99 protein-coding genes and 1 tRNA gene (1 of these 100 running past the window's edge) are annotated in these 115,343 nt (G+C 56.6%); 29 read left to right on the top strand and 71 right to left on the bottom strand.

The annotated features are described in order from the left end of the window. The 15 genes from AB8996_RS05460 to AB8996_RS05390 all read right to left on the bottom strand — a co-directional run. A protein-coding gene (locus tag AB8996_RS05460) for an asparaginase (RefSeq protein ID WP_369297965.1) crosses the window boundary here: on the bottom strand, positions 1-855 show its 5' portion. 123 nt of this gene lie to the left of the window's left edge; the window shows 855 of its 978 coding nt (coding positions 1-855); its start codon is at positions 853-855; its stop codon lies beyond the left edge, outside the window. Then, positions 852-2,462, bottom strand: a complete 1,611-nt coding sequence (locus AB8996_RS05455) for a beta-N-acetylhexosaminidase (RefSeq protein WP_369297964.1) — start codon at positions 2,460-2,462, stop codon at positions 852-854. Before AB8996_RS05455 ends, AB8996_RS05460 begins: the two co-directional genes overlap by 4 nt. 160 nt (positions 2,463-2,622) lie before the next feature. Continuing rightward, positions 2,623-4,251, bottom strand: a complete 1,629-nt coding sequence (gene abc-f / locus AB8996_RS05450; protein WP_369297963.1) for a ribosomal protection-like ABC-F family protein — start codon at positions 4,249-4,251, stop codon at positions 2,623-2,625. Between the two features lie 699 nt (positions 4,252-4,950). Continuing rightward, positions 4,951-6,105 (bottom strand): trigger factor, encoded by a 1,155-nt coding sequence (gene tig, locus AB8996_RS05445; protein WP_369297962.1) that lies wholly within the window; start codon positions 6,103-6,105, stop codon positions 4,951-4,953. A 102-nt stretch (positions 6,106-6,207) separates the two neighbouring features. Beyond that, positions 6,208-6,792 carry a GNAT family N-acetyltransferase gene (locus AB8996_RS05440; protein WP_369297961.1) on the bottom strand — a complete coding sequence of 195 codons (585 nt, stop codon included), beginning with the start codon at positions 6,790-6,792 and terminating at the stop codon, positions 6,208-6,210. Then, positions 6,779-7,471, bottom strand: a complete 693-nt coding sequence (gene araD / locus AB8996_RS05435; RefSeq protein ID WP_369297960.1) for an L-ribulose-5-phosphate 4-epimerase — start codon at positions 7,469-7,471, stop codon at positions 6,779-6,781. The genes AB8996_RS05440 and araD overlap by 14 nt, the downstream gene beginning before the upstream one ends. A gap of 10 nt (positions 7,472-7,481) precedes the next feature. Further along, entirely contained in the window at positions 7,482-8,663 is a 1,182-nt protein-coding gene (locus tag AB8996_RS05430) for an LL-diaminopimelate aminotransferase (RefSeq protein WP_369297959.1), read from the bottom strand. Next, complete coding sequence (locus AB8996_RS05425; protein WP_369297958.1) at positions 8,660-9,223, bottom strand: GrpB family protein; 564 nt, start codon at positions 9,221-9,223, stop codon at positions 8,660-8,662. Before AB8996_RS05425 ends, AB8996_RS05430 begins: the two co-directional genes overlap by 4 nt. Positions 9,224-9,299: 76 nt before the next feature. Continuing rightward, the gene (locus AB8996_RS05420; RefSeq protein WP_369297957.1) at positions 9,300-10,922 is read right to left on the bottom strand and encodes a CTP synthase; all 1,623 of its coding nucleotides are present in this window, start codon (positions 10,920-10,922) and stop codon (positions 9,300-9,302) included. Positions 10,923-10,944: 22 nt separating this feature from the next. Continuing rightward, the gene (dapF, locus tag AB8996_RS05415; RefSeq protein ID WP_369297956.1) at positions 10,945-11,802 is read right to left on the bottom strand and encodes a diaminopimelate epimerase; all 858 of its coding nucleotides are present in this window, start codon (positions 11,800-11,802) and stop codon (positions 10,945-10,947) included. A gap of 128 nt (positions 11,803-11,930) precedes the next feature. Beyond that, on the bottom strand, positions 11,931-12,401 hold the full coding sequence (locus AB8996_RS05410; RefSeq protein ID WP_369297955.1) for an LURP-one-related/scramblase family protein: 471 nt from the start codon (positions 12,399-12,401) through the stop codon (positions 11,931-11,933). A gap of 24 nt (positions 12,402-12,425) precedes the next feature. Beyond that, entirely contained in the window at positions 12,426-13,280 is an 855-nt protein-coding gene (locus tag AB8996_RS05405; protein WP_369297954.1) for a hypothetical protein, read from the bottom strand. Positions 13,281-13,412: 132 nt separating this feature from the next. Next, on the bottom strand, positions 13,413-17,513 hold the full coding sequence (carB, locus tag AB8996_RS05400) for a carbamoyl-phosphate synthase large subunit (RefSeq protein ID WP_369297953.1): 4,101 nt from the start codon (positions 17,511-17,513) through the stop codon (positions 13,413-13,415). Positions 17,514-17,548: 35 nt separating this feature from the next. After that, a complete protein-coding gene (locus tag AB8996_RS05395) occupies positions 17,549-18,013 on the bottom strand; it encodes an NUDIX domain-containing protein (protein ID WP_369297952.1) in 465 nt (154 codons plus the stop codon). Between the two features lie 9 nt (positions 18,014-18,022). After that, entirely contained in the window at positions 18,023-19,096 is a 1,074-nt protein-coding gene (locus AB8996_RS05390; RefSeq protein ID WP_369297951.1) for a carbamoyl phosphate synthase small subunit, read from the bottom strand. A gap of 595 nt (positions 19,097-19,691) precedes the next feature. Here AB8996_RS05390 and AB8996_RS05385 point away from each other — a divergent pair. After that, a complete protein-coding gene (locus AB8996_RS05385; RefSeq protein ID WP_369297950.1) occupies positions 19,692-21,806 on the top strand; it encodes a glutamine synthetase III in 2,115 nt (704 codons plus the stop codon). A gap of 66 nt (positions 21,807-21,872) precedes the next feature. Here AB8996_RS05385 and AB8996_RS05380 read toward each other — a convergent pair whose 3' ends face one another. From AB8996_RS05380 to AB8996_RS05350, 7 genes are all read right to left on the bottom strand, one after another. Beyond that, on the bottom strand, positions 21,873-24,155 hold the full coding sequence (locus AB8996_RS05380) for a leucine-rich repeat protein (protein WP_369297949.1): 2,283 nt from the start codon (positions 24,153-24,155) through the stop codon (positions 21,873-21,875). A 309-nt stretch (positions 24,156-24,464) separates the two neighbouring features. Next, positions 24,465-25,856 (bottom strand): extracellular solute-binding protein, encoded by a 1,392-nt coding sequence (locus tag AB8996_RS05375; RefSeq protein ID WP_369297948.1) that lies wholly within the window; start codon positions 25,854-25,856, stop codon positions 24,465-24,467. A gap of 193 nt (positions 25,857-26,049) precedes the next feature. Next, positions 26,050-26,571, bottom strand: a complete 522-nt coding sequence (locus tag AB8996_RS05370) for a nitroreductase family protein (protein ID WP_369297947.1) — start codon at positions 26,569-26,571, stop codon at positions 26,050-26,052. A gap of 83 nt (positions 26,572-26,654) precedes the next feature. Further along, the gene (locus tag AB8996_RS05365; RefSeq protein ID WP_369297946.1) at positions 26,655-29,135 is read right to left on the bottom strand and encodes a transglutaminase domain-containing protein; all 2,481 of its coding nucleotides are present in this window, start codon (positions 29,133-29,135) and stop codon (positions 26,655-26,657) included. Next, entirely contained in the window at positions 29,111-29,860 is a 750-nt protein-coding gene (locus AB8996_RS05360; RefSeq protein ID WP_369297945.1) for a copper homeostasis protein CutC, read from the bottom strand. Before AB8996_RS05360 ends, AB8996_RS05365 begins: the two co-directional genes overlap by 25 nt. Before the next feature lie 15 nt (positions 29,861-29,875). After that, the gene (locus AB8996_RS05355) at positions 29,876-31,195 is read right to left on the bottom strand and encodes an alpha-L-fucosidase (protein WP_369297944.1); all 1,320 of its coding nucleotides are present in this window, start codon (positions 31,193-31,195) and stop codon (positions 29,876-29,878) included. 227 nt (positions 31,196-31,422) lie between these two features. After that, the gene (locus tag AB8996_RS05350; RefSeq protein ID WP_369297943.1) at positions 31,423-32,709 is read right to left on the bottom strand and encodes an O-acetylhomoserine aminocarboxypropyltransferase/cysteine synthase family protein; all 1,287 of its coding nucleotides are present in this window, start codon (positions 32,707-32,709) and stop codon (positions 31,423-31,425) included. A 367-nt stretch (positions 32,710-33,076) separates the two neighbouring features. On the opposite strand from AB8996_RS05350, the gene AB8996_RS05345 reads away from it, so the two are divergent. Genes AB8996_RS05345 through AB8996_RS05335 form a run of 3 tightly spaced genes read left to right on the top strand, consistent with a single transcriptional unit; the run spans position 33,077 to position 35,833 of the window. Continuing rightward, positions 33,077-34,057, top strand: coding sequence for an ABC transporter substrate-binding protein (locus AB8996_RS05345; RefSeq protein WP_369297942.1), 981 nt, complete (start codon positions 33,077-33,079; stop codon positions 34,055-34,057). Continuing rightward, entirely contained in the window at positions 34,008-35,078 is a 1,071-nt protein-coding gene (locus AB8996_RS05340; RefSeq protein ID WP_369297941.1) for a FecCD family ABC transporter permease, read from the top strand. Before AB8996_RS05345 ends, AB8996_RS05340 begins: the two co-directional genes overlap by 50 nt. Then, the gene (locus AB8996_RS05335) at positions 35,075-35,833 is read left to right on the top strand and encodes an ABC transporter ATP-binding protein (protein ID WP_369297940.1); all 759 of its coding nucleotides are present in this window, start codon (positions 35,075-35,077) and stop codon (positions 35,831-35,833) included. The genes AB8996_RS05340 and AB8996_RS05335 overlap by 4 nt, the downstream gene beginning before the upstream one ends. A 265-nt stretch (positions 35,834-36,098) precedes the next feature. On the opposite strand, the gene AB8996_RS05330 is transcribed toward AB8996_RS05335, so the two are convergent. The 6 genes from AB8996_RS05330 to AB8996_RS05305 all read right to left on the bottom strand — a co-directional run bounded on the left by AB8996_RS05330 (position 36,099) and on the right by AB8996_RS05305 (position 42,992). Further along, positions 36,099-36,629 (bottom strand): HdeD family acid-resistance protein, encoded by a 531-nt coding sequence (locus AB8996_RS05330; RefSeq protein WP_369297939.1) that lies wholly within the window; start codon positions 36,627-36,629, stop codon positions 36,099-36,101. 84 nt (positions 36,630-36,713) lie between these two features. After that, positions 36,714-37,334, bottom strand: coding sequence for an N-acetyltransferase family protein (locus tag AB8996_RS05325; RefSeq protein WP_369297938.1), 621 nt, complete (start codon positions 37,332-37,334; stop codon positions 36,714-36,716). 221 nt (positions 37,335-37,555) lie between these two features. Further along, on the bottom strand, positions 37,556-39,865 hold the full coding sequence (locus AB8996_RS05320) for an AMP-binding protein (protein ID WP_369297937.1): 2,310 nt from the start codon (positions 39,863-39,865) through the stop codon (positions 37,556-37,558). Between the two features lie 830 nt (positions 39,866-40,695). Then, positions 40,696-41,418: an amino acid ABC transporter ATP-binding protein gene (locus AB8996_RS05315; protein WP_369297936.1), complete on the bottom strand. Its 723-nt coding sequence runs from the start codon at positions 41,416-41,418 to the stop codon at positions 40,696-40,698. After that, entirely contained in the window at positions 41,405-42,085 is a 681-nt protein-coding gene (locus AB8996_RS05310; RefSeq protein ID WP_369297970.1) for an amino acid ABC transporter permease, read from the bottom strand. Before AB8996_RS05310 ends, AB8996_RS05315 begins: the two co-directional genes overlap by 14 nt. A 127-nt stretch (positions 42,086-42,212) precedes the next feature. Then, positions 42,213-42,992, bottom strand: a complete 780-nt coding sequence (locus AB8996_RS05305; RefSeq protein ID WP_369297935.1) for an ABC transporter substrate-binding protein — start codon at positions 42,990-42,992, stop codon at positions 42,213-42,215. 258 nt (positions 42,993-43,250) lie between these two features. Here AB8996_RS05305 and AB8996_RS05300 point away from each other — a divergent pair, with 258 nt between their 5' ends. Continuing rightward, a complete protein-coding gene (locus tag AB8996_RS05300) occupies positions 43,251-43,625 on the top strand; it encodes a MerR family transcriptional regulator (protein WP_369297934.1) in 375 nt (124 codons plus the stop codon). 284 nt (positions 43,626-43,909) lie between these two features. Further along, positions 43,910-45,343 (top strand): NCS2 family permease, encoded by a 1,434-nt coding sequence (locus AB8996_RS05295; protein WP_369297933.1) that lies wholly within the window; start codon positions 43,910-43,912, stop codon positions 45,341-45,343. Positions 45,344-45,476: 133 nt separating this feature from the next. Here AB8996_RS05295 and AB8996_RS05290 read toward each other — a convergent pair whose 3' ends face one another. Then, the gene (locus tag AB8996_RS05290) at positions 45,477-46,079 is read right to left on the bottom strand and encodes a TetR/AcrR family transcriptional regulator (protein WP_369297932.1); all 603 of its coding nucleotides are present in this window, start codon (positions 46,077-46,079) and stop codon (positions 45,477-45,479) included. 156 nt (positions 46,080-46,235) lie between these two features. On the opposite strand from AB8996_RS05290, the gene AB8996_RS05285 reads away from it, so the two are divergent. The 5 genes from AB8996_RS05285 (at position 46,236) to AB8996_RS05265 (ending at position 52,688) form a co-directional block, all read left to right on the top strand. Continuing rightward, positions 46,236-47,606: an MATE family efflux transporter gene (locus AB8996_RS05285; RefSeq protein WP_369297931.1), complete on the top strand. Its 1,371-nt coding sequence runs from the start codon at positions 46,236-46,238 to the stop codon at positions 47,604-47,606. Between the two features lie 115 nt (positions 47,607-47,721). Beyond that, complete coding sequence (locus AB8996_RS05280) at positions 47,722-48,579, top strand: hypothetical protein (RefSeq protein ID WP_369297930.1); 858 nt, start codon at positions 47,722-47,724, stop codon at positions 48,577-48,579. A 303-nt stretch (positions 48,580-48,882) separates the two neighbouring features. After that, a complete protein-coding gene (gene rsgA, locus AB8996_RS05275; RefSeq protein WP_369297929.1) occupies positions 48,883-49,926 on the top strand; it encodes a ribosome small subunit-dependent GTPase A in 1,044 nt (347 codons plus the stop codon). Between the two features lie 137 nt (positions 49,927-50,063). Further along, a complete protein-coding gene (locus AB8996_RS05270) occupies positions 50,064-51,269 on the top strand; it encodes a DHHW family protein (protein ID WP_369297928.1) in 1,206 nt (401 codons plus the stop codon). A 3-nt stretch (positions 51,270-51,272) separates the two neighbouring features. Further along, positions 51,273-52,688, top strand: coding sequence for an MBOAT family protein (locus tag AB8996_RS05265; RefSeq protein WP_369297927.1), 1,416 nt, complete (start codon positions 51,273-51,275; stop codon positions 52,686-52,688). Between the two features lie 146 nt (positions 52,689-52,834). Here the strand turns inward: AB8996_RS05265 and AB8996_RS05260 are convergent, their stop codons facing one another. The 4 genes from AB8996_RS05260 to dinB are packed head-to-tail and all read right to left on the bottom strand — an operon-like array spanning position 52,835 to position 56,465. Continuing rightward, positions 52,835-53,584 (bottom strand): TIGR03915 family putative DNA repair protein, encoded by a 750-nt coding sequence (locus AB8996_RS05260; protein ID WP_369297926.1) that lies wholly within the window; start codon positions 53,582-53,584, stop codon positions 52,835-52,837. Continuing rightward, positions 53,563-54,861, bottom strand: a complete 1,299-nt coding sequence (locus AB8996_RS05255) for a putative DNA modification/repair radical SAM protein (RefSeq protein ID WP_369297925.1) — start codon at positions 54,859-54,861, stop codon at positions 53,563-53,565. Before AB8996_RS05255 ends, AB8996_RS05260 begins: the two co-directional genes overlap by 22 nt. Before the next feature lie 37 nt (positions 54,862-54,898). Further along, entirely contained in the window at positions 54,899-55,267 is a 369-nt protein-coding gene (locus AB8996_RS05250) for a RidA family protein (RefSeq protein ID WP_369297924.1), read from the bottom strand. After that, positions 55,260-56,465 carry a DNA polymerase IV gene (gene dinB / locus AB8996_RS05245; RefSeq protein ID WP_369297923.1) on the bottom strand — a complete coding sequence of 402 codons (1,206 nt, stop codon included), beginning with the start codon at positions 56,463-56,465 and terminating at the stop codon, positions 55,260-55,262. Before dinB ends, AB8996_RS05250 begins: the two co-directional genes overlap by 8 nt. A gap of 494 nt (positions 56,466-56,959) precedes the next feature. On the opposite strand from dinB, the gene AB8996_RS05240 reads away from it, so the two are divergent. Both AB8996_RS05240 and AB8996_RS05235 read left to right on the top strand, forming a co-directional pair. Next, positions 56,960-57,205, top strand: coding sequence for a hypothetical protein (locus tag AB8996_RS05240; RefSeq protein ID WP_369297922.1), 246 nt, complete (start codon positions 56,960-56,962; stop codon positions 57,203-57,205). Positions 57,206-57,280: 75 nt separating this feature from the next. Further along, positions 57,281-58,708: a hypothetical protein gene (locus AB8996_RS05235; RefSeq protein WP_369297921.1), complete on the top strand. Its 1,428-nt coding sequence runs from the start codon at positions 57,281-57,283 to the stop codon at positions 58,706-58,708. Positions 58,709-58,779: 71 nt separating this feature from the next. Here the strand turns inward: AB8996_RS05235 and AB8996_RS05230 are convergent, their stop codons facing one another. Further along, positions 58,780-59,511 carry an NAD-dependent protein deacylase gene (locus AB8996_RS05230; protein ID WP_369297920.1) on the bottom strand — a complete coding sequence of 244 codons (732 nt, stop codon included), beginning with the start codon at positions 59,509-59,511 and terminating at the stop codon, positions 58,780-58,782. 4 nt (positions 59,512-59,515) lie between these two features. Continuing rightward, positions 59,516-60,274, bottom strand: coding sequence for an exodeoxyribonuclease III (locus AB8996_RS05225; protein ID WP_369297919.1), 759 nt, complete (start codon positions 60,272-60,274; stop codon positions 59,516-59,518). A gap of 146 nt (positions 60,275-60,420) precedes the next feature. On the opposite strand from AB8996_RS05225, the gene AB8996_RS05220 reads away from it, so the two are divergent. Then, entirely contained in the window at positions 60,421-60,948 is a 528-nt protein-coding gene (locus AB8996_RS05220) for a peptidylprolyl isomerase (protein ID WP_369297918.1), read from the top strand. A 218-nt stretch (positions 60,949-61,166) separates the two neighbouring features. Here AB8996_RS05220 and AB8996_RS05215 read toward each other — a convergent pair whose 3' ends face one another. The 7 genes from AB8996_RS05215 to AB8996_RS05185 form a co-directional block, all read right to left on the bottom strand. Beyond that, positions 61,167-62,603 (bottom strand): hypothetical protein, encoded by a 1,437-nt coding sequence (locus AB8996_RS05215; RefSeq protein ID WP_369297917.1) that lies wholly within the window; start codon positions 62,601-62,603, stop codon positions 61,167-61,169. Between the two features lie 72 nt (positions 62,604-62,675). After that, entirely contained in the window at positions 62,676-62,942 is a 267-nt protein-coding gene (locus AB8996_RS05210) for a hypothetical protein (protein WP_369297916.1), read from the bottom strand. 401 nt (positions 62,943-63,343) lie between these two features. Further along, positions 63,344-64,183 (bottom strand): P-loop NTPase, encoded by an 840-nt coding sequence (locus AB8996_RS05205; RefSeq protein ID WP_369297969.1) that lies wholly within the window; start codon positions 64,181-64,183, stop codon positions 63,344-63,346. A 52-nt stretch (positions 64,184-64,235) separates the two neighbouring features. Continuing rightward, positions 64,236-64,685, bottom strand: a complete 450-nt coding sequence (locus AB8996_RS05200) for a GNAT family N-acetyltransferase (protein WP_369297915.1) — start codon at positions 64,683-64,685, stop codon at positions 64,236-64,238. Then, entirely contained in the window at positions 64,686-65,612 is a 927-nt protein-coding gene (locus tag AB8996_RS05195; RefSeq protein ID WP_369297914.1) for an LD-carboxypeptidase, read from the bottom strand. It lies immediately after the preceding gene. A 126-nt stretch (positions 65,613-65,738) separates the two neighbouring features. Beyond that, a complete protein-coding gene (locus AB8996_RS05190; protein ID WP_369297913.1) occupies positions 65,739-67,178 on the bottom strand; it encodes a sensor histidine kinase in 1,440 nt (479 codons plus the stop codon). Beyond that, complete coding sequence (locus AB8996_RS05185) at positions 67,178-67,861, bottom strand: response regulator transcription factor (RefSeq protein ID WP_369297912.1); 684 nt, start codon at positions 67,859-67,861, stop codon at positions 67,178-67,180. The genes AB8996_RS05190 and AB8996_RS05185 overlap by 1 nt, the downstream gene beginning before the upstream one ends. A 312-nt stretch (positions 67,862-68,173) precedes the next feature. Here AB8996_RS05185 and AB8996_RS05180 point away from each other — a divergent pair, with 312 nt between their 5' ends. Then, positions 68,174-68,791 carry an AAA family ATPase gene (locus AB8996_RS05180; RefSeq protein ID WP_369297911.1) on the top strand — a complete coding sequence of 206 codons (618 nt, stop codon included), beginning with the start codon at positions 68,174-68,176 and terminating at the stop codon, positions 68,789-68,791. Between the two features lie 141 nt (positions 68,792-68,932). Here the strand turns inward: AB8996_RS05180 and AB8996_RS05175 are convergent, their stop codons facing one another. Genes AB8996_RS05175 through AB8996_RS05155 form a run of 5 tightly spaced genes read right to left on the bottom strand, consistent with a single transcriptional unit; the run spans position 68,933 to position 73,889 of the window. Beyond that, the gene (locus AB8996_RS05175; protein WP_369297910.1) at positions 68,933-69,676 is read right to left on the bottom strand and encodes a CBS domain-containing protein; all 744 of its coding nucleotides are present in this window, start codon (positions 69,674-69,676) and stop codon (positions 68,933-68,935) included. An 18-nt stretch (positions 69,677-69,694) separates the two neighbouring features. Next, a complete protein-coding gene (locus tag AB8996_RS05170) occupies positions 69,695-70,138 on the bottom strand; it encodes a DivIVA domain-containing protein (protein WP_369297909.1) in 444 nt (147 codons plus the stop codon). After that, a complete protein-coding gene (locus AB8996_RS05165; RefSeq protein ID WP_369297908.1) occupies positions 70,139-70,747 on the bottom strand; it encodes a toprim domain-containing protein in 609 nt (202 codons plus the stop codon). Next, the gene (holA, locus tag AB8996_RS05160; RefSeq protein WP_369297907.1) at positions 70,744-71,829 is read right to left on the bottom strand and encodes a DNA polymerase III subunit delta; all 1,086 of its coding nucleotides are present in this window, start codon (positions 71,827-71,829) and stop codon (positions 70,744-70,746) included. Before holA ends, AB8996_RS05165 begins: the two co-directional genes overlap by 4 nt. After that, on the bottom strand, positions 71,817-73,889 hold the full coding sequence (locus AB8996_RS05155; protein ID WP_369297906.1) for a ComEC/Rec2 family competence protein: 2,073 nt from the start codon (positions 73,887-73,889) through the stop codon (positions 71,817-71,819). The genes holA and AB8996_RS05155 overlap by 13 nt, the downstream gene beginning before the upstream one ends. Positions 73,890-73,925: 36 nt before the next feature. On the opposite strand from AB8996_RS05155, the gene AB8996_RS05150 reads away from it, so the two are divergent. Next, positions 73,926-74,072 carry a hypothetical protein gene (locus tag AB8996_RS05150; protein ID WP_369297905.1) on the top strand — a complete coding sequence of 49 codons (147 nt, stop codon included), beginning with the start codon at positions 73,926-73,928 and terminating at the stop codon, positions 74,070-74,072. A gap of 33 nt (positions 74,073-74,105) precedes the next feature. Here AB8996_RS05150 and AB8996_RS05145 read toward each other — a convergent pair whose 3' ends face one another. The 5 genes from AB8996_RS05145 to AB8996_RS05125 form a co-directional block, all read right to left on the bottom strand. Continuing rightward, the gene (locus AB8996_RS05145) at positions 74,106-74,645 is read right to left on the bottom strand and encodes a phosphoribosyltransferase family protein (protein ID WP_369297904.1); all 540 of its coding nucleotides are present in this window, start codon (positions 74,643-74,645) and stop codon (positions 74,106-74,108) included. Positions 74,646-74,948: 303 nt separating this feature from the next. After that, positions 74,949-75,305: a histidine triad nucleotide-binding protein gene (locus AB8996_RS05140; protein WP_369297903.1), complete on the bottom strand. Its 357-nt coding sequence runs from the start codon at positions 75,303-75,305 to the stop codon at positions 74,949-74,951. Between the two features lie 186 nt (positions 75,306-75,491). Further along, positions 75,492-78,119, bottom strand: a complete 2,628-nt coding sequence (gene alaS / locus AB8996_RS05135; protein ID WP_369297902.1) for an alanine--tRNA ligase — start codon at positions 78,117-78,119, stop codon at positions 75,492-75,494. Positions 78,120-78,230: 111 nt separating this feature from the next. After that, the gene (locus AB8996_RS05130) at positions 78,231-79,274 is read right to left on the bottom strand and encodes a M42 family metallopeptidase (RefSeq protein WP_369297901.1); all 1,044 of its coding nucleotides are present in this window, start codon (positions 79,272-79,274) and stop codon (positions 78,231-78,233) included. A gap of 40 nt (positions 79,275-79,314) precedes the next feature. Then, on the bottom strand, positions 79,315-79,866 hold the full coding sequence (locus AB8996_RS05125; RefSeq protein WP_369297900.1) for a flavodoxin family protein: 552 nt from the start codon (positions 79,864-79,866) through the stop codon (positions 79,315-79,317). Positions 79,867-79,903: 37 nt separating this feature from the next. Here AB8996_RS05125 and AB8996_RS05120 point away from each other — a divergent pair, with 37 nt between their 5' ends. Together AB8996_RS05120 and AB8996_RS05115 are read left to right on the top strand one after the other, a co-directional pair. Continuing rightward, entirely contained in the window at positions 79,904-80,038 is a 135-nt protein-coding gene (locus tag AB8996_RS05120) for a hypothetical protein (protein WP_369297899.1), read from the top strand. A 357-nt stretch (positions 80,039-80,395) separates the two neighbouring features. Next, complete coding sequence (locus tag AB8996_RS05115) at positions 80,396-81,811, top strand: MATE family efflux transporter (RefSeq protein ID WP_369297898.1); 1,416 nt, start codon at positions 80,396-80,398, stop codon at positions 81,809-81,811. Between the two features lie 139 nt (positions 81,812-81,950). On the opposite strand, the gene murF is transcribed toward AB8996_RS05115, so the two are convergent. From murF to AB8996_RS05065, 10 genes are all read right to left on the bottom strand, one after another. Beyond that, the gene (gene murF, locus AB8996_RS05110) at positions 81,951-83,327 is read right to left on the bottom strand and encodes a UDP-N-acetylmuramoyl-tripeptide--D-alanyl-D-alanine ligase (protein WP_369297897.1); all 1,377 of its coding nucleotides are present in this window, start codon (positions 83,325-83,327) and stop codon (positions 81,951-81,953) included. A gap of 145 nt (positions 83,328-83,472) precedes the next feature. Continuing rightward, positions 83,473-84,807, bottom strand: a complete 1,335-nt coding sequence (locus AB8996_RS05105) for an aminopeptidase C (RefSeq protein WP_369297896.1) — start codon at positions 84,805-84,807, stop codon at positions 83,473-83,475. Positions 84,808-84,885: 78 nt separating this feature from the next. After that, positions 84,886-86,358 carry a UDP-N-acetylmuramoyl-L-alanyl-D-glutamate--2,6-diaminopimelate ligase gene (locus AB8996_RS05100; protein ID WP_369297895.1) on the bottom strand — a complete coding sequence of 491 codons (1,473 nt, stop codon included), beginning with the start codon at positions 86,356-86,358 and terminating at the stop codon, positions 84,886-84,888. A gap of 112 nt (positions 86,359-86,470) precedes the next feature. After that, positions 86,471-87,133 (bottom strand): lysoplasmalogenase family protein, encoded by a 663-nt coding sequence (locus AB8996_RS05095; RefSeq protein WP_369297894.1) that lies wholly within the window; start codon positions 87,131-87,133, stop codon positions 86,471-86,473. A gap of 225 nt (positions 87,134-87,358) precedes the next feature. Next, a complete protein-coding gene (locus AB8996_RS05090) occupies positions 87,359-87,763 on the bottom strand; it encodes a hypothetical protein (RefSeq protein ID WP_369297893.1) in 405 nt (134 codons plus the stop codon). Between the two features lie 31 nt (positions 87,764-87,794). Continuing rightward, positions 87,795-88,265 carry an acetolactate synthase small subunit gene (gene ilvN / locus AB8996_RS05085; protein WP_369297892.1) on the bottom strand — a complete coding sequence of 157 codons (471 nt, stop codon included), beginning with the start codon at positions 88,263-88,265 and terminating at the stop codon, positions 87,795-87,797. A 61-nt stretch (positions 88,266-88,326) separates the two neighbouring features. Then, on the bottom strand, positions 88,327-89,979 hold the full coding sequence (ilvB, locus tag AB8996_RS05080; protein ID WP_369297891.1) for a biosynthetic-type acetolactate synthase large subunit: 1,653 nt from the start codon (positions 89,977-89,979) through the stop codon (positions 88,327-88,329). 78 nt (positions 89,980-90,057) lie between these two features. After that, entirely contained in the window at positions 90,058-91,074 is a 1,017-nt protein-coding gene (gene tsaD / locus AB8996_RS05075) for a tRNA (adenosine(37)-N6)-threonylcarbamoyltransferase complex transferase subunit TsaD (RefSeq protein ID WP_369297890.1), read from the bottom strand. Between the two features lie 347 nt (positions 91,075-91,421). After that, positions 91,422-91,868 (bottom strand): ribosomal protein S18-alanine N-acetyltransferase, encoded by a 447-nt coding sequence (gene rimI, locus AB8996_RS05070; protein WP_369297889.1) that lies wholly within the window; start codon positions 91,866-91,868, stop codon positions 91,422-91,424. Between the two features lie 35 nt (positions 91,869-91,903). Further along, a complete protein-coding gene (locus tag AB8996_RS05065) occupies positions 91,904-92,359 on the bottom strand; it encodes a low molecular weight phosphatase family protein (protein WP_369297888.1) in 456 nt (151 codons plus the stop codon). Positions 92,360-92,509: 150 nt separating this feature from the next. Between AB8996_RS05065 and AB8996_RS05060 the strand changes: the two genes are divergently transcribed. Genes AB8996_RS05060 through AB8996_RS05045 form a run of 4 tightly spaced genes read left to right on the top strand, consistent with a single transcriptional unit; the run spans position 92,510 to position 94,515 of the window. Further along, entirely contained in the window at positions 92,510-92,791 is a 282-nt protein-coding gene (locus AB8996_RS05060) for a hypothetical protein (RefSeq protein ID WP_369297887.1), read from the top strand. Continuing rightward, positions 92,782-93,210: a hypothetical protein gene (locus tag AB8996_RS05055; protein ID WP_369297886.1), complete on the top strand. Its 429-nt coding sequence runs from the start codon at positions 92,782-92,784 to the stop codon at positions 93,208-93,210. The genes AB8996_RS05060 and AB8996_RS05055 overlap by 10 nt, the downstream gene beginning before the upstream one ends. Before the next feature lie 12 nt (positions 93,211-93,222). Next, positions 93,223-93,819, top strand: a complete 597-nt coding sequence (locus tag AB8996_RS05050; RefSeq protein ID WP_369297885.1) for a DUF2589 domain-containing protein — start codon at positions 93,223-93,225, stop codon at positions 93,817-93,819. 24 nt (positions 93,820-93,843) lie between these two features. Then, on the top strand, positions 93,844-94,515 hold the full coding sequence (locus AB8996_RS05045; protein WP_369297884.1) for a hypothetical protein: 672 nt from the start codon (positions 93,844-93,846) through the stop codon (positions 94,513-94,515). A 54-nt stretch (positions 94,516-94,569) separates the two neighbouring features. On the opposite strand, the gene AB8996_RS05040 is transcribed toward AB8996_RS05045, so the two are convergent. The 4 genes from AB8996_RS05040 to yfbR are packed head-to-tail and all read right to left on the bottom strand — an operon-like array spanning position 94,570 to position 99,685. Beyond that, positions 94,570-95,424: a putative RNA methyltransferase gene (locus tag AB8996_RS05040; RefSeq protein WP_369297883.1), complete on the bottom strand. Its 855-nt coding sequence runs from the start codon at positions 95,422-95,424 to the stop codon at positions 94,570-94,572. Between the two features lie 7 nt (positions 95,425-95,431). Next, a complete protein-coding gene (gene polA / locus AB8996_RS05035) occupies positions 95,432-98,002 on the bottom strand; it encodes a DNA polymerase I (protein WP_369297882.1) in 2,571 nt (856 codons plus the stop codon). Further along, a complete protein-coding gene (gene dusB / locus AB8996_RS05030; protein ID WP_369297881.1) occupies positions 97,999-99,015 on the bottom strand; it encodes a tRNA dihydrouridine synthase DusB in 1,017 nt (338 codons plus the stop codon). The genes polA and dusB overlap by 4 nt, the downstream gene beginning before the upstream one ends. A gap of 22 nt (positions 99,016-99,037) precedes the next feature. Further along, positions 99,038-99,685, bottom strand: coding sequence for a 5'-deoxynucleotidase (yfbR, locus tag AB8996_RS05025; protein WP_369297880.1), 648 nt, complete (start codon positions 99,683-99,685; stop codon positions 99,038-99,040). Positions 99,686-99,995: 310 nt separating this feature from the next. Here yfbR and AB8996_RS05020 point away from each other — a divergent pair, with 310 nt between their 5' ends. The 3 genes from AB8996_RS05020 to AB8996_RS05010 are packed head-to-tail and all read left to right on the top strand — an operon-like array spanning position 99,996 to position 102,836. Beyond that, a complete protein-coding gene (locus AB8996_RS05020) occupies positions 99,996-101,123 on the top strand; it encodes a helix-turn-helix domain-containing protein (RefSeq protein ID WP_369297879.1) in 1,128 nt (375 codons plus the stop codon). Continuing rightward, entirely contained in the window at positions 101,120-102,055 is a 936-nt protein-coding gene (locus AB8996_RS05015) for an ATP-binding cassette domain-containing protein (protein ID WP_369297878.1), read from the top strand. Before AB8996_RS05020 ends, AB8996_RS05015 begins: the two co-directional genes overlap by 4 nt. Continuing rightward, positions 102,045-102,836 (top strand): ABC transporter permease, encoded by a 792-nt coding sequence (locus AB8996_RS05010; protein ID WP_369297877.1) that lies wholly within the window; start codon positions 102,045-102,047, stop codon positions 102,834-102,836. The genes AB8996_RS05015 and AB8996_RS05010 overlap by 11 nt, the downstream gene beginning before the upstream one ends. Positions 102,837-102,934: 98 nt before the next feature. On the opposite strand, the gene AB8996_RS05005 is transcribed toward AB8996_RS05010, so the two are convergent. Together AB8996_RS05005 and AB8996_RS05000 are read right to left on the bottom strand one after the other, a co-directional pair. Then, positions 102,935-104,392, bottom strand: a complete 1,458-nt coding sequence (locus tag AB8996_RS05005; protein WP_369297876.1) for an MBOAT family protein — start codon at positions 104,390-104,392, stop codon at positions 102,935-102,937. Next, positions 104,389-105,474, bottom strand: a complete 1,086-nt coding sequence (locus tag AB8996_RS05000; RefSeq protein ID WP_369297875.1) for a hypothetical protein — start codon at positions 105,472-105,474, stop codon at positions 104,389-104,391. Before AB8996_RS05000 ends, AB8996_RS05005 begins: the two co-directional genes overlap by 4 nt. Before the next feature lie 222 nt (positions 105,475-105,696). On the opposite strand from AB8996_RS05000, the gene AB8996_RS04995 reads away from it, so the two are divergent. Beyond that, on the top strand, positions 105,697-105,939 hold the full coding sequence (locus tag AB8996_RS04995; protein WP_369297874.1) for a helix-turn-helix domain-containing protein: 243 nt from the start codon (positions 105,697-105,699) through the stop codon (positions 105,937-105,939). Positions 105,940-106,582: 643 nt separating this feature from the next. On the opposite strand, the gene AB8996_RS04990 is transcribed toward AB8996_RS04995, so the two are convergent. Then, positions 106,583-106,659, bottom strand: a tRNA-Val gene (locus AB8996_RS04990). A 303-nt stretch (positions 106,660-106,962) separates the two neighbouring features. Between AB8996_RS04990 and AB8996_RS04985 the strand changes: the two genes are divergently transcribed. The 3 genes from AB8996_RS04985 to alr all read left to right on the top strand — a co-directional run bounded on the left by AB8996_RS04985 (position 106,963) and on the right by alr (position 113,477). Beyond that, positions 106,963-108,225 (top strand): glycosyltransferase family 2 protein, encoded by a 1,263-nt coding sequence (locus AB8996_RS04985; RefSeq protein WP_369297873.1) that lies wholly within the window; start codon positions 106,963-106,965, stop codon positions 108,223-108,225. Between the two features lie 140 nt (positions 108,226-108,365). Continuing rightward, entirely contained in the window at positions 108,366-112,115 is a 3,750-nt protein-coding gene (locus tag AB8996_RS04980; RefSeq protein WP_369297872.1) for a phosphoribosylformylglycinamidine synthase, read from the top strand. A gap of 174 nt (positions 112,116-112,289) precedes the next feature. Further along, positions 112,290-113,477, top strand: a complete 1,188-nt coding sequence (gene alr / locus AB8996_RS04975) for an alanine racemase (protein WP_369297871.1) — start codon at positions 112,290-112,292, stop codon at positions 113,475-113,477. Between the two features lie 67 nt (positions 113,478-113,544). Here alr and AB8996_RS04970 read toward each other — a convergent pair whose 3' ends face one another. Next, entirely contained in the window at positions 113,545-114,639 is a 1,095-nt protein-coding gene (locus tag AB8996_RS04970) for an aldo/keto reductase (protein WP_369297870.1), read from the bottom strand. Positions 114,640-114,824: 185 nt separating this feature from the next. Next, complete coding sequence (locus AB8996_RS04965) at positions 114,825-115,259, bottom strand: Rrf2 family transcriptional regulator (protein WP_369297869.1); 435 nt, start codon at positions 115,257-115,259, stop codon at positions 114,825-114,827. Positions 115,260-115,343 lie beyond the last annotated feature (84 nt).

The following is a 115,343-nucleotide window of genomic DNA, read 5'->3' as shown; positions in this document are numbered from 1 at the left end:
CTCCAAGAGCTGGTAGCGCTCTTTCAAGCGGTGCCCCACCTGATACACGGACAGGTCGCTGCCCTCCTGAGGAACCTGCGTTGCCATGACCACGGTCTTGCCCGCCTGCACCAGAGCGTCCAGCTCATGGAGGTAAGGGTCGGGAATGCCGCCCACGCCGTAGCTTTCAATAATCAGCCCGTCGCACAGCCTGCCGGCGGCGGAAAACGCCCCCACCGGGAGACCGGGGATCAGCTTCAGCAGCACCACATTTGTATTCAGGGTATGGGTAAATTCCGGCTCTCCCTGCTCGGCGCAGGGAATGAACCGTACCACCCGCTGGTCGCGTATCTCCGCAAGGTCCGGGAAATTGATGCTGGAAAAGGCGTTGTAGCTTTTCGTCCGGGTTTTCCGCGCCCTTGTCCCGGCGATGACATGCCCGCCGAACACGATACACACCCCGCTGTCACCGTCGCAGGCATAACGCAGGCTGTCCAGCAGATTCTGCCGGGCGTCGGTGTCCTCCTGGTCGATGGGCTTCTGCGCCCCGGTAAGGACAATGGGCTTCCTTGTGTGACGAATGAGATAAGAAAGCGCCGCGGCTGTATATGCCAGCGTGTCCGTGCCGTGACAGATCACAAAGCCGTCGTACTTCTCATAGCGCTCTTCCATGCTCTTTGCCAGCAGTAGCCAGTGCTCCGGCAGAATGTTGGTGCTGTCCAGATTCAGGGGCTGCATGGTATCCACCTGGCAGAAAGAAGCCGCGTCCGGCACATGGCGCAAAAGCTCCTCCGGGGAAAGTCCTGGCACAAGCCCGTCTACAGTTTTTTGGGAAGCGATCGTCCCCCCGGTGGCGATCAGCAGGATTCGCTTCATTTCTTCAGCCGCTGCACCAGCAGCTCCACCACTTTTTCCTTTTCTTCCGCCGTATAGGTATTGGACACCATACCTGTAACAAAGCCGCGGAGCAGCTCTACAGGGTCCTTGCCCTCAAGGAAGAAGGCTGTGTCGCCGGACAGGTCCGTGCCCCAGCGCCTGAGCTGCGCTTCCACCGCGTTGGCAACACGCTCTGCGCTGTCTATGCCGTGGCAGTCCGCTTCCTCCGGCGGCATGGCGTTGATATTCTGAGACTTCCAGTAGGGTACCCAGGCATGGAGACGGGTCTTGAAGTCTTCAAAATCCTTCTCCCGGGTCCAGGCGTTTTCCGCCAGGGCTGCCATACGGGGGAAAATCATCTCTTCCAGACGCTCCGGCGTTTCCACATATTCCGTCCACAGCGGCGCTTCCAGACCCATCACCTGCGCGGCGGGAATCTCCTGCCCGGGCAGGATAGAAGGCTCATAACCATAGGTGGCGCGGAGGGTAACCAGCGCGTGGTCGTAATCAAAGTAGAAGGAATTGACGTTGGAGAAAATAAACTTCCTGCCCTTGGGCACTTCCCTGGCGGAAGCTTCCGCGCCCTGGGGCGTCCAATACTGGGCGATGGCGTCGGAGCGCATGGTGCCGGAATCCAGAATCTCGTTCCAGCCAATAATGGACTTTCCCTTTGTCGTCAAAAGGTCCGCCAGCCGGGCGGTGAACAGCGCCTGCAGCTCTTCCTCATTGTTCAGCCCGTGCTTCCTGATCTCCTCCTGGCAGCGGGGACATTTTTCCCACTCGCTCTTGGGGGCTTCGTCGCCGCCGATGTGGAAATAGGGCGCCGGGAACAGGGCGCATACCTCGTCCAGCAGCTCGAACAGGAACTCGTAGACCTTTTCATTGCCCGCGCAAAGAATGCGGGGGAAAATCCCGGCGGTGCAGACCACCTCTGCCGGCTCGCCGGAGCAGCTCAGCTCGGGATACGCGGCGACGATCGCCGTGGTGTGACCGGGAAGGTCTATCTCAGGAATGACCTGTATCTGGTGCTCCGCAGCATAGGCGACCACCTCGCGAATTTCGTCCTGCGTATAAAAGCCGCCGTACTTTTTGCCGTTTTCCATTCTCCAGGAGCTGATCTCGTTCAACCTGGGGAATTTTTTGCTTTCAATACGGAAGCCCTGATCCTCGCTCAAGTGCCAATGCAGGGTATTCAGCTTCAGCCGCGCCATCTGGTCGATGACCTTTTTCACTTCCTGCACAGGGAAGAAATGCCTGCCCACGTCCAGCATGAAGCCGCGGTAGCCGTACCTGGGCGCGTCCTCATAGGCGCCGCAGGGCAGGGAGCCTTTCTCCTCCTCCAACAGCTGGAACAGGGTCTGCAAGCCGTAAAAGGCGCCGTGGTCGTCGGAATGCACCAGGGTGATGGCGGCAGGTTCAATGGTGAGAGAATATCCTTCGGCGGGCAAAGCCTGATCCTGCACCAGCGACAGCAGCCCGTTGATGTCCTCCTTCAAAGGGAACAGCTGGGGGCTGGGGCAATAGCCGCGGTAGGTCAGGGGAAGGGGAACAGGGCAGCGTTCCCCGGTCTGCCGGACAGGTCCGTTGCATTTTGGAATGAGGTTCATCAAAAAAACTCCTTTTTCATCTACTGCGCGGCAAAACGCCGCCTTTTGCTTTGCGGGCAGTGCAGGCTGCCGCATATTCTGGTTCCAGTATAGCAAAATGCCCGGCAGATTGCAAGGGAAGCCGTCTGCCGGGCAAAAAATATTTGTTCAAATTTCCGATTTACGCATTCCTGCTCTGCCGGTACTCCTGATACGCCCCATAGCCGCCGTCAAAGCTTTCTATGGCGTGCTCCCGCAGCACGGCGAGCCGCGTGGCGATCTTCTCGATGAAATAGCGGTCGTGGGACACGAACAGCATGGTTCCCGAGTATTCCTGAAGGGCGTCCTCCAGAAGCTCCCTGGTCTCAATGTCGATGTGGTTGGTCGGCTCGTCCAGGATCAGGAAATTCACCGCGCGCTGCATCAAAATCGCCAGCTTCAGCAGCACCTTTTCCCCGCCGGAAAGCGCGGTCACGCGCTTGAACACGTTCTCCCCGGTGAAGAAATACTTTGCCAGCAGGTTCCGCGCCTGCCCCTCGCTGCCGGGGCATTCCCGGCGAAAGGCTTCCAGCACGCTGTCCGTCTCCACGGGGAAGCGTATCTCCTGCGGGATATATCCCAGCTGCACCCCGGGATTCAGAGTGATTTCCCCGGAATAGCGGGGATTTTCCCCCAACAGCGCCCGGAGCAGGGAGGTTTTCCCTGTGCCGTTGTCGCCCATGAGACAGACCTTATCCTTTTCCCTGATGAGCAGCTCTGCGTGTTCCAGCAGGATCACAGGCTCGCCGAAATCCAGAGAAAAATCTTCCAGCCGCAACACCTCCGCGCCGGTGCGGGCCCCGCTGAACTGAATGGGCACCTTGGGCTTTTCCAATTGGGGACGCTCCAAAAGCTCCATTTTTTCCAGCCGCTTTTCCAGTTCCTTCGCCTTGCGGTAAAAAGAGAGATTCTGCTTGTTCAGCGCCCCCCATTCCCGGAAGCGCTTGATGGCTGCTTTCATGGCGTCGATTTTCCTCTGCTGGTTCTTGTACTGTTCAAATTCCAGCAGCATCAACCGCTCCTGCTCTTTTACGCTGAAGGAGTAATTCCCGGCAAAGGACTGGCACTCGCCGCCCTCCAAAATGAAGGTGCGGGTGGCGACCTTGTCCAGGAACCAGCGGTCGTGGGACACCATCAGCACCGTGCCCCGGTACTTGCTGAGGAAGCCCTCGAACCATTCCAGCGTTTTCACGTCCAAGTGATTGGTGGGCTCGTCCAGCAGCAGGATATCCGGCTGGCGCAGCACCACTGCTGCCAGATTGACCACGGTTTTCTGCCCGCCGCTGAGGACGTTATATTCCCTGTCCAGCAGCTCTGCCAAATGAAAGCCCTGAATGACCCTGGAGGTGTGTTCCTCCATATCGTAGCCGCCCAGGGCTGTGTAGCGCTCCTGCGCTTTGGCGTACTGTTCCAGCAAAGCGTCGTAATCCTCTGCCGGAGTCGCCATCTGGCTTTCCAAACGGCGCAGCTCCTGTTCCTCTGCCAGAACGTCTGCGAAAGGCTCCAGCAGCACCTGTCCCACGGTTTTTCCCGGCTCCCGCAAATGAGGGATCTGTTCCAGCAGACCCAGGGTCGCCCCACGGCGAATGCTGATCTCCCCGGAATCGGGAAGCTCCTCTCCGGCGATAAGCTTCAAAATAGTGGACTTCCCCGTGCCATTTCTTCCCACCAGAGCGGCGCGCTCTCCGGTCATGATCTCCAGACAGGCGCCGTTCAGTATCTTCTTAAATCCAAAATTCTTTGTGATTTGGTTCATTCCTATTTCAATCATGGTCTTTGCTCCTTTGTTTGTGAAAAATATCCGTTTTCACAAACCCGACCACACGGAATAGGAAAAGGCGATCCGAAGAATCGCTCCGTACAATGGATCAGCCTGCTTATTCCGCATCCATCGGGCTTGTACGGAGCACAGTGAATCCAGTCCTGCAGCAGTAAATCCCATTTCTCTTCAGAACCATTTGTACCACCCCCTTTTAGTTGTTAGTTGTTAGTTTTTAGTTGTTAGCATTTTCAGAACATGCTGACGATTGCAAGCCCTCTTATTGCAGCGGGAAACATTTTTTCCGCCCATTCCACAGGTTTTTAGAACTCCTGCGCCCATAGAACAGTGTACCCTAGAGCCGCTGAAAAAGCAGGGTTTTGCGAAGCAAAAGAAAGGCTGCGCCTTTCTTCCTGGAAAAGGCTTCGGCTGCACCGCAGCCGATTTTCTAAACGAAAACCGCCTTTTCTGATTTTTTAATCTGCCGTGAAATATTTTTCCGCCCATTCAAGGAATGTTAGGACACCAACCTTTATAGAGCAGTGTACCCTTGAGCCGCTGAAAAAAGCGGTTTTGCAACGCAAAATCGGTCACGGTGTGACCGAAGCTTTTTTGTCCCTTGATGGCAGTGTACCCTAGAGACTATGAAAAAATATGGTTTTGCGAAGCAAAAGGCAAGTATCTCATACTTGCCACTGCTTTTTCCGCCCATTATCTGCCGAGCATTTCCTTCACCAGATTCTCACGGGTCAGCATGCGCAGATAGGGCATTCCATAGAAGGTTTCCGCTTCGCTGTAATCGTTAGAACCCATAACTTTCTGGAAATAATCCTTCACGTCATCATCGGTGGGTCTCACGTCCATGTCCTCGCTGAGCGCCTGCGCGATCAGGCTGGTCCTGGCGTTGCTGTCCAGTTGGCTCCTGTTCTGCTCTACCAGCGCCTCCATGCTTTCCGCGCCGAACTGCTGGCTGATGAAATCTTCCACCGTCATCTGGTACTGGGACGCAACGCTGGTGTAATACTGCTTCATGTATTCCTCATGGTAGCTCCGCAGGGCGTCGGGCACCTCTTTCACGGTGGATTTCTCCTGGATCTCCTGCCAAAGGTAATCTGCCACAGCGGCAGCGCGCAGGGATTCCTTCACCCCCGCTTTCGCTTCCGCCACATTACTCCAACCGTTGCTTTCTTTCCAGTTGGAGACCACAAACTCATCGGTCAGCTCCGGCAGGGTCTGGTCTTCAATATAATTGATGGTGGTGACGAATACGGCGTCTTTGCCGTTTAAGTCCTCCTTGCCGTAATCCTCCGGGAAGGTGACGTTCACATCGAAAGTCTCCCCGGGCATATGCCCGATGAGCTGATCCAGAAAATCGTCGATATAATTGGTCACGCCGATGGTGACGGTAGTGCCGTTTCCGCCGGTATTCCCGCCCTCGAACTCAACTCCGTCAACGCTCCCCACGTAGTCGATGTTCACCGTGTCGCCGTCCTCCACCGGGCGGTCCTTGACCTGCTCCGTGGTGGCGTAGCCGTCCCGCATGGAATCGAGCTCGTCCTCCACGTCGGCATCAGATACCGTGGAAACGTCCTCCGGCACGGTCATGGTCTTATAATCCGGCAGCGTCACATAATCCAGCGCCGTAACACCCTCAAAATAGCCGTCCTCCGTAAGACCGGCGCTGTAGTTATAGCTGCCGGTGCTCCCCGTATCTGCCTGAGAAGAAGGGGACGCGCTGCTCCCTCCCGAAGCCGCGCCGGAGGAGGCATTCTCCCCCTGCCTGCCGGAGCAGCCCGCAAAGGAGCCTGCCGCCAGCGCCAGCGCCAAAAGCAGCGCCCCCAGTTTTTTTCCATTTTGAATTTTCATGTTGTTCCTCCTTTGGAATCGGGCGGCGCCCGGTCCATTCTCTCAGCGACGCCGCACGATGCTTCAGGAAGTTCCCCGCAAATCGTAAGGCGTTCTCTTTCCTTAACATACACCTGCTTCGTGTTCTTTCTGTGAAGATTCCGTTACAATCCTGTATTCCAGCTGGCAGTCGCAGGGCTCTGCCGCCACGTGACGGTCATCTGCCTCCTCCGCTTCCACACAGCCCATGCGGTGATAGAACGCCTGGCTTTCCACCGAGGAATGAGCAGAAATGTAAAGTGCTTTTGCTTGATGGCGTTTTCCCGTCTCCACTGCCTTTTGGAACAGCAGCCTGCCAAATCCATGCCCGCGGCAGTCGGCAGAAACGTACAGTTGGGAAAGGTCCGCATATTGATGGCGGGAGCCCAGCAGCTTTCCTTCTACAGCGCAAAAGCCCTTGAGCTTTTCCTGCACAAACAGCCCCCAAACCGTGCCATTCCCGGAAAGGGTATCGCGCAGGCTTTGGCACAGCTCCCGATAATCGGTCTCGCTCCACTGTTCCAGAAAGGCGATCTCCTTTACCACCCATTTTCCCTGCTCCTTCCGCCAGCACTGCCTGACCTCCTGATAGCGGTCAAAATCGGAAAATAGCGGCAGTGTCAGTTCTCCCGCGGCAAGCCGGCGCAGAACAGGTTCATTTCTGTCCATAATAGGCGTTTGCCCCGTGCTTGCGGAGATAGTGCTTTTTGAGCAGCTCCTGCTGCATGGGGGGCAGATCAGGCTCCAGCTGCAGGGCGTGCCACGCCATGAAGCAAAGCTCCTCCAGCACCACGGCGTTGTGGACGGCGTTTTCCGCGTCCGTGCCCCATGCAAAGGGTCCGTGGCTGTGCACCAGCACCGCCGGGATATCCATGGGCGCTTTCCCACAGAAAGTCTCCACAATGACCTTGCCCGTTTCCAGCTCGTATTCCCCGGCGATCTCCTCCGGGGTCATTTTCCGGGTACAGGGAATTTCCCCATAAAAATAGTCCCCGTGGGTCGTGCCCAAAGGCGGCACCCCTCTCCCCGCCTGGCTGAAGGTGGTCGCCCATCTGCTGTGGGTGTGCACCACGCCGCCGATCTCCCCAAAGCTGCGGTACAACTCGCAATGGGTAGGCGTGTCGGAGGAGGGGTTCCATTTTCCTTCCACCTTTTTCCCGGTGTGGATATCTACCAGCACCATGTCCTCCGGGGTGAGCCTGTCATACTCCACTCCGCTGGGCTTAATTGCCATCAGTCCCCGTTCCCGGTCAACACCGCTGACATTTCCCCAGGTGAAAGTGACAAGGCGGTGCTCCGGCAGCAGCAAGTTCGCCCGCCAGACCTTTTCTTTCAATTCTTCCAGCATAGCGCGCTCCTTATTTTTGCAGCTTTTTCATGCGTTCCATGGCTTCTTTGGTCTTCTCCGCGTCGCCAAAAGCGGTCAGCCGGAACCAGCCCTCGCCGTTTTTGCCGAAGCCCTCGCCGGGGGTGCCCACGATCTCCGCCTTGTTCAAGAGGAAATCGAAATATTCCCAGCTGCCCATGCCCTCCGGGCACTTGAGCCAGAGATAGGGGGAATTTTTCCCGCCTGTAAACTTCACGTTCATCTCTTCCAGCGCTTCCGCCATGGTCCTGGCATTCTGCCGATAGTAGTTCAAGTTCTCCCTGATCTGCTTCTGCCCCTCGGGGGTAAAGACCGCTTCCGCCGCCCGCTGGGTGATGTAGCTGACGCCGTTGAACTTACAGCCCTGCCGCCGTTCCCACAGCTTGGAGACCTGCACGCCGTTGACCACCAATTCCTTGCGAATGACCGTATAGCCGCAGCGCATTCCCGTAAAGCCGGCTGTCTTGGACAGGGAGCAGAACTCGATGGCGCATTTCTCCGCGCCGGGGATCTCAAAAATGCTTCGGGGCAGGTCCTCGGAAATAAAGCTTTCGTAGGCGGCGTCGTAAAGCAAAATCGCGTTCTGCTTCAAAGCATAGTCCACCCATACTTTCAGCTGTTCCCGGTCATATGCCGCGCCGGTGGGGTTGTTGGGGGAGCAGAGATAGATCAGGTCCACCGGGTGGTCGTCCTTGGGCATGGGCAGGAAGCCGTTTTCCTCCGTACCGTCCAGATAAACGATTTTTCTCCCGGAAATAGTGTTGGTGTCCACGTACACGGGATATACCGGGTCGGGCACCAGCACGGTGTTGTCCTTATCAAATAAGTCCACAATATTGCCCACGTCGCTTTTGGCGCCGTCCCCTACGAACACCTCGGAAGCGTCCACGCTGACGCCGAAGCTGTGATAGTAGCCCGCAATGGCTTCCCGCAGGAAGGGATATCCGTTGCTGTCCGGGGAATAGCCCCGGAAGGTCTCCTTCTTTGCCATTTCGTCCGTTGCCCGGTGCATGGCTTCGATGACCGCCGGGGCAAGGGGCAGGGTCACGTCGCCAATGCCCATGCGAATGATCCTGTTATCCGGGTGCGTCTCCGTATAGGCCGCCACCTTCTTTGCAATGGTGACAAACAGGTAGCTTTGCCCCAGATTTTGAAAATTTCCGTTCAATTTCATCGGTACTCATCCTCTCTGTGATTTCCTGTCCCTTTTTGGGCAAGGGCATAGGCTCTTGCCTGAGCCAGGGTCTTTTCCATATAGTCGTGCTTGCCGTCGGTATAGACCGTCTGTATGTTATTGCACTCCTCTGCAAGCCGAAGCTTCAATGCTTCATACTCCTTCGCCCTCTCCGGGAAGGCGTTCATGTAGTCCCGAAAATCCACATAATTGTGCCACTGCAGGCTGTCATAAATCAAAATATGCACCTGATGGGTACGCACCATATCCTCTGTTTCCAGCACATAAAGCAGGTTGCTGGAAAATCGGTTGTGCCGCTCCTGAAATCCCGCGGCTTCCAGTGCTTCCAAGGGCAGACCCTCCATGCTGCGAACACCTACGGCGATGTCGATGATGGGCTTTGCCCGAATCCCCTGAATGGCGGTGCTGCCGATGTGCTGGATATCCACGGCGCTCCCGCCGAAAACAGCTTTCAACACACCGATTGCTTTTTCCGCCTGTGCCGCCCATTCCGCATCGTGGGGGCTCAGGCGCACCGTTCCTCGCTTCAGTCCTGTCATAAACGAATCTCCTTGAAAACGATTTGCTAAATCGGGTAAGTATAGCAGGAAGTTTTCGGGGTGTCAAGGAGTATTTTCATTTTTTCGATTCGTTTTCTTCCATGTATTCCACCGCCGCGCCGATCAGCCCGCGGAACAGCGGGTGGGAGCGGTTGGGGCGGGACTTGAACTCCGGGTGGAACTGCCCCGCCACAAAGAAGGGGTGCTCCGGCAGCTCCACCGTTTCCACGATATGCCCGTCCGGGGACGTGCCGGAAAGGACCATGCCAGCCGCCTCCACGGTTTCCCGGTAGTCGTTGTTAAATTCGTACCGATGGCGGTGCCGCTCGTGGATCAGCTCCTGCCCGTAGCATTCCGCCATCTTTGTGCCGGGCTTGATCTGGCAGGGGTAGCTGCCCAGCCGGAGGGTGCCGCCCTTGTTGATTTCCTTGTTCTGGTCGGGCATGAAGTCAATGACCTTGTGCAGCCCGTACTCGTCAAACTCGCCGGAGTTGGCGTCGGCAATGCCGCAGACGTTCCGGCAGAACTCGATGACGGCGATCTGCATGCCCAGGCAGATGCCAAGGAAGGGCAACCCGCTTTCTCTCGCGTATTTCGCCGCCAGCACCATGCCCTCAATGCCCCGGTGACCGAAACCGCCGGGGATCACCATGCCGTGGCAGTCCCGAAGGCGGGACGCCACGTTCTCCTCCGTCAGGGTCTCGGAATCCACCCAGTCTATTTCCACCTTGGCGCTGTGGTCATAGCCGGCGTGGCGCAGGGCTTCCATCACGGAAAGGTAAGCGTCGTGCAGCTTGACATACTTGCCCACCAGAGCGATCTTTACCGTCTTCTTCCGGCTGCGTATCTTTTCCACCATAGTCAGCCAGTCGCTCATATCCGGGGCGGGGGTGTCCAGCTTCAGCTCCCGGCAGACGATATCGGAGAAGTGATTTTTTTCCAGCATGATTGGTGCTTCATACAGCACGGGAATGGTCAGGTTTTCGATGACGCAGTCCGGCTGTACATTGCAGAACAGGGCGATCTTGTGAAAAATGCTGTCGTCTGTGATAGGCTCGTCGGTACGCAGCACGATGATATTGGGCTTGATCCCCATGGATTGCAGCTCCTTCACCGAATGCTGGGTGGGCTTGGACTTGTGCTCGCCGGAGCTTTTCAGGTAGGGCACCAGCGTCACATGGATAAACAGGGCGTTTTCGGGTCCCACCTCCTGCGCCACCTGGCGGATCGCTTCCAAAAAGGGCTGGCTCTCAATATCGCCCACCGTGCCGCCGATCTCCGTGATGACGATATCGGCGTTGGCTTTGCTGCCCACGCTGTAGATAAAATTCCGAATTTCCTCGGTCACATGGGGAATGACCTGCACCGTCTCCCCCAGGTATTCTCCCCGGCGCTCTTTGTTCAGCACGTTCCAGTAGACCTTGCCGGTGGTCAGGTTGGAGAATTTGTTCAGATCCTCGTCAATGAACCTTTCATAGTGCCCCAGGTCCAGATCCGTTTCCAGACCGTCCTCGGTGACGTACACCTCCCCATGCTGATAGGGGCTCATGGTGCCGGGGTCCACGTTGATGTAGGGGTCCAGCTTCTGTGCCGCCACCTTCAGCCCTCTTGCTTTCAAAAGCCGCCCCAGAGAAGCGGCGGTAATGCCCTTGCCCAGACCGGAGACAACGCCGCCGGTCACGAAAATATATTTTGTCATATGATTTTTCCCTCAAAAAATGTTATTCTGCTTCCCAATTGATTTCGCCGCGGAACACCTCCACCGCTTCCCCGGTCATCAGGACCCGGTCGTCGGTGTAGTTTATCACAAGGTCGCCGCCCCGGAGATGGACAAGAATGTCCGAGCCTTTCGGGCAGTAACCCCGCAGCACCGCAGCCACGGCTGCCGCGCAGGCGCCGGTGCCGCATGCCATGGTCTCGCCGCTGCCCCGCTCCCACACCCGCATTTTCAGGGTGTGGTCGTTTTTCACCTGAATAAATTCCGTATTCACCTGCTCAGGGAACAGGGGCGCCTGCTCAAACTTCGGACCAAGCCGCTCCAGCTCCAGAAGGTCCGGGTCATCTCCAAAAACGACGCAATGGGGGTTCCCCATGGAAACGCAGGTGATCTCCCAGTCTCTGCCGCCGATGGAAACGCTTTCGCCGATAACCGCCTTGCCCGGCAGCTTCACGGGGATCTCTTCGGGGCGCAAAATCGCTTTCCCCATATCCACCGTGACGGCAACAGCTTTTCCGTCCTCTTCCCGGATCGTGCAGGTTTTGATACCGCTTCTGGTTTCGATTTTCAGCTTCGGCTTACGGGCGATGTTGTGGTCGTAGGCAAATTTCGCCACACAGCGAATGCCGTTGCCGCACATTTTCCCCTCGCTGCCGTCCAGATTGAACATTCTCATCTGCACGTCGGCAACGTGGGAAGGGCAGATCAAGATCACGCCGTCGCCGCCCACGCCCTTATGGCGGTCGGAAAGGCGGACTGCCAGCTCTTCCGGGTTCTCGACAGGGTCTTCAAAGCAGTTGAAATAGATGTAGTCGTTGCCGCACCCATGCATTTTTGTAAAAGCGAGCTTTCTCCCGTTCATGATAGACGTCCCCTTTCCCCGGTTCCCCGGCAGATACTTTTTTCGAGCCTTCCTGCAAAATAGGATCTTATCGTTTTAGAATACTCCCATTTGGAGAGAAATTCAATGACAAAATAAAAAGAAAACCCTCAGCTGCGGGAACATTTTTCCGCGTCGACCGCCAGCACGAACATCAACACGTGCAGGGCGTTTCCAGGGTCCGTAATATCCAGCACATAGGTATCCGTCCAGTTCCAGACCTCTTTTGTGATCACCGCCACGGTCTCCCCCATGGCGCCTGCCACGGTGTAGTCCCATTCCAGCCAGTTGCCCTGGACCTGCCAGCCATTGCAGTCGATATGGTAGCGCGGCTGAAAAAAGCTGAACTCCTTGCTGATACAGCCGATGTACTGCCCCTGCTGGTACAGCTCGAACTTGGGCATCCATGTCAGCACCTTTTCCTTCACCATTCCCAGCTCGTTCCCATAGGCGTCGAAGATTTTCAGGCAATGCCCCCAGGACAGCTGCCCTTTTACCGTGTAGACCACGTTTCCCGCCTCGTCATAGATATCGTAGCTGTCGAACCAGGAAAAAAATCTTTGCTTAAACAGAAGCTTCATCGTAAATTTCCTTTCACGCTTTTCTCATTTTTCTTCCGCGGCGGATACTGCCGAAGCGTCCTGCTCCTGGCTCATATAGGCAGGCTTTTCCACGCTCGCCTCGTCCACCGTCAGGAAAAGCCGTTCCGCATTTTCCCAAAAAGCGTCCAGCCCGCTTTCCGGCAGCCGGACCATAAGCTGGAACCCGTCCGTCTCCCAGCGCACCCAGATTTCATCGGGGCGCATATCGGGAGGAAAGGTTGCCTCCGGCTGCCCCTGCTGAGCGGGCAGGACATACACCTTCCTCACTTTCCGCACTTCAAAGCCGGGGTGCTCCTCCGGCTGGGTCCAGTCCTCGATCGCCCGGTATTCCAGGTTGCCGTCATGCTCCGGCGCCGGGATATCCACGCCGGGGAACATGGCGATGGAAACATAAAAATGCTCGCGCCGTTCGCCCTCGCTCTCGCGGTCAAAATCAAAGCTTGCCACAAAATCCCGGCAGCCCGCGGAGACGTACCCCTCGATCCCCCAGATTTCCCGCACCGCGTCTTCATTCAGCCAAAGGAAGCTTTCCGGCGGCTTCCGGGTGGAAGCATGGCAGATTCCCTGCAGCAGCGCCTCCTGCCCGGAATAATAGGGGCTGGATTCCAGCAGGTCAAAATCGCCGCCGTCTTCGGCGACCGCTTCCGGCAGCGGCGTGGGCTCCGGGTCGCTTTCCACTTCGTGAGAAGCAGAAGATTGGGAGCTTTCCGGCACGGGCAGGGACGGCGCCTCAGAACCGGCATAGCTTCCTGCGGAAGCCTGCCCCGGCGCGCCGGGCTTGGAAAAATCATCGGGACCGCACCCGGCGGCTCCCAGCAGCACAGCGGCGGCAAGCAGGACAAAAACAGTCTTTTTCATGGAAAATACCTTCCTTCCGGGTTTTTCCATTATACAACAGAGCACTCCATTCCACTCACCAAAATCAGAAATTTTCTGCCCAAACGCCCTTTTTCTAAAGACTGACAACGCACGGCGAACGACGAATGGCTGTTAAATTTCCACAACGCCGTCGTAAACCTTTTCCGCCTTGCCGGTCATCAGGACCCGCTCGTCGGTGTAGTTTACCTTCAGCTCGCCGCCCTTTAAGATCACCCGGATGTCCTTGCCCTTTTCGCAGGAGCCGTTTAAGGTGGCAGCTACCACCGCCGCGCAGGTGCCAGCGCCGCCGGCCATGGTCTCGCCCACGCCCTGCTTCCAAATTCTGGTTTTCAGGGTGTGGCTGTCGATGACTTCCACAAAGCCCACGTTCACCTTTTTCGGGAACATGGGGTCGTTCTCAAAGGCGGGACCGATCTTCTCCAGGTCCAGCTTGTCCACCGAAGGCACGAACACCGTGCAGTTGGGACTGCCTAGGGAGCAGCAGGTGATACGGTAGACCTCGCCGCCGATGGAAACAGGCTTTGCCACCACCCTTTCCCCTTCCAGCTGGACGGGAATCTTCTCGGGGGAAAGCTCCACCGTGCCCATGTTCACAGTGACCTTGGACACCAGTCCATTTTTTGTCACGGCAGTGCAGGGGATCACCCCGCGCCGGGTATCAATGTGCAGCAGATACCGACCTTCGCCCACCTTTTTGCCCCGGGCGATGCCATTGTCGAACACATACTTCGCCACGCAGCGGATCCCGTTGCCGCTCATGGCGTCCTCGCTGCCGTCCAGGTTGAACATGCGCATTTCCGCGTCCGCCCGCTCCGAGGGCAGAATGAGGATCACAGCGTCGCCGCCTACGCCGTTGTGCCGGTCGGAAAGATAGATGGACAAAAATTCCGGCGAGACCACCCGGTTCTGGGGGTCAAAGCAGTTGATGTAGATATAGTCGTTGGAGCAGGCGGTCATCTTGGTAAAGTGGATTTTCTGCTTCTGTTCTTTCAGGTTATTGATATCGATGATCTCCGTGTTTTCCGGGGTGTAGCGGCTCATCAGGGAATCCGCCAGGGCGTTTGCGGTGTCCAGCGCCGTCAGGCAGGGTATGCCCAGAAGGCTTGCTTTCCGGCGGATCTTCACGCTGTCCCGGGCAGGGTTCCTGCCCTTTGCGGAGGTGGAAATGACGTAGTTCACTTTTTTGCTTTCCAGCAGGGTGATGGTGTTCACGGAGCTTTCGTGTATCTTATCCACGATCTTCACCGACAGCCCCACCTTGGCAAGCACCATGGCGGTGCCGGTGGTGGCGTACAGCGCGAAGCCCATTTTGGCAAACTTCTTGGCGATCTCCCCGATCTCCGGCTTGTCCTGGTCCCGCACGGTGATGAAAACACCGCCGCCGCGCTTCATATTGTGCCCGGAGGCGATCAGACCCTTGTACAGCGCTTCTTCCAGATTGTTGCCGATACCCAGCACCTCGCCGGTGGATTTCATTTCAGGTCCCAAATGGGTGTCCACATCAGTCAGCTTTTCAAAGGAGAAGACCGGCACCTTTACCGCCACATAGGGCGAGGGCTTGTACAGCCCTGTGCCGTAGCCCATGTCTACAAGCTTTTCGCCCAGGCTCGCCCGGGTGGCAAGGTCGCACATGGGAACGCCTGTCACCTTGCTGATATAGGGCACAGTGCGGGAAGCGCGGGGGTTCACCTCGATGACATAGATTTCCCCGTCCATGATGATGTACTGGAGGTTGATCAGCCCGATCCCGTGAAGCTCCCTGCACAGCGTTTCCGTGGTGGCGACGATCTTCGCGCTCATGTCGTCGTCGATATCGGAGGCGGGGTACACGGCAATGCTGTCGCCGGAGTGAATGCCCGTGCGCTCCACGTGCTCCATAATGCCGGGGATCAGAATGTTTTCCCCATCGCAGATGGCGTCCACCTCGATCTCCATGCCGGAGAGGTACTTGTCGATGAGCACAGGGTTATCCTGCTTGTGGGACAGAATGATCGCCATATATTCTTCGATGTCCTCGTCGCAGTAGGCGATGATCATATTCTGCCCGCCCAGCACGTAGGAGGGGCGCATCAGCACGGGATAGCCCAGCTTGCCCGCCGCCTCCAGCGCTTCCGCCGCCGTCATGATGGTGTAGCCCCTGGGGCGCTTGATGCCGGAGCGCTCCAGCAGCTCGTCGAACCGCTCCCGGTCCTCCGCCATGTCGATGGTGTCGGCGGAGGAGCCCAGAATGGGGATATTGTTTTCCGCCAGCGTTTTGGTGAGCCTGATGGCGGTCTGCCCGCCAAAGGCTACCACCACGCCAATGGGCTTTTCTATTTTGATGATGTCCAGCACGTCCTCCGGGGACAGCGGCTCAAAATACAGCCTGTCTCCGGTATCGAAATCGGTGGACACGGTTTCCGGGTTGTTGTTGACGATGACCACCTCATAGCCCATTCTGCGCAGGGACATGACGCAGTGGACGCTGGCATAGTCAAATTCGATGCCCTGACCAATGCGGATCGGACCTGACCCCAGCACCATGACGGTGGGTTTATTCCGGTCGCCGCCGATAAACTCCGCCGCTTCGTCTTCGCCGCCGGATTCCACGGTGTCGTAGGTAGCGTAAAAATAGGGCGTGTGGGCGGCAAATTCCCCGGCGCAGGTATCCACCATTTTGAAGGTGGGCTTGCGTTCAAAGGTCACGTCGCAGTGGGAAAGCCGGGCAATGGTGGAATCGGGATAGCCCAGCTGCTTTCCCTTGATGTACAGCTCTTCCGTCAGCTTCCCAGCCGCCAGCTCCTTTTCGTAATCCAGCAGGTTCCTGAGCTTCCACAGGAACCAGCAGTCGATCATGGTCTTCTCGTGCATTTCCTGAACGGGCACGCCCCGCTTCAAAAGGGCGTACACGGCGAAAATGCGCTCGTCGGTGGCATGGGTGGCAATGTGCCACAGCACGTCGTCCGTTTCGGTCTTGAACTTGGGCAGGTTCAAAGTGTCCAGCTGACCGTAGCCGTGCCCGGCGGAAAGCTCCGCGCCACGCACCGCTTTCATCAGCGCCATTTCAAAGGTGTCCGCAATGCTCATGACCTCGCCGGTGGCTTTCATCTGGGTGCCCAGCTCCCGCTTGGCATAGACAAATTTGTCAAAGGGCCATTTGGGGAACTTCACCGCCACATAGTCCAGCGCCGGCTCAAACGCGGCATAGGTCTTGCCCGTCACGGCGTTTTTGATCTCGTCCAGCGTATAGCCAATGGCGATCTTCGTCGCCACCTTGGCAATGGGATAGCCGGTGGCTTTGGACGCCAGCGCGGAGGAGCGGGACACCCGGGGGTTCACCTCGATCACCGCGTATTCAAAGGACGTGGGGTGCAGGGCAAACTGGCAGTTGCAGCCACCCTCCACGCCCAGCTCGTCGATGATGCGCAGCGCCGCCGAGCGGAGCATTTGGTATTCCTTGTCGGAAAGGGTGACCGTCGGGGCGATGACGATGGAATCCCCGGTGTGCACACCTACAGGGTCCAGGTTTTCCATGGAGCAGACCGTGATGGTATTTCCCTTGTGGTCGCGCATGACCTCGAACTCGATTTCCTTCCAGCCGGCAATGCTTTTTTCCACCAGTATCTGGGTAATGGGAGAAAGCGCCAAGCCGTTGGCGGCGGTTTCCCGCAGCTCGTTCAAATCGTTCACAATGCCGCCGCCGGAGCCGCCCAGCGTAAAGGCAGGGCGAATGATGACGGGGTAGCCGATCTCACCGGCGAACGCCGCCGCGTCCTCCACGGTGGTGACCACCTTGGAGGGAATGCAGGGCTGACCGATCTTTTCCATGGTATCCTTGAAGATCTGGCGGTCCTCCGCCTTGTCGATAGTCTCGGGAGAAGCGCCCAGCAGCCGCACGCCGTGGCTTTCCAGAAAGCCCTCCTTGGCAAGCTGCATGGAAAGGGTCAGGCCGGTCTGCCCGCCGAAGCCGGAAAGAATGCTGTCCGGTTTTTCCTTTTCAATGATCCGCTTGACGGTGGTCAAGGTCAGCGGTTCAATATAGATTTTATCCGCCATGGCCTTATCCGTCATGATGGTAGCGGGGTTGGAGTTGACCAGCACGATCTCGATCCCATCGTCCCGCAATGCCCGGCAGGCCTGGGTGCCTGCATAGTCGAATTCGGCAGCCTGGCCGATGACGATCGGGCCGGAGCCGATCACCAGTACCTTCTTGATGTCCTTATTCAGCGGCATAACGATCCCCTTTCCTCATAAACCGTAAAGTGATTTCACACCCTGTACAGAGTGCCTCCGTTTTTGCTTTCGTAGGGCGCAGCCTCCAGGCCGCCGCCGTTTTCTCTCGCTTTTAGAGCGCTTTCGATCAGGCTTTTGGTCAGGCCGGGCACGTCTTCCCGGGAGAGGGCTTCCGTGCAGTCCAGCCAGAGGGCCTCCGAATTTTCATCGTTGTCGGAGCGGGCTTCCCCGGAAAGATAGTCCGCCAGAAAAGCGACGTACCAATCCTTTTGATTGAATCGAATCCCCAACACCGGACCGGCGCTGATCTCCACCCCGGTTTCCTCCAGCAGCTCCCGCCTTACGGCGTCCTCCGGGTTTTCTCCCCGGTTTACATAACCTCCGGGGACGATCAGCATTCCCTTGCCCGCGCCATAGCTGTGGCGCACCAGCAAAACCTTTCCGTCCCGGACCACAACGCCGGCCACTGACCGGCTCCAGTCCGTGTTTCCATGCTCCATGCGCTTCCCTCACCCTTCCATCATGGCAAAAAATTCATCGAACAGCTCTCCGGTGTCCAGCGGGCCTGCGCAGGCCTCCGGGTGGAACTGCACGGAGAACGCCGGGCAGTCGTGATAGCGTATCCCCTCGCAGGTGCCGTCGTTCACATTGACGAACAGCTCTTTGGCAGTTGCAGGGTCGATGCTGTCGGACACCACCGCGTAGCCGTGGTTCTGGCTGGTGATGTACACCCTGTCCCGTTCCAGGTTTTTCACCGGCTGGTTGCCGCCCCGGTGCCCGTATTTCAGCTTTTCCGTGCGGAAGCCGTGGGCAAGGGCAAGCAGCTGGTGCCCCAGGCAGATGCCGAACACAGGGATATTGAGTTTACATATTTCTTTTAGGTTTTCGATGATTTCCATATTTTCAGCGGGGTCACCGGGTCCATTACTTAACATAATTCCGTCTATGTCAAGGGCTTTGAGCTCCTCCGCAGTGGTGCCGCAGGGGCAGACGGTCACCTCCGCGCCCCGCCTGACAAGCTCCCGCCAGATGTTCCGCTTCAGCCCGAAATCCAGCAGGGCGATCTTATATTTTACTTCGCCCTCCGGCGAAACGGTGTATCTTTCCTTTGTGGAAGCCGCCTGCACAGCCCCTGTGACCCGGTACTGCTTCAAGGCTTCCAGGTCCACGCTTTCGGGGTCGTCGGTGATGACGCCGTTCATCACGCCCCGCTCCCGGATCATTTTCGTCAAAGTGCGGGTGTCGACGCCGGACAGGGCGACCACATTTTTTTCCTGAAAAAAGGTGTCAAGGTCGCCCTCCGAACGGAAATTGGAAGGTTCCTGACACCAATGCTTGACGATATATCCCCGGGGACCAATGCTGCCGCTTTCAAAATCGGCGGGAATGACCCCGTAATTCCCGATAAGCGGGAAAGTCTGTACTGTGATCTGTCCCCAATAGCTGGGGTCGGTGAGCGTTTCAAGATACCCTGTCATGCCGGTGGTGAACACCACCTCCGCGGTCACTTCTCCCGGTGCGCCGAACCGCTCTCCCCGAAAGCAAGTTCCGTTTTCCAAAACGAGATAACCTGTTTTTCCCATGTCTGCCGTCCTTTCTCCTTGTCCGTCCATCTTCCGCGGGACTTCCGCACAGCCAGCCGGGGCAATATCCCGCGGCTGGCTGTTCCGTTGCACTTTGCGGGCAAAATCTTTAGTATTTTGCCGGAAGCCCTTTTTATATCTGTTTTCACCCACGTTACATGATACCCTATCCGGCGGAAACACGCAAGAGACTTTTTTCGATTTTCCCGTTTTCACAATTTTTTCTCCCCCACCGCGGATTTTTTTGCCACACAGCCAAAATCCTTTTCCCTTGCCGGAAAGCGTTTCCCCGGCGAATCGGTCAAGCACGCTTTGCCATATAGATAAAGGCGGGTTTCCCCGTCAGACCTCTTCCGAATATTTGAAAAAAAGGTCCGATTCCCCGTAGAATTTTATACAACTTGCGGAATCATCGGGAAACAGGGGGAATTTCATTGACAAATTTCCCGGATTCGTCTAAAATAATGCCCAAGGCTGCACGGGCGCTGACGGGTTTCCCCGCAGCGCCCTTCCTGCAATTCTCTGCCGGAGCTGTGTGAAATGCCGCAGCGGCGCGGCAGCAGGAACATTTTACATGAGAAAAGAGTGGTTGGTTATGGGAAATTGTTCGGAAAACCGTAAGACTGTCCCCGGGCTGTTCGGCAGCTCAGTATTCAACGACGACGTCATGCAGGAACGGCTGCCCAGAGACGTGTACCGTTCTCTGCGGAAAACTATCGACGAGGGCAAGGATTTGGATTTGACCGTGGCGAACGCCGTTGCCAGCGCCATGAAAGATTGGGCGGTGGAAAAAGGCGCCACCCATTTCACCCACTGGTTCCAGCCCCTAAACGGCATTACCGCCGAAAAGCACGACAGCTTTATTTCCCCCACCTCCGACGGCAGGGTGATCATGCAGTTTTCCGGCAAGGAGCTCATCAAGGGAGAGCCGGACGCTTCCTCTTTCCCCTCCGGCGGGCTGCGGGCTACCTTTGAAGCCCGGGGCTACACCGCGTGGGACCCCACCTCCTATGCCTTTGTCAAGGGAGATTCCCTGTACATTCCCACCGCCTTCTGCTCCTACAGCGGAGAGGTGCTGGATAAAAAGACCCCCCTGCTGCGCTCTATGGAAGACCTGAACCGTCAGGCGCTGCGCATTCTCCGGCTGTTCGGCGACACTACCACCAAACGGGTGGTCACCACCGTGGGACCCGAGCAGGAATATTTTCTGGTGGACAAAAAGCTCTACGACCAGCGGGAAGATTTAATTTTCTGCGGACGCACCCTGTTTGGCGCGAAAGCCCCCAAGGGGCAGGAGCTGGAGGATCACTATTACGGCAGCATCAAGCCCAGGATCGCCGCCTATATGAAGGAGCTGGACGAGGAGCTGTGGAAGCTGGGCATTCTTGCCAAAACCAAGCACAACGAGGTCGCGCCGGCGCAGCACGAGCTTGCCCCCATCTTCTCCACCACCAATATCGCCACCGACCACAACCAGCTCACCATGGAGACCATGAAAAACGTGGCAGCCCGCCATGGGCTGGTATGCCTGCTTCACGAAAAGCCCTTTGCCGGTGTGAACGGCAGCGGCAAGCACAACAACTGGTCCCTGTCCACCGACACGGGGGAGAACCTTCTCGACCCCGGCAAAAGCCCAGCGGAAAATGCCCGCTTCCTGCTGATTTTAGCGGCGGTCATCAAGGGTGTGGACGAATATCAGGACCTGCTCCGCATTTCCGTGGCGTCTGCCGGAAACGACCACCGTCTGGGGGCGAACGAAGCCCCGCCCGCTATCATCTCCATGTTCCTGGGAGACGAGCTGAACGGGGTGCTGCAGGCCATTGAAAACGGCACGGCATACGGCGGCATTGAACATAAAAAGCTGGAAACCGGCGTCCATGTGCTGCCCGACCTGAATAAGGACACCACCGACCGGAACCGCACTTCTCCTTTTGCCTTCACCGGCAATAAATTCGAGTTCCGATCCTTGGGCTCCGCCATTTCCATCGCCTGCCCCAACATCATGCTGAACACCATCGTGGCAGAGCAGCTGCGGCAGTTTGCCGATGAGCTGGAGCCGGCTGACGACCTGAACGCCGCCGTGATGGCGCTGGTCAGGCGGGTAGTTTCCCAGCACAAGCGCATTATCTTTAACGGCGACGGTTACTCCGAGGAATGGGTCAAGGAAGCGAAAAGGCGCGGGCTTTTGAACCTGCCCACCACCGTGGACGCGCTGCCCCGGTATCTGGACAAAAAGAACATCGACCTGTTTACCAACCATAAAATTTATACTGAAGCGGAAATGGAAGCCAGATACGAGACCATCATGGAGGAATACTCCAAGACCCTGCGTATCGAAGCGCTGACCCTGAGCAGCATGGTGCGCCACAAGGTGATCCCCGCCGTCAGCCGCTATCTCGCCGACCTGGCAAACGCAGTCAACGCAAAGCGGGGCGTTCTGAAGGACCTGCCCTGCAAGGCGGAAACAGAACTGCTCCAGAAGCTTTCCACGCTGCTGGATGACGCCTACACCCGCACGGAAGCGCTGGACAACGCCCTCAACGCGCCCCAAACCACCAGCTGCAACGTGTTGACCGTCGCTTCCTATTATCGGGATACGATCATTCCCGCCATGGACGATATCCGCACCGTGATCGACAGGCTGGAGGAAAATGTCGCCGCCGACTATTGGCCCTATCCCACCTATGCACAGCTGATGTTTCAGGTTTAAGTTGTAAGTTGACATAGAAAAGAGCGCCCCCGGTCGGCTGACCGGGGGCGCTTTTACATGGAAGAACTATTTCAGATATTCTACAAAGCGGGTCAGCACCGCGGCGACCTCCGCCCGGGTGGCGGTGCCCTGGGGCGCGATGTGCGTTCCACTGCCGCTGCTTCTGCCTGTCAGCAAGCCTTCAGTAACCGCCCACGCCACGGCTTCCTTGGCGAAGCCGGACACCTCGCCGGAATCCGGGAAGCTTTCCAGCGTTTCCTTGCTCTTTTCCGGCGCTCCGATGGCGTTGGCGTAGCGGTACAGCATGGTCACCATCTGCTCCCGGGTGATGTTCTGCTCCGGGGAGAAGCCGCCGTTCCCTGTGCCGGAGGTCACGCCGACCTTTGCCGCCCAGTCCACCGCGTTTTCGTACCAGATATTTTTCGTCACATCGGTAAATGTGCCCTCTCCTGCGCCGTAGCTTGTTTTGCCGCTGAGGTTCCAGAGTGTCTGCGCCAGCATACTTCTTGTCATGGAGCCGTTGGGGGTGAATTTCGTTTCAGACGTGCCCTGGAACAGCCCGTATGCCGTGGCGCTGTCCACGGATTTTTCAAACCAGTCGTTTTCTTTCACGTCCTCGAATTTCTTTCCCGCTCCCGGGTCGGCAGGGAGGTTCACCTTGGCGATCACCTCGCCGGAGGGCGTTTTGACCTCAATCTCTTTGTCTCCCTCGGGCTGGGTGGTAATGGTGGCAATATTGCCGTTTCCAGTAATCACCGTTTTCACGGTGGGCTGGGGCACGGAGGGAACGGGAGACGGTGTGGGCGTCGGCGTAGGCGTAGGTGTAGGGGTAGGGGTAGGGGTAGGGGGGGGCGGAGGGGTTGGCGGCGGCGGGGGCGGAGGTGGAGGTGGCGCGGGAGGCGTGGGGGTGGGCGTGGGCGGGTCGGGCTCCTCTTCATAATCCCCGCTTTCATAATGAATGGTCGCTTCCTCTAAATCATTATTGGCAAAGCCAATGGATATGGCGTTCCACTGCTCCTGCGTGCCGGCATAGTAAACATCTGTGAGAAGCTGCGCGTTGCTGAAAGCATACTCCCCAACCTGCGTCAGGCTTTTGGGAAGGGTGATACTGGTCAGGCTGTCGCAGCAGTCAAAAGCATTGTCCCCGATCTGTGTCACACCGTTGGGAATGACTATGCTGGTCAAGCCATGGCAAAGACTGAAAGTCTCTTTCCCGATCTCCGTGATGCCTTTGGGAAGGACAATATCGGTCAGACCCACACAGAAGGAGAAAGCGCCCTCCCCGATCCGGGTCACTCCCTTGGGAACGGTAATACCGGTCAAGCCGGCGCAGCTGTAGAACGCATACGCTCCGATGGCGGTAACGCCGTTGGGTATCTCATAGGTCCCTGTTTTCCCGGCAGGGCATTCCACCAGCGTTTTCCTGTCCTTGCTGAACAGCACGCCGTCCACCGCACAGTATGTCCTGTTCCCCGGCGCGATCCCGATGGCAGTCAGCTTTTCACAGTCTGAGAAGACCCCCGTCCCAAGCTTTGTCAGGCTGGCGGGAAGCGTCACGCCGGTCAGGTTCATGCAATAATTAAACGCATCATCTCCGATTTCCGTAACACCCTCGGAGACTGTGAACTCCGTAAAGGCGGTGTTCCGAAAAGCGAGCATTCCGATCCGCCTGACGCTGCCGGAGAACGTCACATGGGCAAGGTTCATGCAGTCATAAAAAACCTCTGTGTCGATCTCCGTGATACTGCTGGGGATCGTTACATCGGTCAAATCTAAAGAACAGGAGAACACTCCCGGCAGGATTTTTGTCGTTCCGGCGGGTATCTCATAGGCGCTGCCTTTCCCGCCGGGATAGGCAACCAGCGTCTTCCTGTCCTTACTGAACAGCACGCCGTCTACGGAGCAATACGCCCCGTTCCCCGGCGCGACTTCAAGTGCCGTCAAGGTACTAACACCTCGGAAAGCTTCTTCTCCGATAGCCGTCACGCTTTCGGGAATGGTAACGCTCCCCTCCAGCTGCCAGCACTCAGAAAAAGCCCATTTTTCAATGACCTGAAGCCCCTCGGGAAGCGTGAGATGGGTCATTTCACAGAGATAGAAAGCGCTCTGTCCGATTTTTTTGACCGCCACCCCGTCTATGGTACCGGGGATATCGGCGGAGGTGATTGACTGATCACTGCTTGTGATAGCTCCTGTTCCTTTATCAAATTTAATTCTTCCGCCCTCAATGCCGGGCACGGTGATCCATTCTCCGGCCGGTTCCACATACTCGTACTCGGCGCTTGCCGCAGGGGGAAAACAGCCGACCAGCAGGCACAGGGCGAACAACAGGCTGACAAATTTTTTCATGTTTTTTCTCCTTCCACAATTGTCAAAAAGTGTACTTTTTGACAATTGTCCTTTTGGGAAACAAGGCTTGGCGATTTGCGTAGGTTTTGGAAAAATCAAAAAGAAAATTTGGCAATTTTGTTGACACTTCCAGAATTTTCCTGTAAAATTTACCTTGTAAAATTCACTGTCAAAAAGTACACTTTTTGACAGTGTTTTATTTGGTCGAATCTTTTGTTGAACCGCGGCAGACCTGAAAGCGAAAATGCTTTCAGGTCTGTTTTTTGTTGGAAAATGCATTGTGAAATGGCGCAGCTTCCGTCCGGCGGTTTATTGCCAGAGCTTGCCCTCTTTTTGATAGGCTTCGTTCCAGTAGCCGTCCAGCCAGCTCAGCAGCTCTTCCCTGGAAAGCTCGCCGCTTACAAGCTGGCGCACACGGGTCTCTTCCTGTTCCCGGAAGCCCTCATATGCCTGATACATGGCAGGCGGCATGGCATAGCGGAACTGGTCCCCCTTGCCCGCCATGGTCATTTCCGCCGACATATCTCCCTCTGTCAGGGATTCCTCCAGCGCCGCCGCTTCCAGGTGAATGGGCAGGCAGTCGCATTCTTTAGCAAAGTGGGTGTTGTTGTCCGCGTTGGACAAAAAAGTGAGGAAATGCACGGCGATCTCCTGCTCCTTTGCGGCAGTGGAAACGCCCCAGCCCACATAGTTTTCCGCGCTCACCGCCGAGGTAACGCTCAGCCCCAGGGGAACGTTCGCGATCTCCCACGACCCTTCCGGCATAGTATCCCGAAGCTGCTTTGCCACGGAACGGGGCGCAAGCAGCAGCCCGGCTTCGCCGTTTTGGAACGCTTTCGCCGCTTCCTGCACAGTCATGTCCATAGTCCCCGGCAGGGCCGCTTTCATAATATCCAAAAACTGCTCCGCCCCCTGCTTTGCCCGGTCCGAGGAGAAGATGGACTTCCCCTCCTCCGCCAGAGAAAAATATCCCGCACCGGGGTCGGCAAGGCGGTTCTGCTGCACGGAGCTCCAAACGGCGGCGTCAAAATATCTCGCCAGGGAATCCTTTCCCCCAAAGGCAACGCGCCCCTGCTCCCCCAGCTTTTCAATGGAGCCGGTGATCTGAGACCCATTGGCGTTGGCGCCCCCCACAATGTCGTTCCATGTGCGGTGGCGGGCGTATTCCTCCTGCGTTTTGCCCTCGTTGTAATCGTCGAACCAGTCCGCGCGGTAGAACAGCACGTCCAGTGAGATGTCCTCGGGGACCGTATAAGCGTGCTCCATGCCCATGGCGCCCACCACCGTCTGCGCCGCCTGGGTCAGAGTGGCGCTTTCTTTCCACACCGTCATGTAGGGGTAGATGTCCAGCAGCGTGCCGTCCTGCGCCAGCTTTGGCACGTCCGCGCCCGGCACCTCGCCGATATCCGCTTCCCCGGTTTTCAGCGCCCGGAAAATATCCTCTTCGCTCTCGAAAGCTTTTATTTCAATTTTTGTATGGGGAAAATCGGCTTCATACTTTGCGGCGATCTCCTGCAGGACTTCTTTCCTGCTGTCGGCGCCGCTCAGCATTCCCAGCACCAGCTTCGCTTCCCTGCCGTCATTGTGCAGCGTTGCCAGCGGTTCCGGCTCAGGCTCGGACTCCGAGTGGGCGCAGCCGCCCAGCAGATTGGCACAAAGCGCCGCCGCCAGCGCCAGCGCCGCGATTTTTCTCAGCTTCATAAAATTTCATGCTCCTTTCGGAAGCGTTTTTTGTTTCAAAGGATATTCTTATTATAATCGGCTATCCGACAAAATACAAGAGCGGCATTCTTACGAAAGCCTTTCCGCCGAACGCCGCCCTGTCCTCTTTTCATGTTGATACTGCGCTATTTCCGCAAAGCGCGATTCTTCCGTTTCCACGGTTGCTGCCCGGTTACGCCCGGACGATGTAATCCTTTTTCCGCTCCTTGGGCTGGGGCGGCTCGCCCTCTCCGTACCCGACTGCCAAAGAACCCACGCCCCTGAGGGTTTCCGATAAGCCCAGCTTTTTCAGCAGCGCCTTACCCTCCGGCAGCTCGAACATTTCCCGCTCGCCGTGGATCCAGCAGGAATCCACTCCCAGCGCGTGGGCGGCGTTCATCATATTGGTCAGCACACAGGCGCCGTCCTCCACATAGGTGCCGCTGCTGGGGTCGCCCAGCACCAGCAGGATAACGGGCGCGCCGTAGTAAGGGTCCCCGTTTCCGCCGCGGGCACGGCAGTTCAGCTCCTGCACGGTCTGGCGGTTCTCCGGGGTCTCCACGGCAATGATCGTCGCCGACTGCTTCCCCATGCCGGTGGGAGCATAGGTGCCGGCTTCCAGGATCGCGTCCAGCTTCTCCTTCTCTACCGGGGCAGACTGATAACGGCGCACGCTCCGGCGGGTCTTCAGCAGCTCCAACATCTTGTTTTCCATAGATATCTCCCTTTCTGTGATTTATTTTTTCGCCCGGCGCTGTGCCGGGCAAAATTTTTACAGTTGTAAAGTATATTTACTTGTCAATATTTTTCCAATTCTGCAAGCAGGGACAGCAGCAATTTCCCCGTTCCCACATTGTATCCGCTGCAGGCATAAAGCCCATTACCTTTGCAGTCAGCTAAGATCACCAAGGGCAGCTTTTCCGGGTCTACAAACATTCTGCGGGCAAGCTGCGGCACAGTATCCTGAAAATCGCCATACCATATCTGGTGGTCGGGCAGCAGAGATAACGTCCTGCGGAGAGTGGCGTCCCGCTCCTGCTCCGGGCTTTCCAGCAGAAAATGCAGCGCGCAGCCGCTTTGGGCAAACGCTTCGGCGGCTTCCCGCAGCTCGTTCAAAATGTGCTCGGTGGGCTCCCTGCCCACCTCCAGCCAGAACAGAAGGGAAAACGCGCTTTTTTCCAGCAGCTCCCGGTTTTCCACGTTCCGCCCGGCTCCATCTCTCAGCAGGAATGGCGGCAGCCCCTGGGATTCCAGCATATCCGCGATTTTTCCCTCACGGAAGGTCAGCTCCAGCCGCCGTGTCTGCCCCGCTTCCAGCCGGAAGCATTTCTGCCTTGCCAGCTGATTGCCGTTGGGCATTCTGGTCGTACAGACTGCCCGGTACATTCCGGGCAGCAGCGACAGCTCCATACTGCTCCCTGCCGGGATATCCGCCAGCTTTAACGGTACTTCCCGTTCCGCATCCAGCCGGGTCAGGGAAACGTTTTGGAAAAACAGGGCGCCCTGCTCTGCGGGAGTGGAAATTTCCAGCATTCCCATAGCTTTTTCCCCAAGGGCAGCGCGAAAACTCCCGTTTTGATAATACTCCGGTGTGCCGTCCACCGGGGAAAGCCGCGCAGGGATTTCAAAGCTTCTGCACAGGGCGCAGAACAGCACATTTTTTCCAGCGGAGCTTGCCGCGCCCGTCTTCCAAACAGCCAGGGGAGAAGCGGGCAGATCCACATAGGAATCGACCGCCGGAACATTTTTGTCTATCCATTCAAGCAGGGTTTCCGGGGCAGACAGAAAGCCCTCCCGCTCCGCCGGGGAAAACCATTCGGAAAGCTCTTTCCGCCACGGGCGCAGCGGTTCCAGCCCGATTCTGGGAGAAAGCAGCCCCTGGGAAAAAATATCCGGCGGGAAGCTTTCCTCCCGGCAAAAAGCCGGAAGTGCGTCTTGGAAAATTTCTTCCGGCAATTCTCCCGCCCTGTCCTTTTCCGTCAGCACAGCCAAAATCCGCCGCTTTTGTTCGGGCGGATCGCTTTTGCTTTCACTTTGGAACCGCCGCTGCTTTTGTTCCCGCAATGCGGCGGCATCAGCGAGGACTTCCCGCCGTCGTTTTTGCGCAATGGGAGACAAGGGCGCGGGATAACCCGCCATTCCTATCGGGGCAAAAAATTCAAAATCCTGCCAATCGCTTTCCGCTTTATTTTGCAGCGTCAATTCCACATGGTCCTGTTCGCCTGTAGAAAAAATTGTCTCTGCGGTACTGTCCTGCGCAGCCGCAGATACTTTTACGCTGCCCAAGCCCAGCCGCAATTTCGCCGTTCCGTCCTGTCCAGTTTTCTGGACAGAAATTTTCAAAAACTGCGCCATGTTCAGCAAAGAAAAGGTCACTTTCGCATTGGGGACAGGCTTTCCCGCACCGTCCCTAACAGACACGGTCACTTCTTTTGTTTCCCCGTAGCGGTGGGTAACGGCTTCATAGACTACGCCGTGCTCCGTCCATAAATCAATGGGGGCAGCGTCCGGGAACAGAAAGGCAACGTCTTCCAGCTCCCCCGGCGCAAAGACGCGGGCGTGGATCATCATAGCGCGGGAAGCGGCGCTGGTGAACCAGCCGCGGTCCAGCTCCGGCTCCGGCTCACAGGCGCCCAAATAGCGCCAGCCTGCTCCGTCGTACACCTCCACCCATGCATGGTTGTCGTCACAATGGGACCACCATGGAGCATAGACCTGCCGGGCGCAAATGCCCACGCTGCGCAGGGCGTTTACCGCGAAGGTGGATTCTTCCCCGCAGCGCCCATAGCCGCAGCGGTACACGGACAGCGCGGACGCGGTCCTGTCATCGGTAGAGCGGTACGTTACCTCCTCCGCGCACCAGCGGTTCACTTCCAGAATGGCGTCGGTCAAAGACAGCCCGCGTATTCTGTCCGCCAGCGCGTCATGGAACAGACCGCGGCAGTCGGACAGCTCTTCCGTGTTGATACGGGGATACAGGACTCCGATGAGAAAAAGATGCTCCGGCAATGCTTTGCACCAGGGGAATTCTTCTCTTGCCCGCAAAGCGTTTTGTACGATATGCAAAAACAGCTCTGTTTTATAGTCCGACAAATCGGACAGTGGAATAGTCGCAAGCACAAAACGCAGATATTTTTCTTCCTCCGGCGTACAGCAGTTCAAAATACTGTCCGTTTTTTCGCCCAGTTCCTGAAGCTCCGCCCGCCGCTTCTGCCAAAGGCGGTCGGTATAGCTTGTCAATTGCTCTGTCCAGCTCATGCCCGGTTCAATTCCTCCCATGCCGCGCGAATGCTTTCCTCGTTTGTGCGCCAGATTTCAAATTCACTCATGCTTGGCAGCCCCATGCTGACCCCTTCTTTCCGATAAGCCATGCCGCTTTCCAGTACCTGCTTGCCGCTCATATGGAAGCTGTTCGCTTCGGGAAGCTCCTGCCGCACCTGGCGGATAGCGTTGGCACTGACGCCGGCGCCGATCAGCAGCTCCACATCGCCTGCCCTGTCAAACAGCTGCTTGAGCAGCCCTATGCCCTCCACACAGCTTGCCGCCTGCCCGGAGGTGAGAATGGTTTCCACGCCCCATTCCCGGCAGCGATCCAGCGCGGCAAAGGGGTCCCTGCACACATCAAACGCCCGGTGCAGCGTAAAGCGTTTTCCGTTTTTATGGACAAGGGAGATCATCGCTTCCATGCGGGAGCTGTCCAGATCCCCTGCCGGGGTCAAACAGCCGCTGACGATAGCGTCGGCTCCCGCGTCCAGCAGCGCGACGGCGTCCTCCAGCATCAGGGCAAATTCCCGTTCCGTATAGAGAAAATCGCCAAACCTGGGGCGCAGCAGCGCATGGACAGGCAGCCCGGTTTCCCTTTTGACCGCTTTCACCAGCGACAGCGCCGGGGTGGTGCCGCCGATGACCAGATTGGCGCACAGCTCCAGCCGGGTCGCGCCGCCTGCCTTTGCCGCCAGCGCCGATTCCATGCTGTCCACACAGGCTTCCAATACTTTTTTCATGGTCACCGCCGCCTTTTACTCTTTCAGCGTGATTTCCAGCACAGTATCCACCGGGTCGGGCAGCACCGGATCGGGACCCAGATCGGCAAACACGATATCGGGATAATTGTCGTAGATCCAGCCCTTGGCAATGGGCGCTTCCGCCCCGGTTGCCAGCCAGCGGACGCTTTCCACCTGCTCCCGCTTCAGCCCCATCAAGGGCATACAGCCCACGGTGTTTTCAAAAAGATGGTAGTAAAGCTTATTGCCGTTCCGGGTGATCCTGCCCACGTCCGGCTTTGGCAGCCCGGCTTTCCCGCAGCCGTAAATGCTTTTAGAATTTTTCCGCATCCAGTCTCCAATATCCGATAAAATGGACAGTGATTCCGCTGGGATATTGCCCCGGGCGTCAGGTCCCACATTCAGAAGCAGGTTCCCGCCCTTGGAAACGCATTCCACTAGCTTTTTGATGAGCATGGAGGAGGGCTTAAAGAACCTGTCGTTTTCACAATAGCCCCAGTTATTGTTCATGGTAATACAGGCTTCCCACACCAAATCTCTGCCGTTTTTATCTAATAAGCCGTTGGGGGGAATGATCTGCTCCGGGCTGACAAAATCCCCGTGGTACGGCGTGGGATTTCCCTCCCACAGGGAGCCGAAGCCCTCGCCGCTGACCTCCAGACGGTTGTCGATGATAACGCCGGGCTGCAGGGTGCGGACCATGTCCACCAGCTCAGAACCCCGCCATTTTTCACCGCGCATGGCGTCCGCGCCTTCGCCGTAGGAGAAATCGAACCAGAGAATATCTATCTTCCCATAGTTGGTGCAAAGCTCCCGCACCTGATTGTGGAGATACGTGAGATAGCGGTCAAAATTCCTGCCCTCGTTCCCATAGGCGGGGTTTTCCCGCATGGGGTGGTGCTGGTCGCCGTAATGGGGGTAGTCCTCGTGGTACCAGTCCAGCAGGGAGAAATACAGCCCGACCTTCAAGCCCTCTGCGCGGACGGCTTCCACATATTCCGCTACCAGATCGCGCCCGCATTTCGTGTTGGTGGACTTAAAGTCCGTGTATTTGCTGTCGAACAGGCAGAACCCATCGTGGTGCTTCGCGGTGAGGACCACATATTTCATGCCGGCTTCCCTGGCGGCTTTCGCCCATTTCTTCGGGTCGTAATCCACCGGGTCAAATTCCTCGAAATATTTCATGTAATCCTCTTTGGGGATACGCTCCACGCTGCGTACCCATTCCCCTCTGGCGGGAATGGCATACAGCCCCCAGTGAATGAACATTCCGAACCGCGCCTGGGTGTACCAGGTCATGCGCTTTTCGTATTCCGCCCGATCAAATTTGTACATAAAAACTCGCTCCTCCCAATCAGGGTTTCTTATCCACAATATAGCATATGGTGCGGCAGAACGCAAGACAAGATATGGAACTCTCCCACCAAAAATGTCCGCTCCCGGTCTTACAAAGGAACGCAGCAGCCTGCGTTGTAAAACCGCCGGCTGCTGTGTTTGGAGTGTGTGTATGGAAAATGTTTTGGGGAGGGTCAGAGAATGTTACGATCAAAAGAGCAGAGCGCTCAGATGGCGTCCAGCGCCTGGGACAGGTCGTCGATCAAATCGTCCACGTGCTCCGTGCCGATGGAAAGACGCACGGTGTTGGGCTTAATGCCGGAGGCAAGAAGCTCCTCCTCCGTCATCTGGGAATGGGTGGTGGACGCAGGGTGGATCACCAGAGATTTCACGTCTGCCACATTGGCAAGCAGCGAGAAGATTTCCAGATGGTCGATGAAGCGCTTGGCTTCCTCAGCGCCGCCCCTGATCTCCAGTGTGAAGATGGACGCGCCGCCCTTGGGGAAATACTTTTGATAAAGCCTGTGGGAGGGGTTACCGGGCAGAGAGGGGTGGTTGACCCGCTCCACCTTGGGGTGAGCGTTCAAAAATTCCACGATCTTCAACGTGTTTTCCACGTGGCGCTCCACCCGGAGGGACAGGGTTTCCAGCCCCTGCAAAAACAGGAACGCATGGAACGGGGACAGGGTCGCGCCGGTATCCCGCAAAAGGATCGCCCGGATATAAGTGACAAATGCCGCCGCGCCAGCCGCCTGCACAAAGGAAACCCCGTGATAGCTGGGATTCTGCTCAGTAAACTGAGGGAATTTCCCGGAAGCCGCCCAGTCGAATTTCCCGGAATCCACAATAACGCCGCCCAGCGCCGTGCCGTGACCCCCGATAAATTTCGTGGCGGAATGCACCACGATGTCCGCGCCGTATTCGATGGGGCGCAGCAGGTAAGGCGTGGCAAAGGTGCTGTCTATGACCAGCGGTATCTTATGGGCATGGGCGACAGCAGCCACTTTTTCAATGTCAATTAAATTGGCGTTGGGATTGCCGATGCTTTCTATAAAAATCAGTTTGGTATTGTCCCGCACCGCCGCTTCAAACGCGCCTTCCTGTTCCGGGTCTACAAATGTGGTGGTGATACCGCTTTGGGGCAGGGTGTGCTCAAAATAATTGTACGTGCCGCCATACAGGGTGGACGCCGCCACAATATGGTCGCCCGCATGGGCAAGCGCCAGCACGGTATAGGAGATCGCCGCCGCGCCGGAAGCCACCGCCAGCGCCGCCGCTCCTCCCTCCAGGGCGGCAATGCGCCGCTCAAACACGTCCTCGGTGGGATTGGTCAGCCGCCCGTAAATATTCCCCGCGTCCCGCAGACCAAAGCGGTCAGCGGCGTGCCCGCTGTTATGAAATACATACGATGTGGTGGCATAGATCGGCACCGCGCGGGCGCCTGTGGCAGGGTCAGGCTGCTCCTGACCCACGTGAAGCTGCAGCGTTTCAAAATGAAGTTTTTTATCAGACATGGTTAGCTTCCCCTTTTCTTCATGAAATTTTAAGTGTGACGTCAATTCCCGGCAAATCCCGGGAAGATAAGCTCCGCAGCCTTTGCTTCACATTCGGCCGTTTCGGAAATTCTGCCGGAGCAGAGATAAAAATAATTCTTTCATGCTTTCCCCCATTTCCATATTTTCCTATTAGGTTTGTATGATTATATCCTTTTTTCCTTTTCCTGTCAAGGGCTTTTACGATTTTTTATTTCTTCTCCGCAAAAAGCTCCGTTGTGAGCTCCCTTGAAGATTTTTCGCGGATAGTGTAAAATAGGGTGGAAGAAAATCATATGGCTTTCTTCTCTCTGAAAAAGCAATCTGTCGTATATGGAAAGGAAACGCTATGAAAAAACGTATTTCTGCCACACTGCTTATTTTCCTGCTCCTGTGCGGGTGCGCCACAGGACAGACGCCCTCTTCAGACGTAAAAAGCGCCTCCTCTTCCGCGCCGGAGCCGTCCGCTTCTTCTGCGCAGACCCTGTCCCTTACCGACTCTAACGGGGACACGGTAGAGGTGCCGCAGAACCCCAGGACCGTCTGCCTGTACGGCTCCTATGCCGACGCCTGGCTGCTGGCGGGCGGGTCGCTGGTCGGCACCACGGAGGACGCGGTGGAGGAACGGGAGCTGGACGTGGGAAGCGCGGAGATCGTGGGCACGGTAAAGGAACCCAACACGGAAAAGATCATTTCCCTGAACCCGGAGCTGGTGCTGCTTTCCGCAGATATCGTCCCGCAGAACGACATTCGGGACGTGCTGGAGGACGCGGGGCTTGCCTGCGCCTACTTCCGGGTGGACACCTTTGAGGATTACGCCGGAATGATGGAGCAGTTCTGCAAGCTCACCGGCAGGCAGGAGCTGTTTGACGCCAATGTGACCCAGCCCCGGCAGCAGATCGAAGCGGTGAAAGCCGCGGTCTCGGCGCGGGGAGAGTCTCCCAATGTCCTGCTGATCCGGGCATTCTCCTCCGGCATCAAGGCAAAAACCGACGACGAGCTGGCTGGGCAGATCTTGAAGGAGCTGGGCTGTCACAACATTGCCGACGACCACCCCTCCATGCTGGAGGACCTGAGCCTGGAGGAGGTCATACAGGCGGACCCGGACTATATTTTTGTCACCACCATGGGCAGCGAGAAAAAGGCGCTGGATTATCTGGATTCCCTGATTTTGGCGAACCCCGCCTGGCAGGGGCTTACCGCCGTGCAGGAAGACCGCTACCATGTGCTGCCGAAAGAGCTGTTCCACTATAAACCAAACAACCGCTGGGGGGAAAGCTATGAGTACCTCGCAAATATCCTCTATCCCGACCTCGACCTCACAAAATAGAGCCGGGCGAAAGCTGCTGCTTGCCCTGCTGTTTTTGGTGGTTTCCGCGCTGCTGGGGCTGAGCCTTGGTTCGTCGCCCCTGCCGCTGCTCGACAGTGTGAAAGCATTGCTGCGCGGAGAAGCTTCCACCCCGGAAACCCGCATTTTGCTGTATGTCCGGCTGCCCAGGGTGTGCGCTTCCCTCCTTGCCGGGGCGGCGCTGGCGGTCAGCGGCGTGCTGATCCAGGCGGCGCTGAACAATCCCCTTGCCGCGCCCAATGTGATCGGCGTCAACGCCGGGGCGGGCTTCTTCACGTTCCTTGCCATGGCATTTCTGCCGGGGCTTCCCTGGGCAACGTCCCTGGGGGCGTTTCTTGGCGCACTGCTTGCCACTTTGATCATTTACGCGGTGGCTGCGGCAGCGGGGGCGGGAAAGCTCACCATCATTCTGGCGGGTGTGGCGGTCAGCAGCATTTTCACCGCCGGGATCAACACGGTCAAAACCTTTTCTCCCGACACGCTCTATAACGGCAGCACCTTCCTGATCGGCGGGTTCTCCGGCGTTTCCCTGCGGGACATTTTCCCGGCGTGGGGAATGATCCTCATAGCGCTTCTCGCCGCCCTGCTGCTTGCCCGGCAGACGGACGTGCTGTGCCTGGGCGAAGAGACCGCCCGCAGCCTGGGGCTTCCTGTGGGGGCAGTGCGGTTCGGGCTGATCGTCACCGCCTGCGTGCTTGCCGGGTGCGCCGTCAGCTTTTCCGGGCTGCTGAGCTTTGTGGGGCTGATCGTCCCCCACATCGCCCGGCGGCTGTTCGGCTCGTCCCACCGGGTCCTGTGCGCCGCCAGCGCGCTGCTGGGCGCAGGCTTTGTCACCCTGTGCGATTTATTGAGCAGGGTGCTGTTCGCCCCCTATGAGATCCCGGTGGGTATCCTGCTTTCTCTGGTAGGCGGACCGTTTTTCCTGTTCCTGCTGCTCCGCGGCAGGAAGAAACGGCGTTCCCTTTCCCGAAGAAATCCGGCAAAGCGGGAGGGAAATGTATGATAGTGTTTTCCAATCTCTGCGCGGGGTACGGCGGGGAAGATATCCTGCGCGGCATTGACCTGACCATTCCCATCGGGGAGATCACCACGCTGATCGGTCCCAACGGCTGCGGGAAAACCACCCTGCTCCGCACCGCCTGCGGGCTGCTGCCGCCCAGCGCCGGTTCCGTACAATTCCTGGGGCGTGACCAGCGGGACTACGGGCGGAAAGAATTTGCCCGGCTTGCGGCGTTCCTGCCCCAGTCCCGGGACATTCCCGCCATTCGGGCGGACCGCTTTGTCGCCCACGGCAGATATCCCCATCTGGCGTTCGGGCGCAGCCTGACGGAAGCCGACCGCCGTGCCGTGCGCACCGCTATGGAACAAACAGGCACCCTGCCCCTGGCGGAAAAAGAGCTGCCGGAGCTTTCCGGCGGGGAACGCCAGCGGGTGTACCTTGCCATGACGTTGGCGCAGGACGCGGATATCCTCTTTCTGGACGAACCCACTACCTATCTGGACATCGGGCAGAAATATGAGATCATGGAGCTGATCCTGCACATCAAATCCCTGGGGAAAACCGTGGTCATGGTGCTGCACGACCTGCCCCTTGCCTTTGCCTACAGCGACAATGTGGCGCTGCTGCAGGACGGCAGGCTGCTGTGCTATGGAAACGCGGAGGAGGTTTTTGACAGCGGTCTCCCCGCAAAAGCCTTTGGCGTAGCTTCCCGGAAAATCCTTCTGGACGGCAAAACGGAGTACCTGTTTCAAAAGTAAGAAACTGTAAAGTATATTTGCTTTTCAATAAATTCCAGCTATTTTACTGAATTTTGCAGATACACAGGAAGCCGGGCGCTGTGCGCCCGGCTTCCTGCTGTTGATAAACTCACCCACCCTAAAATACGGAAGGGGGAAGAGTGTGAGAGGGGACCATCAGGGTCCCTCTCTCGCGTTTCAATCAGAACTTATTGGGGAAATCTTTGGTTTCCCCAATAAGTTTGAGCGTGTCGAAAAATCTTTTTCGACACGCTCAAACTGTCTGTTATTTGCCATAGACTCTGGCGGCCACAATGGTATTGACCAGCGTGTACACGCCGTCAAAGATAAAGCCCCAGCCGATGAACACCACCAGAGACGCCATGGTGCCGAAAGGATTAAAGATCATCAGGGCGCCGAACACCGTCAGCAGCAGCGCCACCAGAAAAGATACCCACCATTTCTCAAAGCCCAGCGTTTTCATGTCCAGCGCCTTTTTCATGGCGGCAAAGCTGTCCACCACGATGTAAATGCCCAGCGCAATGGGGATCAGCGACACGATAAACTGCGGGCAGAGCAGCAAAAACACGCCGATCACCGCCAGCAGCACACCCAGAAACAGGTCGAAGCGGTTGGAGTACGCCCCGCCGTTCTGGAAATACGAGACGATGCGCACCCCGGCATAAGCCAGCGTGACCACGCCGATCAGGGCGCAGGCAAGATTCAGGGAGGAATCTGGGAACGCCATCAGGATCACTCCCAGTATGATGTAGAGCACCGATGTAAATACCAGACTGTTGCGAATACTTTTCAGCATAACAAATACCAGCTTTCTTTTGACTTGATTTTTTATTGTAATAAATTTCCAGCTCTGTTTTTGCGCTCTGCCGGAATCCCCGTGTCAGCGGCTGAGCTTTTTGACCATCAGGTACTCGTTCAGCAGAACGCCGTCCTTCCGGCGAATGGCGTCGGGACGCATACCCGTAATGCGAAAGCCCATTTTTTCATACAAGCCCCGGGCACGGGCGTTGCCCTCCACAAATTCCAGCTCCATCTGGGTGACGCCGTCCCAGCCCTCCGCAACGCGGATCATTTCCTCAAACATCTTCGTGCCGATCCCCTGACCCCAGAACTCGCTGAGCAGGGCGATGCCCACCGTGGCCCGGTGGCGGGTCTTCATTGATCCGTGCCGTTTTACCTCGCAGTTTCCGGCGATTGTGCCGTTTACCTCGCAGACCAATGTAACGGCATCCTTTGAGGAATTCATCTGCTCGATCCACTGGGCCTCCTTTTCCGGGGTGTACTTATCACATTCCTCGGGGGAGCGCACGATGAAATCCGTCTCTCCTGAAGAAACGACCAGATAATTCAATAAGCCCGGGATATCCTCGTTCCTTGGGCAGCGCAGCAGCGCTTTCCGCCCGTCCTTCAACACAAAGGGTATTTCCTTTACCAGCATACTATGTTCCTTTCCTGCCCCGCCGTCAGGCTCCCGCTCTTCCCAGCGGCTGAGCTTATCCATATTATAGGGAATCCTGTTCCCAGTTGCAAGCCTTCTTTCCTTACAGCTCTCTTACCAAATTGTAAATTTTCTCCAGCCGAAGCGCCGCTTTGCGCCCGTTATTTCCGCAGCTCCGTCCTCCTGATCTTGCCACTGATGGTCTTGGGCAGGTCGTCCCGGAACTCCACAGCGAAAAACCCGGTTCCCCCGCCGCAGGCGGGAGAACCAAAAACAGAAACAATTCATTTTGTTTCCGTCCGCAGCTCCGTTCTTCTGATCTTGCCGCTGATGGTCTTGGGCAGGTCGTCCCGGAACTCCACGATACGGGGGTACTTGTACGGGGCGGTATGCTTCTTCACGTAGCCCTGGATCTCCTTTTTCAACTCCTCCGTGCCCTCGGTGCCCCTGGTCAGCACGATAAACGCCTTGACCACCTGCCCGCGAATGGGGTCTGGCGCCGCCGTAACGGCGCATTCCAGCACATAGGGCAGCTCCATGATGACGCTTTCGATCTCGAACGGTCCGATACGGTAGCCGGAGGACTTGATCACGTCGTCGATACGTCCCACGTACCAGAAGTAGCCGTCCTCGTCCCGCCATGCGGTGTCGCCGGTATGGTACAGCCCGTCGTGCCACGCCTCTCTGGTCAGCTCCTCGTTCAGGTAGTAGCCCTTATACAGCCCGCAGGGCACCGCCTTGTCGGTGTGGATCACGATCTCCCCGGTCTCGCCTACCGGGGCGCTCTGCCCGTCCGGCAGCACGATATCCACGTCGTACAGCGGGCTAGGCACGCCCATGGAGCCGGGCTTCGACACGGTGCCCACCGGGTTGTAGATCACACAGGTGGTCTCGGTCTGCCCAAAGCCCTCCATCAGGGACAGCCCCGTCGCCCGCTTCCACTGTTCATACACCTCCGGGTTCAAAGCTTCTCCGGCGGTGGTGGAATACTCGATGGAGGACAGATCGTATTTGGACAGATCCTCCTTGATGAAAAAGCGGTACATGGTGGGCGGCGCGCAGAAGGTGGTGATATGGTACTTTGCGAACATGGGCAGGATATCGTGGGCGTCAAACTTGTCAAAATCATAGGTAAAGACGGCAGCCTCGCACATCCACTGCCCATAGTATTTGCCCCACATCGCCTTGCCCCAGCCCGTATCGGAAATGGTAAAATGCAAGCCGTCCGGGTTCACATTGTGCCAGTATTTCGCGGTGATATAATGCCCCAGGGCATATTTATAGCTGTGCTCGGCGATTTTGGGGTAGCCCGTGGTGCCGGAGGTGAAATACATCAGCATGGTATCGCTGCCGCAGGGGGAATCCTCTCTGCGCTCGTACACATCGGAGAAATTCTCCATTTCTTTGTCAAAATCGTGCCAGCCCAGGCGGTTCTCCCCCACCATGATCTTCACCTGCACGGTGTCACAGCCCCTAGCGGCGCGGTCGGCTTCATCGGCGGTCTGCCCGTCGGCGGTGCAGAGGATTGCTTTCACTCCCGCCGCCTTGTAGCGGTAATCGAAATCGTGCTCCATCAGCAGATTGGTGGCGGGGATAATGACCGCGCCGATCTTGTGCAGGGCGGTGATGACGAACCAGAACTGATAGTGGCGCTTCAGCACCACCATGACCCGGTCCCCCTTTTTGATCCCCAGGGATTCCAGATAATTTGCGGTCTTGTTGGACATCTTTTTCATGTCGCCGAAGGTAAAGCGCCGCTCGGTCTTATCCTTCGCCACATGGAGCATGGCAAGGCGGTTTGGCTCGCGCTCTGCCAGCTGATCCACAATGTCAAAGGCAAAGTTGAATTTTTCCTCGTTCTCAAAATGAATGCTTTTCAACACGCCGTTTTCGTCCAGCTCCGTCTTTACAAAGGGGGAGGAAACGGTCTCCCGTTCCTGACGGGCGAGCTTCTGGTCGATGAGCTTTTGGAAGCGGTCCTTTTCCGGGGCGAATTCCTCCGCCCCCTTGAGCACGATGGCGTAAAACTCGCAGTCTTTGCCGCCTGTGGCGATCATGCCGTGGGGCGTGCTGGAATTGTAGTAGATGGAATCCCCCTCGTGAAGCTCCTCCACATGGCTGCCCACCTGCACCCTCATGGAGCCCTTCAGCACGATGTCAAATTCCTGCCCCACATGGGTAGACAGCTTGATGGACACATTCTGTTCCGCCTCGGAATAGGGCATGGTGACGTAAAAAGGCTCGGCGGTCTTGTTCTTGAACAACGGCGCCATATTCAGATATTTGAAGCCCTGCCGCCGGGTAATGGGCAGCCCGTCGCCCTTCCGGGAAACGGTGTAGGTGGACAGGGTGGGGCTGACGCCCTTGATGAGGTCGGTGGGGTCGATCCCAAAGCGGTTGGCGCATTTGTAAATGAATGTGAAGCTGAAATCAGCCTCCCCCGCTTCATATTTTCGGTAGTCTTCCTTTGTCACATCGGTGCATCTTGCCATTTCGTCCTCGGACAGCCCCATGATCTCCCGCATGGTGCGGATACGCTCTGCAACCTCTGAGAGCTGGGCTTTCAAATCAGTTTTTTCTACGGTGTTTTCCATTGGGTAGATTCCCCCTTCTAAAAATTTTTATGCGGGATAATGATTGCAATGCGATCATTTTGGAAAAGGTTTGAGGTGCGACCCCCTCTCTTTTCCCGCAAGCTCGAAAAGCGCCGGCCTTCTCCAATCAGCGGGCACGTTCCGTGCCTATGGCTGAATGCCGCAATCGTTTTGCTGGGTTCTGGGCTGCGGTTTTTGAAAAAACAAAAATCCGCCCCAAAGACTCCTTTCGGAAATCTTTGAGACGGATGACACTCCGCGGTACCACTCAAATTGCGCTTTCGCGCCCCTCGTCGGGCTCCAGCAAGCCCTATGCACTAACGCAGCACACTCGGAAGACGTCTACTACCTTTGCGGCTGTTTTTGGTCGGAACTGCGTTGCAGTGCTTTGAAGTACAGGGAGTACGTCTTCAGCCCTGCGCCTTGTTCCGCCGCAAAATCATCTCGCAAATTTGGAAAGCGGCTGCTTTTGGTCGGAACTGTATTGCAGTCATTTACCATCAAAGGATTCGGGTCTTCGGCTCGGAAGGGATGGGCACGTTTTCGGGGAGACCCGAAAACCTGAAAGCTGCCATGCCGGCTCACACCTGCCGCCGGCTCTCTGAAAAGGAACGCTTCCCGCCGTCTTCGTCACAGCCTTTTGTCGGCTCCGGCGCAGAGAACCCCGCGCCCTTGCCTATTCAATTTTGGGGTTGAATCTGATTTTACACGATACTTTGCAGGTTGTCAAGAGCAAAATTGCAAAAATCTGAACAGCCGCTCAAAAAAGCAAAAAGCCCCCGCAAGGAGGCTTTTTATTTGTATCCATAAAAGAGGTATCCGGCAGCTGGTCACAGCACCTTGGAAAGGAACTCTTTCAGCCTTGGGTTCTGGGGGGCGGTGAAAAAGGCTTCCGGCTCATTTTGCTCGGCGATGGCGCCCTCATCCATAAACAGGACGCGAGTGGCAACGGAACGGGCAAAGCCCATCTCGTGGGTGACTACCACCATCGTCATACCGTCCTCCGCCAGCTCTTTCATGATCTCCAGCACCTCGCCCACCATTTCCGGGTCAAGGGCGGAGGTGGGCTCGTCAAACAACATGACCTCCGGGTTCATTGCCAGGGCCCTGGCAATGGCAACGCGCTGCTGCTGTCCGCCGGAAAGCTGCTTGGGATAGGCGGTTGCCTTGTCCGGCAGCCCTACGCGCTCCAACAGCTCCTGCGCTTTTTTCTCCGCCTCCGCTTTCGTCATCAGCTTCAGCTTCACAGGCGCCAGCGTGATATTTTCCCGCACGGAAAGATGGGGGAACAGGTTGAACTGCTGGAACACCATGCCCATACGGGCGCGCAGCTTGTCGATATCAGTTTTCGGGTCGGTGATGTCCACCCCGTCAAAGGTGATCGTGCCGCCGGTGGGCTGCTCCAACAGGTTCAGGCACCGCAGGAAAGTAGATTTTCCCGAGCCGGAGGGTCCGATAATGGCGATCTTCTCCCCCTGCTCGATATGCTCGTTGATCCCCTTCAGCACCATGTGTCCGCCGAAGGACTTTTCCAGGTTCTTAACGTCTATCACTTGCCCGCAGCCTCCTTTCCAGCTTGCTCTGTAGCCACGTAAAGAGAATACAGAACACCAGATACATGACGGCGATCCCAATATAAGGGAACATATACTCGTACGTTTTGGCGCCCACCGCCTCGGCATAATAAAGGACCTCTGCCGCGCCGATGGAGGAAACCAGGGAAGTGTCCTTGAACAGGACGATGAACTCGTTGCCTAAAGAGGGCAGAATATTTTTGAACGCCTGGGGAATGACAATGTGCCACATGGTGTCTATGTATCCCAGCCCCAGGGAGCGCCCGGCTTCGCTCTGCCCCGCGTCCACGCTCATCAGACCGCCCCGGACGATCTCCGCCACATAGGCGCCGGAATTGATGCCCAGCCCCAGCATACCCACAAAAAAGCGGTTGCGGCTGGTTTTGAAGATGACAAAGCCCCAGATCAGCAGCTGCACCAGCATGGGCGTTCCCCGTATCACGGTGGTATACAGCTTGCATACGGCGTTCACCACCCCCAGGGCAAAGCTGCGCCGACCAACGCGCTGCTGGTCGTGGGCGGAGCGGACCACCGCCACCAGCACGCCCAGGACAACGCCGATGACCAAAGCGCTGACCGTCAGCCCCAGCGTGGTGCCCATACCCTGCAGATAGAGCTTCCAGCGGTCCCCCGCCAGGAAAGCCATATCGAATTTGTTGATAAAATCGTTCCAGAATGCCTCCACCGGGCTTCCTCCTTTTTTGCCTGCCGCGTCTCAATCAAAAAGCGGCTCTGTATCGCCAGAAGCCGCTTTTCGCTTTGCTCAGCTCTGCTTATTCGGCAGAAATGTACTTGTCGATGATCTTCTGTACGGTGCCGTCCTCGATCAGTTCCTTCAGCGCGCCGTTGACCGCGTCCAGCAGCTGGGTATTTCCTTTCTTCATACCGATGGCGTAATTCTCGGTGACCCAGTTGCCCTCCAGGATCGTCAAGCCCTCGTTGGCGGCAACGTAAGCCTTGGCAGGCTCATTGTCGATGATCACGCAGTCGACTTGTCCGCCCTTCAGGGCTTCTACCGCCATGGCGCCATTGTCATAGCCAGTCACATGATCCTCTCCGTAGCCGCCGTTCTCCGGAGTATCAGAAGCATAGATATAACCGGTGGTGCCCTTCTGGCAGCCAATCATCTTCTCCCCCAGATTGTCCATGGTCACATCGGAGCCCTCCGGCACGATGACCACCTGCTCGCCGGTGGCGTAGCTGTCTGTGAAATCCAGAACCTTTTTCCGCTCATCGTTGACGGTGACGCCCGCCATGACGATATCGCTCTGCCCGTTCTGGGCGGCGGTGAGGGCGGCGGTAAAGTCCATGTCGTCCACCACGAGCTCCAGCCCCAGCTTCTTGGCAATGGCGTCAGCCACTTCCACGTCGATGCCCTCAAAGCTGCCGTCGTCCTTGATCATTTCATAGGGAGGGAAGGACGCGTTGGTGGACATGTGGAGCTTTCCTTTCTCCACGGTGCTTACGGCAGAACCGCTGCCGTTTTTGCCGCACCCGGCAAACAGGGAGACCATCAGCAGCAGGGCTGCCAGAAGAATTGCTGTCTTTTTCATAAAAATCATACTCCTTTTCTCGATTGTCCTGCGCTCCCATTTGGAGAAGCGCTTTGCGCAAATGTGAAATTTCATTTGCTGTGAGGTCTATTATACAGCATATTTTTTCATTTTCAAGTGGTAAAATCCCGAATATTTGCATTTTTATACACAAATATTTGTATAAAAATTCACAAAACCGCTTTATTCCTCCGATTGACAAGCCCGCTTCCAAAGGCTAAACTAAATTTATAATATAGTGGAAAAGGAGTTTTTTCAATGCCATATACAATATCCCAGATGGCGGAGCTGTTCCATGTCAAGCCCCACACACTGCGGTTTTACGAAAAAGAGGGGATCATTCAGCCGGACCGCACGGAAAGCGGTATCCGGGTGTATTCCGAGGCGGCGAAGGCACAGATGGAAATGGCGATGTGCCTGAAAAGCACAGGAATGTCCTTAAAGGATATCCGGCGGTATTTTGATCTGGTCCAGGAGGGGGACAGCACGCTGGGGCAGCGGCTGGAGATCTTTACCCAGCACAGGAGCCGCGTTTTGGAGGAGATCGACGAGCTGCAAAAGCACCTTGCCAAGATCGAGCACAAAATCGAATGGTGCCGCAGCACACTGGAAAAGCAGCAGGGGAAAAGCTGAAAACGGAATCTCCTGCTGTGCCGGCAAATACAAAAGGGAGGGCGTCTGCCCTCCTTTTTTCGGCTTTCAGCGCCGCTTTTTCGGCGAAACCTCCGAAAATAATCGACTTTCTCAAGGCGAACCTGCCAAAAAAGGAAAAATATGAATATTATGTGACAAATCTATTGATTTTCTGTGGCGGAAAAGCTATACTTATCTCGTTCACTTCCCCGCTTTATTTGACGGTCAACTTTTTCGTAAGGAACTGCAAGGAAAGCCGGGGGAAATTTTATTTTTACAGGAGTGTGAATGTTTTGGAAAAGTTCTTTAAGCTGAAAGAACACGGCACTACCGTCCGGACAGAGATCACTGCCGGTATCACCACATTCATGGCAATGGCCTACATTTTGATGGTCAACGCCGGAATGTTCGCCGACCCCTTCGGCGACGGCACCAATGTGCTGGGCGTGAGCTACGGCGCGATCTACATTGCCACCGCTATCTCCGCCATCATCGGCACAGTGCTCATCGGTCTGCTGTCCAACCTGCCTCTGGCACAGGCTTCCGGCATGGGTCTGAACGCTTTCTTTGTCTACACCGTGTGTGTCGGCATGGGGCTGACCTACGCCAATGCCCTGGTGCTGGTCCTGATCGACGGTCTGGTGTTCGTTCTGCTGACCGTTACCGGGCTGCGCAAGCTGATCTTTGACGCCATTCCCAAGGCTGTCAAGACCGCTATCGCCGCCGGTATTGGTCTGTTCATCGCCTTTATCGGTCTGCAGAACGCGGGTATCGTGGTCGGCAACGATTCCACCAAGGTTTCGCTGGCTTCCTTCAACGTGTTCAGCGGCACCGCTACCTGGGCGACCATCTTCCCCATGCTGCTCACCATTCTGACCGTGTTTGCCATCGGCGCAATGTCCAAGGCAAAGGTTCGCGGCGCGGTTCTCTGGGGCATTCTGGGCTCCGCTGTGCTGTACTACATCATCGGGCTCATTACGGTTCCCGATTTCTATGCCACCGCTGTTGCCCCCAACCTGACCTCCGATTTCTTCGGCGCGTTCAAGGATTTCGGCACACAGGCATTCGGCAAGGTCTTCACCGAGGGCTTCAACTTCACCCCCTATATTGACGCCCATGGCATGGGCGGCTTCATTGTGATGTTCCTCACCACAATGCTGGCGTTCTGCATGGTGGACATGTTCGACACCCTGGGCACCCTGTACGGCGCCTGCGCTGCCGGCAATATGCTGACCAAGGACGGCGACGTGCCCAACATGAACAAGGCTATGCTGGCTGACGCTGTTGCCACCTGCACCGGCGCTGTCTGCGGCACTTCCACCGTCACCACCTTTGTGGAGTCCTCCGCCGGCGTCGGCGAGGGCGGACGGACAGGGCTCGCTTCCATGGCGACCGCCGTCATGTTCCTTATCGCCATGTTCCTGTCTCCCGTGGCACAGCTGATCCCCACCTATGCCTGCGCTGCCGCCCTGATCTATGTGGGCGTGCTGATGATGGGCAATGTGCGCAACATCGACTGGAGCGATTCCGCCACCGCCGTTGTGGCGTTCCTGACCATTGCCATGATGCCCCTGACCTACAACATTTCCTACGGCATCGCCTTTGGTCTGATCGCTTATATCTTCATCAAGCTGTTCACCGGCAAGATCAAGGAAATCAACATCGGCACCTGGGTCATCGGTATCCTCTTCGCTCTGATGTTCTTCCTGACTCATTAAAATTTATCATAAATTTTAATGAGTTTACCCATAAAACAAGCTCTCGTTGGGTTTACGCACTAAATTGCGTTTTCCTGCAACGCACGCAAAAAGCGCGCGGTTCCAAAAGAACCGCGCGCTTTTCCTCTTTGTTTCAGGTCTCTGACCCGGAAGCCTTTGACCAACTGTGGAACAGGGAATTTTCCCCGTATTCCCGTTCTAATATCTCATACAGCTCCGCCGGGGTCTCCCTGCAATCCCTGTCCAGCCATATGGTCAGCAGGGAAGCCATTCCGGCAGTAAAGAAGCGGTAGTGGTAAACGCCCTCTCCCGGAACGCCGCCCTCGACTTCGCGTTTCTGGATTTTTTGGACCCGCTCCTGAAAGGGGAAATTCAAAACGTCGATCAGACGGGAAGCGCCGTTGGTTTCTTTGAAATATAAGGAATAAAAATCCCGATACTCTTTTACAAAGCAAAAAACGCTTTCCATGGCTTCCCGGAAGCCTCCCCCTTCCTGGAAAACTGCCATCAGCCGCTGGGCATGAAGGTTTGCCATGCTTTTCTCCACCTTCTCCACCACATCGAACACGTCCTGATAGTGGGCATAGAAGGTGGAGCGGTTGATTTCCGCCTTTTCGCAGACCTCCCGCACGGTGATCTTCCCAAGGGGGCGGCGCTCCAGCTGAATGATCTCAAAAACCGCCCGGATAATCGCTTCATCGGTGCCCTGCGCGCGTTTGTTGTTTTTCGTATTCATAAAAAGCCGCCTTTCTGAAAAAATTTTTATTATTCCAACACTTATCGGAATATTGATGGTTGCCTGTGGTCTTCCTACGGATTATACTATAGGTGCAATAAAAAAACAAGTGTTGGTTTAATAACCGTCAATTCTTTTCAGGAAAGGAAGATCGCAATGAAAAACGAAAGCATGATGAAGAAAGCGCCGGTCTGGAAGCTGTTGCTTACCATGGGGCTGCCCGTTGTAGTTGTGATGATCGTCAACGTGCTGTACAACATGGCGGACGTGTTCTTTATGGGACAAACCGGGGAAACCATGCAGGTGGCAGCCATTTCGCTGGCGGGTCCGGCGTTCAACATTTTCACCGGCATGGGCACGCTGTTCGGCGCGGGAGCCTGCACTGCCATTGCCATGGCGCTGGGAGCGGGAAAACGGGAGGAGGTAAAGCGTTACACCTCCTTCTGCGTGGGGGGCTCGGTTCTCGTTGGGGTGGTTCTCACCTTTGTTATGCTGATTTTCATGGACCCGCTGCTGTCCCTGATGGGCGCAAATGAGGAAACCATGGGCTACGCCTCCACCTATCTCACCATCATCGCCCTGAGCTCTCCCGTCATGATGTTCAGCGGCGCGCTGGGCAACGCCGTGCGGGCGGACGGCTCCTCCGCCAGGGTCATGGTCATCAGCCTGATCGGGACCTTTACCAACATTCTGCTGGACCCGCTGTTCATTCTGGTATTTCAGTGGGGCATTGCCGGAGCCGCGGCGGCGACCGTGCTGGGCAACATGGTCACAAGCGTTCTGGTGTTCCTCCATATCCGTAAAACCGACTGCTTCTCCATCTCGCCCAAATACTTTACCTTGAAGAAAGAGGTCTCCCTCCGCATTTTGGGGTACGGGCTGCCCATGGCGGCAGGCACGGTGCTGATGTGCTTTTCGGGAATGTTCAGCAACCAGCTTCTGGTGGGATACGGCAACATTGCCGTGGCGGCAAACGGCGTAGCGGGAAAGGCGGGAATGCTGGTGGGCATGATCGTCATGGGCGTCTGCATGGGGATCCAGCCCGCCATCTCCTATGCTTACGGCGCAAAAGACCAGAAGCGCCTGCGGCAGATCGTGATCGGCACGGGCATTGCCTCCACCATAGTCAGCATTGTCCTGGGCGGCGGGTTCCTGCTGTGCAGGGAGAGCTTCATCACCGCCTTCCTGGACGACCCGCAGGTGCTGGAAATCGGCAAGCTGATGATGCTGAACCTGCTGGCGGCTCCCACCTACGGAATTTACCAGCTTTGCTCCGTCTATTTGCAGGGCACGGGAAAAGTGTCCTACGCCACCCTCACCGCCCTGCTGCAAAAGGGCATTATCCTCCTGCCGGTGCTGTATCTCATGGAATCCCTTTTCGGGCTGATGGGCATTATTTTCGCCGGAGTGGTCACCGACCTGCTGTCCACGGCGGTTGGCGTGGTCCTGTGCCTGGTCTGGGCAAGGAAGCAGAAAAGCCAAGCCCGCTTCGCATATTCCGGGGCGGAAGCGCAGCCCGTTTCCTGAACAGCTCACAAATTTGTAAGAAAGCGTAAAAATTCCAACAGAAACCTGCAAGGGCTTTTTCAACACAATGCCGTATCCTGAAAACAGAAAAAATTCTGCAAAAGGAGACGGTACGATGAATGGGTTGAAAAAGCTCTTGCTTTTTGCGGCAGCGCTGCTGCTTCTTACGGGCTGTGGAGCAAAATCCGGCATGGAGCAGCCGGAAAGCAGGCAGGAGACGGGAAAAACCTTATACACTACGGTGGTGCATTACAGCGGCGAGGACGACGACAAGAAATATCTGCAGATCGCGGAGCGCAGCCAGAAGCTGTTTCCCCTGCTGGAGGAGCATTTGGGCGCGTTTGTCGTGAACGCCTATAATTTCCAGAACGAGGGCGGCGAGCCGCTGTATACTCTAAATACGCTGCATTATCCGGCGGAGATAGACCCCTATGGAAAATGTATCGAAGTCAGCAAGAATTATTTTTCCTATTTCCCGGTGGAAACAGCGGACGGCAGCGACATGGAAACCCAGCTCAGCGCCGATGAAAATACGCTGGACCTTCTGGTGTCGGAACATTTCCGGGAAAAGGAAGCCGATATTCTGAGCGCTTACCGGGACGCATTCTATTTTGAAAAGGTGACAGCGTTCAACGAATACAACCAATCTGCCGGGCGCTCTGAACGCTCGGCGCTTACTTCGGAGGACTTGTCGGTCCACATTATCTATGTAAAAGACGGGCAGCGGTATTTTGTCCCGGGTTCCAATTGTATCACGGAGGACGGCGGCTGGCTTACCGAGCCCATCGTAAAGGTCTATGACGCTGCCAAGGTTCACTGTAACTATGCCCACAGCAATCTGTCCCAGTGGACGTATTTTTACGCCGATACCCCTAACGCGGAAGACGCTTTTTCCCTCCTGCTGCCGGACGTAAAAGCCTGTGGGGCGGAAGAAAGCTTTCAAAAAGTATCCCTGGCAGAAAGGCAGCCGTGATTTTTTCTTGCAATTTCCCTGTAGCTGTGATAGACTGAGCTTAGCCCCTCGAAAGGAGTGTTGTGCTATGAAACAAAACAAGGTGGTTCGGAAAATCTGATATTCGGGCGGGGAACCCCGCCGCAAAGCAACCTTTCGAGTGCAATATGTTGGCTTCGTAAAAACGCGCCGCAGAGAGCAGTCCTTGCAAGGCTGCTTGCTGCGGCATTTTTGCGCCCATTTTTGGAAAGGAGAGATGTGCGATGAGACATGATATGGCAAAATCGGAACTATGTGACGGAAAAAACAGATGGGAGGGAATCTATGACAGATCAGAAATACGGGCTCGGGCAGGCTCCGGCTTCCGCGGGAAACGGCGCCCTCGCCCGGGTGATCGCCGTTCATAAGGAGCGGTACCACCTGGTCCGCGAGCAGGGGGACTGCTACGGCAGACTGAAGGCAAGCAGCTATTTTGACAGCGTTTCAGAGCTTTTCCCCACCGTGGGGGACTTTGTAGAGATTCAGTACAATCCGGCAGGCGACAGCGTGATCCTGCACACCCTGCCCCGGCGCACCTTCTTTTCCCGGATCGAACCGGGAGCGGGACGCCCGATAGAACAGGCAGTGGCTGCGAATTTTGACACGGTGTTCGTGGTGCAGTCCCTCAATGAAAATTTCAATGTGGTGCGGCTGGAGCGCTATCTCACCCAGGCGTGGCAAAGCGGCGCCCGCCCGGTGGTGGTGCTGACAAAAGCCGACCTGCCCGGCGACCACAGCCGGGAGATACTTGCGGCGCAGGAGGCGGCTCCGGGGGTGGAGGTGCTTGCCGTCAGCGCAAAGACGGGACAGGGGCTGGACGGGCTGGCTCCCTACCTGAAGCCCGGGGAAACGCTGGTGTTCCTCGGCTCCTCCGGCGTGGGGAAATCCAGCCTGCTAAACGCCCTTGCGGGAGAAGAATTGATGGAGACCGGGGCGGTTCGGGAATCGGATTCCCGGGGGCGGCACACCACCACCCACCGCCAGCTGTTCCAGCTGCCCTGCGGGGCAATGGTCATTGACACGCCGGGTATGCGCACCCTGGGAATGTGGGACGTGACCGACGGCTTGGGCGGCGCGTTCCCCGATGTGGAGGAGCTGCTGGGAAAGTGCCGGTTTTCCGACTGCCGCCATGAAAACGAGCCGGGCTGCGCCATACAGGAAGCCCTCCGCCGGGGCGAGCTTTCCCCGGAGCGCTGGAAAAGCTATCAAAAGCTGCAGCGGGAGGCTATCTTTGCCCAGGGGAAGGAAAACTTCCGAATGCGGAAGCAGCTCTACCGTTCGGCGGCAAAGAAGCTGCGGCAAAAGAAAAAGTACGACAGGCACGGATAATCCCTGAAAACGGGCGGCTTGGGGGCTTTCCTCCAAGCCGCCCGTTCCATGGCAAGGATTGACAATCCCTAGGAGACAAGGTATAATTTTCCGTATTGGAAAAAGTATGATATTATCGACTTGTAACGAGGTTTTTTATGAAACGGAGCCAAAAAATAATCAACGGGGGCTTTCTGCTGGCGCTGGCGCTTTTCTTCCTGCTGGGGCTGGGCAGGACCGTTTTCCGCCCCAAAGAGATCAATTCCTATGAAAACACCACCGCCGACCGCCTGCACCGCCCCACAGTGGAAACAGTGCTGGATTCCAGCTTCCAGGAATCGGTGGAAGAGGCTTTTTCCGATCAGGTCCCTTTTTCGGAGCTTTATAAAAAGGTCTATAATACCGCCAACTCCAAGCTGCTGCTGAAAATCCTTTCCGGCTATTTGGCAGGCAAGCCGGAGTGCTATGTCCACATGCGGAACATGAACATCTATGCCGGGGATTATCTGGTCTACACCCCCTCCCTTTTACAGGATAACGAGGTGCGCCAGAACAGTCTGAACACAAAGATCGACGGGCTGAACAAGCTGTTCTCCGCTTTCCCCGATCTGGATTTCTATGTCTATTATATTGAAAGAGACGCCGACGTGAACTTTGAAACAGGGGCAAAAAACGGCGTTCGTGAAAAGCTATTCGCCGACCTTGCGCTGCCCGCGGAACGGCTGGGCGTTTTTCAGATAGACGGCTTTGAAGAATACAGGCGCAGCTTTTATCACACCGACCACCACTGGAACTGTTACGGTTCCTATCAGGGCTATCAGGAGGTGCTGCAGCTTTTGAACGTGGACGAGCCCCCTTTGCAGCCGGTGGAAGAGCTGGTTCTGCCCGGGTACCGGCTCAGCGGCTCCAAGGCGGGCACCATAGGCGCCAGCGGCGTGTTCACCGAGGAATTTCCCGCCTACCGCTTTGCCTATCCCGAAATGAAAATCTCCATCACCGGGAATGAGGAAGCCGCCGATTATGGCAATCAGGACGCCTACTTTGCGGGCGAGCCCGATTCTATCTCCTACGGTGCTTTTTACGGAGGGGATTCAGGAGAAGCCGTGTTCGACACGGGGAACAGCGAAAAGGAAAACATTCTGGTGCTGGGGGAATCCTACGACAACGCCATCTTAAAGCTGCTGGCTTCCCACTTCCACAAGACCTGTTCCGTGGACCTGCGCAGCTATGAGCGGGCGGTGGGAGCGCCCTTCGATTTCACCGCCTATGTGCGGGAGCACGATATCACCAAGGTGCTGCTCATCGGCAGCGACAGCTATTTTACTATGCCGGAATTTCTGCCGGCGTTCACACCGGAGGGATAACGTATGGTATTCAGCAGCTTGAGCTTTCTCTACCTGTTCTTCCCCCTGTGCGCTGGTCTTTACTACGTTTGCAAAAACCGTACCTATCGCAATACGGTGCTGCTCCTCTGCTCTTTGGGCTTTTACGCCTGGGGCGAGCCGAAAAACATCGTGCTGCTGCTGTTGGCGTCACTGGTGGCATATCTCTGCGGGCTTTTGATGGAGCACTGGAAGGAGCGCCCCGGCAGGCGCAAAGCGGCGTTTATCACAGGCGTGGTGCTGCTTACGGGGAACCTGTTCGTCTTCAAGTACCTGAATTTCTTCGGGGACAACCTGAACAAACTGGGCGTGCCGCTGTCCCTGCCGGACATCGCGCTGCCCATCGGCATCAGCTTCTACACGTTCCAGATCCTTTCCTATGTGATCGACCTTTACCGCGGGGAGATCCAGCTGCAAAAAAACTATTTCTACCTGACCCTGTACGTCAGCTTTTTCCCCCAGCTGATCGCGGGACCCATCGTGCGGTACCAGACCATTGAAGCGGAAATCCTCGACCGCCGCGAAACCCTGGAGGACGTGACCACAGGCGTGAAGCGGTTCATTCTGGGTCTGGCAAAAAAGGTCATCATCGCCGACAACGTGGGGCGCATTGCCGAGATCATCTACGCCGGCAACCCTGAGATATACGGCAGCGCCATGTACTGGCTGGCGGCTGCCGCCTATGCGCTGCAAATTTATTTTGATTTCTCCGGCTACAGCGATATGGCCATCGGCATGGGAAGAATGTTCGGCTTCCACTTCCTGGAAAACTTCAATTATCCCTATCTGTCCCTGTCTATCACGGATTTCTGGCGGCGGTGGCACATTTCCCTGTCCACCTGGTTCCGGGACTATATCTACATTCCGCTGGGCGGCAACCGTGTCAAAAAGAGCCGCTGGGTCTTCAATATTCTGGCGGTGTGGGCGCTGACCGGCTTCTGGCACGGGGCACAGTGGAATTTCCTGCTGTGGGGCCTGTATTATGGGCTGCTGCTTCTGGTGGAAAAGCTGTGGCTGGGCAAGCTTCTGGAGCGCTGCCCCAAGGCGGTGCGGTGGCTGTACGCCATGTTCTTTGTGCTGATCGGCTGGGTCATTTTCAACCTGACGGATTTCGGTCAGATGACCTCCGCCCTTGGCATGATGTTCAACTTCACCCCCACGGACTTTACCAGAATGCTCGCGGCGGACACCGCCATCGTAAAGGCGCTGCTCTATGTGCCGTTGGGCGTGGTGTGCTCTGCCCCGTTGCTGAAAAAGCTGGGGAAGCGCCTTCCCAGGGAAGGCGCCGGCGGCACGCTGGTCCTGCTGATAGAAGACGGACTGTATCTGGCGCTTATGGTGCTCTGTGTGGCTTTCGTCATCAGCGCCACCTACAACTATTTCATTTATTTCCGTTTCTGACGCATTGCAGAAAAACAGGGCACTGGAATTTCCCATTGGAAAATCCAGTGCCCTGTTTCTTTATGTGCTGATTTCATCAAATGCAAAAGGGACAGCATCGTGAAAAGCGCGAACAGCCCCAAATACGGCATTGCCGGAAAATTTTTTTACTGAAATTCCGTCATATTACACCAGTAGCGCATGGGCATATTGTTCCGGCGCAGCTTGGGGTTTATCCGCCCTTCGATGGCGATCGTGTCCACAAAGCGCTTCCACAGCGCCCGGTACGCTTCTTCTTCCTCGTCCGGCGGGGGCAGGTCGATGCTGTCCGCCTGGAAAAACTCCCGGCTGCCGGTTTTGCGGTAGAGAAAGCCCAGATGGTGGTTTTTATCGTAGATCATCAGGTTCTCCCCGGAAAACCTGTCGCAGAAATGAGAGACGATCAGGGGCAGCACATTGTTGTTGGGGGTGATCTCCGCCGCCAGAAATTCCCCCAGGTCGGAAAACCGCAGAAACTCCACATGGTAGTGGGCTTCATTTTTCAAGTACAGCAGCGCCTTGTTCATGGCGTGCACGTCGTCATTGGCGGCAAGCTTTGTCACCGCCGCGCCGTATTTGTAGCCCAGCAGCAGGAAGCGGAGTATCTTCATCTCCTTCTCCTCCATGCAGGTGAGAAAAGCGCTGCGCACCATGTGGTAGGCTTCCGGGGAAATCCTTTTGGGAATGGAGCGCTCTACCCGCCCGGCAAGCTTTTCCTCCGTAGCGATGGCTTTCACCGGGAACAGGGTCGCCTGCGGCTCGTCCAGCAGCTGAATGCCCTGGGGCAGGCGCTTATCCTGAAAGCATTCCGCCACGCAGCACAGGAAGCCGGGAAACGTGCCGTCGTAGCGATACACTAAATCTGACCTGTCAGGCATTTTACCTTATCCTCCTTACTGGGCGCAAACAGGGACATCTGCTCCGGCGGGGCAAGCTCCCGCTGGGAAAAGCCCCGTTCGCTGACTGCCCCGGCGATCACCGCCGGGTTATCCGTAGGCAGGGGGGAAATGGATTTTCCATTGCATACGATAAAATATTTTGCCCGTTTCAGCACCACGCCCAGCTTTTTCAGAGCGTCGAAATCCAATTTCGCGTACCGCCGGGCAGAGCGGATACGCATGGCGCTTTTCACCCCAATGCCCGGCACGCGCAGCAGCATTTCGTAAGGCGCGCGATTGATCTCCACGGGGAAATGCTCCATGTGGTTCACCGCCCAATTGCATTTCGGGTCCAGCAATGGGTTGAAGTCCGGGTGCTCATCGTCCAGGATCTCCCCTGCCTGAAAGCCGTAAAACCGCAGCAGCCAGTCCGCCTGATAGAGCCTGTGCTCCCGCAGCAGCGGCGGCGGGGTGTCCCGTGCGGGCAGGTTCCTGTCGCTGACCATGGGCATATAAGCGGAAAAAAACACTCTTTTCAGGCTGTATTTACGGTACAGCCCCTCGGTCAGGGAAAGGATCTGCCGGTCGGTTTCCGGGGAAGCGCCGATGATCATTTGGGTGGACTGCCCAGCGGGAACAAATTTCTGCGCCGACTTGTACTTCACCAGATCGGTGGTGTTCTCCCGAATGCCGTCCCGAATCTGCCCCATGGGGGCTAAAATCTTTTCCTTGCTTTTCTGGGGCGCCAGCAACGCAAGGCTCTTTTGAGAGGGCAGCTCAATATTCACGCTCATGCGGTCGGCATAAAAGCCCAGCTGCTCCGTCAGCCGGGGGCTTGCCCCGGGGATCGCCTTTACGTGGACATACCCCCAGAAATTTTCTTCCTCCCGCAGCTTTTTCAGCGCCTTCAGCATCAGCTCGCAGGTGTAATCCGGGTTTTTTACCACAGCGGAGCTCAAAAACAGCCCCTCGATATAATTGCGACGGTAAAATTGAATGGTCAGGCTCACCAACTCGTCAGGTGTAAAGGTGGTCCGCTTTGCATCTAAAGAGTGCCGGTTCACGCAATAGGAGCAGTCATAGGCGCAGTCGTTGCTCATCAGGACCTTCAGCAGCGAAATGCACCTGCCGTCGGCGGCAAAGCTGTGGCATATCCCGGCTTTCACCGCATTTCCCAGCTTTCCCGGCTGACCGGGGCGGTCCACGCCGCTGGAGGTGCACGCCACATCGTATTTGGCGGCGTCTGTTAAAATTTCCAGCTTTTCCAGTAAGTCCATTGTTCCAAGCTCCTTCGGTCAACGATTTTAGGGTGGGTCAGTCCGGGCAGTAGGCAACGGCGTCCACCTGAAACTGCAAGCCTGCCTGACCGCCGCTGTGGGCAAATTCCGTCTGAATGGATTTGCGGACGGGGTACTTCCCGTGAAAGCGGTCCCGGATCACCTGTTCCATAACAGGAATGTTCCACACGTCCCGGAACAGGCAGTCCATCTGCACTACGTTTTCCAGTGTCAGCCCGAAAAGCTTCAGCAGCTGCTCCATCTGGTCAAAAGCGCCGTTTACCTGTTCCTCCATAGTCCCGCCCACATTGCCTGCGCAATATCCCAAAAAGCAGAAATTTCCCGCCTTGATAATGCCGGAATGCGCCCATTCCCCGTTGCAGTCCTTCCTGATGATCTCACTCATGCTCACTCTCTCCTTTGTTTTCCTTTTTCGGGTGGATCGTCAGCGCCCGGGAAACGCTTCCCTTGCCAAAGCGTTCCCGCACACCGTCCACTGCGGTTTCCAGCCGCTCCAGCCGTTCCCGGTCGTCCGCATTGTCAAACAGGCTGGTCTGTGCTTCTCCCGCAGGCGCCAGCTTCCCTGCCCGAATGCCCAGCAGCCGCACCGCCCAGCGCCTGTTTTCCCGGCGGTACAGGGAAAGCGCCGCCCGGTAGAGGGACTGGGAATCGCAGGCAGGTTCGATCCTGCACTGGCGCTGGAACTCTTCAAAATCCCCATTTTTCACGGTGATCTGCACCTCTCCGGCTTTTACCCCCTCTGCCCGCAGCCGGGCAGCCACCGTTTCCGCCAGAGAGAGAAAGGTTTCCCTGATCTCCGTTTCGGTCACGATATCGTGGGGCAGGGTCACGCTGTTGCCGATGGTTTTCACCGGCTCACGGTCATCGGCGGCGCAAACCGGGGAATTGTCCAGACCGTTGGCATAGACCCACAGCGTCTCCCCGATCCTGCCCAGTATACTGCGCATGGCGGAAAGCTCCATGCCGGCAATGTCCCCAATGGTGCGAATACCAAACTTTTTCAGTGTCTTTTCCGTGTGAGGGCCTACGAGCAGTAATGCTTCACAGGGCAGCTTCCAGATGATCTTCTCCATTTCTTCCCTGCCGAACACGGTGACGGCGTCCGGCTTTTTGTAGTCGCTGCCCAGCTTGGCGAATACCTTGTTAAAGGACACCCCGATGGACACGGTCAGCCCCAGCTCGTCCTTCACGCGCCGGCGGATCTGCTCGGCGATCTCCTCCCCGCTGCCAAACAGCTTTTCGCTGCCGTACACGTCCAGCCAGCATTCGTCCAAGCTGAAGCTCTCTACCAGATCGGTGTATTCACAGTAGATTTTCTTCGCCAATCGGGAAAAATGGGCGTACCGCTCGTGATGGGGCGGAAGCAGCTGCAAATCCGGGCATTTCTTTTTTGCCTGCCAAATGGGTTCGGCAGTTTTTACGCCGTATTGCTTTGCCAGCATATTCTTGGCGAGGATAATGCCGTGGCGGCTTTCCTTATCCCCGGCGACCGCCATGGGAACGTCTCGGTATTCCGGGGCGTACAGCGTTTCTACCGAGGCGTAGAAATTATTCATATCGACGTGCAGAATGCCGTTTTCCACAATGGTCACCTCCCAAACGCAAACGTGTGTTCGCCATCTCCATCTCTATTATAGAACGTGTGTTCGCAATGTCAAGAGGAAATTTACGGAAAAATCAAAAATTTGTTCCTGCAAAAAGAGAGACCCTTGTCTCTGAAACTTTGTACAGTGCTGGACAACGGGTGTAGGAAATCGGCAACGCACGGGAAGAATCATATCAATTTTTTATAGATAATAGACTTTGATAAGCAATACAAGAAAGCGGATAAAAGACAATTTTTCTGAGATAAAGCCATAATTATATTGACAGGAAAAATTTTCAAAAATATATTGACATGGAAAACCTCTTGTACTAAAATGAAAGTTACAAGAGGATAGCGTCATTTTTACGCACTACGCAGGTTCGTGTAAAGATAACCTGCCTGTGCATAGAAATAAGATCAACACGGAATTGTCCTCCTGCGCCAAGTGAATGCATTCACATTAAAATCTCATTTTGAAAAGAGGTGAAACATATGAAAAAAGCGCTGTCTCTGCTTCTGGTGCTGGCGCTGTCTCTGGCGATCTTCGCCCTGCCCGCCGCCGCGGAAACCCATGACCATGACGGCTGCGCCGCCTGTGCGGAGGAAATCCAGCCGAGGGTACGGCTGTACAAATGCCTGAATTGTGGGTTACCTTGCACTTATACCGGCAGAGTAGGAAATCTGGATACCTATAAGTGCTACGATTGTAATTTGTCCTATACCATTCCGGCAGCGTAAACTTGAACTGCAGTCCATTTACAGGGAACCCATTTTTTACAAAATGGGTTCTTTGCCCTTTTTCGAGGTGATAGCATGAGGCTTTCAGGTTCTAAAAATTTTGTTTGTATTATTCTTTGCTTGTTGTCCATGCTTTTATTTTCTTCCTGCCAGAAATCAGAGGAGAAACAGCCCCTGCGCATTTTGACCGACCTTTTCTGCTGTGAGAAAGCCGGGCTGCTGCATACTGGAGATGGTGTGCCGGAGCTGGAAGACTATTTGCGGTATTACGGTATCGCCGATGGAAATTTTGTGATTGAAGTTCTGCCGGCGAATAAAGCTGAAAGAGAAGTGCGTCTTGCGGCTTTGCGTACCGAAATTATGGCGGGCGGTGGACCGGATGTTTTTGTCATGCGCTGCGATGTCCCTAATCGCATCATCAACGATTGGAATTTTCTGGAAAATGAGCACCCTGAAGAAAGCACACTTTACCGTGAACCACTTTTTACTGATGTGACAGCCGCCATAAACAATTCCTTTTTTCTACCATTGGACAAGTATCTTGAAAAAGCAAAATATTTTCGTTCAAATTTTATGGAACCCGTTATTTTAGACGCTGGAAAAAGTGCGGAGGGGCAAATGGTGTTGCCCATTACCATCACGTTTCCATACGCCGTTTATCGGAGAGCCGACCTGCAAAAGGCGGGAAGTATGCCTGATTCATGGCAGAAAGCTCTTATTTGGGAAGATTCTGCGGTAAGAAAGGCGTATGGATTGGCGGCGTGGAACCAATTCTCCGACCTGTTTGGAAAATATAGTAATTATGACACGGAAAACCTTACCTTTTCCCGGGAAGAGCTTTTAGCCAGGGTAAAGGAAGCTATACGGCTAAAAGAAGAGGAACTGTCCGACATAGAGAATGATGTGCTGCCCTCTGACGGTCTTGACGGGCTTCTGCTGGAAAGTGAACTAGAGTACATGTCGGTGTCTCCATGGTCACCGGGATATTACGACGCCCGTCAGACGCCGGAACTGCACAGCCAGGTGATTGCCCCGATCCGCAATATGGAGGGCGGGGTCACAGCGGGAATAACCAGCTATGCCTGTATCAATCGTAACACAGAGCGCTCGCAGGAGGCTTTTGACTTTTTAGACCTGTTGTTTTTGCCAAGCACTCAATCATTTATTGGTGAGTACGATTCCAACGGAAAGAACCATCAAACCATCTTGCTGAATTTTGCCTTTGGCGTACCTGCGGGAAAGGATATGCTGTTCGATTCCAAGCATTCCTTTGGACAGCGGTACATTTCTGAAATTGGCATTGACCCCGGACCGAACGAGGAAGCTTTTGCCGAATACACCGCCCTGCGGAACGAAGTGACCCACGCACGGTTTTACGGCGCCTTAGATCAGGAGCTGCAAACCATGTACGAAGCCTGTCTGGAAGCGGAATCAGACGAAAAAATCGAAAAAATCGTCTCCAAAGCTTACGACACCATGCTGATGATCTTGGCGGAAAGCTGAATTTTTCAGGAAAGAAAAAGCATCTCCCAGCGGCTGACGGAATGCCGCTGAGAGATGCTTGACTCATAAAATTACAGCTTTGCCGCTTCCTGCAAAATATCCGCGATATCCTGCCGGAAAACAAGGTCGGCCTGACCGTCAAAGGGCGTTTCGTCCCGGTTCAGCAGCACCAGCCTGGCGCCCCGGCTGAGATAATTCACCAGCCCAGCCGCAGGGTACACCACCAGCGAGGTGCCGCCCACCAATAACAACTCCGCCCGCTCGATATACTCCACCGCCAGTGCCATGTTCCGCTGGTCCAGCTGCTCGCCATACAGCACCACGTCCGGGCGGATCGTCCCGCCGCAGCTGCATTTCGGCACGCCCTCACCGTGCAGGATAAAATCCATATCGCAGGTTTTTCCGCAGGACAGGCAGTAGTAGCGGTTCTCGTTGCCGTGGAGCTCGATGACAGTTTTGCTGCCTGCCATTTGGTGCAGACCGTCAATATTCTGGGTAATGACCGCGTCCAGCTTGCCTGCCTGCTCCAGCTTTGCCAAAGCATAGTGGGCAGGGTTGGGCTTGGCGTCGGGATATAGCATGACCTGCCGGAGAAATTCATAGAATTTTTCCGTATGGTGGGTAAAATATCCGTGGGACAGCATTTCCTCATAGGAAATGCCCTGCTGGCGCTCCCGGTACAGCCCATAGGCGCTGCGAAAATCGGGAATGCCGCTGGCGGTGGAAACACCTGCGCCGCCTAAAAATGCCGTGTGCCTGCTTTCCCTCAGCCATTGCCGCAGGGTATCCATTTCCTTGCTCATACGCTCAGTCCTTTATCATAAGCTCTACCGGGCAGTGGTCGCTGCCCGGCACCTGGGACAGGATCCGGCTGTCCACTAAACTGTCCTGCAGCCGCTCGTCCGCCAGAAAATAGTCGATCCGCCACCCGGCGTTGTTTTCCCGGGAGTGGTACATATAGCTCCACCAGGAGTACGCCCCCTCCTGCTCGGGATAAAAATATCGGAAGGTATCCAGAAATCCGCTTGCCAGCAGCTCGCCGAATTTGCCCCGTTCCTCGTAAGTAAATCCGGCATTGCCCACATTGGGCTTGGGGTTTTTCAAGTCAATGGGGCGGTGTGCCACGTTCATGTCCCCGCAGACGATCACGGGCTTCTGCTTCCGCAGACTTGTCAGGTATTCCCGAAAGGCGTCTTCAAATTCCATACGGTACCCGAGCCGTGTCAGCTCCCGTTGGGAATTGGGCGTGTAGACCGTCACCAAAATAAAATTGGGATATTCGGCGGCAATCACCCTGCCCTCCCCGTCAAATTCTTCTTTCCCCAGCCCGTAAGAGACGGAAAGCGGTTCTGTTTTGGAAAACACCGCCGTGCCGGAATAGCCCTTACGCACAGTGGCGGAGTTCCAATATTCAAAGTAGCCAGGGAAATCGAAATCCGCCTGCTCCCGCTGCATTTTTGTTTCCTGCAGGCAAATAATATCCGGGGCTTCCTCCTGCAAAAATGTTCCGAAGCCCTTTCCCATGCAGGCGCGCAGACCGTTGACGTTCCAGGATACCAATTTCATATTCCGTTCCCCTTTCAACCGATGAATCCGTCAAATTCTTTCTGTTCTGTAAATTTTTTCTGAATTTCTTTCAAATTTCGAGAAATTTCTTCTCAAATCTGTTATACTGAATCCATATCCCAAAGAACAAAAAAGGAGATGCTTTTATGAAGAATCCCATTGTGACCTTTGAAACCACCCGCGGCACCATAAAGGCGGAGCTGTACCCCGATATCGCGCCCAATACCGTGAATAATTTCGTTTCCCTGATCCAGCAGGGATTTTACGACGGCACGATTTTTCACCGTGTGATCCCCGGCTTCATGATCCAGGGCGGCGACCCGGAAGGCACTGGCATGGGCGGTCCCGGCTACGGTATCAAGGGGGAGTTTTCCGCCAACGGCTTTCAGAATGATCTGAAGCACACCACCGGCGTGCTGTCCATGGCGCGTTCCATGCGCCCCAACAGCGCTGGCTCCCAGTTCTTTATCATGGTGGCGGACGCGCCCCATCTGGACGGGCAGTATGCCGCGTTCGGCAGGGTGATCGAGGGCATTGAGGTGGCGCAGGATATCGTTTCCGCTCCCCGCGATCCGGCGGACCGCCCCTACGAGGACCAGATCATGGAGAAAGTGACCGTAGAGACCTTCGGCGAGGAATACCCGGAGCCTGAAACCGGCTCAGAGCACGGCTGATCGCTCCCACAGCAAAATACCATTGGCAAAGGAAAGAGCTCCGGCTTTTTCCTTTTTTCTTTTTCCTGCAGCCGCCTTAAAGGGAAACCGCTGTCCACTCTAAAATGATATTACAACGGGGATATGCTTTTGTCAATGCGGAAAGCAGGATAGAAAAAACAGGAGAAAACGTTCCCTCCTGTTTTTTGGTTTTTCATTTGTTCCACATTTTCCCGTTTTCAGCTTTCCGCTAAGATCATCAGCATGATGTCGTAGGCTTTGGAGACGATTTTTTCGATCTCTTCGTCTGATTCCGCTTCCCGGCAGGCATTGAACATTTCCTGCAACTCCCAATCCAGTTCACCGTAAAAACGGGCGGTGGTCACCTGGGCGCGGAGGTTTTTGTAAATATCGAAAGTAACGGGACTGGCAATAAATTCTGTCTTTCCCGTCAACTGTCCCACATAGGACTGCCTGTATCCAAACGAGCCACCGTAATCGCTACCCAGTAAATCGTTGCGAGAGGGTACACCGTACACATCATAACACAAAAACAGGACATGATACGGCAAGAGGTTTTTCGGGTCTTCTCTTACAGGAATGTTTCCCATTGCCTCTCGGCGGGTCAGCAAGTCTAACACCTGAAAGGCTTCTTTCGGACGCGGCGTGTTGCTATTGATACCAATATAGGCAGTGATCTGCGCTGTCACACCGCTTTCCCGGTTTTTAATAGGGACAATTTTTTCGGATATAGCTCCTTCCTGCCACTCTCCACTGAAATAAGTCGGTTGCCAATACCGCAGATCATAGTGATTCAAATCGCACACTGCCACAAGCCCCTCCGTCTTTTCCGGAAAAAAGAAAAGACGCAAGTCCATATCATTATCCGCGTCCCCATTGATCGACCCTGGCTCTATATCGCCCTTTGCCAATGCGTCTCGTACAGTTTCCAGCAGTTCTGCTTCCGAGAACAGCAGCGTTTCCGCTTTGTAGTCCACAATCTGCCCGAACAGGTCTGGGAATTGGTTCCACGCCGCCGCGCCGTATGCGTTCTGTTCGGCATTCGACCTGCCTGCGATGCCTTCCTGAAAAATTGCGGTGGGGAAAGTAAACGCCAATGGAATCAGCATCTGCCCCTCATCTGTCTGCCCCGCCGCCAAGACAGCAGGTTCAATCACACCTGCATCGAAAAACTGTGCTTTGGCAAGATAATCGTCCAAAGGAAGAAACAGCCCTTTTTCCATCGCGGACTGCGGGTCTTGAAACAACCGTTCTCTTGGCGCCATAATATTGTGAAAAGGCGAGTCCGCATTTGCCGTTTTCAGAAAATCCTTTCGCTCCTGTCCTGCTGGAAGCTCACTGGATACTACGAACACGTCAGGTCCTTCGCCGGAAATAATTGCTGTACGCAAAGCAGAAATGCGAACACTGCGCTCCGATTCTTCTTCCGGCAGGAACTCGACCTCCACGTCCTCTGGATCCATGTCATAGACATATTGAAGGTAATCTTTCAAACCTTCGGTGATTTTCTTTGAGCTTATAAACCATGGCTCTGTCGGAATATCTATAAGGATATGCAGTGGTCGGTTCACTGCCGGTGCGTTACAGGTGGAAACAGAAACTACCAGTAGCAGAGCGCAAATCAACGCGGCGGACATCCTTTTTACATATCTCATCACAACACTCCTCTCCAACTCATATAGAAAAGCGGCAACAGGCAATCGCCCATCACCGCTCCTCATTTCCATTTAGAAAGACGGTCCTACGTACTCTTCACCATACAAATAACAATCTTGATTGGTGCAGGCATACAGATACTGATTACCAACTTTTCTGGTAAATTTCATAGAACCGCCGCAATAAGAACAAAAGATAATCGGCGGTCTGCGGAGAATGACGCTTTCGGCAGCACAATCGGCGCAGCCGTCATGGTCATGGGTTTCTGCGGCGGCGGGGAGGGCGAAGATCGCCAGAGCCAGCGCCAGCACCAGAAGCAGAGACAGCGCTTTTTTCATATGTTTCACCTCTTTTCAAAATGGGATTTTAATGTGAATGCATTCACTTGGCGCAGGAGGACAATTCCGTATTGACCTTATTCCTATGCACGGGCAGGCTATCTTTACACAAACCTGCGTAGTGCGTAAAAATGACGCTACCCTCTTGTAACTTTCATTTTAGTATAAGAGGTTTTCTATGTCACATATTTTCCAGCTTTCTCAAAAACAGGCTATCCGGCTCTGTCTGCCCATTTTCCCTATTTTCATTTTTCAAAGTACAGAACGATTTTTGCAAAAATAATTCCAAACACGATATAATCATTATTAAATTATAATCTGAAATTTTGTTTTGTCAATACAGTAAAAAAACAGGCGGAGAGCTCTCCGCCTGTTTTTTACTTACTTTTTGCTTGCCTTTTTTACTGCTCCTGTACGGGCAGGCTTTCCAGCAGGTCTGCCGCGTCGTTCAGCCAGCCGCCCTCGAAAAGCTCTACAGCACCGTGGTCGCAGGCGGCTGCCAGCTTCGGCTCAATGGGCAGCTTGCCCAGCACCTTCAAATCATACTTCGCCGCCACCTCGTCGATGTGGCTTTCGCCGAACACGGAGAATTGCTTGCCGCAGTCCGGGCAGGTGAAGTAGCTCATGTTCTCCACCAGCCCCAGCACCGGCACGTTCATCATCTTCGCCATTTCCACCGCCTTGGAAACGATCATACTCACCAGCTCCTGGGGGGAGGTGACGATGATGATGCCGTCAAGGGGCAGGGACTGGAACACCGTCAGCGGCGCGTCCCCGGTCCCGGGAGGCATATCCACAAACATATAATCCACGTCGCCCCAGATGACGTCCGTCCAGAACTGCTTGATCGCCCCGGCAATGACAGGCCCCCGCCACACCACAGGGCTGGTCTCCTCCTCCAGCAGCAGGTTCACGCTCATGACCTTCACGCCGGTTTTCGTTTCCACCGGGTAAAGCCCGTTTTCGTCAGACATTGCCCGCTGCTTGAGCCCAAAGCACTTGGGGATAGAAGGTCCCGTGATGTCGGCATCCAGCACAGCCACCTTATTTTCCCGGCGGCGCAGCTCCGTTGCCAGCAGGGACGTGACCAGCGATTTGCCCACGCCGCCCTTGCCGCTGACTACGCCGATGATCTTCTTCACATGGCTCAGGTCGTTGGTCTTTTCCAGAAAGCTCTGGGGTTCTGCGCGGGAAGGGCAGTTCTCCCCGCAGGTAGAACAGTCGTGGGTGCAGTTTTCCATGTTTTCGCTCATTGTTTATTTCCTCCTCGTGAGATTTTTCTGCGAAAAGCTATCACAGTGTTTCTGTGTTTATTATGACAAAGCCGTTATGCTCATATAGGCGCACGGCGGTTTGGTTCCAATCTGCCACATGCAGAGTGGGGACAGAGCCGGCTGCCAATATCCGCGCTGTCGCGAAAAGCAGCAGCGATTTGCCGATACCCTGTCCCTGATACGCTTTTGCCACCACCAGATCGTCTATCTCTCTGCCGTAGACCGCCACGGTGCCCGCCAGCTCGCCGTCTTTTTCCAAAAGGAAAATGTCGCCGGATTTTTCCATCAATTCTTCCCGGCTGCGGCAGCAATCAATGGGCGTCAGCCCCAGCGCCGCCCGCATTTCGGCAAAACCGGCGTTATAGAGCTGCCGGTAGCTTTCATAATCGCTGTCGCGGTAATTCCTCAGGGCAGGACCCGGCGGCAGCTTCGCCCCCCGGTACTCCATTGTGTGCGCAATAATTCCCATTTACAAGTACCGCAGCGTCGAACCGCTTTCGCCGACCTCCAGCCGGGCGCTGCGCCCGATGGGAAGGATCGCCTTATTTTCCCCGTGCCCGAAATCGTCGCAGTACACCACCGGGATATGGTGGCGCTCCCCCAGCAGCTTGAGCCGGGCGTACAGGTCGGGACAAGGGCTGTCGGAATAATTCCCGAAAATCAGCCCGGTAACGGACTTCATGAAATCGCTTTGCTCCAGATAGCCCAGCTGGCTGCTGATGTGGGCTTCCCCGCCGAACTTTTCATGGTCCTCCAAAAACAGCAGGTGGGGCTCCCGCAGGTCAACAGGAAAATATTCTGTGCCGAGCAGCAGGATAAAATTCAGCAGGTATCCACCCACCAGCACGCCCTCGGCGGCGCCGGGCGTAAGAGAGCGCCAGGGGGAAGCCTTTTCGTGGGTAGTCATGCTGTCGCTTAAAATATGCCCTGCAAAGTGACGGCGGTTATATTCTGTCTGCTCCAAAAGGCACACCGGGTCCTGCCCGTAATAGGTTTCCAGACCCGTCCTTGCCCAGACGGCGTTCAAGATCGTGGTGCCGTCGCTGTAGCTCATCACTCTTTTGGGGTTCTCCCGGAACAAATCGAAATCCAGATAGGGCGGCACCTCCGGCGCGCCTTCTCCCCCGCCGAACAGGATCAGCTCCACGCTTTTTTCGGCAGCCAGCTGGTTGAAGTCCTCTCCCCGTTCCCAGTCGGAAGCAAGAAACCCCCAGGTCTTTTGGTACATATTTTTTGCCTGCACCACGGAAAAGCCCTGCTGCTCCATGGCGGCAATGATATTTTTATATTCTCGTGTCCAGGGCACTTCCTGTCCCGGCGCCGCTTCATACAGCGGAACATGGCTGGGACAGCAGAGCCCGATGACGCCGTTTTCAGACAACACACCTGCCCTCATGGCTTTCACTCCCCTTTTTCAGCTTTTCCAGTCTATCACGAAACGGGAAAAAGTGCAACTCCGCCGGGCGCTCGCCTTTTCCTAACAGCTAACGCCTAACGTCACGCCCATTCTAACGGCTAACAACTAACAAGGCAGCTCAAACCAAAAGGTGCTGCCCGCGCCCAGCTCGCTTTCCACGCCATAGGCGCCGCCGTGAAGCTCCAGAATATTTTTCACAATGGACAGCCCCAGCCCGGTGCCCACCTGGGCGCGCCTGTGCTCCTTGTCCACCTTGTAGTACCGCTCCCAAATATCCCGCAGCTTATCCGCCGGGATACCCTCGCCGGTGTCGGTCACGGAGACCCGCACCCTGCCGTCCGTCACGGTCTGCCGCAGGGTGACGGTCTTATCCTCTCCGGCATAGGTGATGGCGTTGTTCACCAGATTATAGACCACCTGGGAGATTTTCAGCTCGTCCGCTGTGACGAACACGTCCTCTGAGGCTTCAAAGGGAAAGCTGTAATCCGCCAGCTTGTCGTAACGGTGCAGGATCGCTCGAATGCTTTCGGTCAGGTTGAACCGGCTTTTATCCAGAGTAAGCACGCCCGATTCCAGCCGGGATAAATCCAACAGGTCGTTCACCAGGCTGGTAAGGCGCTCGGTTTCGTCTATAATGATCTGCACATTCTCCGGGGTGTTCTCCCCGGGCAGATCCCGCATGACCTCGCTGTAGCCGCGGATCATGGTCAGCGGGGTGCGGAGGTCGTGGGAAACATTTGCCAGCAGCTCCCGGCGGAGACCTTCCACCTTGGAAAGCTCCCCGGCGGCGTAATTCAGGGTCTGCGCCAGCTCGCTGACTTCCCTGGAGCCGCTTTCCGCAAAGCGTATCTCATAATTTCCCTTTGCCAGTTCTTTGGCGGCTTCATTCACCGCCGCCACCGGGCGGGAGATCCGCCGGGCAATGAACAGCGCCAGGATACCGCCCAAAAGCACCATCACCGCCGTCACGCAGACAAGCTGCACCTTCAGCGTCTCCACGGTGGCGTCCACCGGGGTGATCTCGCTTTCGATCAAGATCATGCGGTTCAGCCCGGTATTGGTCCTGGCGATCCCCACATAGAGGATCACATGGGGGCGGACGCCGTCCTGATAGACAAAGGGAGAATCGCATACGGCGATCCTCTTGCCCCCTGCCAGATTCACCTCGTCAAAAAGCGCTACCAGATCGCTGCGGGTCATGGTCTCGATCAGGCATTCCCGCTGGGTGGGCTTCCACGCGCTGTACTGGGTGCCCAGCGGGTCCGTGACCAGCACGTTGATGCCCAGATCGTTGGAGAGCTTCTTTACCTGCAGATCCAGATCCTCCTGCTCCAGCTTGCTTTCGATCAGCGCCGCCGTCCGCTTGACCTCTTCGGTTTTTATTGCCTGATAAAAGGGACCCAGCAGCGCGATCTGGAACACCCACAGCAGCACAGCCACCACCAAAATGAACACGCCAAAGCCCAAAGCGATCTGCCAGCGGATATTCAGCGGCTTTTTCGGCGGCTTTTCCACCGGGGAAAAAAGAGGATACCCTGTTTCCATCATATCACCTCGAAGCGGTAACCCACGCCCCGGAGGGTCACGATAAACTTGCTGTACTGCCCCAGGGATTTCCGCAGCAGCTTGATGTGGGTATCCAAAGTCCTGTCGTCGCCGTAAAAATCATAGCCCCACACATTGGTGATCAGCATTTCCCGGGTCAGCGCCAGGTCCTTGTTGTTCACCATGTATACCAGAAGGTCATATTCCTTGGGGGAAAGGTCAACGCGCCCGCCGTCAACGGTGACCACGCGGGCGTCAAAGTCGATAGAAAGCCCCTCAAAAGAAGCGGTATTCCGCTTGACGGAAGCTGCCTGAGGATTTACCCGGTTCATAATGGCGCCAATGCGCATGAGCAGCTCCTTGGGAGAAAATGGCTTGACCACGTAATCGTCCACACCCAGCTCGAAGCCATGGATCCTGTCGTACTCCTCTCCTCTGGCGGAAAGCATCAGCACCGGGGCGGCGGTGACCTTACGTATCTCAGCCACAGCGGAAAAACCGTCCAGCTCCGGCATCATCACGTCCATGACGATCACGTCGAACTGGGTCGGGTCCTTGCGGCAAAGCTCCACCGCCTGCATTCCGTTTTCCGCTTCCGTGACCTTATGCCCCTCAAACTCAGCGTATTTGCGGATCAGCATTCTGATTTTTTCTTCGTCGTCCGTCACAAGGATACGGTACATGCCATTCGTCCTTTCTCTTGTCCCGGCGCGGAGAAGGCTTCTCCCTGCGCCGAAAATTGTCTCTGCTTCAGTAAAACATCTTTTTGTGAAGTTTCCGTGATGGTTTTCCAAATTTCCGATAAAAAGCGCAGCTTTGCGGGAAAAGTGCCCGCTTCCTACGTTTCAGTATAGTCCGGGAGAAAAATTTTTTCAAGGGCAGGGGACTTTCCTGTTGACTTTTCCGGGAAAAGTGATAGAATAATTATATAAGATACCCATATTTCTGTTTTTGTAAAGAAAAATATTGGGGTATTGTTACAAGGAGGGGTCGTTATGTTGCCCGTTATCACCATTGCCCGCCAATACGGAAGCGGAGGTCATGAGGTTGGCGAAAAGCTTGCGCAAAAGCTGGGTATCCCTTATTACGATAAGGCGCTGATCGCCATGGCGGCAAAGCAGAGCGGTCTTTCTGAAGAAGTTTTTGAGCACGCAGACGAGAAAGCCACCAGCAGCCTGCTGTATTCCATGGTCGTGGGCGGCTACGGGTTCGGCTCCCGCATTCCGGGCTTAAATGAAATGCCCATCAACGACAAGCTGTTCCTCATTCAGTCAGACATTATCAAAAAGGCTGCGGAGGAAGGTTCCTGCGTCATCGTGGGGCGGTGTGCGGACTATATCCTGCGGGAGTTTCCAAACGCCCTGAATGTATTTATCCACGCCGACAAAGCCTCCCGGGTGCAGCGCATTGTGGCAAAAGGGCTGTGTGAGGAAAAGAAAGCGCCTGATTTCGTATCCAAAAAGGATAAGCAGCGCGCCAATTACTACAATTTCTATTCCAACAACCGCTGGGACGACTTGAACAATTACGATTTTACGCTGGACACGTCCAAATTTACCATTGAAGAAGCGGTGGAGCTGGTTGCCGACGCTGCCAGACGGTTGGATAAATAAGCGGCTGCCTGCGGCAGTTGTTCCATGTGCTGCTTCCGTTTTAAGCTTTAGAAGACAAGTTGCATCTCTTTACTAAAAATCGGAGAGGATATCCTCTCCGATTTTTTTGCCTGCAACACCTCTCGGAATTTTTGGCGTGTTTCACCTTTCCTCCGCCGCTTCGGCTTGGGGGTGCGGGTCCCCCAGCACGTCCCACGGGGTCAGCATTCCCAGCAGCCGTTCCCCTGGGCGGCCGTTTTCTGTAATAAAGATCACGGCTACCCGCTGGTTTTTCCCCTTGACCTGTTCAAATTTCCTGCGGACGTACCCGTAGCTTGCGTTTTTAGGAACAAATTCATAATTTTCCAGATGCTCGCCCACGTCCAGGAATTTTCCGATTTCCCGCAGCGTGGTGCTTTCCGTCAGCGGCTTCCCGCCCCGCAGCTGGTAGCGGAACACCGAGCCAATGCTGAACACACCATAAAACCTGCCCTCCCGCATTACGGGGATATGGGAATACCCGTTCTTTTCCATCAGCGCCATGAGCCGTAGGACCTTTTCCCCAAGATTTGCCTTGATGATCCGGTCGCCCCGGGTGGCATATTCCAGCGCCAGCGGCGGGCGGCACACATAGTCCCGCACCTCCTCCATGGCGCGCACCACCGCGGCGGAGGGCATGACGACAGGCTCGCCGTCCATGTTCGCGCTGTGGGTCAGCAGGTTCCGTATTTCCCGGCAGGTATCCAGCTTTTCCCGAATGGGCGCGCTTTCGTCGTCCCGTAGAAATTCATACACAACGCTGGTATATTTGCGGTGCTCGTTCCGATATTTTTCCTCCAACGCGACCTCTGTCTGCTTGTATAGATCCAAAAAGAGGGCGATCCTGTTTTCCTGCTGTTCTGCCATCTGTACAGGCTTTCTCCTTTACAGTAATTTGTCGGAACCAAGGTCTTTTATCTGCTCTGTCAGGGAATCCGCGTCCCGCTGAATGGAAGTGCGGAACTCCTCCCGGAAATCCTGAAGCGCGCAGATATCCTGAATCAACCTGTCCCGCTCCCGTTCCAGCTCCCGGCACAGAAGTTTTCGTTCGGCAGCGGCCTGCGCTTCCTTTTCCAGCGCCGCTTTCGCCTGCTCCGCGCTTTGCCGGAGATCCGCTGCCTGCTGCTGCAGCCGGGAAACCTCCCCTTTGCTTTCCTCCAGCTGCTTCGTCAGTGTGCGGACGATGTTTTTGTGTTCTTCCATGCCCCGTTCCGCTTCGTCCACCGCCACCAGCAGCTCTTCCAAAAAAGCGTCTACCTGACCTGCATGGTACCACCTGCCCCTGGTGCGGAATTTCACCGATGTCAGCGCCTGTTTTGTCAGCTTCATTTATACGTCCCCCTTTATAAGCCGCTCCCGCAGCACGGATAATTCCTGCTCGCTGTACAGCGCGTTCAGCGCCTGCAGCAGCCCCCCTGCCGAAAGGCGTTCCGGCAGGTCCAGCTCCTTTTGCAAAGCCTTCCGCCGCTGGGCGCTGTCCTCTCTGCCGGAAAGCCCCATCTCGTACAGATCGGCTTTCGTCAGCTTTCCATGGGCATTCTCAGGCGGGCTTTCTTCTTCCAGCAGGGTCGCCCCTGCCCGCCGCAGCACCTGCCGAAGCGTTTGCAGCTCCATGCCCTCCACCCCCAGCATTCCCTCCTTGGAGGGCGCTGCTTTCCGCCGCTCCTTTCCCGGAATGTCGGGGATATAGGCATGTTTCAGCTGGGAAGCGGGAATGCAGGAGGAAATTTTTCCCCGAATGACAAAGCCCGCCCCGTCGCTGTCCGTCAGCACCACCAAGCCCTGGTTTTCCGCCAGACGGCGCAGGTACGCCATTTTTTCCCTGTCCCGGAAAATGCCGAAGCCGTCTGTCGTCACGATGGTGCCGTCCAGCAGGGAGGAAAGCTTGATCTTGTCGTACTTGCCCTCCACCACAACGGCTTCCCGGATCCGAATCACGAGGCACGCTCCCCCTTTGCCGCCAGCAGAAGCTTTGCGATCAATTCCTCCAGCACGATCCTGCCGGAAAGCCGGGAGCCCTTCAGCGCCATATCCGCCTCCAGCAGCAGGTCCAGGCTGCTGCGCAGCGCTTCCGGCTTCAGGCTCCTGGCGCTGCGCTCGGCATTCCTCAGCCGAAATTCTTTCCCCTTATACTCTCCGTAGGCTCCGGCGGCGGAAGCAGGCTGCCCGCTTTCCAGCGCCGCACGCACCCGGTACATGTCCACATAGGCGGAGGACAGCGCCCCCAGAATGGCAATGGGCTCCTCGTTCTGATAGAACAGCAGGTCCAGCAGGCTGTAAGCCTTTTCATAGTTCCCAGCCACCAGCGCGTTGGACATGAGGAACACGGTGGTTTCCGTGGTTTTTGGCACAAGGGCTTCGATCATCTCCACGGTGATCTCCGGCTGCTGCCCAGCGGGCAAAGCTCCCTCCTGCGCCTGTCCCAGGGCAAAGGCGCAGAGCTTTTCCATTTCGTGGAGCAGGGCGGTCACGTCCTGCCCGGCATAGTCCAGAATACGGGAAGCATTCTGCCGGGACAAAACGCACCCTGCCTTTTCCGCTTCCCGCAGCAGCAGCTTTTGCAGCTCCGCCCCGGTGCGCCTGCCGCAAAGTAGCACAGAGCCTTTGTCGCTGACGGCTTTTTGGAATTTCTTCCACTTTGCCGATTTTTTCCCGTCGAAGTCCAGGGTGGGGTACCAAAACACCAGGCTGGTGGTGTCGGGGGTTACGTCCAGCAGCTCATAGAGCTTTTGCAGCTCTACGCTGTCCTTTTCCTCCACGTTGAAATCCGCCACCGCCACGCATTTGTGCTCCGCAAAAAAGGGCAGCGCCTGGGCGGCGTCGGAAATGCCGTCCACGCCGGAGTCATTGCCGAATTCGTGCAGGTTAAATTCCGGGAAGGCTTCCCCGCCCGCCCGTTTGATCAGCCGCCCGGCAGCCCGCTTTACCAGATATTTTTCTTCTCCCGCGATCAGATAAACGCTGGAAAATGTATCGGCGGCAAGCTGCTTTTTCAGCTCAGCTTCCGTTATTTCAGGCATATGCTGTCCCCCCTGAAGCGGATCACGCCGTCCGAAAGCAGGTCTATGAAAAGCCCGTTTCCCTCCGGCAGCAGGTACCGCCCCGGCAGCAGCCGGGCAAGCTCCGCTTTCCTGTATTTTTCTATTATATCACCATTCTGCAAAACGGTAAATGCCGAATTGATTTTTGTCCGCTCCGCCGTGGTAAATAAAATCTGGCACTCTCCTGTCCCCGTCTCCCCGGTCTCCACCAAAATCTCCGTGCTGTTTGCCGTGACGCTAATGCGGGACATATCTTTCAGGAAGGTGAGCTTCACCCCGCCCAGCACCTCCATAGTTTCCCCATTTTCAGGGCAAAAGTATCCGCTCCTGTTTGCGCAGCTTTCCAAATCCCGCCGCAGGTAAGCGCCCTTCGGCAGCGCCAGCTTTTCCACGGGGAACCAGCCCAGCAGCTGCGCCGCCGCTTCATTGGCTTCTTCCGACTGCTCCGGCAGGCAGAGCAGCTCTATCTGCTCCACGCCGTTTCGCGTAAGCAGCTCCCTTGCGGCGTTTTCCTGAAAGCCGCCCACTGTCAGCACTGCCGCCCGGCTGCCCCGCAGCAGCACCACACAGGAGGAATCCGCCGTTGCCGCCACTGTAACGGTATCCTCCCGTACCGCCGCGAAAGCCCTCCCACAGCTGAAAATCAGGAGCAGCCCTGCCAGGACCGTACAGGCCGCCCGGCGGCTGCGCTTCAAAAAATATCCGAAAGCAGCCACCGCGCCGATCCCCAAAACAGCCACGACCCACACCGGGTCGGATAAGTCCAGCATACTGCGGGTCAGCCGGGCAAGCCGATCCGCAATGCCCATAGAGCAGCGCGCCAGCATTCCGGCACAGTAGAAAAACGGCTCCGCCATTGGCGACAGCGCCGGAAGCAGCCCGAAAAAGGCAGCCAGCAGGGAGCAATACAGAAGCAGCGTGCAGGGGAACACCAGCAGCAGGCTGGACAAAGGCGCCAACAGGCTGACGCTGCGGAACACAAGGAGCTGTATGGGCAGCGTAAAGAGCATGGCGGAGCAGGTCACACCCAGGGAAGACGCCACCGGCGCGCAGAGCCGTTGGAACCTTGGGCGCTTTGCCACAAGCTCCAATAGTCCGGCGGTCATGGGGTTTGCCAGCAATAAAATACCCAATGTGGCGGACACCGATAACGCAAAGCCCAGGTCGCCGCCGGAAAAGGGATTGACCGCGCAGATGACCAGCACGGCAAACCCCAGCGAATTCACGCTGTCAGGCTCCCTGCCGAGACAGTCCGCCAAAAGCGCCAGTAGGTACATGATACCGCTGCGCACCGCCGACACGGGAAAGCCCGTCAGCGTCAGAAACCCGACCACCGCTCCGGCGGTCAGCAGATTCTTCCCCGTTCTGCCAAGCATTGGCAGCGTGCCGAACAGCAGGGAAAGGAACACGCCCAGCGCCGCCATGTGCAACCCGGAGATCACCAGCAGATGAGAAGCGCCGATGGCTTTGAAATTGCAGTACGCCTCTTCGGAAACCCTGTCCCGTTCTCCCAGCAGCATGGCGCGGATCAGCCCGCTTTCCCCGGAGGGCAAATGCTTCTCAAACGACCTGCCGACGGTGTGCCGCAGCTCAGCGAACAGCTTCCCCGGCGGGCTCGTGGTATTGGGCGCCGTCATCACCGTTTCGTAATCGGAAAGATATGCCAGCGCCGAGACTCCCGAAGCCAGCCAGGAATTTCTGCCGGAATACAGCCCGTCCTCCTCGCTGAAGGCAAGAAATTTCACCGTGCATTCCAGCGTGTCGTAGGGGCGGCAGGCAAAGGGCGCTCCCGTGGAGACGCGCAGCGTGAAACGGGGCAGCTCCCGGCTTTCGCCGTCCACGGAAAGGCGCTCCACCCTCACAAGATAGTAGTAGCGCCCGTATTGCCGGCTGGGATGATCCTGCACCGTGCCGCGAATACGGGCTTCCGTTCCCGCCAGCTGTTCCATCGGAGCCACGGTGACTGAAAACTCCCTCGCGTACCGAAACAGGCAGAACGCGCCAACCAGCAGCGCCAGAGCCAGAAATACTCCGCGCACGGAAAAAACTCCCGGACGGCAGGACCGCGGGAGTTTTTGCAGAGTTCGATTTGCGGCAGCGTTCCGCAGACGGAGCACCGCCAGTGTCAGCAATATGGCAGCGCCCGCGCCCAGACAGAGAAAGGAAAGCATCATGACCGAGCCGACTTCCAGCACGGCAGCCAGCATAACGGCAGAAAATGATACTCCTCCCAGCAGGGCAAAGGGACGCTTCACTTACTTGAAGAACAGGGGCAGCGGCTCAAGGTAGATGATGTCCGTCCGATCCTTGGCGTCGCCCTCAGCCAGCACGCAGGCTTTGCCCACTACCTTGCCGCCGATGGTATGGAGCAGCTCCTCCATGGCAGCCAGGGATTCCCCGGTGGAGATCACGTCATCTACGATCAGAATACGCTTGCCCTTCAGGTTTTCGCAGTCCGCCTTGGACAGGTACAGCTTCTGCACGTGGTCGGTGGTGATGGACTTCACCTCCACATGAATGGGGTCTTCCATATACGCTTTGATCCCCTTGCGCGCTACCACATAATTGCGGCAGCCGATCCTTGCCATTTCATAGGCAAGGGGGATCCCCTTGGACTCCGCCGTGACGATCACATCGTGCTCCGGGCACTTTTCCAGCAAAGCGGCTGCGGTGCGCTCCGTGATCTCCACATCGCTGAACATGACGAAGCCCGCAATGTCCATATGCTCATTGATGGGACAGATAGGAAGCTTTCTGTCACACCCGGCAATATTCATTTGATAAACTTCTCCCATACGACATTCTCTCCTTTCCGCTTGCGCGGAGATGATCGTGGACCTTCCTTGTGCGGAGCATTCTCCGCAATTCAGCCGCCACTTTTCGGGCTGGCTTTTTGCCGGAAGCACGGAATGGCTCCATGGCATTCCTACTTTGATTATTGTAGCATATTTTTCCAGTAGATTGCAAGAGGTCGGTCAGGCTATTCTACTCTTTTCTGCCGATTACTCACCCTCGTCAGAGCAAGACTCGCTTTCTGGCTTCCGCTTTGAAAAAGCGAAAGCTTGTAAGTTCACCTGCTCTTCCTCTCCGAAAAAAGTTTAGCAGCTTTTTTCGGGAAAGGGAGGCCAGCCCATAGTGCGCTTGCCCAGCAGGTGGAAATGGAGGTGCTGCACGCTTTGCATACCGTCCTTGCCGCAGTTGTTGACTATGCGGAACCCATTTTCCAGCCCCAATTCATTTGCCAGGATCGCGGCAACCTCAAAAATATGCGCCACCACGCCGCTGTTTTCCGGGGTGATCTCCTTTGCGGACGCAATGTGGGTCTTGGGGATCAGCAGCACATGGACAGGCGCCTGCGGGTCAAGGTCATAAAACGCCAGAACCGTTTCGTCCTCATATACCTTATTGGAGGGAATTTCTCCCCTTGCTATTTTGCAGAAAATGCAGTCTTCCATCATAACACGCTCCTTTTTTCAGGTCGTGGGGTTTCACCCCACACCCTACCACCTTTGAAAAGGTGGACGAAACTTCTTCTCCGCATGGGGGCATATGGCTTTGCCATATGGCTCCCATGCGGCGTAAAGGTTTTTGCTCCGCTTTTTTCAAAAAGCGAATGGGGTTCGGGGCAAAGCCCCGTGAGCTTAAAGCTGAGCCTGTACCAGCGAGGGCACGGCAGCCAGCGCTTCGTCCAGCTTGGTCTGGTCCTTTGCGCCTGCCATGGCGAAATCAGGCCTGCCGCCGCCGTTGCCGCCGGTGATCATGGCGACCTCCTTTACCAGCGCGCCGGCTTTCAGCCCTTTCTCCTGCGCCGCCTTGCTGCACACTGCCGCCAGGGAAGCCTTGCCGCCGCTGACGCCTGCAAAGACGGCTACAATGGGCTCCGCCATATCCTTTGCCCGGTCACACAGCGCCCGCAGGGCGTTGCCGTCCGTGCCGGAAAGCAAGGCGAATACCACCTTGATGCCTTCGATCTCCTGCGCGTTCTCGAAAATGCCGGACATTCTGACAGAAGCGATCTTCGCGTTCAGCTCTTCGATGGTTTTATCCTTTTCCTTGAGCTCTCCCATCACCTGCTTGGCGCGCATGGGCAGGTCCGCCGGGTTCAGCACCTTCATCGCCTGGGCGGTTTCCTGCAGGGACAGGTTCTGCGCCGCCAGGACCGCCAGCACACCTGCGCCGGTAACGCCCTCGATCCTTCTCACGCCGGAGGCTACGGAAGCCTCGGACACGATCTTGAACAGCCCCAGCCGGGAGGTGTTGTCCATATGGGTGCCGCCGCAGAATTCCTTGGAGAAGCCGTCCTCCACGGAGACCACCCGGACAATGTCGCCGTATTTTTCACCGAACAGCGCCATGGCGCCGCTCTTTTTTGCTTCCTCAATGGGCATTTCCACCATGGAGACGGGAACGGCTTTCAAAATTTCATCGTTGACCAGCATTTCTACCGCCGCCAGTTCCTCGGGAGTCATGGCGGAGAAATGGGTAAAGTCGAACCGCACGTGCTGCTCGTTCACCAGCTGACCCGCCTGCTCCACGTGGTCGCCCAGCACCTTGCGCAGCGCCGCCTGCAGCAAATGCGCCGCCGTGTGGTTCCGCATGATCGCCTTGCGCCGCATGGAGTCCAGCACAGCGTTTACCGTATCGCCCACCCGCAGGGTGCCCTCGGACACCACGCTGCGGTGGAGATAGATCCCCTCGTGCTTGGTGGTGTCCACCACGTCCACGGAAACGCCTTCCGCCTCCAGCGCACCGCTGTCGCCTACCTGACCGCCGCCCTCGCCGTAGAAGGGGGTGGTGTCCAGCACGACGGAAACCTCTTCGCCCGCTTCAGCAGTATCCACGCGCTCGCCGCTCCTGATAATGGCAATTACTTTTGCGGTGGCTTTCAGCTCGGTATAGCCCACAAAATTGGTGGCAGGCAGCCCTGCGGCAGCGGTGTTTTCGCCCTTCCAGGCGTCCGCGCCCGCGTCCTTTCTGGCATTCCTTGCCCGCTCCTTCTGCTGGCGCATCAGCTCCCGGAACCGATCCTCGTCTACCTCCATGCCCCGCTCTGCCAGGATCTCCCTGGTCAGGTCCAGCGGGAAGCCGTAGGTGTCGCTGAGGGTAAAGGCGTTATCGCCGGAAAAAATCCTGGAATCCGCCTGGTCGATAAAGCTGTTCAGCAGGGAAAGCCCCTGGTCGATGGTCTTTGCAAAGCTTTCCTCCTCAAAGGAAATCACCTTTTTGATGGTGACTTCCTTTTCCAGCAGCTCGGGATATGCGCCGCCGTTTTCCTGGAGCACCGTGTCCGCGACCTCCGTCAGGAAAGGTCCGTTGATGCCCAGCAGCTTGCCGTGACGGGCAGCCCGGCGCAGCAGACGGCGGAGCACATAGCCCCTGCCCTCATTGCTGGGCAGCACGCCGTCGCCGATCATAAATACCGTGCTGCGGATATGGTCGGTGATGATACGCAGGGAAATGTCGGTTTTCTCATTGGCGCCATATTCCACGCCGGAAATTTTCGACACGTGCTTCATAATATTCTGCATGGTGTCCACAAGGAACAGGTTGTCCACGTCCTGCATGACGCAGGCAAGCCGTTCCAGCCCCATGCCGGTATCAATATTTTCCCGACCCAGCGGGGTGTAATTTCCCTTGCCGTCGTTGTTGAACTGGGAGAACACCAGGTTCCATATTTCCACATAGCGGTCGCAGTCACAGCCCACATCGCAGGTGGGCTTGCCGCAGCTGTGCTCGGGACCCCGGTCAAAATAGATTTCAGAGCTGGGGCCGCAGGGACCGGAGCCGTGCTCCCAGAAATTGTCCTCCTTGCCCATGCGGCGCATATGGCTTTCGGGGATACCTACCTCCTTCGTCCAGATATCCCACGCCACATCGTCTTCCAGATAGACGGTGATATAAAGTTTTTCCGGCGGCATTTCCAGAACCTTTGTAAAAAATTCCCATGCCCAGAAGATGGCTTCTTTCTTGAAGTAGTCGTTGAACGAGAAATTCCCCAGCATTTCAAAGAAGGTGCCGTGCCGGTCGTCAATGCCCACGCTGTCGATATCCGGGGTGCGGATACATTTCTGGCAGGTAGTCACCCTGACCCGGGGCGGCGTGACCTCGCCGGTGAAGTATTTCTTCATAGGCGCCATGCCGGAGTTTATCAGCAAAAGGCTGTTATCTCCCTGGGGGATCAGCGAGAAGCTTGGGAGCCGCAGGTGATCCTTGCTCTCAAAAAACTCCAGATACTTTTCCCGCAATTCATTGAGTCCTGTCCATTTCATGTTGTATAACCTCCTGTTTCTTTCCTCAAAATTTGAATTTCCATTTTTATTGTGGTATTAGGAACGAAAGTGCGCACTGGCTCGGAGAAGCCCGGTACTTTTGCTCCGCGATTATTTCACCGTGTAAGCCCACAAAAGCTTCAGGGTATTTTCCGCGCCGTCCACATGGGAGCGCTCATAGCCGTGAGAGGCGTACACGCCGGGACCGATCAGCCCGTGGCGAACGTCATACCCGGCGGAAAGGGCAGCCTCCGCATCTGAGCCGTAATAGGGGTACACGTCCACGGCAAAGGATGCTCCCGCCTGCTTTGCCGCCTGCACCAAAGCGGTGGTGACGGTATAATCATACGGACCGCCGGAATCCTTGGCGCAGATGGAAACCTCCCGCTCCGTACACTGCAAGCCCTCGCCCACGCAGCCCATGTCCACGCTGACGATCTCCGATACGTCCTCCGGCACAGAAGCCGCCGCGCCGTGACCTACCTCCTCGTACACGGTAAAGTGCAGGTACACCTTTCGTTTGAGGGTTGCGTTCTTTTCCTTCAGCTCCTTTGCATATGCCAGCAAAATCGCCGCGCTGAGCTTGTCGTCCAGGAACCGGCTTTTGATATAGCCGCTTTCCGTTACCACCGTACGGGGAGAAAAGCACACGAAATCCCCCACCTCGATGCCCAGCTTCCGGGTATCCTCCGGCTTCTTCACAGGCTCGTCGATCACCACTTCCATACCGGCAAATTGGCGCTTCTTCTCTCCGTATTCCCGGTTCACGTGGGCGGAAGCGTCGCAAAGCTGCAAACAGCCGGTAAAGGTTTTCCCCTCCCGGGTGTAGATCACACAGTTCTCCGCCTCGCAGTTTTCCGCCTGCAAGCCGCCTACCGGGGAAAGCTTCAGCCGCCCGTTGCCCTTGATGGACTGCACTACGGCGCCCAGGGTGTCCACATGCGCCATCAGCAGCAGCCCGTCAGGCTCCTGCGGGTCTGCCACGCTGCCGCCCAGGCACACGGCGACGCCGCCCTTTCTGGTCTTCTTGGGGGCATAGCCCAAGCGGGTCAGCTCCTCCAATAAGTAATCCGCCGCCCGCTCCGTGAAGCCGGAGGGGCTGTCAATGGCGCAAAGCTTTTTCAGCTGCTCCACGCAGTAGTTGATTTCAGCCATTCCGCATATCTCCTTTTCTAAAAATGATGTGGTCAAAAATCTATTCCCCTTGCAAAAAGTCCGCCAGCGCCTGAAGCTGTTCCCGCACCCCCGGCTCGCTCAGCGCCGGAAAGCGGTTGGTATTGTGGCAGACAATGGCAGGGAAAATATCCTGACAGCCCATTTGGTGCAGCAGCGTTTCCGCCGTTTCCCGCGCCCGCTGCGGTCTGCCGTCGCCGCCGCCCACCAGTAAAAGACCGCCTTTCCTGCGGGGGAACGGGCTTTCCTCTCCCCGGAACACCCTGGCGCAGTAGTATTGCTGCAGCCGGCTGAGCACGCTCAGAAGCGGTCCTGTCAGCTCGGAAAAATAGATGGGCGAAGCAAGTACAACGCCGTCACAGGTGCGCAGCGCCCTGTCCACCTCCACCCAGCCGTCCTGTTTCGCGCAGCCGGGGTGCTTCCAGCAGTAACGGCAGTCCGTGCAGGGAGCGATCTCATGGGAAAAAGCGTTTATCACGGTGAGCTTTCCCGGCAAAAGGTCGCCCAAAGCCTTTACCAGCGAAACGGTGTCGCCGTTCGCACGGGGAGAACCGTTCAGAACCAGTGTTTCCATGTTCCCTCCAAAAAAATAGAGACCTGTCCGCTCCCTCATGGGACGGACAGGTCCGTGGTACCACCCAAATTGCCGGAAGAAACCGAAAGGCTCCTTCCTGACCGCTTTTTCCCGTTATCGCCGGGATACGCCGCCGCTCCTCGCGGCAGCCGTGCCGAATCGCGCCATGTAAGCCTGCGATGGCGGGAGCGGCCTGCAATTCCTTTCCCAAACGGCTTTCACCCTTGCGCCGTCTCTCTGCATGGTGCCGGAACACATCTTCTCCGCACGGATCATCTGTATGAAATTAGTTGTATTATAGTCTTTCCGCCCGGCGCTGTCAATCCCTTTTTGGGAAACAGTCCCTGCGGCGCACCGCCCATGGGGAATTTTCTTCGCCGCCTGTTGACAAAACCTCCCATTCCCCGATATACTGGGTGATGTATTGCTCTCTTTCTTTCAGGGGAGTGGGAGAGGATTTTTCTGGAAAAGCGGAAGTACATGGAATTGCTTCCTTCTTCCGGGCAAAGAAAGGAAAGTGTTTCGGTTTATGACAAAAAAGATCGGGCTTCAGAAGAACAGCTTCTATTCCCAGATCGGAAAGCTGGTCATTCCCATTGTGCTGCAAAACCTTTTGAGCGCCGCGGTGAACTCCGCCGATGTGGTCATGCTCAATTTTGTGGGGCAGTCCAACATTTCGGCAGTATCGCTGGCAGCGAACTACACCAGTATCCTGTTCATGGTTTTTTACGGGCTGGGAACAGGCGCTACCATGCTGTGCGCCCAGTATTACGGCAAGGGGGACCAACGCGCCATTGACGTGGTGGAGGGCATCGCCCTGCGGTTCTCCATGATCGTTGCCGTTTTGTTTGCCGCCGCTTCTCTCACCATTCCAGAGCTGATGATGAGGGTGTTCACCCATGACCCGGAGCTTGTGACCATCGGCGCTTCCTACCTGCGTATCCTGAGCGTCGCCTATCTGTGCTGGGGTCTTACAGAGGTGTACCTTTCCGTGCTGCGCAGCATTGGGCGGGTAGCGGTCAGCACCGCCCTTAACACCTTTGCCTTCACCCTGAATATCATCTTAAATGCGGTGTTCATCTTCGGGCTGTTCGGCGCCCCGAAAATGGAAGCCGCCGGCGTGGCGCTTGCCACCTCCATTTCCAGAGTGCTGGAGCTGGTGCTGTGCTTTATCGTTTCCGCGAAAAGCACCAATGTGAAGCTAAAGCTTTCCTATATGCTGCTGCGCAGCAAGGAGCTGCTTTCGGACTTTATGAAGATGGCAATGCCCGCCATGGCAAACGACGTGGTCTGGGGGCTGGGCTTCTCCATGTATTCCGTCATTATCGGGCAGTTCCTTGGGAATGACGCCGTGGCTGCCAACTCCCTTGCCGTGGTGGTGCGGAACTTCGGCACCATTCTCTGCTTTGGCATGGCGAATGCCGGCGGCATTCTGCTGGGGCAGAAATTTGGGGACAACAAAATGGAGGAAGCGGAAGCAGACGCGAAAAAGATTGTCAGGCTCACCGTCATCGCCGGGCTGATCGGCGGGGTGATCGTATTACTCTCCATGCCCATCGTGCTGGGCTTTGCCGATCTGACCGCGACCGGCAAGCATTATTTGAAGGTCATGCTGCTCATCAATTCCTACTATGTGCTGGGCGCTGCGCTGAACACGACCCTGATCGCCGGCGTGTTCCGGGCAGGGGGCGACAGCCGGTTCGGCTTCTGGTGCGATCTGATCGACATGTGGGTCTACGCCGTGCCCCTTGGCTTTATTGCCGCCGCCCTGCTGAAGCTGCCCCCGCTGTGGGTCTATTTCCTGCTCTGCACCGATGAATTTGTGAAATGGCCCTTTGTCATTCACCACTACCGCAGCAAGAAATGGCTGAAAAACATTACCCGCGACAACCTGTTCCAGGATCAGGAAACCGAAAAGCTGCCTGCTTCTGAAGAAAAGCCGTAAGAAGGCGGCACTGCAAGCGCTGCACAGAACCTACCTTTTATTTCTCCGTTTCAACATACGAAAAGCCCCTGAGAGACTGCTCTCAGGGGCTTTTTCCATATTCTTGATCCTTGCTTTTCCTGAAGTCGGACAGGGGGTTTTAAGTAAAATCCTCTTTCAGCGCCGTTACGATCTCATCGGTCCGCATTCCACGGGAGCCTTTCACCAGCACGGCGTCTCCGGCTTGAAGCTCTTCTTTCAAAAACGCATATGCTTCTCCGTTGGTGGCAAACCAACGCGCCGTATCGCCATATCCGGCGGCAATGTCCTTTGCCAGTTCCCCCACGGCAACCAGCAGCTCCACGCCCTTTTCCCGGGCGTATTTTCCCACTGCAAAGTGCCCTTCCCTGGAGAAATCCCCCAGTTCCAGCATATCCGCCAGCACCGCCGCTTTCCTGCCCGGATTGCTCCGGCTTGCCAGCACGTCCAAGGCACTGCGCATGGAATCGGGGCTGGCGTTGTAGCTGTCATCGATCAGGGTCAAGCCGCCGCATTCGCTGATCTGCTGCCGCATGGCAGGGGCTTTGTACGCGCCGATCGCCCGCACGGCGTCCTCCGCGGGGACCTTCAAGTACCGCGCCACCGCCATAGCCGCCAGCGCGTTGCGGACATTGTGCTGCCCGGCGGCGGGAACGAACATCTCCTGCCGCTCCCCGCCGGGACCGACACAGGTAAAAAACGTTCCCTTATCCGCTTCCCGCAGGGAGGAAGCCCGCCAATCGCAGGGGGCGTCAATGCCGAAGGTGACGATCTTATGGGTGCCCGTCTGCTTCAGAGTGGGCAGCAGGTCGTCGTCGCCGTTGACGAACAGCACGCCGTCCGATGGAAGATAATCCGCGATATGGGCTTTTTCCGCCAGAATATTTTCCCGGGTCTTCATATATTCAATGTGGGACACGCCGATATTGGTCATCACGGCGCAGGTGGGCTTCACCACGGCGGCAATGCGCGCCATTTCCCCGGGCATACTGACCCCCATTTCCACCACGGCAGCGGTATGCTCCTTTTTCAGCCCGCAGACAGTGATGGGCACGCCCACCTGGCTGTTCTGGTTGCCTGCCGTTTTGTGGACATTCCCGGTGGCGGTCAGCGCCTGAGCGACCATTTCCTTGGCGGTAGTCTTCCCCACGCTGCCCGTGATCCCCACAATGGGGATCGTAAACTGGCTGCGGTACCACGCGGCAGTCTTCTGCAGCGCCGCCCGGCAGTCGTTCACCAGCACCAGCGGGCGGTTCTCCCACAAAGGCAGCTCGCTTGCCGGGGGTTCTTCCTCGGTAAAGGCAGCCGCCGCGCCATTGTCGAACGCCATGCCAAGATAGCGGTGCCCGTCCGTGCGCTCGCCCCGAATGGGGACGAACATCACGCCGGCTTTCATTTCCCGGCTGTCTGTGGAAAAGGCTGTGACGGCGGTGGTCTCTTCGCCGCACAGCAGCCTGCCGCCTGCGGCTTTGACGATTTCGGAAAGTTTGATTCGCATACTGCACCCCCTTTTAGACACTAGATTCTGGATTGTGGATTCTGGATAAGGGTATTTAGTTGTTGGTTGTAACTCGCTGCCTTCCCGGCTTGGGTGCGGCGCAGCCGCTTTCTAACAACTAATTACTAACAGCTAACTACTGCCCTTATGCCAGCGAACCCATGGGGTCCCAGGGTTCCAGGGCGGTGGGCTCCTGCTCCAGTTCCTTCTGCTGCGCTTCCGTCAGATACTTTTTATTCACCACGACCTGGTAGGTGTACTCGGAGAACCAATCGTCGCTCATGACATAGTAGCCCTCTTCTCCGGCGTCCTTACCCCAGCTGTTTTCCACTCTCCAGCGGGTGGGATTTCCCGCTTCGTCCAGATTCACACCCTGGAACACCATGGCATGGGTCATCAGGCTTTCGCCGTAGTCCAGCCGCTGCGCCTTGTTCATGCCAAAGGTGGTACCGAACAGGTCGTCAACGTGCAGCGCTTCCAGGTCCATAATGCCGCCCTCCCTGCTGGAGGACTGCCCTACATCACAGCCGAACCATACGGGCTGACCGTCCTTCATCTGGGCGATAGCCGCTTTTTTCAGGTCTTCTACCGGCAAGTTCAGATACTTTACAGGTCTGCCCTCTTTCACGTTGCCCAGCATCTTCACGGTATAAGTCCTGTGATAGGGCTTGTCGGCGGTGGGCGCGTTGATCAGGCTCACGTAATCGTTCAGGTTCCAGCCCACATATTTTTTGAAAAACTCCGGTCCCGTCAGATTTTCGTCACGGATAAACTTTTTATCCTTATCCCTGGTCTCAAAGGTAAAGGTCTGGGGCGGATTTCCAAAAGCAATGCACAGCATATTGTAAATGTTGCAGAGCATCGCCTCTTTTTGCTCCCGCAGCTCTTCGGCAGACTTCCCGGCGGCATGCGCTTCCCGCAGGTTGCAGGCAAATTCCCGCAGTCTCCGGGTCATGTGGGAGGTCACCTCGTGGGTGGCGGAGGAGCAGGCGGTTTCCGGCATAGCGTCCTTAGGGACAACGCCGTACTTTTCAATGAGGTTGCACAGCATATCCCACTGACCGCCGTCGCCCAGCGGGTCGCGCAGCAGGTGGGAGATCAGCCTGCCTTCGGTAGGCTCCTCCAAAGTGTCCAGAATGTTTTCCAGAAAATAATTTGCCTTTTCCAGCTTGTCATAGAACAGCGTGTAGTTCTGGGACAGCTCAAAATGCTCCAAATTCAGCTTGTGCATGACCTCCACCCGCATCGTGTTCAGGGCGGCGAACATCCAGCACCTGCCGGAAGCTTTCTGGTTGGTGATCTTTCCTGTTTCCAGCTGAATGGAGAACTGGTGCCTGATCTCTCTGCGCGCAAAGGGGTTCACCGCCGATTTGTTGACGCCGTTGGCTGTAACAGCGAGCTGTGCCACCCGCTTTGCGGGGTCGGCGGCAAAGTCCTTTTCAAAAGCTGCCAGCTGTTCTGTTGTGATCTTTTTTTCCATTTCGATAACCCTTTCCTTATCAATCTGTTTTTATTTTCAAAAAGGCTGGAACGCATTCACAGCCTTCCTGCCGCCGCGTTACTGCTGCTTTTTATCCTCCAGCAGCTCCCTGATGACCACCCGCTCGTCAAAGGGGTATTTCTTCCCCTCGATCTCCTGATAGTCCTCGTGCCCCTTGCCTGCCAGCACGATGATATCGCCGTCCTCCGCGTTTTCCAAACACCAGCGGATCGCCTCCCGGCGATCTGGTATCTCTATATATTTTCCATCGGTTTTCTTCATGCCGGTTTTGATGTCCTCGATGATGTCCAGCACATTCTCGAACCGGGAATTGTCAGCCGTCAGCACGGACAAATCCGCCAGCCTGCCGCTGACCTCCCCCATCTCGTACCGCCGCACCCTGGGGCGGTTCCCTCCCGCGCCGAACATGCAGATCAGGCGGTGGGGATTGTATTCCCGCAGGGTGGTAAGAATGTTTTCCATGCCGACCCCGTTGTGGGCATAATCCAGCAGCAGCGTGTAATTCCCCGGTACGGGCACGGGCTCTACCCGCCCTTTTACCTTCACGGTGGAAAGCCCCTGCTTCATGGCTTCCTCCGAAATTCCCAGCGCCCTGCAGCAGCCCATGGCGGCAAGGGCGTTATAGGCGTTGAACTTGCCGGGTATCCCCACCTCGGCGGTAAATTCCATGGCGCCGGACACCTCAAAGGCGATTCCCAGGAAACCGGGGCGGTTCAGGTGGCGGCAGTTCGCGCCGCGCAGCCACGCGTTTTCCGAAAAGCCAAAGGTCTTTACCTCACAGGTGTGCCCCTGCAGAATGCCCTCCAGATTCGGGTCGTCCAGATTCATGACGCCTGTTTTACACATGGAGAACAGCATCGCCTTGCACTCCATGTATTCCTGCATATCCCTGTGCTCCACGCCGCCGATGTGGTCTTCCGAAAAATTGGTAAAGACCCCCACGGCAAAGGGGAAGCCGTACACTCTTTTGTCCTTCAGCCCAATGGAGGAAGCCTCCATCACGCAGTATTTGCAGCCCTCGTTCGCCATTTGACGGAGATATTTCTGCACGTCATAGCTTTGGGGCGTGGTGTTTTCCGTTTTGATCAGCGTATCGCCAATCAGCACGCCGATGGTGCCGATGACCCCGGTCTTATACCCGGCGGCTTCCAAAATTGCCCGCACCATGTAGGCGGTGGTGGTTTTTCCCTTGGTCCCGGTTATGCCGATCACCGTGATATCATTTTCGGCGGGGTTGCCGAAAAACGCCGCGCTGAGCAGCGCCAGCGCCGCCTTGGTGTCCGGCACGAGAACGACCTGCGCCCCACCCGCGTCCACCGGCTCCTCCGCTACAACGGCAACAGCGCCGGCAGCCGCAGCCCCGGCGGCATAGCGGTGCCCATCGGAGGAGGCTCCCCGCAGGCACACGAACACACAGCCCGGCTTCGCCTGCCGGGAATCGTACACCACATCGGTCACTTCCGCGTCCCGGAAGCCGTTCTCCGCCTGCGCTGTCACTTCCAGCGAGGTCAAAAGCTTTGATAAGAGCATGGTCCTCCATCCTTCCCGGCAGATTGCCCCAGCGCGCCCCTGCGGACCGTCCGCTGATACTGTCCATCATAGTCTCTTTTTTGTGAATTGTCAATAAAACCGGGCGCCCGGTCTACAGCCACAGGGTGCAGGAAAGCAGGTACAGCGCCAGCCAGTACAGGAACATGATCGGCTTTTGCAGCTTATCTCCCAGCTGGGAAAACTGAGCCTTTGCCACCATCATGTCGGATACGAAGAAGCTGAGCATTCCCACGGAGAAAATCAGCATTCCCGCCTTGCCCCAGATCCACGGCAGCGGCAGGCAGATCGCCAGGGAAGCCGCCAAAATTCCCACATATAAGCAGCAGAACACCGCCTGCACCCCCATTTTAGGCAGCTCCCGGCGGAACAATATCAGCGCCGCGACCATGGTAATCACCCAGATGGGCAGGCTCCACCGTATGCTCATGGGAATATTCTCTAACATCTCTACGATCCAGCACACATGGGCGACCCCGAACAGCAGCATACCCGACAGGAAATGCAGCTCCAGCAGGGCGTCCGCCGCCATGCACAGCACAAAGAACCAGAAAAACGGGTGGCAAAACGGGTTTTCCCCTTTCAGCCACAGCGCCACTCCCGCGGAGCCCACCGCCAGGAAGGTTCCGGCGCATTTGGCGATCAGGCTCTGCCGCGCCAGCCCATTCCGCCGCAGGATAAAATACAGCGCGAAAACAGCGCCCCAAAGCGGCAGAGCCACACAGGAATACATTCCCAAATACAGCCTTAAATCCATTTTTTCTCCTCCTTACAGCTTGCCTGTTAAGGCTCCTGCACCGTGCTTCTGTTTTTCATTATATTCGCTTTCCCCTTTGGATTCAACCAAAAACAAAAAGAAACCCGGCGCCGGGAAAAGAGCGCGGGTTTTCTCTTTGATTTTACGGCAGTACACCTTTCATACAAGAAAAGCAGACCTTGCAGCTGCAAAGCCTGCCGCGGGAGGACACTTTTCCGCCTTTTCTCAATGCCCCTCGATGTTATCTGCAAAAGGGGCGGCGGTGTTGAGATAAAACAGATACTCGGTGTCCGAAGTTTTTTGAAGGTAACAATGCCATTCGTCGCTGAAATCATAGTATTGGGACAGCCTGCTTTTCACTTCCTTCTCCGGCACAGCGGTGGAAAACAGCACGGTGGACAGGCAGTCCACATGGTTCCCCGTGCCCGAGGTATTCCCCGTTTCCGAATACACCTCTTTGATTTCCATGTCAGAAAGCTCCTGCTGCAAATGAGCTTTCAGCGTATCCGTCTGCCGCCGGGTGGCGGCATGATTGACGCACATCCCGAAAAGCTCATACAGGATAAGAACCGCAGCCAGAACCACCGGCAGCAGCAACAGCGCCAACCCGGTCCTTTTGAGCCATTTCATGATTTCCCTCCCCCGATTCCACCGAACAGGCTCAGCCCTGCTCCAAGGCAATGACCCCCGTACGGGTGACCTCTTTCACGCCGAAGGGGCGCACCAGGTCGAACAGGGTGTCGCATTTTTCCGGGTCGCCGGCAAATTTCAGCGTTACAGAATGCCTGCTGACACTTGCCACCTCGGCTTTCATCAGGGCGGCGATCTGGTTGATCTCCCCAAAGCTCTGGGTATCGCAGCCAATGCGCACCAGCATCAGCTCCGCCCGCACGGCGTCCGCCCCCAAAGAGCGCACCTTGATGACGGGGACGATTTTATTGAGCTGCTTTTCCACCTGCTCCAAAATGTAATTGTCCCCCTGCCCTACAATGGTCATGCGGGACACGCCGGGGTTTTCCGTCGCCCCCACCGCCAGGCTGTCGATATTGTACCCCCGCCGGGAAAACAGCGATACCACCCGGGACAAAACGCCGGGGCGGTTCTCCACCAGCACGGAAAGCGTGTATTTCATAAAAATTCACTCCATTTTTTCGGATAGAAAGCTGGGAACCATTTCCTGACAGCCCATTGTTTCAAATGCTCGGGGTCTCCGGGTCCACCCGGCAGACCAGGACATAGGGCGTGTGCGCCGCCAGCATTTCCCTTGCCAGCTCCTCTGCCTGGGCGTTGTTTTCCGCCAGCGCCGCCGGAATGCCGTAGGCTTTGCACAGCGCTACAAAATCCGGGTTGCCGTCCATATGGGTGGCAATGTGCCGCCCCCCATAGCGGAGATTTTGATATTCCCGCACCATTCCCAGCCGCCGGTTGTCCATGACGATGATCTTCAGCTGCACGTGGCAGGCGCAGATGACCGCAAGCTCGCTGAGGCTCATCTGGAACGCGCCGTCGCCGCAGATGGCAACCACCTGCCGCCGGGGCTTTGCCAGCTTTGCCCCCAGTGCGGCGGGCAGCGCATAGCCCATGGTGCCCAAGCCGCCGCTGGTGAGGAACCGCCCGGAACGCTGGGTGAAATTGATCGCAGCCCAGATCTGGCACTGCCCCGGGTCCGCCGCCAAAATGGCGTCCTCGTCCATGAGCCGGGACAGCGTGCGCAGGAAAGAGCGAGGCTCCACCGCGTCCTCCCGGTCCTCGCCCCTGGGAACAAACTGGTTCTTATACTGCATGACCTGCTGCCGCCATTCCAGGCAGTCCACAGGCTGCACCTGTTCCTCCAAAGCGGTCAGCACCTGCCGGATATCCCCCACAATGGGAATGTCCACCCGCATATTTTTCCCGATCTCCGCCGGGTCAACGTCGATATGAATGATCTTTGCCTGCTCCGCAATTTGATTGGGCAGCGCGATGGCGCGGTCCCCCACGCGGGCGCCGCAGAGCAAAATCAAGTCCGCTTCGCCGATGGCGCGGTTGGCGTAGCTTCTGCCAAATTTCCCGATCATGCCCAGGTAGGCAACGCCTTCCTGCCCCGCGCCGATCTCCCAGCTGCTGCCGGTGTTGGACATCGCCCCCAGCCCCATCATGGTGGAAACCACGGGAATGCCTGTTTTCCGGGCAAAACGGTTCATTTCCTCTCTCGCCCCCGCAAGCACCACGCCGCCGCCGCAGCAAATGACCGGGCGCTTGGCGCTGCCGATCGCCTGTGCCGCTTTTTTGATCTGCATGGGGTGCCCGGACAAATTCGGCTTATAGCCGATGATATCCGCTTTTTCCGGGTAGCGGAAACGCTCCAGCAGCTGCTCCTGCACGTCCTGCGGAACGTCGATGAGCACAGGACCCGGACGCCCGGTGGCGGCAATGTGGAAGGCTTCCCGGAATACCCGGGGCAAGTCCTCCGCGGAGGTCACCAGATAGCTGTGCTTCGTAAAGGATTCGCAGGCGCCGGTAATGTCGGCTTCCTGAAACACGTCCCGCCCCAGCTGTTCCAGATTCACCTGCCCGGTGATGGCGATGATGGGAATGGAATCCATATAGGCGGTGGCAATGCCCGTGATCAAATTGGTCGCGCCGGGTCCTGAGGTGGCAATGCACACGCCGGGTCTCCCCGCCGCCCGGGCATAGCCAGACGCCATGTGGGCGGCGTTCTGCTCCGAACGCACCAGCACATGGCGAATGGAGGAATGGTACAAAGCGTCGTAAAACGGGCAGATGGCAGCGCCGGGGTAGCCGAAAACCAGCTCTACCCCTTCCTCCTCCAAGCATTTCACCATTGCTTCCGCTCCGCTCAACATGGCGCTGACCCCTTTCTTTTCTTTCCTTACAACGAGCTGACATTTTCCCGCCGGGGCAAATCGTAATGCTCTCCCTTTTTATCTGGAACGCTGGGCAATGTCGCACTGTGCCACGGCGTTCAAGCTCATGTCCGCCGTATTGCCCGCCAGAAATTCATAATAGCCCTGGGCGGCGATCATGGCGGCGTTATCCCCGCACAGGGAAAGCTCCGGCATATAGAGGTTTCTATCGGTCTGCTCCGCCAAAGCGGTCATTTCCCGGCGCAGCAGACGGTTGGCGGAAACGCCCCCGGCGATCACCAGCTTGTCCGCCCCTGTCTCATCGGCGGCTTTCCTGAAATTCTCCGTCAGGCAGCTCACCACCGCCCGGCGGTAGGAAGCGCAGAGATCGGGCACATTGATCTCTTCGCCCTTCTGCTTTGCATTGTGCAGCAGATTGATGACCGCTGTTTTCAGCCCGGAAAAGCTGAAATCCAGCGGCGCGCCCTCCACCTTGGGGTGGGGCAGGGCATACGCCCGGTCGTTGCCGGTCTCGGCGATCTTGTCCAGCTCCACGCCGCCGGGATAGGGAATGCCCATGGTGCGGGCGGCTTTGTCAAAGGCTTCTCCCGCCGCGTCGTCCCTGGTGCGCCCCAGCACGCGCAGCTGGGTGTAGCTGTCCGCCTGAATGATGTGGGAATGCCCCCCGGACACCACCAGGCAGAGGAACGGCGGCTCCAGATCCGGGGAGGTGAGGTAATTCGCGGCGATATGCCCCCGCAGATGATGTACGGGGACAAGGGGGAGCCCGGTGGAAAGGGAAAGCCCTTTGGCAAAATTCACCCCCACCAGCAGCGCCCCGATCAGCCCCGGCGCATAGGTGACGGCAATCGCGCCCAAGTCTTCCCAGCGCTTGCCGCTTTGCTCCATGGCTTCCCGCACCACGCCCACAATGGCTTCGCTGTGCCGCCGGGAAGCGATCTCCGGCACCACGCCGCCGTAAATGCGGTGTTCCTCCACCTGCGACGCAATGACGGAGGATACGATCGTTCTGCCGTCCTCCACCACCGCAGCGGCGGTTTCATCGCAGGAGCTTTCTATTCCCAGTATTAACATACTCCCATCTCCACTTAAAATTTTGTGCTCAATAAGCCGATGCGGTACTTTCAATCGAGAAATTCCCGCAAGGGAATTTCCAAGAAAGAACCCGGCACGGGTTCTTTTTGCGGTCCTCGTCGCAGGAGCTTTCTATTCCCAGTATCAACATAATTTCATCTCCGAATGTGAGTTTATCCTTGTAAAGGTTTTTCTTTCCCAAAACGCCTGCTTTCGCGTAGGGTAGTCGGTACGCTTTCGCTGGGGCTGCTGTACGCGATTTTTTATTTTTTAACAAGGGAGGACTCCGTCCCCCCTGTTAGTCCCCCTTGAAAAAGCTTCTCGGCAGCTTTTTCAATAGGCGCAAACTACAAAGTATTTCCCCTCGGCAGTCGGGACAGCACTTTCGTGAAAATCAATCCGTCTTCCTGGGGGGCGGTGTAAAAATTTTTCCTTCTGCCGGCTTCCTGAAAACCGAGCCCCCGGTATAAAGCAATGGCTTCCCGGTTGGAGCAGCGCACCTCCAAGGACAGAAATTCACCGTCTCTCCGGCTCGCCGCTTCCTCCAAAGCCAGCAGCAGCGCCTTTGCCGCGCCCCGGCGGCGATGCGCCGGGAATACGGCGATATTGTCCAGATAGCACTCGCCGCAGGCACAGTGCATTCCGGCATAGCCCATCACAGTTTCTCCCTCCACCGCTGTCAGGAAAACGGCTGCGGGATTATCCAGTTCCTCCAGCAGGGCTTCCCGGCTCCATGGGCGGGAAAAGCAGAGCTGTTCCAGCTCTGCCAGCGCTGCGGTGTGTTCCGTTTTCATGGGGACGATCTCCATACTCTCCCACTTTCCGACCTTCAGGAAGCGTCCTGCTCAAAGGGGAGCAGCTTCGACACGCATTCCTGAAAGAAAATTTCCAGTTCCTCCCGCAGCTTGTCCCGGCAGCGGCGGTACACCTCCAGCTCCTGTCCAAAGGGGTCTTCAATGTAGCTGGGAATATAGATCTTCTGCGCCGGGACGCCTGCCTGCTCCAGAATGTATCCATGGGTCTTCGACATGGTGAAAAACAGGTCCCATACCGGGATCTCTTCCCCGGTCATGCGCCGCGCCTCATGGTTCGAGATGGAAACGCCAATCTCCGCACAGGCGATCACGGCGTTTTCCGCCGCCGGGCTGCCCTCTACGGCAGCAAGCCCCGCGCTTTGGCACAGCACCCGTTCCCCTAATCCTTTTTCCTGCATCATACAGCGGAAGATCCCCTCCGCCATGGGGCTCCGGCAAGTGTTGCCGGTACAGACAAAAAGCACTTTCATGAAAGAATCCTTCTTCTATCGTCCTGCCGGTTCAAAAAGCACCGGCAAATCATCATAAGTACATTTTCAGTATAACATACCCTGACCCTGCTTGTCCAGATTTCCGCGGGGCATTTTCTCTCTCCCAAAAAACTCCCTCCTTCTAAGGGCATGGACAGGAGCATATACTTTGACCAGCCGGACAAGGAGGTGAAAGCTATCGAAGCGATGACGTTATCCGATGGGGAGCTGTTTATTTCCGACTTGGGAGATGACCGCAGCATCGCCGTGGACGGAACACCCGGTGTGCTGGGCAGATACGCGGTCATTAAAAATGTCCCGGAAAAGGGACAGTATCAGGTGATGGAGGTCGGCTCTGATCTCCAACGCCTGCTGGAAAAATACGGGTTGCAAAAAAGCTCGGTAGGAAGGATTGAACGGATATGGAAGTAAAACTGACCGACCTGCTCACATCTATCGGAAGCTCTGTACAGGAGGCCCGCCGGGCGCTGGAGGACAGCGCCATGGAGCTGTATTTTCAGGGCTACCAAAAGGATTCGGCGGATAACCCGGTATATTCGCCCATTGAAAGGCAGATCCGCCTGCCGCTGGGAACGGCCTCCGGGAAAATCCTGGAGGTGCCGCTGACGGCCCTGTACCATCACAATGTCATGGAGCTGGATACAGTGAACATCAAGCTGAAATTCCAGCCCTGCGACATAAACGGGGACTTGGGGCTGGATATCAAGCCCCCGGAAAGTGAGGACGCCCTCCATTCTCCCTACAGCGAGCTTTCCCTGTCTTTTTGCCGGGAAGCCGCGCCGGAGGGGATCGCCAGAGTCAACGAACATTCTGTCAAAATGCTCTCGTAAAAGGAGGATATTATGTCAACTGAATTGACCACTAACAAACAGGACCCCAACGACGTGACCCAAGCCTTTGCCGGTCTGCCGCTTGGGCTGCTGATCTGCCAGCCCATTCTGGAGGTTGCCAAGGGGCAGCTTGCGCTCTGTCAGGTTTACATCAACCAGCTGTTTGAGCTGGCGTATCTCGACCCCACAAAACCCGACAGCGGAATGCGAACGGTCCCCCTTACCTTTGACCGGCTGATCATCGACAAGGTAACGGGCAAGGAAACCACAAAGACCATGACCCTGAATGTGCCGCTGATCTTCCTTGTCCCCCTGCCTGCCTTTACCATGGACGAGACAACGGTGGACTTCAATATGGAAGTAAAGGAATCCACGGTGGACACCAGCGATTCCTCTTCCTCCTTCTCCACCACGGAAAGCTGGAATTTCTGGGGCTGCAGCGCTTCCATCACAGGAAACGTATCGGCAAACAATTCCCACACCAGAAGCACGGATAATTCCGCGAAGTACACCATTCACGCCAGGGCTGTCCAGCAGCCGCCCACAGAGGGCATGGCAAAGCTCACCGCCCTGTTTGCCACCTCCATTGAACCCATCACCAAGGAATAAAACCCGGAGAACAGGAGGCTACCCATGAGCAGAACATATGGAGGTCCCTCCACCTTTGACCCGCAGCTTGACCCAGCCAAAAGGAACAGGGCGTTCCTTTTTCCCCTGCCCAGCCAGCCAAGCCAGCCCAGTCAGCCCAGCCGCTTCGATTTCATCGGCGAAGCGGACCTGATCAAGTATATGTTCCCTGCCGACCCGAATGATGGCAGCTATCCCGTGATCGGCGTACATACCTCCGGCACTTCTACGAAAAACGCCAAAAAGCTGCCTGCCATCTATGCCCTTGCCGGATTGGAGCTGCGCTGCCACAGCTGTCACGAGCCGATCCGGGAAATCTATCAGAATATCGGCGGCGTCCCCACCCCTACCGGGCTGTATTCCCTGATCGGCGACCATCAGCCCCCCACCGTACTGTACCGTCTGCTGTGTGATCCAGCCCAGATGGCACAGGGCATTTTCGGCAAGCTGGGGCACGCTGCTTTTCGGATACAGGAAAAGGGGAAAAACTGCATTCTATACGAGTTTTACCGGGACGGCGTACTCTACCAGACCAATTCACAGGCGTTGGCACAGCAGCTGTCCAATTCGCCGAGCGCCCCGCCTGCTGCCGTGACCTACGGTTCTCTTCAGTCGAGTCAGTTCCTTTATCCGCACTGTGACCGATGCAGCAACGCGCAGGGGAGCCTGCTGCGATAATCCCGGGTGTGAGAAGCAAAAAGCCGTCCTGCTCCTGAAGCAGGACGGCTTTTTTTACGGTCTTTCCTTTCGATAGATCAGAAAATCGAAGGAAATCTCAGTGGAGAAGCCTTTGGTTTCCCTCAGGCGGCTGCCGCCCTCTATCCCGGTCTTCCAGTAATAGGGGGTCATGGCGAACAGGTCCAGCGCCGTTTGAGCATCGGGAAGAAAAATCTCCTTCTTCACCTCCCGGCGGGTCACAAAGGAAAAGCCGGGATATTCCGTGTCCTGACGCTCGTTTTCATAGGGCTGCTCGTACAGGATCTCCTTCAGCCCCATCAAGTGCCGCCGCCCCGGCACGGCGTAAATGAAATAGCCGCCGGGCTTCACTACGCGGGCAAATTCCGCCTGTGCCAGCGGTGAAAAAATGTCGATCAGCAGATGGCAGAAGCTGTCCGGCGCGGGAATGGAAAAGCTGCTTGCCACCGCAAAGGAAATGCCCTTATACTTTCCTGCCGCCGCTTTCACCGCCCACCGAGAAATGTCAAAGCCGCAGAGGATCGCCTGAGGAAAGGCGCTGCGCAGCGCCCCGGTGTAATATCCCTCGCCGCAGCCGGCGTCCAGAATGACCGCCTGTTCCGGCGGCAGCTGTTCCGGCGGCAAACCTTGCAGGCATTCCACCGCAAGTTTACATAATTCTTTTTGAAAATCCTGATAATAGCCCCGCTCCAAAAACCGCCGGCGGCTCTGTACCATCTCCGCGGTATCGCCGGGAATTTTCGAATGCATCTTATTTGCCGGCAGCAGGTGATAGTACCCCTGCCGTGCCCGGTCAAAGCTGTGTCCCGAGGGGCACACCGCCGCCTGCCCCCGGCAGGTCAGCCCGCCGCCGCAGATGGGGCAGCAAAACCCGATGACCTGCTCTGCCATACCGTTGTCAGCCCTTTGCATCGTACCACGTCTTTCCGGCGTGGGCGTCGGCGACCATGGGCACGGAAAGCGCCACCGCCTGCTCCATTTCCTCCGTGAGAAGCTGTTTCACCTGCTCCGCTTCCTCCTCCGGGCATTCCACGATCAATTCATCGTGGACCTGCAAAATAAGCTTCGCCTGCAAGTTTTCCCGCTCCAACCGGCTGCAGACCCGGATCATGGCGATTTTGATGATATCCGCCGCCGCGCCCTGAATGGGCATGTTCCGCGCCACGCGTTCCCCAAAAGCGCGCATATTGAAATTGGTGCTCCGCAGCTCCGGCAGGTACCGGCGGCGCCCGAAAATGGTCTCCACATAGCCCTTTTCCTTGGCGTCCGCCGCCACCTGCTGCATATAGGAATCCACGCCGGAGTAGTTTTTCAGATATTCCTTGATATAGTCCCCGGCTTCCTTCACGGAAACGCCGATATCCTTGGACAGGGAAAACGCGCCAATGCCGTAAACGATGCCAAAATTCACCGCTTTTGCCCGGCGGCGCATTTCCCCCGTGACCATCTCCTGGGGCATGCCGAACACCCTGGCGGCGGTGGAGCTGTGAATGTCCCTGCCCGCCAAAAAGTCCTCCCGCATGGCGCTGTCGTTTGCCACGTGCGCCAGCACCCGCAGCTCGATCTGGGAATAGTCGGCGTCCACCAGCACGCCGCTTTCCGCGGCAAAGAATTTCCGCAGCTCCCTGCCGATGGGCGTGCGGACGGGGATATTCTGCAAATTTGGCTCTGTGCTGGAGATACGCCCGGTGCGGGTCTCGGTCTGGTTAAAGTTGGAATGAATGCGCCCGTCCGGGGCGATGACCTTCAGCAGCCCGTCGCAGTAAGTGGATTTCAGTTTTGCCACCGTGCGGTAGCGGAGCACCTCGTCCACCACCGGGTGGAGGTACCGCAGCTCTTCCAGCACGTCCGCGTTGGTGGACCAGCCGCTTTTCGTCTTTTTCCCGTGGGGCAGCCCCAGCTTGTCAAACAGCGCCTCGCCCAGCTGCTTGGGGGAATTGATGTTGAAATCGTACCCCACCTGCGCCACAATGGAGTCCCGCAGCTCCGCCACCTGCCGCTCCATTTCCTCGCCGTAGGTCTCAATGCTGCTTCTGTCCACATAAAAGCCCACGTGCTCCATCTGCGCCAGCACATAGGACAGGGGAATTTCAATGGTCTCCAGCAGCTCCCGCTGCCCGTTTTCGTCGATGGCTCTTGTCAGCGCGGCGCAAAGGGCGGGCATGGCGGCGGCGCAGTTCAATTCCGGCTCGTCAAAGTCCGGCAGCGTCACGCCGTATTCCGCCGCCAGCCGGGGCACGTCATAGCCGGAGGCGGAGGGGTTCAGCAGATAGCCGGCAAGCGCCGTGTCGAACGCCACAGCTTCCAGCTTGCAGCCCAGCTCCAGCGCCCGGCGGTGCAAAAGCTTTGTATCGTGGGTAAATTTCCGTATTTTTTCGCTTTTCAGGAACGCCCGGAGGAACGCCTCTCCCGGCGCGGTGCGGTACAGCCTGTTTTCCACCGCGAAAATGAGTTCCTTCAGCTCTCCCCCGTCCCAGGCGCAGGTGAAATACGCCGCCCCCTCATCTTCCAGCCTGGGCAGCAGGGAAGCTCCCTCGGAAAGGGATTTTACCTCCGGGCGCTCCGCAGCGGCGGAAGCTTCCGGCTCTGCCGCCGTCCCGGCGGTCAGCCCAAATTTTTCCAGCAGGGAAAACAGCTCCAGCTTCACCATGGTCGCCGCCGCCTTTTGAGGGTCTCCCTCTGTTTTTACATAATGGGTCAGTTCCGTGTCGATGGGCGCGTTTTTCCGAATGGTGCCCAGATCGTAGCTCAAAAAGGCGTTTTCCCGGGATTTTTCCAGCTTGTCCCGGATACCGGGCTTGATGTCCAGCTCGCCCAGATGGTCGTAGATATATTCCACGCTGCCGTATTTCTGGACAAGCTCCCCCGCCCCTTTCGGACCGATCCCTGCCACGCCGGGAATGCAGTCGGAGGAATCTCCCTGAATGGCTTTCAAATCTATCATCTGATGGGGCGTGACGCCGTAATCCTCCCGGATCTTCGCTTCATCGTACAGCGTCACCTGCGGCTGCCCGAATTTTGTGGTCGCCAGCCGGACGGAGGTGCTGTCGGAAACCAGCTGCAGGCTGTCCCGGTCGCCGGTGGCAATGAGGCAGGTATTGCCGGAGCTTTCACAAACGGCGGCAAGGGTGCCCAGAATATCATCGGCTTCCCAGCCCTCGCAGGAAACGATATGATAGCCCAAATCGGAAAGCAGCTCCTGCAGCACGGGCAGCTGCTGGGCAAGCTCCGGCGGCATTCCCTTGCGGTTCGCCTTGTACCCGGCGTACTGCCTGTGCCGGAAGGTGGGGGCTTTTCGGTCAAAGGCAATGGCAACGGCGTCCGGCGCGGTCTCGTCCAGGAGCCGCTTCAGCATGGTGAGGAACCCGTAAATGCCGTTGGTAAAATCCCCGTTTTTTGTGGAAAGCAGCTTGATGCCGTAAAAGGCGCGGTTCAAAATGCTGTTGCCGTCCAGTACCAATAATTTCACAGTGTGGTTCCCCCTTCTCCGTTTCGGTGGCAGATCATGCTTTCGTCCGTATTGGCTTCGTAAATATCTCTTAACAGGCGGTCCAAATCGGCAAGGGTGGAAAGCTCCCCTGCCCGGCGGCGGAACTCCGCCGCTCCCCGCAGACCGTGGACGTACCAGCCCACGTGCTTCCGCGCTTCCCGCATACCGCGGTCCTCTCCTTTTTCCTCACACAGCAGCCCGATGTGCTTGCGAATGACCACAATGCGCTCCGCCAGCCCCGGCGGGGGAAGTATCCGGCAGGAATCGGTGAGGTACGCGTTGATTTCCCGGAATATCCATGGGTTCCCCAGCGCTCCCCTGCCCACCAGCACCATGTCGCAGCCAGTCCGTTCCAGCATAAGGGCGGCGGACTGCGCGTCTGCCACATCTCCGTTCCCGATCACGGGGATACCCACCGCCTGCTTTACCCGGCGAATGATCTCCCAGTCCGCTCTGCCCTGATAGAGCTGCTCCCTGGTGCGCCCGTGGATACAGACAGCGTCCGCCCCGGCGGCTTCGCAGCGCTGCGCCACCTCTACGGCGTTGACGCTGTTTCTGTCCCAGCCGGCGCGCATTTTTACGGTGACGGGCACCGTCACCCGCCGTTTTACCGCCGCCACTATCTCCCCGCATTTTTCCGGGGTCTTCATCAGCGCGCTTCCTGCGCCGTTCCCCACGATCTTCGGCACGGGGCAGCCCATGTTCAGGTCGATGCCGTCCGGCTGCAAATACAGCAGCTTTTCCGCCGCCAGCGCCAGCGTCTCCGGCTCGCCGCCGAATAATTGCAAAAACACCGGGCGCCTGTCTTTGCTCATGTCCGCCAGGGCGGCGGTCTTTTTGTCGCCGTATTCCACCGCCTTTGCGCTGATCATTTCCGTCACGGTATAAGCGGCGCCCATCTGCCGGCAGATCTGCCGGTAGGCGGCGTCGGTCACCCCGGCCATGGGGGCAAGGGCTGCTCTGCCCGTAATTTCTATCGTCCCGATCTTCAAAAAGGCTTCGTCCCTTTCCTCGTTATTTCAACACCTTGGAAAATACCATTTGGGAGCTTTCCGCGAATTTCAGCCCTGCTTCCCTGGTGTAGTCCTGTTCTTCCAGCGTCAGCCCATAGGAAGGTAAAAATTCCTTCATAAAATAGTCCGCCTCCGGCAAATGCAGCTCGCTGATGGCTTTGGTGATGGTCTGCTCCGCCTTATGGAAATCATGGTTGCCGCTGCGGCGCTCTTCCACACATTTTATCACGGCGGAAATCTTGTCCGCCGCTTTGACCAGGGGCTTCAGCGCCGTGTCCTGCTCGCCGTTCATGGTCATAAGCTTTCGATACGGGGCGCGCAGCTCCTCCGGCAGCATGGAAACCAAGTGCTCCACCGCCATTTCCTCCACCTCGGCATAGGCGTTCCGAATTTCTTCCGAATGATATTTTACCGGCGTGGGCATGTCCCCGGTGATGATCTCAGACGCGTCGTGGAACATGGCAAGGGCGGCGGCGCGCTCCGGGTCGTACTGCTTCCCGAATTTTTCATTCCCAATGATCGCCAGCGCATGGGCGACCAGCGCCGTTTCCAGGCTGTGCTCACAGATATTTTCGCTGCGGGTGTTCCGCATCAGCCCCCAGCGGTTGATATACTTCATACGGGACAGCATAGCAAAAAAAGGATACATGTTATTTTCCCCTTACGTTCCGGTTTTATCGCCCATTCGGTCTCAGGTCCGCTTCACCGGGCAGTTTTTCTCCCGTTCCCAATGTCTATTCTCTGCTCTCCGGCAGATAAATTCAGTATACTATATTTTCCCGGAAACGGCAAGGCAAAGTGTTTCCGGGCTGCCCATGGAAAAAAGCACGGAAATTGCGAAAAAACCTGTCTGTTTCTCAGAAAAGTTTCCTGACAGGAAACTTTTTTTCTAAAAATCAAATTTCTTTCCATTGTTTTTCCCGGAACAGCAATCTATAATATCCTCAGGAGATGAGAAGATGAGCAAAAAGGAGCTGAATCTGGGCAGGGTGCTGACAGAGCACCGCCGGAAGCGGGGCGTGACCCAGGAGGAGCTGGCGGAGCACATGGGCGTATCCAAGGCTTCTGTTTCCAAATGGGAGACAGGCGCCGCCTACCCGGATATCACTTTACTGCCAAAGCTTGCAGCCTATTTTGACTTGAGCATCGACGCTCTGCTGTGCTATGAACCGCAGATGACCACGGAGGACATTCGGAAGCTGTACCGCAGGCTCTCCCATGATTTTGTGGAGAAGCCCTTTCCCGAGGTCCTGGAAGCCTGCCGGGAAACGGCAAAGCAGTATTTTTCCTGTTTCCCCCTGCTGCTGCAGATCGGAGCGCTGATGGTCAACCACTGTATGCTGGCGGGAACGCCGGAGCAGGCCGCCGCCGTCAGTAAGGAAGCCCTGCGGCTCTTTCAGCGGGTGCGGCAGGAAAGCGGTGATACCGGGCTTATCGTACAGGCAACTAATCTGGAAGCCCTCTGCCTGCTGCAGCTGAATCGACCCCAGGAGGTGTTTCTCCTATTGGATTCCGCCTCCACGCTTCGGTTTTCCATTGAGCCGCTGCTGTCCCAGGCATATTTGATGACGGGAAAGCCGGAGGAAGCCAAAACGCTTTTGCAGGTGGGCATCTACCAGTCCATGCTGGAGCTGCTGGAGCTGCTGTCCTCTTACATCACGCTGTGCAAAGGGGACGAAGCGGCCATGCGGGAAAGCTGTAAGCGAATGCTTGCGGTGACGGAAATTTTCCACCTGCCGGAGCTCCACCCCGGCACCCAGCTCAGCCTGTACCTTGCCGCCGCCCAAGGGCTGCAAGCCGTGGGCGACAGGGAGGGCGCCCTGGAAATGCTGAAAGCGTATACCGACCTTGCGCTGTCAAAATTATTCCCGCTGAAGCTCCACGGGGACGGATACTTCGACAGGCTGGACGGCTGGCTGGAAGAAAACCTGATCTTAGGGAATTCCCCGCCCCGGGACGAACAGTTGATCCGCAGGGACGTGAGGGCTGCCTTTCTGAAAATGCCGGAGCTTCAGCCCCTGCGCGACGACCCTGTATTTCTCGATTGTATGAAACGCCTGCAAGCAGGCAGGGAGGCTATGACATGAACGCGATAGAATTATCCTGTCTTTCCAAAACCTATCCCGGCGGCAACCGGGCGGTAGATTCGGTGAGCCTGACCCTTTCCCCGGGAGAGGTTTTCGGCTTTTTAGGTCCCAACGGCGCGGGAAAGACCACCACGGTGAAGCTGCTGACAGGAATGCTGACCCCCACCGGGGGCAGCTGTAAAGTCTTTGGGCTTTCCCCCACCGCTTCCCCGGAGAAGGTACATGCCCTTTCCGGCGTCATCACAGAACACGCCCAGATGTACGATCACCTGACGGGGCTGCAGAACCTGCAATTTTACGGGGCTGTGTACGGGCTGACCGACGCCCAGTGCAAAGCCCGCAGCCAGGCGCTGCTGGAACAATTGGAGCTGACGGACGCCGCCCATAGGAAGCTTTCGGAATACTCCACAGGTATGCGGCAGCGGCTGTCCTTGGCGCGGGTGCTGCTCCACGAGCCCAAGGTGCTGTTTCTGGACGAGCCCACCTCCGGGCTTGACCCGGAAAGCGCCCAGAACGTCCACACCATGATCCGCAGCCTTGCCGGAGAAAAGGGGATCACCGTGTTCCTCTGCACCCACCAGCTCCGATACGCCCAGGAGATATGCACCCGGTACGGGCTGATGGACAGGGGCAGGCTGCTGGCAACGGGAACGCTGGAGCAGCTGCGGGAGCAGGTCTGCCCCGGCGTGCGGGTAAAAATACTTGCGGAAAATATCCCGGAGGGGCTTCCCGGACGGGCGGCGGACGGAAATTCTCTGGAAGCCTCCATTCAATCCCAGCGGGAAATTCCCGGGCTGGTGCGAAAGATCGTAGAAGCCGGCGGAGACGTTACCCATGTCTCAGCAGAGCTTCCCTCGCTGGAGGATATCTATTTCACCCTCAATGCCAGAGAGAAAAAAGCGGAAGGGAGCGAAAGCAGAAATGAAACGTGAAATGCTTGCCATCATCAAAAAGGACCTGCGGAGCGTTGCCGTCAACAAGCGGATGCTTGCCGCCCTGTGGGCGGTACCGCTGGCGTTCACTGTGCTGCTGCCCTCTGTTTTCCTGCTGGTTTTGAAATTTGCCCCGGAAGAATCTACGAAAGATTTTGACCAGCTTCTGCACATGATCCCCGGCACGGCGCAGGGCGGGCAAACGGAGCAGGTCGTTCTTTCCCTGCTGCTCAATTACCTTATGCCCATTTTCTTTCTCATGATCCCCATTATGGCAGCTTCCGTTACGGCGGCAAGCTCCTTTGTGGGGGAAAAGGAAAAGCGCACGCTGGAAACGCTGCTGTACTGCCCCCTGTCCCTGCGGCAGATCTTCCGGGCAAAGGTGCTGGCGTCTTTTCTCCTGAGCATGACGGTGTCCGTGCTTTCATTTTCCGTTATGCTGCTGGTGGTTTTGGGCGGCTCCGCCCTGCTTCTAGGGTGGGTCGCCCTCCCCGGCGTGCAGTGGCTGCCCGTCATGCTGCTGGTCTCCCCGGCAGTGTCGCTGATCGCCATTACGCTGATCGTCCGGGTCTCCGCCAGGGCAAAAAGCATGGAGGACGCACAGCAGGGCGCTGTTTTCCTGATCCTCCCCATTCTCCTGCTGCTGGTGGGACAGTTTACCGGCGTGCTGCTGATAAACCTCTGGGTCCTGCTGGCTCTGGGCGCGCTCTGTGCCCTGCTGGCGCTGCTGCTGTTCCGGCAGTCCTTAAAAAACTTCCAGTATGAGACCTTGCTGAAATAATCCTGCTGTCAAGTCAAAGAGCTTTATTTTTTCAGTATCACTCTTTTTCCGAATGGCAAAAGCAGCGGTTCTCCATAAGAGAGCCGCTGCTTTCTTGTTCAAAATTGGAAATAGACAAAATCCTGGGGGTCGTACCCCTCGCCGTAAGAGCCGAACACCAGAATGGCGGCGATCAAAAGGAAATAGACCACATAGCGCACTGCCACCCGGCGGTTCAGCTTCTCCGCCAGGTTTTTATTGGCAATGAACCAGTCCGCCGCCAGCAGACCAACGGAGAAAATCCCCACCATGCGCAGCGCCTTGATGGATAACCCAAAGGCGCCGAAGCTGCCGTGAAGCCCCGCGATAGGAATGCTGAAAACAGATTGGAAGATCAGCGCCGCGTCCGAGAGGGAGTTTGCCCGGAACAGCACCCAGCTGAGACACACCAGACAGAACGTGAACACCACCCGGAACGCTTTCAGCCAGCGGCTGTCCTCCCGGATCCCCGTCAGGGCGAACCACCGCCTGCGCAGCGGGTCCAGCAGCTTGGAGATCACCTGGTACAAGCCGTTCAGCAGCCCCCATGCCACAAAGGTCAGCGCCGCTCCGTGCCACAGCCCGCTGACCGTAAATACGATCATGATGTTCAGCAGGTTCCGGGCTTTGGAGCACCGGCTGCCGCCCAGCGGGAAATAGAGATAATCCTTAAACCACGAGGACAGGGAAATGTGCCACCGCCGCCAGAAATCCTGAATGGAGACCGCGAGATAGGGACAGCGGAAATTTTCCATCAGCTCGAAACCCAGCATTTTCGCGGAGCCCCGGGCAATATCGGAATAGGCGGAGAAATCACAGTAAATCTGAATGGCAAAGGCGGCGGTCGCCAGCAGGAATTCCCCGCCGGTATGCTGTGCCGGAGCGTTATACACCGTGTTGACGATCACGGCAAGATTGTCCGCCAGCACCATTTTCTTCATCAGCCCCCACAGCACGGGCAGCACGCCGTCCCGAAGGTTCTCCGCCCGGAAGCGGTGGGTCTCCTTGATCTGGTGCAGTATATTGCCGGAACGCTCAATGGGACCTGCCACCAGCTGGGGAAAGAAGGACACGAACAGGGCGTAGTCAATAAAATTCTTCTCCGCCCCGATATCCTTTCGGTACACGTCGATGGTGTACCCCAGCGCCTGAAAGGTGTAAAAGGAAATCCCCACTGGCAGCAGCACGTCCAGCAGGGGCGCTTCCAGCCCCAGCCCCAAAGCGCTGAACGCCTGGGTCAGCAGGGAGGACGCAAAATTGAAATACTTAAAGAAAAACAGAATGGCTAAATTCATGACAAGGCTCAGCACCAGCCACAGCTTCCGCCTGTCCCACAAGCTGCTTTCCACCAGCAGGCCGCAGACATAGGTCACTGCCGTGGAGAACAGCATCAGCAGCGCGTATTTGGGATTCCAGCACATATAAAAGAAATAGCTGGAAAGCAGCAGCCACCCGTTCCGAGCCTTCGGCGGCAGCAGATAATACACCAGAATGTTCAGCGCCAGAAACAGCAAATAGGAAAGGGAGTTAAAATTCAAGAATCCTCTCCCCCTTTATTCTCTTTTTCTTTCGCAAGGGTCTCAGATATCTTCTCCGCCGCTTTTTCCCGCAGCCCGGCAAAATGCTCCGCCCGCGACCGCCACAGGTCCGGGTCTGCCGCGGCGCGGGGCTGCGCCCATTTGGTCATGTTCCGTCCCAGATAGCGGCTGAATTTCTCCGCGCCCAACGCGTTCAAATGCTGCTTGTCCCGGAAGTCCGTGCCAAGGTCCAGCCCCAGCTCATCAAAGACTTCGCAAAAATCCACCAGCTCGCCGCCCATAGCCGCAATATCACCGGCGATACGCCGCTGGCAGTCCTCGTCCAGCCGGTACAGGGTTGGCGTAATATAAAAAACCGCCCGGATATCCCGCTTCCGGCAGAAATCCAGCATTTTCCGGGCATATTCCAGGTTCCGGGCATAATTTTCCGGGTCGTTCCAAACGGCTTCCGGCACCTCCCGGCTGGTAAAGCCCTGGACAGGGCACACCTCGTCCAGAACCGTGTAACCCGCCAGCGGGTCAGGCTCATAGGGCTGCCAGTCCTCCGGCTCCAGCTTGTCCCAGCGGTCATGATAGGCATACAGCGGAAAGAGAAGCCCCTTGCGCGTGTCGCCGCTTGTCAGCTCCACAGTGGGGATAAGCCGTTCCATATCGTAGGGCATATAGGTCAGGTTCGCCTTTAGACTATTTTTCTCCCTCCCATAGACCAGCCCGGTGCATTCGATAAAAACCGTGGTGGGGGACTGGGTCTTGCAGCTTTCCCGCAGGTAACGATAGGTGACGGGAAGCGTCTGGGCGGGGCCTGCCATCACATAGCAGGGGATCTCGCTTTCCTCATAGATCACAGCTGGGACAACATCGCAGTACACCAGAGAGGACCCGAAAAACAGCACGTCCACGCTGTCCTGCTCCTCCAGCGCATACATATCCCATGTGGCGCCCAAATGGTGGCGTTTGGGCAAAAACAGCTTGGTGAAAAAGCTGCAAAAAATCCACAGAGCCAGCACAAGGCACAAAAAAGCCGCCAGCTCCAATTTCCACGATATCCTGTTGCTTTTCTTCTGAAAAATTAACAATTTCATAACAAAAGTATAGCAGTTTGCCGCATACTTGTCAAGGCGGGGGCGATTCCTCCAAAGGCAAAATACCTCTGCCATAAGCGGCTTGCCCACGATAAGACTGGCATTTTCCCACAATGCTCACGCTCCTTTTCGGCTATGTATAGCCTAATAGTAGCATGTGTAGCCTATATTGTCCACCCAGATTGGCTATGATATAAGCAGGAAATCTGGAGGTGGGAGAGTGTGGATACTGTTACTGCGGTCAGAAACCGCATTTTGACATTATGTGGTGAGCACGAAATTACTATTAACAAGTTAGCCACTATTTCTGCGCTTCCGCCGTCCAGCATCAAGAACATTTTGTATGGCAAGAGTCAAAACCCGAAGCTGATTACCATTAAGATGATCTGCGATGGATTGGGAATCACCCTTGGAGAGTTTTTCTCTACTCCGGAGTTTGATGGGTTGGAGCAGGAAGTAAAATAAGCCATTCTGTAATAACGAATCCCGCAGAGATGCATTGGCTTGCATCAACTGCGGGATTCATTTTCCCGAGATTACAAACTCAGTAACCCATTCCCCTGCTGCATTGAAATTACTGCCTTATCTGAGCCGCCCCTTGGGTGTTCCTTTTTCTTTGCGGTTCTACCACAAAAATGATGTTTTTCCCCTTACCCGAAAAAGGTTAGTAGCGAACTAACTGCCGTTAAAAGCCTTTCTCACTTACCAGTTCGGTCAGTTCGCACCAGCGTCCCACCGGGACGCGCTCACCGTTTACAAGCCGTTAGCCGATGGGAGCGAGACATTTTTGAGAGAGGAGCCGCAGACGAGCGCAACAGGCGGCATTTCTGCAAAGAAATGTCGCCGCAAGAGCGAATTTTGCGAAAAAAGAAGCCTTTCCTGAGGAAAGGCTTCTTTCAGGAAAGTCCGCTTTGCGGACTTTTTGCGACGCTGGTGGGCGCTAACGGACGCCTGCGCTGCGCGCCGGCATGGCTTGAAGCACAGCTTCTGCGCCATTTTGCCCTAAAATTGTCCCACCGGGACAATTTCCAAACGGGCAAACCGTCTTACGGTTCAAGTCCGTCAACCAGAAAACGAAGGGAAGACACAAGGTCTTCCCTTCGTTTTCTGGTGGGCGCTAACGGACTTGAACCGCTGACCCCCTGCACGTCAAGCAGGTGCTCTAGCCAGCTGAGCTAAGCGCCCAAAAATATTGCTGTATTATCTTACACGATTCTTTTGAAAAAAGCAAGCCCTATTTTGCTTTTTCCTTATTTTTTTTGCAAAATGCTCCATTCGTCATAAAATTTTAAGAAAATCGTCCTGTTCTTTTTTAGAGTTTCCCAGTATCCTTCTGTTGGAAAGTCTGGTATACTGTATCGGGGATTCCCTGTCCCCCATATATTTTGTGCAACTGACGCAGTTTTGATCTGCGGTTGAAAAATATTTGAAATTTCCCTGTTAGAGTTTACATATGGAGCGATGTGACAAAAGAGAGGGGTCTCCCAAATGAAAACACTTTCTTACTTGAATTTTGCCCTTGCCGCTATTTTTGCCGCCTGCTGTTTTTACCAGGCTGTATTCGCCATAGTCCGGCTGCTGAAGAAGCGCCGCCATTTCCAGGCGCAGAAGCTGTGCCGCTACGCGGTACTGATCGCCGCCCGGAACGAGCAGTCCGTCATCGGGCAGCTCATTGACAGCGTCCACGCCCAGGATTACCCTGCCGATCTGGTAGACGTTTATGTGGTGGCGGACAACTGTACCGACAGCACCGCCCAGATCGCCGCCGCTCATGGGGCGACCGTGTACCGGCGGAAGAACCGGGAGCAGGTGGGCAAGGGCTACGCGCTGCAGTTCCTGCTGGAAAAGATCCGGGAGGACAACCGGGAAACGCCCTACGACGGCTATTTTGTCTTCGACGCCGACAACCTGCTGGACAGCAGCTATATCACGGAGATGAACAAGGTGTTTTCCTCCGGGCACAGGGTGATCACGGGCTATCGGAACACTAAGAATTTTGAAGACAACTGGATCACCGCCGGGTACGGTCTTTGGTTCCTGCGGGAATCTGAATATCTGAACCGCCCCCGGGATTACCTGAACGTTGGCTGCGCCGTGTCCGGCACAGGGTTCCTGTTTGCCGAAAGCATTTTGCAGAAAAAGGGCGGCTGGAACTGGTTCCTGCTCACCGAGGACCTGGAATTTACCGCCGATATGGTGATCGACGGCGAAAAAATCGCCTACTGCGGCGACGCCGTGCTGTATGACGAACAGCCCCGCAGCTTCAAGCAGTCCATTGCCCAGCGCTCCCGGTGGATCAAGGGGTATTTCCAGGTCATCGCGGCGCACGGCGGGGACCTGCTCCACACCCTGACCGCCACCGGGCGGTTCGCTTGCTACGATATGCTGATGAACACCATTCCCGCCGCGGTGCTGACCATTCTCAGCTTCCTGCTGAACACTGTCATGTTCTTTGTGGGCATGGTTTCCGCGCGGCACGAAATGGGCTTGTTCTCCTTTTCTGTAATCAGCGCTCTGGTCAATTCCTACGGGGTGCTCTTCCTCATGGGGGCAATGCCCATGATCACTGAGCGGAAGCGCATTCGCTGCTCCCGGGGAAAACGGGTGCTGTACACCTTCACCTTCCCCATTTTTGTCTTCACCTTCGGGATCGCCATGCTGCTGGCAGTGTTCGGCAATGTGGAGTGGAAGCCCATTCGGCATTCCGTCGCTCTATCTATCAACGATATCAGCGACTCCCCGCGGAAATAATTTTGTGAAGAACGGAAAACTTTTCAAAAAAACTTGGAATCCTGTTTATTCTAAGCGCCTTTTGTGATAGAATGAGAGAAATCGTGTTCATCACAGGCGCTTTTTAGCGTCCAAATTTTCCGGCGGAGAGGTAATGCAGCATGGTAACAAGAGTTTTTGTGGAAAAGAGAAAGGGCTTTGACATCGAGGCTTCTCACCTGACGGCGGACCTCCGGGGGAACCTGGGGATCACCGGCGTGGAGGAGGTGCGTATCCTGAACCGTTACGATGTTTCCGGGCTCAGCGAGGAGCAGTTCCAAGCGGCTGCCCGCACGATCCTGTCCGAGCCAAATATGGACAATGTGTATGATGAGACGTACCGGCTGCCGGAAGCCTATCGCAGCTTTGCCATGGAATACCTGCCCGGACAGTATGACCAGCGGGCGGATTCCGCCGCCCAGTGCGTGCAGTTTTTGACCCAGGGCGAGCGCCCGGCGGTGCTTTCCGCAAAGGTCGTGGGCGTAAAGGGGAATATTTCCGAGGAGGAATTTGAAAAGATCAAATCCTATCTTGTGAACCCGGTGGAATCCCGGATCGCTTCCATGGAAAAGCCGGAGCAGCTGGAGTTGAACGCCGCCACGCCGCCGGACGTTGCCAGAGTGGAGGGCTTCACCCGGTGGGACAAGCCGGAAATGCAGAAGTATTTTGATTCCATGGGCTTTGCCATGACCCTTTCCGACCTGCTGTTCTGCCAGGATTATTTCCGGGACGAAGAGCACCGCGACCCCACCGTGACGGAGCTGCGGGTCATCGACACCTATTGGAGCGATCACTGCCGCCACACCACCTTTTTGACCCGGCTGAATGAAATCGAGATCGAGGCGGGAAAGCTCCACGACGCTGTGGAAAACGCCCTGAAGCAGTATCTTGCCGTCCGGCAGGAGCTGTACGGCGAAACAGAAAAACCTGTGTGCCTGATGGATATGGCGACCATCGGCGGAAAATACCTACGGAAGCAGGGCTTGGTGCCCGATTTGGACGTCAGTGAGGAAATCAACGCCTGTTCCATTGAAGCTCCCGTCACCATCGACGGCAAGACGGAGACATGGCTGATTCAGTTTAAGAACGAGACCCACAACCACCCCACGGAGATCGAACCCTTCGGCGGGGCCGCTACCTGCCTGGGCGGCGCGATCCGCGACCCCCTGTCCGGGCGCGCCTATGTGTACCAGGCAATGCGGGTTACAGGCAGCGGCGACCCCACCGTTCCCTTTGAAAAGACGCTTCACGGCAAGCTGCCCACCCGGAAGATCACCACCGGGGCGGCTGCGGGCTATTCCTCCTACGGCAACCAGATCGGGCTTGCCACCGGGCAGGTGACGGAACTGTACGACCCCGGCTATGTGGCAAAGCGCATGGAGATCGGCGCGGTGGTAGGCGCTTCCCCCAAGGCAAACGTCCGCCGGGAAGAGCCCGTGCCCGGCGACGTGATCCTGCTGCTGGGCGGCGCCACCGGGCGGGACGGCATCGGCGGCGCTACCGGCTCCAGCAAAGCCCATACGGAGAAATCCGTGGAGGTCTGCGGCGCGGAGGTACAAAAGGGAAACCCGCCCACCGAACGGAAGCTCCAGCGGCTGTTCCGCAAGGCGGAGGCAGCGCGGCTCATCAAGCGCTGCAACGATTTCGGCGCGGGCGGCGTTTGCGTTGCCATCGGCGAGCTTGCGCCGGGGCTGGAAATCGATTTGAACAAGGTCCCCAAAAAATATGAGGGGCTGGACGGCACCGAGCTTGCCATTTCCGAATCTCAGGAGCGCATGGCGGTGGTGGTCGCCCCAGAGGACGCGGAGCGGTTCTGCTCCTATGCCGCCGAAGAAAACCTGGACGCGCAGATCGTGGCAGTAGTCACAGAGCAGCCAAGGCTCAAAATGGAATGGCGCGGCGACAGGATCGTCGATCTGTCCCGGGCGTTTTTGGACACCAACGGCGTGACCCAGAACGCCAGCGCGAAAATCTGCGCCCCGCAAACGGAAAATTACCGCAGCGCCGTGCCGGAAGCCCTGCGGGATATCGGCGGCGTAGCGGCGCTGAAAGCAAACATGGCGCGGCTGCCTGTCTGCGGGCAGAAAGGGCTTTCCGAGCGGTTCGATTCCAGCATCGGCGCAGCTACCGTGCTTATGCCTTTCGCGGGGCAGTACCAGCTGACCCCGGAGGAAGCCATGGTGGCGAAGATCCCGCTTTTAGAGGGGGAAACCGATGACTGCACCGCCATGTCCTACGGCTACATTCCCGGCATTGCCCGGTATTCCCCCTTCCTCGGCGCGGAATACGCCGTGGTGGAAAGCCTGTCGAAGCTGGCTGCCGTGGGGGCTGACCCCCTTTCCGCCCGGCTGACCTTCCAGGAATATTTTGAGCGGCTCCACGATGACCCCACCCGCTGGGGCAAGCCTGCCGCCTCGCTGCTGGGGGCGCTGTCCGCCCAGCTTGGCATGGGTATCCCTGCCATTGGCGGCAAGGACAGTATGTCCGGCTCCTTTGAACAGCTGGACGTTCCTCCCACGCTGGTGAGCTTTGCCGTTTCCATGACAAAGGCGAGCAAAACACTTTCCGCCTGCATGAAGCACCCCGGCTCCAAGGTGGTGCTGCTGCCCGTTCCCGAGCGGACGGACGGCACGCCGGACTGGGACGCGCTGAAAGTCTATTACCGTTCTGTCAAGCGCCATATCGAAGCGGGGGACATCATCTCCGCCGGCGTGGTGCGGGAGGGCGGCGCGGCTGCCTGCGTCCTGAAAATGTGCTTTGGCAGCAAGCTGGGCTTCAAATTTGAAAAGGGGCTTTCCAGGGAAACGCTGTTTGCCCCCAGGTCCGGCGCGTTGGTTATCGAGCTTTCCAGCGAAGCGGAGCTGCATTACGGGCACGGCGCGGTGCTGGGACGCACCACCGGCACGGAAGCAGTGGAGCTGGACGGCGAAAAAATCTCCATCAACGAGCTGATCGACGCCTGGAACGGCACTTTGGAGCCCGTTTTCCCCAATATGGCGGACCCGGTGAAAATCACGGCGGACGTTCCCCTGTGGGAGCGCCGGGAGCAGAAAGCCCCTGCCATCAAGACGGCAAAGCCCCGGGTATTCATTCCCGCTTTTCCGGGCACCAACTGCGAGGTGGACAGCGCCCGGGCGTTCCAGAACGCCGGGGCTGAACCCGAAATCCTGGTGGTCAAAAACCTGACCCCCAGGGATATTGAAGAAACTATCGACCGTATGGAGCAGGCGATCCGCAGGGCGCAGATCATCATGCTGCCCGGCGGCTTCTCCGGCGGCGACGAGCCGGAGGGCTCCGGCAAATTCATTGCCACCACCTTCCGCAACCCCAAGATCGCCCAGGCGGTCACGGACCTGCTGGAAAAGCGGGACGGTTTGATCCTGGGTATCTGCAACGGTTTCCAGGCCCTGATTAAGCTGGGTCTTGTCCCTTACGGAAAAATCATCGAACCAAAAGAGGACGCGCCCACCCTGACCTTCAACAGCCTGGGGCGGCACGTGTCCCGCATGGTCTATACCCGGATCACCAGCGTGAAATCCCCCTGGCTGTCCGGGGTCAATCCCGGCGATATTCACTGCATTCCCGTGTCCCACGGCGAGGGCAGGTTCGTGGCGGACGAGGAAACGCTCCGCGCCCTGATCGCAAACGGGCAGATCGCCACCCAGTATGTTGACCCCAACGGCACCGTCAGCGGCGACATTTTGTGGAACCCCAACGGCTCCGTCTGCGCCGTGGAGGGCATTACCAGCCCCGACGGCAGGGTGCTGGGCAAGATGGGGCACTCCGAGCGCAAGGGAAAGAATCTTTATAAAAATGTTCCCGGCAAAAAGGATCAACTTCTCTTTGAGTCCGGCGTAAGATATTTTAAGTAATAATAACGAATAAAGTTATTGGCTGGCAACATATCGGGATTCTTTTTTTCATTGCTTTGCGGCAGCAAAGCCACCACCGTCCAGAATCCAGTATCCAGAATCCAGCATCTAAAAAATGTCCTTCTCTAACAACTAACAACTCACGACTAACAACTAAAATCCGGGGGGAACTCCATGAAAGAAATCCTCAGAAGAACATGGGCGGAAATTGATTTGGACGCTGCCGCCCACAATTTCCAGGCGGTGCGTCAGGCGGTGAACCCCAACGCCAGCCTGTGCTGCGTGGTAAAAGCGGACGCTTACGGGCACGGCGCGGTGCGCATGGCACAGGAATATGAAGCCCTGGGCGCGGACTGGTTCGCCGTGTCCAATCTGGAGGAAGCCCTGCAATTGCGGCTTTCCGGCATTACCCGCCCGGTGCTGGTGCTGGGCTTTACCCCCGCGGAGGAAGCAAAATCCCTGGCGGAGCACAATATTTCCCAGTGCGTTTATTCTTCCGAATACGCCGAAACCCTTTCCGGCTGTGCCCAGGCTGCCGGGGTCACGGTGAATATCCATGTCAAGATCGACACGGGCATGAGCCGGCTGGGCTTCTACTTTCAGGACATCGATCGGGACGGGGACGCTTTGCAACAGGTCAAAAGGGTCTGTACCCTGCCCGGCTTGCACCCGGAGGGCATTTTCACCCATTTTGCCGTATCCGACGGCGGCGTAGACGGCGACGCCTTTACCATGCGGCAGTTTGGCTGCTTTAAGGAGCTGATCGAGGCGCTGCAGCGGGAAGGGATCACCTTTGAATTGCGGCACTGCGCCAATTCCGCCGCTATTTTCGACTATCCCCTGTCCCATTTCGACATGGTGCGGGCAGGCATTGTCATATATGGTCTCTACCCCTCGGCGGACCTGCGCCATCGCCCGGTGCTCCGCCCGGTGCTCTCCCTGCGTTCCGTGGTCTCCCATGTGAAGACCCTGAAAGCCGGGGCGACGGTAAGCTACGGCAGGGACTTCACCGCAGACCGGGAAATGACCGTTGCCACCATTCCCGTGGGCTATGCCGATGGCTACCCCCGCCGCCTGTCCCCCGGCGGCGCGCAGGTGCTGATCCACGGCAGGCGCTGTCCCATTCTGGGGCGCATTTGCATGGATCAGCTCATGGCGGACGTTTCCGCTCTCGACTCTGTAAAGATCGGCGACGTCGTGACCCTCATCGGCAGGGACGGGGAGGAAGATATCCTTGCCGACGAGCTTGCCGCCTGCGAGGGCACCATCAATTACGAGGTGGTCTGCGGCTTGTCCAAGCGGGTGCCCAGGGTATATCTCAAAAACGGCAAGACCGATTGCATTTACAACCAGCTGCTTTGAAAAAGACAAAAAAGCTTCCGCTGCGAATGGCTTTCACAGCGGAAGCTTTTGCTTTACAGAAAAATTCTTACTTGCCGAAATACGCGGCGATCTCTTCCATGCGGGCGACCTGGTCTACATGGAAAGGACAGCGGCTGTTGCAATGACCGCATTGAATGCAGTCGCCCGCGGTTTTTTCCAAAGTCTCATAGTGCTCGCGCGCCAAAACGTCCCCGGCAAGGGTCAAATCGTAATACTTGTTGATCAGCCCCACGTCCAGACCTGCCGGACAGGGCTGGCAGTGATTGCAGTACACGCATTTCCCTTCCGCTTCCTGGGGAGCAAAGGTTCCCAAAACAGAGTAATCCTTTTCCTCCGGGGCGGCGGTGAAGAACCCCAGAATCTTTTTCAGGTGCCCGATTCCATTGACGCCCGGCAGCACCGTGACCACGCCGGGCTTATCCAGCGCGTACTGGATACACTGGTATTCCGTCAGCGCCTGATGGAAAGGAGAGGTGGCGGCGTCCAGCAGCTGACCGCCGCTGAAGGATTTCATCACGGAAATGCCCACGCCCTCCTTTTCACACCGGCGGTACAGCTCCATACGTTCATTCACGCTGCCAACGGCGTACTCACCGTGATGGTAGTCATACCCCGGGTTGATGCTGAACATCAGCATATCCAATATCCCCATATCCAGAACCCTTTGGGCAATGCGGGGCGTGTGGGAGGAAAGCCCGATATGCCGGACCACCCCCTGCTTTTTCAGCCCCTGCAAATAATCCAGGACACCGCCGGAAACATACTTTTCCCAGTCGGAATCTTCGTCGATACAGTGAATAAAGCCAAAGTCGATATAATCGGTCTGCAGCGATTTCAGCTGCCAGTCCACCGAACGCTTTACCGTATCCAAGTCCGTGGTCCAGCCATAGGCGCCGGTCTCGTAATTGGCGCCGAAATGCAGCTGGAACTTCACCTTGTCCCGGCAGCCCCGAAAGGCTCTGCCAAAGGGGACAAAGGGCTTTGCCTCAGCGGAAGCCAGGTCAAAATAATTGATGCCGCTTTCCACTGCCAGCCGGGCGACCTCCTCGATCTCCTGCTCCCCCGCTGCCTGAATGCCGCTGGCGCCAATGCCGATCACGCTGATTTCTTCCCCTGTGTGGGGAATTTTCCGATACTCCATAACGGTTCCTCCCATTCCGCAGGCTTCCTGCCTGCTATAGTATTTCTACTATAAAGCTTAAAGTGGGCTTTCAGTCAAGTGGTTTTGGGAAATTCACAAATGAAACATGCCTGCTTGCCCACACAGGAAAGCCCCGACGCCTTTCGATATTTCCAGCCGCGGAAAAATCTTTTTGCCGGGAAAATCTACCTGTTCCCTGCCTGTTTCCCGCAGGGGGGATCCATCAGGCTTGCCAGCGTCACGCTGTCCAGATAGTCTCCCACAAGCTCATTCAGCTTTTCCCACATGGGAATGGTGCGGCATTCGGCTCGGCGGGGGCAGCTTTCAGCGTCCTCCCACAGGCACGCCACCGGGGCAAGGGTACCCTCGGTCAAACGCAAAATGTCGCCCACGGTGTAGTCCTCCGGCGGGCGGGTCAGGCGATAGCCGCCGCCCTTGCCGCGCAGACCCGTAAGCAGCTTATGCTTCACCAGCGTTTTCAAAATATTTTCCAGATACTTTTCCGAAATTCCCTGGCGCTCCGCAATTTCCTTTAAGGGCAGGTAGCCGTTCTCGCGCTGATTTTCAGCCATATCCACCATCACCCGCAGCGCGTAGCGCCCTTTTGTCGAAACCATCATACCATTCCCACCTTTTTTTACTCGTGAACCTTTTTTTACTCGTGAAGCTTCTTGGTACAAGAGGAAACTGAACAACCCGACCGC

Source organism: uncultured Neglectibacter sp. (assembly GCA_937958185.1).
Lineage (GTDB): Bacteria > Bacillota > Clostridia > Oscillospirales > Acutalibacteraceae > Acutalibacter.
The sequence above is the reverse complement of the archived record's forward strand: the minus strand, read 5'-3'. Positions and strand labels throughout refer to the sequence as shown.

Excerpts from the sequence above, each read along its gene's own strand:
- AB8996_RS05455 (WP_369297964.1), bottom strand. The coding sequence starts at position 2,462 with ATGAACCTCATTCCAAAATGCAACGGACCTGTCCGGCAGACCGGGGAA.
- abc-f (WP_369297963.1), bottom strand. The coding sequence starts at position 4,251 with ATGATTGAAATAGGAATGAACCAAATCACAAAGAATTTTGGATTTAAG.
- tig (WP_369297962.1), bottom strand. The coding sequence starts at position 6,105 with ATGAAAATTCAAAATGGAAAAAAACTGGGGGCGCTGCTTTTGGCGCTG.
- AB8996_RS05440 (WP_369297961.1), bottom strand. The coding sequence starts at position 6,792 with ATGGACAGAAATGAACCTGTTCTGCGCCGGCTTGCCGCGGGAGAACTG.
- araD (WP_369297960.1), bottom strand. The coding sequence starts at position 7,471 with ATGCTGGAAGAATTGAAAGAAAAGGTCTGGCGGGCGAACTTGCTGCTG.
- AB8996_RS05430 (WP_369297959.1), bottom strand. The coding sequence starts at position 8,663 with ATGAAATTGAACGGAAATTTTCAAAATCTGGGGCAAAGCTACCTGTTT.
- AB8996_RS05425 (WP_369297958.1), bottom strand. The coding sequence starts at position 9,223 with ATGACAGGACTGAAGCGAGGAACGGTGCGCCTGAGCCCCCACGATGCG.
- AB8996_RS05420 (WP_369297957.1), bottom strand. The coding sequence starts at position 10,922 with ATGACAAAATATATTTTCGTGACCGGCGGCGTTGTCTCCGGTCTGGGC.
- dapF (WP_369297956.1), bottom strand. The coding sequence starts at position 11,802 with ATGAACGGGAGAAAGCTCGCTTTTACAAAAATGCATGGGTGCGGCAAC.
- AB8996_RS05410 (WP_369297955.1), bottom strand. The coding sequence starts at position 12,401 with ATGAAGCTTCTGTTTAAGCAAAGATTTTTTTCCTGGTTCGACAGCTAC.
- AB8996_RS05405 (WP_369297954.1), bottom strand. The coding sequence starts at position 13,280 with ATGAAAAAGACTGTTTTTGTCCTGCTTGCCGCCGCTGTGCTGCTGGGA.
- carB (WP_369297953.1), bottom strand. The coding sequence starts at position 17,513 with ATGCCGCTGAATAAGGACATCAAGAAGGTACTGGTGATCGGCTCCGGC.
- AB8996_RS05395 (WP_369297952.1), bottom strand. The coding sequence starts at position 18,013 with ATGGAGCATGGAAACACGGACTGGAGCCGGTCAGTGGCCGGCGTTGTG.
- AB8996_RS05390 (WP_369297951.1), bottom strand. The coding sequence starts at position 19,096 with ATGGGAAAAACAGGTTATCTCGTTTTGGAAAACGGAACTTGCTTTCGG.
- AB8996_RS05385 (WP_369297950.1), top strand. The coding sequence starts at position 19,692 with ATGGGAAATTGTTCGGAAAACCGTAAGACTGTCCCCGGGCTGTTCGGC.
- AB8996_RS05380 (WP_369297949.1), bottom strand. The coding sequence starts at position 24,155 with ATGAAAAAATTTGTCAGCCTGTTGTTCGCCCTGTGCCTGCTGGTCGGC.
- AB8996_RS05375 (WP_369297948.1), bottom strand. The coding sequence starts at position 25,856 with ATGAAGCTGAGAAAAATCGCGGCGCTGGCGCTGGCGGCGGCGCTTTGT.
- AB8996_RS05370 (WP_369297947.1), bottom strand. The coding sequence starts at position 26,571 with ATGGAAAACAAGATGTTGGAGCTGCTGAAGACCCGCCGGAGCGTGCGC.
- AB8996_RS05365 (WP_369297946.1), bottom strand. The coding sequence starts at position 29,135 with ATGGGAGGAATTGAACCGGGCATGAGCTGGACAGAGCAATTGACAAGC.
- AB8996_RS05360 (WP_369297945.1), bottom strand. The coding sequence starts at position 29,860 with ATGAAAAAAGTATTGGAAGCCTGTGTGGACAGCATGGAATCGGCGCTG.
- AB8996_RS05355 (WP_369297944.1), bottom strand. The coding sequence starts at position 31,195 with ATGTACAAATTTGATCGGGCGGAATACGAAAAGCGCATGACCTGGTAC.
- AB8996_RS05350 (WP_369297943.1), bottom strand. The coding sequence starts at position 32,709 with ATGTCTGATAAAAAACTTCATTTTGAAACGCTGCAGCTTCACGTGGGT.
- AB8996_RS05345 (WP_369297942.1), top strand. The coding sequence starts at position 33,077 with ATGAAAAAACGTATTTCTGCCACACTGCTTATTTTCCTGCTCCTGTGC.
- AB8996_RS05340 (WP_369297941.1), top strand. The coding sequence starts at position 34,008 with ATGAGTACCTCGCAAATATCCTCTATCCCGACCTCGACCTCACAAAAT.
- AB8996_RS05335 (WP_369297940.1), top strand. The coding sequence starts at position 35,075 with ATGATAGTGTTTTCCAATCTCTGCGCGGGGTACGGCGGGGAAGATATC.
- AB8996_RS05330 (WP_369297939.1), bottom strand. The coding sequence starts at position 36,629 with ATGCTGAAAAGTATTCGCAACAGTCTGGTATTTACATCGGTGCTCTAC.
- AB8996_RS05325 (WP_369297938.1), bottom strand. The coding sequence starts at position 37,334 with ATGGATAAGCTCAGCCGCTGGGAAGAGCGGGAGCCTGACGGCGGGGCA.
- AB8996_RS05320 (WP_369297937.1), bottom strand. The coding sequence starts at position 39,865 with ATGGAAAACACCGTAGAAAAAACTGATTTGAAAGCCCAGCTCTCAGAG.
- AB8996_RS05310 (WP_369297970.1), bottom strand. The coding sequence starts at position 42,085 with ATGGCTTTCCTGGCGGGGGACCGCTGGAAGCTCTATCTGCAGGGTATG.
- AB8996_RS05305 (WP_369297935.1), bottom strand. The coding sequence starts at position 42,992 with ATGAAAAAGACAGCAATTCTTCTGGCAGCCCTGCTGCTGATGGTCTCC.
- AB8996_RS05300 (WP_369297934.1), top strand. The coding sequence starts at position 43,251 with ATGCCATATACAATATCCCAGATGGCGGAGCTGTTCCATGTCAAGCCC.
- AB8996_RS05290 (WP_369297932.1), bottom strand. The coding sequence starts at position 46,079 with ATGAATACGAAAAACAACAAACGCGCGCAGGGCACCGATGAAGCGATT.
- AB8996_RS05285 (WP_369297931.1), top strand. The coding sequence starts at position 46,236 with ATGAAAAACGAAAGCATGATGAAGAAAGCGCCGGTCTGGAAGCTGTTG.
- AB8996_RS05280 (WP_369297930.1), top strand. The coding sequence starts at position 47,722 with ATGAATGGGTTGAAAAAGCTCTTGCTTTTTGCGGCAGCGCTGCTGCTT.
- rsgA (WP_369297929.1), top strand. The coding sequence starts at position 48,883 with ATGACAGATCAGAAATACGGGCTCGGGCAGGCTCCGGCTTCCGCGGGA.
- AB8996_RS05270 (WP_369297928.1), top strand. The coding sequence starts at position 50,064 with ATGAAACGGAGCCAAAAAATAATCAACGGGGGCTTTCTGCTGGCGCTG.
- AB8996_RS05265 (WP_369297927.1), top strand. The coding sequence starts at position 51,273 with ATGGTATTCAGCAGCTTGAGCTTTCTCTACCTGTTCTTCCCCCTGTGC.
- AB8996_RS05260 (WP_369297926.1), bottom strand. The coding sequence starts at position 53,584 with ATGCCTGACAGGTCAGATTTAGTGTATCGCTACGACGGCACGTTTCCC.
- AB8996_RS05255 (WP_369297925.1), bottom strand. The coding sequence starts at position 54,861 with ATGGACTTACTGGAAAAGCTGGAAATTTTAACAGACGCCGCCAAATAC.
- AB8996_RS05250 (WP_369297924.1), bottom strand. The coding sequence starts at position 55,267 with ATGAGTGAGATCATCAGGAAGGACTGCAACGGGGAATGGGCGCATTCC.
- AB8996_RS05240 (WP_369297922.1), top strand. The coding sequence starts at position 56,960 with ATGAAAAAAGCGCTGTCTCTGCTTCTGGTGCTGGCGCTGTCTCTGGCG.
- AB8996_RS05235 (WP_369297921.1), top strand. The coding sequence starts at position 57,281 with ATGAGGCTTTCAGGTTCTAAAAATTTTGTTTGTATTATTCTTTGCTTG.
- AB8996_RS05230 (WP_369297920.1), bottom strand. The coding sequence starts at position 59,511 with ATGAGCAAGGAAATGGATACCCTGCGGCAATGGCTGAGGGAAAGCAGG.
- AB8996_RS05225 (WP_369297919.1), bottom strand. The coding sequence starts at position 60,274 with ATGAAATTGGTATCCTGGAACGTCAACGGTCTGCGCGCCTGCATGGGA.
- AB8996_RS05220 (WP_369297918.1), top strand. The coding sequence starts at position 60,421 with ATGAAGAATCCCATTGTGACCTTTGAAACCACCCGCGGCACCATAAAG.
- AB8996_RS05215 (WP_369297917.1), bottom strand. The coding sequence starts at position 62,603 with ATGAGATATGTAAAAAGGATGTCCGCCGCGTTGATTTGCGCTCTGCTA.
- AB8996_RS05210 (WP_369297916.1), bottom strand. The coding sequence starts at position 62,942 with ATGAAAAAAGCGCTGTCTCTGCTTCTGGTGCTGGCGCTGGCTCTGGCG.
- AB8996_RS05205 (WP_369297969.1), bottom strand. The coding sequence starts at position 64,183 with ATGGAAAACTGCACCCACGACTGTTCTACCTGCGGGGAGAACTGCCCT.
- AB8996_RS05200 (WP_369297915.1), bottom strand. The coding sequence starts at position 64,685 with ATGGGAATTATTGCGCACACAATGGAGTACCGGGGGGCGAAGCTGCCG.
- AB8996_RS05195 (WP_369297914.1), bottom strand. The coding sequence starts at position 65,612 with ATGAGGGCAGGTGTGTTGTCTGAAAACGGCGTCATCGGGCTCTGCTGT.
- AB8996_RS05190 (WP_369297913.1), bottom strand. The coding sequence starts at position 67,178 with ATGGAAACAGGGTATCCTCTTTTTTCCCCGGTGGAAAAGCCGCCGAAA.
- AB8996_RS05185 (WP_369297912.1), bottom strand. The coding sequence starts at position 67,861 with ATGTACCGTATCCTTGTGACGGACGACGAAGAAAAAATCAGAATGCTG.
- AB8996_RS05180 (WP_369297911.1), top strand. The coding sequence starts at position 68,174 with ATGTTGCCCGTTATCACCATTGCCCGCCAATACGGAAGCGGAGGTCAT.
- AB8996_RS05175 (WP_369297910.1), bottom strand. The coding sequence starts at position 69,676 with ATGGCAGAACAGCAGGAAAACAGGATCGCCCTCTTTTTGGATCTATAC.
- AB8996_RS05170 (WP_369297909.1), bottom strand. The coding sequence starts at position 70,138 with ATGAAGCTGACAAAACAGGCGCTGACATCGGTGAAATTCCGCACCAGG.
- holA (WP_369297907.1), bottom strand. The coding sequence starts at position 71,829 with ATGCCTGAAATAACGGAAGCTGAGCTGAAAAAGCAGCTTGCCGCCGAT.
- AB8996_RS05145 (WP_369297904.1), bottom strand. The coding sequence starts at position 74,645 with ATGGGAGAAGTTTATCAAATGAATATTGCCGGGTGTGACAGAAAGCTT.
- AB8996_RS05140 (WP_369297903.1), bottom strand. The coding sequence starts at position 75,305 with ATGGAAGACTGCATTTTCTGCAAAATAGCAAGGGGAGAAATTCCCTCC.
- alaS (WP_369297902.1), bottom strand. The coding sequence starts at position 78,119 with ATGAAATGGACAGGACTCAATGAATTGCGGGAAAAGTATCTGGAGTTT.
- AB8996_RS05130 (WP_369297901.1), bottom strand. The coding sequence starts at position 79,274 with ATGGCTGAAATCAACTACTGCGTGGAGCAGCTGAAAAAGCTTTGCGCC.
- AB8996_RS05125 (WP_369297900.1), bottom strand. The coding sequence starts at position 79,866 with ATGGAAACACTGGTTCTGAACGGTTCTCCCCGTGCGAACGGCGACACC.
- AB8996_RS05120 (WP_369297899.1), top strand. The coding sequence starts at position 79,904 with ATGGGACGGACAGGTCCGTGGTACCACCCAAATTGCCGGAAGAAACCG.
- AB8996_RS05115 (WP_369297898.1), top strand. The coding sequence starts at position 80,396 with ATGACAAAAAAGATCGGGCTTCAGAAGAACAGCTTCTATTCCCAGATC.
- murF (WP_369297897.1), bottom strand. The coding sequence starts at position 83,327 with ATGCGAATCAAACTTTCCGAAATCGTCAAAGCCGCAGGCGGCAGGCTG.
- AB8996_RS05105 (WP_369297896.1), bottom strand. The coding sequence starts at position 84,807 with ATGGAAAAAAAGATCACAACAGAACAGCTGGCAGCTTTTGAAAAGGAC.
- AB8996_RS05100 (WP_369297895.1), bottom strand. The coding sequence starts at position 86,358 with ATGCTCTTATCAAAGCTTTTGACCTCGCTGGAAGTGACAGCGCAGGCG.
- AB8996_RS05095 (WP_369297894.1), bottom strand. The coding sequence starts at position 87,133 with ATGGATTTAAGGCTGTATTTGGGAATGTATTCCTGTGTGGCTCTGCCG.
- AB8996_RS05090 (WP_369297893.1), bottom strand. The coding sequence starts at position 87,763 with ATGAAATGGCTCAAAAGGACCGGGTTGGCGCTGTTGCTGCTGCCGGTG.
- ilvN (WP_369297892.1), bottom strand. The coding sequence starts at position 88,265 with ATGAAATACACGCTTTCCGTGCTGGTGGAGAACCGCCCCGGCGTTTTG.
- ilvB (WP_369297891.1), bottom strand. The coding sequence starts at position 89,979 with ATGTTGAGCGGAGCGGAAGCAATGGTGAAATGCTTGGAGGAGGAAGGG.
- tsaD (WP_369297890.1), bottom strand. The coding sequence starts at position 91,074 with ATGTTAATACTGGGAATAGAAAGCTCCTGCGATGAAACCGCCGCTGCG.
- rimI (WP_369297889.1), bottom strand. The coding sequence starts at position 91,868 with ATGAAAACGGAACACACCGCAGCGCTGGCAGAGCTGGAACAGCTCTGC.
- AB8996_RS05065 (WP_369297888.1), bottom strand. The coding sequence starts at position 92,359 with ATGAAAGTGCTTTTTGTCTGTACCGGCAACACTTGCCGGAGCCCCATG.
- AB8996_RS05060 (WP_369297887.1), top strand. The coding sequence starts at position 92,510 with ATGGACAGGAGCATATACTTTGACCAGCCGGACAAGGAGGTGAAAGCT.
- AB8996_RS05055 (WP_369297886.1), top strand. The coding sequence starts at position 92,782 with ATGGAAGTAAAACTGACCGACCTGCTCACATCTATCGGAAGCTCTGTA.
- AB8996_RS05050 (WP_369297885.1), top strand. The coding sequence starts at position 93,223 with ATGTCAACTGAATTGACCACTAACAAACAGGACCCCAACGACGTGACC.
- AB8996_RS05045 (WP_369297884.1), top strand. The coding sequence starts at position 93,844 with ATGAGCAGAACATATGGAGGTCCCTCCACCTTTGACCCGCAGCTTGAC.
- AB8996_RS05040 (WP_369297883.1), bottom strand. The coding sequence starts at position 95,424 with ATGGCAGAGCAGGTCATCGGGTTTTGCTGCCCCATCTGCGGCGGCGGG.
- yfbR (WP_369297880.1), bottom strand. The coding sequence starts at position 99,685 with ATGTATCCTTTTTTTGCTATGCTGTCCCGTATGAAGTATATCAACCGC.
- AB8996_RS05020 (WP_369297879.1), top strand. The coding sequence starts at position 99,996 with ATGAGCAAAAAGGAGCTGAATCTGGGCAGGGTGCTGACAGAGCACCGC.
- AB8996_RS05015 (WP_369297878.1), top strand. The coding sequence starts at position 101,120 with ATGAACGCGATAGAATTATCCTGTCTTTCCAAAACCTATCCCGGCGGC.
- AB8996_RS05010 (WP_369297877.1), top strand. The coding sequence starts at position 102,045 with ATGAAACGTGAAATGCTTGCCATCATCAAAAAGGACCTGCGGAGCGTT.
- AB8996_RS05000 (WP_369297875.1), bottom strand. The coding sequence starts at position 105,474 with ATGAAATTGTTAATTTTTCAGAAGAAAAGCAACAGGATATCGTGGAAA.
- AB8996_RS04985 (WP_369297873.1), top strand. The coding sequence starts at position 106,963 with ATGAAAACACTTTCTTACTTGAATTTTGCCCTTGCCGCTATTTTTGCC.
- AB8996_RS04980 (WP_369297872.1), top strand. The coding sequence starts at position 108,366 with ATGGTAACAAGAGTTTTTGTGGAAAAGAGAAAGGGCTTTGACATCGAG.
- alr (WP_369297871.1), top strand. The coding sequence starts at position 112,290 with ATGAAAGAAATCCTCAGAAGAACATGGGCGGAAATTGATTTGGACGCT.
- AB8996_RS04970 (WP_369297870.1), bottom strand. The coding sequence starts at position 114,639 with ATGGAGTATCGGAAAATTCCCCACACAGGGGAAGAAATCAGCGTGATC.
- AB8996_RS04965 (WP_369297869.1), bottom strand. The coding sequence starts at position 115,259 with ATGATGGTTTCGACAAAAGGGCGCTACGCGCTGCGGGTGATGGTGGAT.